Raw genomic sequence first — 115343 nt, 5'->3', positions numbered from 1 at the left:
GCCTTCGCGCAAAAACTGGAAATGGCCCGTGCGGTCAAGGCCCACGGCTATCCGATGGTGCTGAACTTTGTCACCCATCGGCACAATATCGACAAGATCGACCGTATCATCGAGCTGTGCATCGCGCTGGAAGCCGACTTCGTCGAACTCGCCACCTGCCAGTTCTATGGCTGGGCACAGCTCAATCGCGTGGGGTTGCTGCCGACTAAAGAGCAGTTGGTGCGCGCCGAACGCATCACCAACGAGTACCGTGCCAAGCTTGAAGCCCAAGGGCACCCCTGCAAGCTGATCTTCGTGACCCCGGACTACTACGAGGAGCGCCCAAAAGCCTGCATGAACGGCTGGGGCAGTATCTTTCTGACGGTGACACCCGACGGCACCGCCCTGCCCTGCCACGGCGCCCGACAGATGCCGGTGCAATTTCCTAATGTGCGCGATCACAGCATGCAGCACATCTGGTACGACTCGTTCGGCTTCAACCGCTTTCGCGGCTACGACTGGATGCCCGAACCGTGCCGTTCGTGTGACGAAAAGGAAAAGGACTTCGGCGGCTGCCGCTGCCAGGCCTTTATGCTGACGGGGGATGCAAGCAATGCCGACCCGGTGTGCAGCAAGTCCGAGCAGCACGGCATCATCCTGCAGGCGCGGGAGGAGGCCGAGCACGCTACTCAGACCATTGAGCAACTGGCCTTTCGCAACGAGCGCAACTCACGACTCATCGCCAAAGGCTGAAGGCCTCAGCGCTTGGCGATGATGTACACCGCATGCACGATGCCCGGGATGTAGCCGCACAGGGTCAGCAGGATATTCAGCCAGAACGCGCCGCCGAACCCCACTTGCAGGAACACGCCCAGTGGCGGCAACAGGATGGCAATGATGATACGAATGAAATCCATAGGGTCAGCTCCAGAAAATCGGCTCGTGTGAGCCGTGTAGCTAATCGACCGTAGGGGTTTGCGAGGGTTCATTGGGTTCTGGCATTGGGCCATCTTCAAGCAAGAATTTCCAACCCGTGCTTCTTTACGATGCTCAGCAACTTGAGCGCCATGCCGCTGGGCTGTTTCTCACCAGATTCCCATTTTTTGACCGTGGAGGCACTGGTGTTCAAGTAACGCGCGAAAACAGGTTGGCTCACATGGCTGCTTTCACGCAGCTGCTTGATCTGTTCGGCTGGAATTTGCGCCGGGACCGTTGCAAGGCACATCTCGTCGAACTCACGTAGAGTGGTTTTGCTGATTGCCCCTATCGAGTGCAGCGCCTGGGCCGATTTATGAACAGATTCCAGCGCTTCACTTTCATACTTTTTGATCATGATGTATCTCCACAAACTCCTTGAGGTCCAGTAGTTGCTGGACTTGTGCCGCGCTTAAAGCTTCCCACAAACATACCACTCAGTGGTATAGACTAGAAACGCGGGCACGCAAAATCTCTCTGCCCCCTCGTCGGCAGTCCTTGCCGACGCTTGCCAAAAAGCCATTGTTTTTACTGATGCTCAATCAACAATTTCAGTCCAAAAATTTCGCTGACAAAAAAACGCCCCCAGCCAAAAGAATCAGGCTGGAGGCGCCGCGTAGGCCGCGAGACGGTTCAGGAATAAGGGATTAAACGGCGATGCCCTTGCGGCATTGCAGTTGTGCGGTACGCACGCGAGAAAAGGCGCGGGCCAGGCGCAGGAGCATTTCGTCGATGTTGCTTTTGCTCACGGTCAGCGCCGGAGTGAAGCGCAGGCAATTGGGCTGCGGGGCATTGAGGATCAGACCTTCGTGCAGGGCGGCCTTTACGACGGCATCCGCAGAATCATCCGACAACGTCAGGCCCCACATCAGACCCTGGCCGCGTAATTGGCCGTGGTCGTAACGGTAGGCCAGGCGAGCGAGACCTTCGCCGAGGTAACAGCCAGACTCACGCACCTGCTCCAGGAAACCGTGCTCCAGCACCGTATCGAGAACCGCCAGACCGGCCGATGCCATCAACGCATTACCATGATGGGTGCCCTCCAGCTCGCCGACTTCGAAGCAGCAGGCTTTGCCGCGCGCCAACAAGGCCGCCAGCGGCACGCCACCGCCCAAGCCCTTGCCGAGGGTGATGATGTCGGCGCGTATACCATACTGCTGTTCTGCAAGTAAGGCGCCACAGCGACCGATGCCCGTTTGCACTTCATCAAGAATCAGCAGGATGCCCAGCTCACGGCATAACCGCTCAACCCCCTTGAGGTAGTGCTCGGTGGCGGGGATCACGCCGGCTTCGGCCTGGATAGGTTCCAGCATTATCGCGACGGTCCCTGCATCCACCGCGGCGTGCAGCGCGGGTAGATCGTTGAACGGCACATGGCTGAACCCAGGCAACTGCGGTTCGAAACGGTTGTCACAGCCGCCCGACGACGCCGACATGGCCGCGAAGCTGCGGCCATGGCAGCCGTTGCCGGCGGTGATGATGCGATAAGCACTACCCCGATGCAGTTGGCCCCATTTGCGCGCCAGCTTGATCGCCGCTTCGCAGGCTTGCGCGCCGCTGTTGAGCAGGTAGCCCTGGTCGCTGCCGGTGTGCTCGCACAAGCGGTCGACGAGGTTGAGTTGCAGGCGGTTGTAAAGGCCATTACCCGGGTTGATCAGTGCTTGAGCCTGATCCGAGAGCGCCTTGATCAATACCTGCGGGCTGTGGCCGAGGCTGTTGGCGGCACCGCCCTGGCTGAAATCGAGATAGGCGCGGTCATCACTGTCCCAGAGCCAGGAGCCCTGGCCGCGCACGAACACCTGCGGCGGGCGCGCAACGGTGGGCATCAGGCGCGCGCTGGAAAGGTCAGTGCCGGTAGTGTCAAGAATCAAATCGTCCAGGCTCGGCGCGGGGCGACGGAACAGATTCACAGCTCACCTCCAATAGCAACCCGACCTTGATCGGTGCAGGGTGCCGACACTGCCTTGCGGTTTTTTGTCTTGCCTATGTAAACGCTATCAACATAAACGCTGTTCATTGCCCGATCCGGCCCTGTACGCCCTGTGAATAGGCGCTAGACTAGGCGCCTGCAGGGCCGACGGCCATTTCGATTTTCCAGCTTTTTCGATAAGTAAGTCTTATGGATTTCAAGCAACTGCGTTATTTCGTCGCGGTGTATGAGGAAGGCCACGTAGGCCGTGCCGCTGAACGCCTTTCGATCTCTCAACCGGCGTTGTCGCAACAGATCCGCCAGTTGGAACAGAACCTGGATGTGGGCCTGTTCGAGCGCAGCAGCAAGCGCCTATTACCTACCCTGGCCGCTCATACGTTGTACAACCATGCCTTGCCGCTGATCGATGGCATGCAGCAAGCCGTTGAAGCCTTGGGCAACTTCAAGGGCCAGGCGATGCGTACCTTGGCCATCGGCGTGCTGCAGACGGTGCACACCAGCCTGGTTCCGCAAATGCTGGAGCGTGTGCGCAAGGCGCAGCCTCATTTGGTCGTGCAAATCTACGAACTGACGGGGCTTGAAATTGAACGGCGCCTGCTCAACGGTTCGCTGGACATTGGCATCAGCTACCTGCCGCCACGCCAGCCGGGGCTGCACGGCACGCTGCTGTATGAGGATGAATTGAAGGTGGTGATCCCCGAAGACCACCCGCTGCGCGAGTTCAAGAAAGTCTCGCTGAAACAGGCGGCCGAATTACCGATGTTGCTGTTGGGCGAAGAGTTTCAAGTGCGCCAGATCTGGCAAGGCCAACTGTCCAACCTTGGGCGGCGCCCGCAAGTGCAGGCAGAGCTAAACACCATGGTGGGCATTCTCGACAGCCTGCCCCACAGTAAATTGGCCACGGTGCTGCCAGGGCGCTCCCAGGACGAGCACAACAGCAAGGCCTTGTTGTGGAAACCCTTGAGTGAACCCAGGGTGGCGCTGAAAGTGGGATTGGTGTGCCGTGATCTACAACGACAGCAGGCGACCGTGGCCTTGCTGCGCACGCTGCTGGAAGGCGTGATGAATGCCCCGCAGGCAAGCGCCTGACTTTTTCGCGGACAAAAGAAAACCCCGCCGAAGCGGGGCTTTGCAGACTGTTTCCCTGACATCCATTTCACTCCGCCGTCCTGGCAGAATCCTACGTGTCCGTGTTGTTGCTTTGCGCTTCCTGCGCGACGTCCATGTGAAGTAGATTATCGGTGGATCCAATTTGGCGATAGAGGACGAATAGCAGCACGTCATGTAAGAGATTGCTTACACGCCCTCCACGCCGTTAGAACAGTGCCTCATCCAGCAAATACAGCGATTCGCTGCCCGCTTTTATCGACGCGCTCAATGAGTGGATACGCGGCAACAGGCGTGCAAAGTAAAAGCGCGCCGTGCCCAATTTGCTGGCGTAGAAATCTTCTTCAGCCTCTTTGCCCAGCGCTGCCTTGGCCATGCGTGCCCACATGTAGGCGTAGGCCATGTACCCAAACGCGTGCAGATATTCCACCGACGCCGCGCCGATCTCATTCGGGTTGGTCTTGGCGCGGTCCAGCACCCAGGCGGTCAATTCATCCAGGTTATCCACCGCTGCGCTGAGTGGGCGGGTGAACTCGGCCAGTTCGGCATTCGCCGTGGCGATGAACTGACGGACTTCGTCGGCGAACAGGCTGTAGAACTTGCCACCGCTGCCCACGATCTTGCGCCCCATCAGGTCCAGAGCCTGAATGCCATTGGTCCCTTCGTAGATCTGGGTGATGCGTACGTCGCGCACCAATTGTTCCTGGCCCCACTCGCGGATGTAGCCATGGCCGCCGAACACTTGCTGGCCGAGTACGGTAGTTTCCAGGCCCAGGTCGGTGAGAAACGCCTTGGCGACCGGGGTCAACAACGCCACCAGGTTATCGGCGCGTTCGCGAGCGGCGGCATCTTCGCTGAATTTGGCGATATCCAACTGCGTCGCCACATAGGTGGAGAACGCACGGCCGCCTTCGTTCGCGGCCTTCATGGTCAGCAGCATGCGCCGCACGTCCGGGTGCACGATGATCGGGTCGGCGGCCTTGTCTTTGGCTTGGGCTCCAGTCGGTGCACGGCTTTGCAGGCGATCGCGGGCGTATTCAATCGCGTTCTGGTAGGAGCGCTCGCCGGACGCCAGGCCCTGGATACCCACGCCCAGACGCTCGTAGTTCATCATGGTGAACATCGCCGCCAAGCCACGGTTTGGCTCGCCGACCAGGTAGCCCACGGCTTCGTCGAAGTTCATCACGCAGGTCGCAGACGCCTGGATGCCCATCTTGTGTTCGATCGAGCCGCAAGTCACCGGGTTACGCGCGCCCAGGCTGCCGTCGGCATTGACCATGAACTTCGGCACCAGGAACAGCGAAATCCCCTTGGGCCCCGCCGGTGCATCCGGCAGCTTGGCCAGCACCAGGTGGATGATGTTTTCGGTGAGATCGTGCTCGCCACCGGTGATGAAGATCTTGGTGCCGCTGACCTTATAGGAACCGTCCACCTGAGGCTCGGCCTTGGTGCGGATCATCCCCAGGTCCGTACCGGCATGGGCTTCGGTCAGGCACATGGAGCCGGCCCACTCACCGGAATACATCTTCGGCAGGTAAGCGGCTTTCAGCTCTTCACTGGCATGGGTATTGATCGACACGCAGGCACCGGAAGTCAGCATCGGATACAGGCCGAACGCCAGGCTCGACGAGTTGATCATTTCTTCGACTTGCGCCGACACGGCTTTGGGCATGCCCATGCCGCCGAAGACAGGGTCACCCCCGACACCCACCCAGCCACCTTCGGCGTAGGTTTTGTAGGCCTGTGGGAATCCATCCGGCGTGCTGACCGCACTGTCCGCCCAGCGGCAGCCTTGCTCGTCGCCACCCCGGCTGAGCGGCGCGATGGACTTGGCGGTCACCTTGCCGGCCTCTTCGAGAATGGCCTCAACGGTTTCGGCATCCACGGTGTCCGCCAATGCCGGCAATTGGGCCCAAGTATTGGCGACCTCAAACACTTCGTTGAGGACGAAGCGCATATCACGCAGCGGCGCTTTGTAATCAGCCATGGCAAACCTCGTGAGAACGTGAAAAGTGATTCGATAGGGATCGGTTTTATGAGCCCCGAGTGTACCCGAACAACTTTTAAGACACATAGGGTCCACTTGTGACTGATTGGTATTTTTAAGTCACTCCAATGCAAATGCTTGCGCAGACAGACTCATCAGGCACTCGCTGCCGGCTTCCACGGCGGCGCGGTGGCCCGTTGTACGGGGCAGCAGGCGCTTGAAGTAGAAGTCGCAGGTGCCCAGCTTGGCCTTGGCGAACTCGATGTCGTCTTGCGCTTGCGCGGCAATGGCCATACGCAGCCACAGGTACGCCAGGATGATGTAGCCGCTGTACATCAGGTAATCCACGGCCGCAGCGCCCACTTCATCCGGGTTTTTCATCGCCGCCATACCAACCTTCATCGTCAACTCGCCCCACTGTTGGTTCAACTGGTCGAGTTGCTCCACATGGGCCTTGAGCTGCGGATGTTCGGCATGCGCCGCGCAGAACTGATGCACGATCCGGGTAAAGCCACGCAATAACTTGCCCTGGCTGCCGAGCACCTTGCGCCCCAGCAAATCCAGAGCCTGGATGCCGTTGGTGCCTTCATAGATCGGTGCAATCCGCGCATCCCGCGCCAATTGCTCCATGCCCCACTCGCGGATGTAGCCATGGCCGCCGAACACCTGCATACCGTGGTTGGTCACCTCCAGCCCGGTCTCGGTCATGAAGGCTTTGCAGATCGGGGTAAGGAAGGCCAACAGGTCTTCAGCGGCCTGGCGCTGCTCGGCGTCGTGACTCAGATGCGCGGTGTCGAGCAATTGCGCAGTGAAGTAGGTCAATGCGCGGTTGCCCTCGTTGAAGGCTTTCATGGTCAGCAGCATGCGCCGCACGTCGGGATGCACGATGATCGGGTCGGCGGCCTTGTCCGGGGCCTTGGCGCCGGTCAGCGAACGCATTTGCAGGCGGTCGTTGGCGTATTTGATCGCGCCCTGAAAACTCGCTTCACCGTTGCACAAGCCCTGCATGCCGGTGCCCAGCCGTGCGTGGTTCATCATGGTGAACATGCAGTTGAGGCCTTTGTTGGCCTCGCCAATCAAAAAGCCCCTGGCACCGTCGAAGTTCAACACACACGTGGCCGAGCCCTTGATCCCCATCTTGTGTTCGATGGAGCCGCAGTGCACCGCGTTACGCTCACCCGATTCCGCATGGAACTTGGGCACGATAAACAAGGAAATACCCTTAGTGCCCGCTGGCGCATCCGGCAGCTTGGCCAGTACCAGATGGATGATATTGGCGCTCATGTCGTGCTCGCCGGCCGAGATGAAGATCTTGCTGCCGGTGACCGCATAGCTGCCGTCCGCCTGCGGCACGGCGCGGGTCTTGATCAGGCCCAGGTCGGTGCCGCAGTGGGCTTCGGTGAGGCACATCGTGCCGGTCCACTCGCCGGCGGTGAGTTTGTTCAGGTAAGTGGCTTTCTGCTCGTCGGTGCCATGGGCGTGGATCGCCGTCATGGCACCATGGGTCAGGCCGGGGTACATGCCCCAGGACGTGTTGCTGGAGCCGATCATTTCGCTCAGCACCAGGCCCAAGGATGGCGGCAGGCCCTGGCCGCCGTAGGCCGGATCGGCCGCCACGCCGTGCCAGCCGCCGTCCACATACTGGGCGAAAGCTTCCTTGAAGCCCTTGGGGGTGGTGACCACGCCATTGTCGAAATGGCATCCCTCTTCATCACCGCTGCGGTTGAGCGGTGCGAGCACGTTTTCGCAGAATTTGGCGCCTTCTTCGAGGATCGCACTGACCATGTCCGGCGTGGCATCCGTAGCCCCCAGCGCCGCATAGTGGCCATGGAAATCAAACACGTTGTCGATCAGAAAGCGCATGTCGCGCAGGGGAGCTTTGTAGTCAGGCATGGCGATGTCTCCGGCAGCAGATACTTTCAACCTACTGCTGGCCAAGACTGCAAACAATCACTGTAGAACCGCTGAATACAGCGCCATCACTCAACCGGCAGCGCGCTCCATACGCACCGCGCCACGCCGGGTCTGCCCGGCCGCGACCACGCAATTACGCCCGGCCCCCTTGGCGGAGTACAGGGCTTCGTCGGCGGATTTGAGCACCTCTTCCGGCGTGCGCTGCTCGGCCTGGCGCTCGGCCACGCCGATGCTGACGGTCACCGACACACTGGACGCCCCGCTGCCTGTGCGACGCTGACGGCCCTGATGATCGTCATGGGGACGGTCCGGGTTGCGCAACTTGATGTCGTAGTTGGCAATGATCTCGCGGATCTCTTCCAGGTGCGGCATGCACTCATCCAGGGTCTTGCCGGCAAACACCACGGCAAATTCTTCACCGCCATAACGGTAGGCACGCCCGCCGCCATTGACCTTGGACAGCTTGCTGGCGACCAGCCGCAGGACCTGGTCACCCACGTCGTGGCCATGGGTGTCGTTGAAGCGCTTGAAGTGGTCGACGTCGCTCATCGCCAACACATAGTTGCGCCCCAGTCGCTGCATGCGTTCGTTGAGCGCGCGCCGCCCGGGCAAGCCGGTCAGCTCATCGCGAAACGCCATTTGATAGGCCTCATGGGCCACACCGGCGGCAATCATCAACATCACCTGGCTGCACATGATGTTCAGGGTGAACGGCAGGATGAAGGTTTGCGGCAACATCCAGAACATTCCCAACAACCCGACCAACTGCGCGGCGTGCAGCGGACGCGGCTGGTACCAGTACTGGGCGGCCAGGGTCAGGAAGCCGACCAGGAACATCGGGTAAGAGAGTTGGATCAGGCTCATCCAGCTGCCATGCAGCGCCGGCCAACGAATTTCCGCCAGCCAGTTCAGCAAGGCCTGCGGGAAACTCTGCTCCAGGGCCAGCGCAACGCTGCCCACGGCGATCAGCACCGCACACCGGGCAATGAAGTCGCGAAACAGGTGGGTCTTTTCCTGCCACAACGCGTAGATGCTGAACAACAGCGGCAACAGCAGGCAACACAGATGAAACACCACGGCGGCATCTTCACGCACGCGGCCATTATCACGGTAAAAGTCCGTCTGGGTGTCCAGCAAGAAGTAGGTGATATACACCGTGATCATCAGGAACAGTTCACGCTGGCGCCGATACACCGCGCAATACGAACCACCGAGCAACAGCACCAAGGTCGGCAGCACGTTGAACAGCGAAGTGAAGAAGACATTGAGGTCTTTGACATACGCAGCCGAGAGCCCGGCCAGCAATAGCAGCAACGAGGGGAGAAAATGGCTGAAACGTACAGCGGACACGCGTGACAAGGGTAAAGCTCCGACCCGCCGATAAAGATGGCACAGTGCCTTCACTGCGCACAGTTAAGCACATTCAATATGACCTGTATCACATTGCCATCACTGTAACGGCAGCCAACCCCAATCCCTGAGTGCTGCGCTGTGTTTTTTATCGCACCCAATAAAAAACCGCCACTCCCGAGGGAGCGGCGGTTTTCAGCAGAACCCGGTAAGGCTTAGTAAGCCAGGCCGAAGTTCTCTTCTTTCATGTCCATCAGGTTGTTGGCGCCCGACAGCATGGTTGCAACGTGAGTGCGGGTACGCGGCAGGATGCGCTGGAAGTAGAAGCGCGCAGTCTGCAGCTTGGCGGTGTAGAACGCCTCTTCGGTGGTGCCGGCAGCCAGTTTTTCGGCGGCCAGGCGCGCCATGTCGGCCCAGAAGTAAGCCAGGCACGCGTAACCGGAGTACATCAGGTAGTCCACCGAGGCGGCACCGACTTCTTCACGGTCTTTCATCGCGGCCATGCCGACCTTCATGGTCAACTCGCCCCACTCTTTGTTCAGTGCAGCCAGCGGTGCGACGAACTCTTTGACGGCTTCGTTGCCTTCGTTGGCCTGGCAGAACTTGTGCACGATCTTGGTGAAACCCTTGAGCGCTTCGCCTTGGGTCATCAGCACTTTACGGCCGAGCAGGTCCAGGGCCTGGATGCCGGTGGTGCCTTCGTACAGCATCGAGATGCGGCTGTCGCGAACGTTCTGCTCCATGCCCCACTCGGCGATGAAGCCGTGGCCACCGTAGATCTGCACGCCGTGGTTGGCCGCTTCAAAACCGACTTCGGTCATGAACGCCTTGGCGATTGGGGTCATGAACGCCAGCAGGCCATCGGCCTGTTTCTTGGCTTCGTCGTCGGTGCCGTACTTGACGATATCCACTTGCTTGGCGGTGAAGTACACCATCGCACGGTTGCCCTCGGCGAAGGCTTTCATGGTCAGCAGCATGCGGCGCACGTCAGGGTGCACGATGATCGGGTCGGCCGCTTTGTCCGGCGCTTTCGGGCCGGTCAGGGAGCGCATTTGCAGACGGTCACGCGCATATTTCAGGCCGCCCTGGAAGCCGATTTCAGCATGGGCCAGGCCCTGCAGTGCGGTTCCCAGGCGAGCGGTGTTCATGAAGGTGAACATGCAGTTCAGGCCTTTGTTCGCCGGGCCGATCAGGAAACCGGTGGCCGCGTCGAAGTTCATCACGCAGGTAGCGTTGCCATGGATGCCCATCTTGTGTTCCAGGGAACCACAGGTCACGGCGTTGCGCTCACCGATCGAGCCGTCTGCATTCGGCAGGAACTTGGGCACGATAAACAGCGAAATACCTTTGGTCCCGGCCGGTGCATCCGGCAGGCGCGCCAGGACGATGTGGACGATGTTATCGGCCATATCGTGCTCACCGGCCGAGATGAAGATTTTGGTGCCGGAAACTTTGTAGGAACCATCAGCCTGAGGTTCGGCCTTGGTGCGCAGCATGCCCAGGTCGGTGCCGCAGTGCGGTTCGGTCAGGCACATGGTGCCGGTCCACTCGCCCGATACCAGCTTCGTCAGGTAAGCCTCTTGCTGCTCAGGCGTGCCGTGTTCGGAGATGGTGTTCATCGCACCGTGGGACAGGCCAGGGTACATGCCCCACGACCAGTTGGCCTCACCGACCATTTCGCTCACGGCCAGGCCCAGGGACTCCGGCAGGCCTTGGCCACCGTGCTCCACATCGTGGGCCAGGCTTGGCCAGCCGCCTTCGACGAACTGTTTGTAGGCTTCCTTGAAACCAGTAGGGGTTTTAACGCCTGACTCGCTCCAGGTACACCCTTCGATGTCACCCACGCGGTTCAACGGTGCCAGCACTTGCTCACAGAACTTGGCGCCTTCTTCAAGAATGGCGTCAACCATGTCCGGGGTAGCGTCCTGGCAAGCCGGCAGGCTCTGATAGTGCGCTTCATAACCGAGCAGTTCGTCACGAACGAAGCGAATATCACGCAAGGGGGCCTTGTAGTCAGGCATAGCGATAAACCTCTGCTGATGTATCTGGGATGAACAACCGCGTGGATTTGTTGTGGCGGTCAAACAGGTGTTTGAAACATACGTTTACGACCTGGGGTTGTCAAGCATCGTCCAGGCGCCATTTGTCATGACACGCATCAACGATACGCACGGCAGGGCCTGCGGCGTGTTGCCACTGTCAAAGGAGTTTAGAAGTTCGTCAGGATGACGCAGGACAAATGTGGGAGCGGGCTTGCTCGCGAAAGCGGTGGATCAGTCTTTGATGGATTGACTGACACACCGCTTTCGCGAGCAAGCCCGCTCCCACAGGTAAAGCTGATAGTCGCAAGGATTAAGCGTAGGTATCGATCAAGGTGCCAAGCATTTCGTCCGAAGCCTTGGCGACTTTCACGCCAAGTTCCACTTGAAATTTGCCTTGGGCCATCTCGACCATATCGCTCGCCGAGTTGGTGGGTTGGGCACGACCATTGGCTTGCAAACGGTCGCGTTGGGCGTCCGAGGGCTGGGTCGTCGCGGCGCTGGCAATGTTGCCGGCGGCCTGGTCGACACGGTTCTGCCCGGTCTGGATGGTGCTCAGTCCCGAATAAAACGCGCTGCTTCCAGAGATTTCCATGGCGTAAGCCTGCCTTTAGAGAATCGTGAAGGTAAATTGAAGCAGAGATTCCGGCAAAAGGCCCGTCAAAAACACTAATGGCCTATTGCCCTGTTATAGCCAAAATCAGTCAAGCAGATCCAGTTCCAGGTGCGCGGCAACCGCTTCGGCCCCGGCCTGCTTGAGTCTCGGCACCCGCCCCAGGCACGGCGCCGGCAAGCGTTCAGCCAGGGTGGCAAGGTTCTCTTCCAGACGAGAGGTCTTGGGATCGATGATATTTGCCACCCACCCGGCCAGCGGCAACCCATCGCGGGCAATCGCCTCGGCGGTGAGCAAGGCGTGGCTGATGCAGCCCAGACGCACACCCACCACCAGGATCACCGGCAACTTCAGGGCCATGGCCAAGTCCGACAGGTTGGCCTGATCGGCCAAGGGCACCCGCCAGCCACCCGCGCCCTCGATCAAGGTGAAATCCGCCCGCTGCGCCAGTATGTGCTGCATCGGTTGCAACAGCGACTGCACCGTCAGTGATACGCCCGCCTCCCGCGCCGCCAGATGGGGCGCGATGGCCGGTTCGAATGCCACCGGGTTGACCTCGGTATAGGTCAACGGCAACGAGCATTCAGCCAACAACGCCAGGGCGTCGCTATTGCGCAGCCCTTTGGGCGTGATCTGGCAACCCGAGGCGACCGGCTTTGCCGCAGCGGTGCTTTTGCCCGCGAGGCGGGCGGCATGCAAAAGGCCCGCGGCAATGGTGGTCTTGCCCACATCCGTGTCGGTACCGGCGATGAAGTAAGCGGCGCTCATAGAGGTTTCTCCAGTACGGCGTACACCACTTGATACGTGGCAGGCAGGCCCTGGGCCTGACGGAACTGCTCGTAAGCGTTCACCAGTGCAGCAATCCGCGCGCGGCCCGTCAACCCTCCCGGGCGGCCCGGGTTGAGGTTGTGCGCGCCCAACGCCTTGAGTTCGTGGGTCAGGCTGCGTACGTCCGGGTAGTGCAGCACATGGGGTTGGCGCTCCAGGCTGACGACGCGCAGGCCGCTGGCGGCGCAGAGCTGTTGATACGTCTCGAAGGCACGGAAACGGTTGACGTGCACCAGGCCATCCGCCGCTCGCCAGCTTTCGCGCAACTCATGCAAAGTGCCCACACACAGACTCGCGAACGCCAGCACGCCGCCGGGTTGCAGCACGCGATGGGCCTCGCTGAGCACCGCGTCGAAATTCGCACACCACTGCACCGCCAGGCTGGAATAGATCAGCCCCAGGCTCTGAGCTTTAAGCGGCAAGCGCTCGGCATCCCCGGCAATGAAATACCCCGCGCCGCCCAAGGGCCTGGCGTGATTGAGCATACCTTCGGCGATATCCAGCGCCACGCCCTGGCTGTCGGGCAACCGCTCAGCCAACACACGGCTGAAAAAACCGGTGCCACAACCCATGTCCAGCCAGCGCTGTGGCGTCGGGGCCAGCGGAAGGCGAGCCAACAACGCGGTGCCCACCGCACGCTGCAACTCGGCCACGCTGTCGTAACTGGCGGCTGCGCGGGAAAACGACGCGGCCACCTGGCGCTTGTCCGGCAAGCCACCCGGCAGAGGGGGCAGGGATAAATCAGTCATCAACGCACTCATGCAAAAAAGCCTGGATGGCCCCCGCAACACCGTGAGGGTCTTCCAGAAGAAAAGCGTGGCCGGCCTGTTCAATCAGGCCGATTTCAACATCGGGCAGCAAGGCCAATAGATCGCCGGCCGCTTCGGCCGGTACCAGCCCATCCAGGCCGGCAAACAGGTGTAACTGCGGACCGCGAAAAGCCTGCAAAGCGGCGCGGGTATCAAGCCGGGCGAGCAGTTCAAGACCGGGCATCAACACGCTGGAAGGCGTATGCGGCGCGCCACTGACCAACAAACGCGACAACCCGCGCGGGTCTTCGGCGCCCTTGGCGCACAACAGGCCGAAGCGTTTGAGGGTGACTTGGGAGTCGGCATGGCAACCGGCGAGGAACGCATCGAAGGTTTCGCCGGGCATCGCGCTCGGCCAGCCGGCATGGGCGACAAAACACGGGTTGCTCGCCAACGTCAGCAAACCACAGCAGCGCTCACCGCGCCGCGCCGCCAATTCGGACGCCAGCATGCCGCCCAGGGACCAACCGCCCAGCCAGGCGTTGTCCGCCAGCGTGGCGTCGAGCTCGTCGAGCCAGTCATCCAGCTCGCTGGAGTCCAGTACCGGCAACGGTTCGATCTGCACCTGCAGGTGTTCGTCGAGGCCCTGCAAAGCGGCGGCCAGAGGCTCCAGCGGTGACACGCCGAGGCCCCAACCGGGCAGCAATATCAGTCGATCACGCATGGTCGGGCTCCGTGGCGCCTAACAAGCGGAAACACTCTTCCAACGCCGTTAACAATAGCTGCACCTGGGCCTCGCTGTGGGCCGCCGTCAACGTGACGCGTAAACGCGCACTGCCGACCGGCACGGTGGGTGGGCGGATCGCGGTGACCATCAAGCCGCGCTCGCGCAACATCTGCGACAGGCGCATGGCTTTGGCGCTGTCGCCGATCAGGATCGGTTGGATCGGCGTGAAACTGTCCATCAACGCCAGGCCGATCTGCTCGGCGCCCTGACGGAACTGGCGGATCAAGCCGTTGAGGTGCTCACGCCGCCAATGTTCGGTACGCAGCAGCTCCAGGCTTTTCAAGGTGGCGCAAGCCAGGGCCGGCGGTTGGCTGGTGGTGTAGATGTACGGGCGGGCGAATTGGATCAGGCTTTCGATCAGGTCGTCACTACCGGCCACAAAAGCCCCGGCGGTGCCGAACGCCTTGCCCAGGGTGCCCACCAACACCGGCACGTCTGCCTGGCTCAAGCCAAAATGCTCGACGATCCCACCGCCGTGGGCACCCAACGGGCCAAAGCCATGGGCGTCATCCACCATCAGCCAGGCGCCCTTGGCCTGGGTTGCACGGGCCAATGCGGGCAGGTCCGCCAGATCGCCGTCCATGCTGAACACCCCGTCGGTGACCACCAGGGTATTGCCGGTCGCCTTCTCCAAGCGCTTGGCAAGGCTATCGGCATCGTTGTGCAGGTAACGATTGAAACGCGCACCCGAGAGCAAGCCGGCATCCAGCAGCGAGGCGTGGTTGAGGCGGTCTTCCAGCACCGTATCGCCTTGCCCCACCAGCGCCGTGACCGCGCCGAGGTTGGCCATGTAGCCGGTGGTAAACAGCAAGGCCCGCGGGCGACCGGTGAGGTCGGCCAAGGCTTCTTCCAATGCATGGTGAGGTGTGGCGTGGCCAACCACCAAGTGCGAAGCGCCGCCGCCCACGCCCCAACGGGACGCTCCGGCGCGCCAGGCTTCGATCACTTGAGGGTGGTTGGCCAGGCCCAGGTAATCGTTATTGCAGAACGCCAGGAGCGGCTGGCCGTCGACCACCACTTGCGGGCCTTGGGGGCTGTCCAGCAGCGGGCGTTGGCGATAGAGGTGTTCGGCACGGCGGGCAGCGAGGCGCGCGGCGAGATCGAAAGACATGCAGGCCTCGGTATTCAAAGACTGGAGACTGAGCGCGATCAAATGTGGGAGGGGGCTTGCTCCCTCCCACATTTGGATCGCATTTCAATCAGACGGCAGCGTTATAGAACTGTTCGCTGCTCTTTTGCTCGACCAGCGCCTGCTCGATCGCCGCCTGATGCACTTCATCGGCGTGCTCTTCGCGGGCTTCCGGCAGGATGCCCAGGCGCGAGAACAGTTGCATGTCCTTGTCGGCCTGCGGGTTGGCGGTGGTCAGCAGTTTGTCGCCGTAGAAGATCGAGTTGGCGCCAGCGAAAAACGCCAGGGCCTGCATCTGCTCGTTCATCGCCTCACGCCCGGCCGACAGCCGCACATGGGACTGCGGCATCAGGATGCGTGCCACGGCGAGCATGCGGATGAAGTCGAACGGGTCGACGTCGTCAGCGTTTTCCAACGGCGTACCGGCCACCTTCACCAGCATGTTGATCGGCACCGACTCCGGGTGCTCCGGCAGGTTGGCCAGTTGGATCAACAGGTTGGCACGATCATCGAGGGACTCGCCCATGCCGAGGATGCCGCCCGAGCAGATCTTCATCCCCGAATCACGTACATAGGCCAGGGTTTGCAGGCGCTCGCTGTAGGTGCGGGTGGTGATGATCGAGCCGTAGAACTCCGGCGAGGTATCGAGGTTGTGGTTGTAGTAGTCAAGGCCGGCCTGGGCCAGGGCTTGGGTCTGGTCCTGGTCGAGACGACCGAGGGTCATGCAGGTTTCCAGGCCCATGGCCTTCACGCCTTTGACCATCTGCAGCACGTAGGGCATGTCTTTGGCCGACGGGTGCTTCCACGCGGCGCCCATGCAGAAGCGCGTGGAACCGATGGCCTTGGCGCGGGCGGCCTCTTCAAGGACCTTCTGCACCTCCATCAGTTTTTCTTTTTCCAGGCCGGTGTTGTAGTGGCCCGACTGCGGACAATATTTGCAATCTTCCGGGCAGGCGCCGGTCTTGATCGACAGCAGGGTCGACACCTGCACGCGGTTGGCATCGAAATGCGCGCGGTGCACGGTCTGCGCCTGGAACAACAGGTCATTGAATGGTTGCACGAACAGTGCTTTGACTTCGGCTAAAGACCAGTCGTGACGCAGGGTGGCAGAGGTGCTGGCGCTCATGGGCGATTCCTTGATTATGCTTTGGCAAGCGCTGCGGGAAGGGCAATACCCACAGGCGCGACACGGATGCTCGGCATATTTAAGGAAGAATCATGCACTGTCAACCAGACCACAAACACCAAGTTTACATCTGGTCAAAAAACATACACACCTGTTTAATCTGCGATGAGGCGACCGAATCAGCCGATTGTGTGTGCAACGCCTGCGAAACCGAGCTGCCGTGGCTGATGGAACAGTGCAACGTGTGCGCCCTGCCGCTGTCGATGGAGGGGCTGACCTGCGGCCAATGCCAGACACATCCGCCCGCCTTTAAACAGGTGATTGCGCCCTGGACCTACGGCTTGATCAGCCGCTTCAAGCACCAGTCGCGATGGCCACTGGGCCATATGCTTGCGCGCTTGCTGGGGCACCACGTGCAACATCGTCTCGACAACGCTGAAATCATCCGGCCCGACTGCCTGCTGCCCGTGCCGATGGCACGTCATCGCTTGCGCGAGCGCGGTTTCAATCAGGCGTTGATGCTGGCCCGCTGGCTCGGTAACGCCCTCAACCTCAGCTGCGACGAACACCTGTTGTTGCGCCCCCATGAAACCGTGGCGCAACAGGCGCTCGACGCCAAGGCGCGCAAGCGCAACCTGTTTCGCGCCTTCGCCTTGGCCGCCGACGCCCAGGTGCAAGGCCGGCATTTCGCCCTGGTGGACGACGTACTGACGACCGGCGCTACCGCGCACAGCCTCGCACAATTGTTGAGGGACGCCGGTGCGCGCCAGGTCGACGTGTACTGCCTGGCCCGCACCCCCAAACCGGGCGCGTAACTTGACTCCCTGGCACCGGGGCGGCAACGTCCACTCATTCCATCGAAGTGTGTTCCCATGTCGCTACCCACCCTGCTCAGCCAACACATTGTCCGCCGTCCACAGCGCATTGCCTTGCTGGCGCATATTGCCGAGCAAGGCTCAATCACCCGCGCCGCCAAGAGCGCCGGCCTGAGTTACAAGGGCGCCTGGGACGCCATCGATGAGCTGAACAACCTGGCGCAAAAGCCGCTGGTGGAACGCAGCGTCGGCGGTAAAGGCGGCGGCGGAGCCAAGTTGACCGCTGAAGGTGAGCGCGTATTGCGCCTCTACCAGCGCTTGCAAGCACTGCAGGCCCAAGTGCTCGGCTCCGACGAGGATGCCAGTGACTTCAATCTGCTGGGACGCTTGATGCTGCGCACCAGCGCACGTAACCAATTGCATGGCCAGGTGATCGCCATTGAACAGCATGGCCGCAACGACACCATTCGCCTGCAACTGGCCGCTGGCTTGAATATCGACGCGCAAATCACTCACGACAGTACCCGGCGGCTGGAACTGGCGGTGGGTGTGGAAGTGGTCGCGTTGATCAAGGCCGGCTGGTTGGAAGTGCTCGCTATCGGGCAAGCTGCAACACCTGGACACAATTGCATGAGCGGCATTATCGACACGATTCTCGCCGCCGATGACGGCCCCAGCGAAGTGCGCATCACCTTGCCTAACGGCCTGGTGTTATGCGCTCTGGCGCAGCCTGCCGCGCTCGAAGCGCTGGGCGCTTCCGAGAACCAGCCTATCCAGGTGCAGTTCGCCCCGAACAATGTATTGCTGGGCACGCCGGTATAACGCGGCCGCGCCTTCAAACTGCAACAAATTCGTCACGAGGGCTCCTTAAGGTGTCTGCAAAAACCGCAGAGGGAGCCTGAAATGAGCCTGTTACAAGAAAACCAAGCCACCGACCTGGAACAGATGGTCGGCCTCACCCGCCGCCGCTTCATCGGTGCCGGTGCCCTCTGCGGTGCCGCGATGTTCCTGGGCGGCAACCTGCTCAGCCGCAGTGCCCTGGCCATTAACGCGACCACCGCCAGCCCGTTGCTGGGGTTTACCGGCATCGCCGCCGCCAGCAGCGACACCATCACCTTGCCGCCGGGCTACAGCGCGTCGGTGCTGATCAGTTGGGGCCAGCCGTTGCACAAGGGCGCGCCGGCTTTCGACCCGTCCGGCAACGGGACCGCCAAAGCCCAGGAGCAACAGTTCGGTGACAACAACGATGGCATGAGCCTATTCGCCTTCCCCGGCGACAACAACCGTGCGCTCATGGCGATCAACAACGAATACACCAACTATCGCTACCTCTACGCCCATGGCGGCGCGCCGCAATCGGCTGAAGAGGTGCGCAAGGCCCAGGCCAGCGAAGGCGTTTCGGTCATCGAAGTGCGGCGCAAAGGTGACACCTGGCAGTTCGTCCAGGACTCGCGCTATAACCGCCGCATCCACGGCAACTCGCCAATCCGCCTGAGCGGCCCGGCCGCGGGTCATGCCTGGTTGCAAACCAGTGCCGACAAGTCGGGTAAAAAAGTCCTCGGTACCTTTCAGAACTGCGCCAATGGCAAGACACCGTGGGGCACTTATCTGACGTGCGAAGAGAACTTCACCGACTGCTTCGGCAGCAGCAACCCACAACAAAGCTTCGACGCCGGGCAAAAACGCTATGGCGTGGCAGCGGCCAGCAAAGACATCAACTGGCATCAGCATGACCCGCGCTTCGACATGGCCAAGAACCCCAACGAATTCAACCGTCACGGCTGGGTGGTGGAAATCGACCCGTTCGACCCGCAATCCACCCCAGTCAAGCGCACCGCCCTGGGCCGTTTCAAACACGAGAACGCGGCGCTGGCTGAAACCCGCGACGGCCGCGCCGTGGTGTACATGGGCGACGATGAGCGCGGTGAATTCATCTACAAGTTCGTCAGCCGTGACCCGATCAACCACAACAACCCCAAGGCCAACAAAAACCTGCTCGACCACGGCACCTTATATGTGGCGATCTTCGACGCGGGCGATGGCAACGCCGACCACCCCAAGGGCAAGGGCCAATGGGTGGAGCTGACCCATGGCAAAAACGGTATTGATGCGGGCAGCGGTTTCGCCAGCCAGGCCGAGGTGCTGATCCATGCGCGCCTGGCCGCCAGCGTGGTGAAAGCCACCCGCATGGACCGCCCGGAGTGGATCGTGGTCAGCCCCACTGATGGCCAGGTCTATTGCACACTCACCAACAATGCCAAACGCGGGGAAGACGGCCAACCGGTGGGCGGGCCCAACCCACGGGAGAAAAACGTCTACGGTCAGATCCTGCGCTGGAAAGCTGATCAGGATAACCACGGCGCCCACGAATTCACCTGGGACCTGTTTGTGGTCGCCGGTAACCCAGGCGTGCACGCCGGTACGCCCAAGGGCGGTTCCTCCAACATCAACCCGCAAAACATGTTCAACAGCCCCGACGGCCTGGGGTTCGACCAGGCCGGGCGCTTGTGGATCCTGACCGACGGCGACTACAGCAATGCCGGTGACTTCGCGGGCATGGGCAATAACCAGATGCTGTGTGCCGACCCGGCCACCGGAGAAATCCGCCGGTTCATGGTCGGGCCGGTGGCGTGTGAAGTCACCGGGATCAGCTTTTCGCCGGACCAGAAGACGCTGTTTGTGGGGATCCAGCATCCCGGCGAAACCGGCGGTTCGACCTGGCCGGAGCATCTGCCCAATGGCAAGCCGAGGTCTTCGGTGATGGCGATTCGGCGGGATGATGGCGGCATTATCGGCGCCTGATAGGGCCTCATCGGGGGCAAGCCCCCTCCCACAGTTGACCGCGTGTACGCCGGCAATTGTGGGCGGGGCTTGCTCCCAATAGCGATGGCACAGGCGCGCTATCTCAAGCCTGGTGCGTTACCATACCCGGCCGGACGCGGCGCCCTGCTGCGCGCAGGAGTTCGCATGGCCCACCCGTTTGAAACACTCACCCCTGACCTGGTCCTCGACGCGGTCGAGAGCATCGGTTTCCTCAGCGACGCCCGTGTGCTGGCGCTCAACAGCTACGAAAACCGCGTGTATCAGGTGGGCATCGAAGGCTCTGAGCCGCTGATCGCCAAGTTTTATCGCCCCCTGCGCTGGAGCAACGAGGCCATCCTCGAAGAGCATCGCTTCACCTTCGAACTGGCCGAGTGCGAGGTGCCGGTGGTCGCCCCATTGATCCACAACGGTGAAAGCCTGTTCGAACATGCAGGCTTCCGTTTCACCCTGTTTCCCCGGCGGGGTGGCCGCGCGCCGGAGCCGGGCAATCTCGACCAACTCTATCGCCTCGGGCAACTGCTCGGCCGTTTGCATGCCGTAGGCTCCACCCGCCCGTTCGAACACCGCGAAGCCCTGGGCGTGAAGAACTTCGGCCACGACTCCCTCACCACGCTGCTCGAAGGCAATTTCATTCCCAAAAGCCTGCTGCCGGCCTATGAGTCCGTCGCCCGCGACCTGCTCAAGCGCGTGGAAGAGGTATACAAAGCCACCCCGCACACGAACATCCGCATGCACGGGGATTGCCACCCCGGCAACATGATGTGCCGCGATGAGATGTTCCATATCGTCGACCTCGACGACTGCCGCATGGGCCCGGCGGTGCAGGACCTGTGGATGATGCTCGCCGGTGACCGGCAAGAATGCCTTGGCCAACTGTCGGAACTGATGGACGGCTACCAGGAGTTCCACGACTTCGACCCACGGGAACTGGCCCTGATCGAACCCCTGCGTGCCCTGCGCCTGATGCATTACAGCGCCTGGCTCGCACGGCGCTGGGATGACCCGGCGTTCCCCCACAGCTTCCCCTGGTTTGGCAGCGAACGGTATTGGGGCGATCAGGTGCTGGCGTTGCGCGAGCAACTGGCCGCCCTCAACGAAGAACCTCTGAAGCTGTTCTGACCGCCTTATGTGGGAGGGGGCTTGCCCCTCCCACATAAGCAAAGCCAATCCCATTGGCAGACAAATGTCCTTACAATCACGCCTTTGTTAGCTGCCTAAGCAAGGATTCTGCAATGCAAGCCGCCAACCCCCGCAAGGGGTACATCCTGGGCCTGAGCGCCTATGTCATCTGGGGTCTGTTCCCGCTCTACTTCAAAGCCATCGCCAGCGTCCCCGCCGCCGAAATCATCGTGCACCGTGTGTTGTGGTCGGCGCTGTTCGGTGGCTTGCTGTTGATGGTGTGGAAACACCCGGGGTGGCTGCGCGAACTGCGCGACAACCCCAAGCGCCTGGCTATCCTGGCACTCAGCGGCTCATTGATTGCGGCCAACTGGCTGACTTACGTATGGTCGGTGAACAGCGGGCGCATGCTGGAAGCGAGCCTGGGCTACTACATCAACCCGCTGGTCAATGTACTGCTGGGCATGTTGATCCTGGGCGAGCGCTTGCGCCGCCTGCAGTGGGTCGCCGTCGGGCTGGCGGCGGTGGGTGTGGCGCAACAGGTGTGGCAGGTGGGCAGTTTGCCGTGGGTGTCCTTGGCGCTGGCGCTGACCTTCGGCTTCTACGGGCTGATCCGCAAACAGGCGCCCGTCAAAGCGCTGCCTGGGCTGGTCGTAGAGACTTGGATGCTGGTCCCGATCGCCATCGCATGGCTGCTGTTCAACCCCTCGGCCCACAGCGCACAACTGGAGTTCTGGGGCACCTCCGAAGCCTGGTGGCTGGTGGCGGCCGGCCCGGTGACGCTGATCCCGCTGGTATGTTTCAACGCTGCCGCTCGGCATTTGCCCTACACCGCACTGGGCTTTTTACAGTACGTGGCACCGACTCTCGTGCTGCTGGAAGCCGTGCTGCTGTTTGGCGAACACCTGGCGTCGAGCACCCTGCTTGCCTTCGCCTTTATCTGGGCGGGGCTGGTGGTGTACAGCCTGGATGCCTGGATGAGCGTGCGCAAGCGCTGATCAAATAACGTACAAACCTCTGCAAGCCACGCAGCACGTGGCTTGCAGCCATCAACCCCAAGGTTATCCACAACCTGATCCCCGCCATTTGTGCACAAGCCCTTGAAACTGCTCGTTTTTTGCGCAGAAGGCGGAGAGCCAACGCCGGCGCGGCCTGGCGTCGAGTCTCTACAGGTTATCCACAAGCCCATGCAAGTTTTCCATGCATAACCCTGTGGGTTGATCATTCCTCGTTGTGCAATTCCACCATCAAGTCATCCGCCAAAGTTTCCAGCGACGCCTGCAAGGTATCCAGGGATAGCGTCGATGGCACCTGCAACAGCGCCTCGGCCGTGAACAACGGGTCACCGCTCATGGGGGCCGGGCGTACGTCCGTGCTCAGGCTCTCCAGGTTCACGCCCTGCCGGCTCAACAACGCTGTGATCTCGCGCACGATGCCCGAGCGGTCATTGCCCACCAGGGTCATCACGATCGACTTGGACGTCGCTGCCTGCCCGCTACTGCCCTCACCCACCAGCACGCGAATGCCGTGTGTGGATAAGTCCTCCAGCGCATTGATCAGGTTCTGACGGTTTTCAGCAGGCACACTGACCCGCAGGATACCGGCGAATTGCCCGGCCATATGCGCCATTCGGCTTTCCTGCCAGCTACCGCCGTGGGTGGCGATGGTATGCGCGATGCGTTCCACGACGCCGGGTTTGTCGGCGGCGATAATTGTGAGTACAAGATGGTCCATGGCGAAGCCCTCAGGAATTCAATCTACAAGGTGGACGCAGGCGCCCTCGAAAACAAATCGTGTACCATTTTTATATTTATCTGGAACAATCCAATCGTTTTTTGAGAACATCACGTTCTCCGCTGTGACCGTACGACCAAAGTGGGTCGCTAAACGACGTATTTAGTCTAATTTTCACAACCGCAAGTCATCATGTAGTATGCAAACCCGTGCACTACATAATGAAAATCTGAAAAAGCGCATAAGCTCCGCAGAGTGAGGCAAGCAATGACTGAACACGTTCAAGTCGGTGGCCTGCAGGTCGCCAAAGTCCTGTTCGACTTCGTGAACAACGAAGCCATTCCCGGTACCGGCATCACTGCCGACCAGTTCTGGGCCGGTGCCGACAAGGTTATCCACGACCTGGCACCGAAGAACAAAGCCCTACTCGCCAAACGCGATGATTTCCAAGCGCGGATCGACACCTGGCACCAGACCCACGCCGGCCAGGCCCACGACCCGGTGGCTTACAAAGCCTTCCTGCAAGACATCGGATACCTGCTGCCAGAAGCCGCAGACTTCCAGGCCACGACCCAAAACGTCGATGACGAAATCGCCCGCATGGCCGGCCCGCAGTTGGTCGTGCCGGTGATGAACGCCCGCTTCGCCCTCAACGCCTCCAATGCGCGTTGGGGCTCGCTGTATGACGCGCTGTACGGCACCGACGCCATCAGCGAAGCCAATGGCGCCGAGAAGGGCCAGGGCTACAACAAAGTGCGGGGCGACAAGGTGATTGCCTTTGCCCGCGCGTTCCTCGACGAAGCCGCGCCGCTCTCGGCGGGCAGCCATGTCGACTCCACCGGCTACAAGATCGTCGATGGCAAGCTGATCGTCAGCCTCAAGGGCGGTAGCAACAGCGGCCTGCGCGACGACTCGCAACTCATCGGCTTCCAGGGCGACAGCGCCCAGCCGATTGCCGTACTGCTCAAACACCACGGCCTGCACTTCGAGATCCAGATCGACGCCGGCACGCCGGTCGGCCAGACCGACGCCGCCGGCGTCAAAGACGTGCTGATGGAAGCGGCGCTGACCACCATCATGGACTGCGAAGACTCCGTCGCCGCCGTCGATGCCGATGACAAAGTGGTGATCTATCGCAATTGGCTCGGCCTGATGAAGGGCGACCTGGCCGAAGAAGTGGCCAAGGGCGGCAAGACCTTCACCCGTACCATGAACCCTGACCGCGTTTATACCGGCGTGAATGGCCAGGACGTGACCCTGCATGGCCGCTCGCTGCTGTTCGTGCGCAACGTCGGCCATCTGATGACCATCGACGCGATTCTCGACAAAGCCGGCAATGAAGTACCCGAAGGCATCCTCGACGGGCTGATCACCAGCCTGGCGGCGATCCACAGCCTCAACGGCAACAGCACCCGCAAGAACAGCCGCACCGGTTCGGTCTATATCGTGAAGCCGAAGATGCACGGCCCGGAAGAAGCCGCGTTCACCAATGAGCTGTTCGGCCGCATCGAAGACGTGCTGAACCTGCCGCGCAAAACCCTCAAAGTCGGGATCATGGACGAGGAGCGCCGCACCACGGTCAACCTCAAGGCCTGCATCAAGGCGGCCAGCGAGCGCGTGGTATTCATCAACACCGGCTTCCTCGACCGCACCGGAGACGAGATCCACACCTCCATGGAAGCCGGCGCGATGGTGCGCAAGGCGGCCATGAAGGCGGAAAAATGGATCGGCGCCTATGAGAACTGGAACGTCGATATCGGCCTGAGCACCGGCCTTCAAGGGCGTGCGCAGATCGGTAAAGGCATGTGGGCGATGCCCGACCTGATGGCGGCGATGCTCGAACAGAAAATCGCCCACCCACTGGCCGGTGCCAACACCGCCTGGGTGCCGTCGCCGACGGCGGCGGCGCTGCACGCGCTGCACTATCACAAGGTTGATGTGTTCGCACGCCAGGCCGAACTGGCCAAGCGCGAGCGCGCTTCAGTGGACGATATCCTGACCATTCCTCTGGCGACCAACACCGATTGGTCCGACGAAGAAATCCGCAACGAGCTGGACAACAACGCCCAGGGCATCCTGGGTTATGTGGTCCGCTGGATCGACCAGGGCGTCGGTTGTTCGAAAGTGCCGGACATCAACGATGTGGGCCTGATGGAAGACCGCGCCACCCTGCGTATCTCCAGCCAGCACATCGCCAACTGGTTGCGCCATGGCATCGTCAATGAAGCCCAGGTGCTGGAAAGCCTCAAGCGCATGGCGCCGGTGGTGGACCGCCAGAACGCCGGGGATGCGCTGTACCGCCCACTGGCACCGGACTTCGACAGCAACATCGCGTTCCAGGCGGCGGTGGAGTTGGTGATTGAAGGGACCAAACAACCGAATGGCTATACCGAGCCGGTGTTGCACCGCAGGCGTCGGGAGTTCAAGGCTAAAAACGCTCTTTAAACGCAGAAAAAAACCCTGGTCGAAATACCAGGGTTTTTTATCACCTGTGGAAAGTTCAGAAGTCATGGAGCAAGTAAGTACAGTTAACGACCGCATTGCCGTTACTTCCGCTACACGCCGCATTCATCAGCATTCCTTGGTGAAGGAAGCTGCCATCTGCCTGGTTTTCAACATTGACGACCAAAGTACCCGAACCAGAGGAAAAATAACTAAATCCGTCTGAGTCTACATACTCAAATTGTGGTAAAGCAGCTACATCAAATTGATGCAGCCCATCAAGTAACTCTTGGCCATAGGACCAATGAAGACGCTCCCGACTGGGCAAAAATCCCCTGTAGATTGAAGTATTACTCTTCGAGCCACTGACAATTTTTGCTCTAAAGAAATCCGCCTTATGGTCTTTAAGAACCAACACATGGGCATCACTTTCAACGAGCTTGGTTTTAGTGGTTTGCCATTCTGCTTTGTCGAAACCAACTTTCGGAAAAGTCATGGGTAGCTCCTGTTTACCAGATAACGGGGCATTGTGATCAACCCCTACCAAACCAGTACACACGTCTTGAGCACACCCATCTACTGTCAAAATTGACAGTGGCAAAGCTATTCAGACCAACGGCCTCTACTGCACCATCCCCAACTCCCGCTTCACCATCTTCGCCAACTTCACGCTATCAATCGGCTTGAGCAAAAAGTCCACCACGCTCAAATGCATGGCGTCGATCACATCGGGAGCTTCCGCGTCCCCTGACATGATGATGATGGGCAATGCCGCCCGGGAGGATTCGCGCACCTGGCGGATCAGCTCCAGGCCATTGCTCGGCGCCATGCGCAAGTCAGTGATCAGCAAGCCGATAGAGGTGTTGGAGTTCAGCAGATCCCACGCCGCCTCACCATTCTCGGCGGTCATGCAGCGAATACCGTCCAGCCCCAGGATTTGCGCCAGCAGCTCACGCGCGTCCTTGTCGTCGTCAACAATCAGCACACGTTGCGGCGGTAAATCAGGTTCCAGCATCACGGCGCTCAGCGCCTCGCGCTCCGCATCGCTCAAAATATCGTTGTCGGTCATACATTTCTCAGCAGTTCTCATCACTCTTTCAGCACACTCGTCAGACATCTGCCGAAAGGTGAACAATGTGCACTTCGTCGGAAAGTTTGCCTAGTGGGTGTTCTACGGGTTTTGCACCATAGCCTTGTAAGGTTTTTCCCTAGTCATGCATCGTTCAACCGCTACCTAGACTTACGTCCAATGGGCACCCACGGCACGGGAGTTGACCATGAAGGACGATAACGACAAAAAACTGCGGTCACTGTTATGAGTAAAGCTGATGCTTTCACGCAGGCGGGAAAAACCGCCGTGTTGCAGAACATCCACGGCACCCTGCAATTCCTGCAACGCTTTCCCCCGTTCAACCAGATGGAAAATGCCCACTTGGCGTTTCTGGTTGAACAATGCCAAATGCGCTTCTATGCCCCCGGCGACAGCATCCTCAAACCGTCGGGCGGCCCGGTTGAGCACTTCTATATCGTCAAGCAGGGCCGCGTCGTGGGTGAGCGGCCGGACAGCACCGAAACCACCTTCGAAATCACCACGGGCGAATGCTTCCCCCTCGCCGCCTTGCTCGGCGAACGGGCCACCCGCACCGAACACAAGGCCGCCGAAGACACCTTCTGCCTGCAATTGAACAAGCCGGCCTTTATCAAGCTGTTCGCGCTTTCCAGCCCGTTCCGCGACTTTTCCCTGCGTGGGGTCAGTAGCCTGCTGGACCAGGTCAACCAACAAGTCCAGCAAAAAGCCGTGGAGACCCTCGGCACTCAATATTCGCTGAACACCCGTCTTGGCGAGTTGGCCATGCGCCACCCGGTCACCTGTCAACCCGGCACGCCGCTACGCGAGGCGGTGACGCTGATGCACGAGCAGCAGGTGGGCAGCATTGTGATCGTGGATGAGCATAAAGCGCCCCTGGGGATTTTTACCCTGCGCGACCTGCGCCAGGTGGTGGCCGACGGCACCAGCGACTTCAACCAGGCCATCGAAGGGCATATGACCCAGGCGCCGTTCTTTTTGACCCCGGACCACAGCGCCTTTGACGCCGCCATCGCCATGACCGAGCGGCATATTGCCCATGTGTGCCTGGTCAAAGACCAGCGCCTGTGTGGCGTGGTGTCCGAGCGCGACCTGTTTTCCTTGCAACGGGTCGACCTGGTGCACCTGGCCCGCACCATCCGCAATGCGCCCCGCGTGGAAAACCTGGTGGCGATTCGCGGCGAAATCGGCCAGTTGGTCGAACGCATGCTGGCCCACGGCGCCTCGTCTACGCAGATCACCCACATCATTACCCTGCTTAACGATCACACCGTGTGCCGGGTGATCGAGCTGACGCTTGCCGAAAAAGGCGACCCCGGCGTGCCGTTCAGCTGGTTGTGTTTCGGCAGCGAAGGTCGCCGTGAACAAACCCTGTTCACCGACCAGGACAACGGTATTTTGTTCGAAGCCAAGGACGCCGCCGAAGCCGCGTCGATCCGGGCGCGGTTACTGCCCCTGGCGCAGCAGATCAACCAGAGCCTGGCGTTGTGCGGCTTCAGCCTGTGCAAGGGCAATATCATGGCGGGCAACCCCGAGCTGTGCCTGTCACGGGCCGAATGGGCGCGACGCTTTGCAGCGTTCATACGCGAGGCGACGCCGGAGAATCTGCTGGGGTCGAGCATCTATTTCGATCTGCGGGTAGTCTGGGGCGATGAGCGCGGTTGCGAACAATTGCGCCAGGGGGTCCTGGATCAGGTTGCGGATAACCGGCTGTTCCAACGCATGCTGGCTGAGAACGCTCTGCGCCAGCGCCCGCCAGTCGGGCGTTTCCGAGAGTTTGTGCTGACGCGCAAAGGCGGCGAAAAGGCCACGCTCGATCTCAAGGTGCAAGGCCTGACCCCCTTTGTCGATGGTGCGCGCCTGCTGGCCCTGGCCAATGGCATCCACGCCAACAACACCCTGGAGCGCCTGCGCCAGTTGGTGCTCAAGGAAGTCATCGACGCGCTGGACGGTGCCGCCTATGAAGAGGCCTATCACTTTATCCAGCAAACCCGCATGCAGCAGCACCAACTGCAAACCCGCGAGAACCAGCCCTATTCCAACCGCGTCGACCCCGACAGCCTCAACCACCTGGACCGGCGCATCCTGCGTGAGTCCCTGCGTCAGGCGCAACGCCTGCAAAGCAGCCTGACCTTGCGGTATCAGCTGTGAGCTGGCTCGGTTGGCTACGCCCGAAAAAGCCCGGGCTCGACGCGGCACAACAACAGCGCCTGGACCAACTGCCCAAAGCCGTGGAGCTGGGCGACGGCCCCTGGCGCAGCCAGCGTTGGGTGGTGGTGGACCTGGAAACCAGCGGCCTGAACCTCAACCGTGACCAAGTCCTGTCCATCGGCGCCGTGGTGATCGAGGACGGCGCGATAGACTTCTCACAACTGTTCGAGCGTACCCTGCAACGCAGCGCAACCAAACTCAGCCCCAGCGTGCTGATCCATGGCCTGGGGCCCAGTGCGATCGCCGCCGGCAGCGACCCGGTCGACGCCCTGCTGGATTTTATGGATTTCGTCGGCGACAGCCCCCTGCTGGCGTTCCACGCCCCCTTCGATCAACACATGCTGTGCCGGGCGCTCAAGGACAGCCTGGGGTATCGCCTGGCTCACCCGTTTCTCGACGTCGCCGACATCGCCCCGCTGCTGTGCCCCGAGGCGAATATTCGCGAAGCCGGGCTCGACGATTGGATCAACCACTTTCACCTTCAGGTCGGCGAGCGCCATCACGCCAGCGCCGATGCCTTGGCCACGGCGGAACTGATGCTCATCCTGTTCAGCCGCGCACGCCAGCAACACCTCGACTCCCCCCAGCAATTGCAAGAACGTTTGAGCCAATGGAAACGGCGTAAACAAGCGCCATCGTTTTAATAGCACCGCCCGACAGACGCCAATTGCGCCCATCCGACGCCTCTGACACAATCGCGAATAATTCTCGTTAGTTTAAACCTCTTGTTTATTCGGTGATGCCTTGTCGTCGGTCCCAAACCCACACAGTGAGCTGGTTGGCGCGTTGTATCGCGACCATCGCGGCTGGCTGTTGGCATGGCTGCGCCGCAACGTGGCCTGCCCGAGCCGCGCCGAGGACCTCAGCCAGGACACCTTCATGCGCCTGCTGGGCCGTGACGAGCTGCGCGAACCTCGCGAGCCGCGGGCGTTTCTGGTGGCCATCGCCAAAGGTTTGCTGTTCGACTACTTCCGGCGCGCCGCGTTGGAACAGGCCTACCTCACCGAACTGATGCTGCTTCCGGAAAGCGAACACCCGTCGCCGCAAGCCCAGCAAATGATCCTCGAAGACCTCAAGGCCATCGACCGCCTGCTCGGCAAGCTGTCGAGCAAGGCCCGCGCCGCCTTCCTCTATAACCGCCTGGATGGCCTGGGCCACGCCGAAATCGCCCGGCGCCTCGGTGTGTCGGTGCCCCGTGTGCGCCAGTACCTGGCCCAGGGCATTCGCCAATGCTACATCGCCCTGTATGGCGAACCGCTGTGACCGGTTCCAGACCGGTTTCCGCCCGCGTGCTGGATGCGGCGATCGCCTGGCAACTGTCCCTCGACTCCGGCGACGGCAGCGCGGTGGAGCAGGAAGAGTTCGCCAAGTGGCTGGCCAGCGATGAAGAACATGCGCGGGCCTGGCGCCAGTTGGGCATGCTCGACCAGCGCTTCAGCGTAGCCTCTGGCCCGGCGCGGGCGGCGCTGTTGCAGTCACGCGAAGGGATTCGCCAGCGCGTGCGCAAGTTGGGCAGTGGCCTCGCCGGCATCGCACTGATGTGCGGCCTGGCGCTGTTGGCCGGTGAGCGTTACGTGCCCATCCACTATTGGCTGGCCGACCAACGCACCGCCACCGGCGAGCAGCGCACGCTGAAATTGGCCGACGGCACGCTGATCAACCTCAACACCCACAGCGCCATCGACGTGCGTTTCGATGAAAAACGCCGGCTGATCGTGCTGCAGGCAGGTGAGATTCTGATCGAGACCGGGCACAACGATGGCCGCCCGTTCTACGTGCAAACCCGCGACGGCAGCCTGCGCGCACTGGGCACGCGGTTTATCGTCAAGCGCGAAGACGGCGCTACGCGCCTGAGCGTGCTGCAGTCTGCGGTGGCGGCCCAACCCGAGGCGCTGCACCAGGAACAGATCTTCAAAGAGGGCCAGCAAGTGCTCATGCGCAGCGATGGCCTCGGCCCGCTGCTGGCCGTCGCCCCCGCCACCGACGCCTGGACCCGCGGCATGCTGGTGGTGGACAACGCCCGCCTGGGCGATGTAGTCGAGGAACTGAGCCGTTACCGCACCGGGCACCTGGGTGTGGATAAAGACGTGGCCGACCTGCGCATCACCGGCAGTTTCCCGCTGCACGACACCACCCTGGCGCTCAATGCGCTGTTGCCGACGCTGCCGGTGCAGATCGAGCAGCACACGCCGTGGTGGGTGACGGTGAAAAGCAAGCCTTAGGTTCTGCTGTGGCCGGGCGACTGCTATCGGGAGCAAGCCCCCTCCCACACTGACTGCATTCACACACCTTGATTTGCAAACGCAGCCAGTGTGGGAGGGGGCTTGCTCCCGATAAGGCCCTGAAGAACACCTCGAAAACCTCAGCGCAAAAATATTTTCATCCTGCCCTATCACTTTTCGATTCTCGTTCGGCACCTAGGCAATTGAGAAATATTTCCATTCAGGAGCCACCTATGTCCCGCACGCTAGACACCTTGTTGCGCCCCAGCCTGTTAGCCATCGCCATTGCGCTCAGCGCCCCGCTGGCCAGCACCCCGCTGATCGCTGCCGAGCAAGCGTCCAGCGTTCGCGCCTACAACCTGCCGGCCGCGCCGTTGGCCACGACCCTGAACCAGATCGCCAGCCAGGCGGGCCTGGCACTGACCCTCGATCCGACGCTGGCGTCGGGCAAGACCTCGGCGCCGGTCAAAGGCCAGTTCGATGCCCAGGGCGCGTTGCGGGAAGCGTTACGTGGCACCGGCTTGCAGCTGGAGCAGAGCAGCGCAGGCACCTTTACCCTGGTGGCCATTGCCGAAGGCGTCGTGGCGTTGCCGCAGACCAGCATCATCGCCCAAGGCAACACTGAAAGCGCTTGGGGCCCCGTGACCGGCTACCTGGCGACACGTACCGCCGCCGGCACCAAGACCGACACCGCACTGGTCGAAGCCCCGCGCTCGATCTCCGTGGCCACCCGCGAGCAGATGCAGGATCGTAACGTCCAGAACCTGGATGACGCCGTCAAGTACATGCCCGGCATCGTGTCCGCCAGCTACGGCAGCGACACCCGTTATGACTGGATGCGTGTACGCGGTTTCGAACCTACCCAATTCCTCGACGGCCTGCCATTGCCGCGTGGCGTCTACGCCAACCCCAAGGCCGAAACCTGGAACCTCGACCGCCTCGCGCTGCTGCGTGGCCCGGCGTCCTCGGTGTATGGCCAGACGCCGCCGGGCGGCCTGCTGGACATGGTCAGCCGTCGCCCGAGTGCGGAGTCGAGCAACGCCATCCAAGTGCAATACGGCAGCGACAACTACCGCCAACTCAACTTCGCCAGCACCGGCAAGCTCGATGATGAAGGCCGGTTCCTCTATGGCCTCAGCGGCGTGGTGCGCGATGCCGGCACCCAGGTCGACCACATCGACAACCAGCGCTACAACATTGCGCCGAGCCTGACCTGGAACATCGACACCGACACCAAGCTGACTTTCCTGTCGCAGTTCACCCGCGACGATACCGGCGCCACCAGCCAGTTCCTGCCGATCGTAGGCACCAAGATCAAATCGCCGCTGGGGGACGTGTCACATCACAAGAACCTGGGCGACCCGGACTACGAATTCTACGACCGCACTTATTACGCACTGGGCTATGCGTTCGAACATCGCTTCAACGATACCTGGCAGTTCAAGCAGAACCTGCGTTACACCAAATCGGAATTGGCGTTCCAGCAGTTGACCGTGGGCGCCTATAGCTATTTCCCGGTTGATGCCGCCGGCAATATCGGCCGTACCTCAACCAACGTTGACGAGAACATCGGCCAATTCGCGCTCGACAACAACTTCCAGGCCGACTTCGCCACAGGCGACGTCACCCACACCTTGCTGCTCGGCCTGGACCATCAGCGTACCGATACGTCTTATCTGTCGATTTATGGTTCCGCCGGGACCGTCAACATCTTCAACCCGGTCAATACCCGCCCCGTGGAACGCCCGGCGCGCTCCACGGCGTACTACGACTACAACCAGAAAACCATCCAGACCGGCCTCTACGTGCAGGACCAGATGGCGTTGGACAACTGGCGCCTGACCCTCGGCGGGCGTGAAGATTGGGTGCACCAAGGCACCACCTACTTCAACAAGAACGATGCGACCAACACCGACCGCAGCAAGAACTTCAGCGGTAACGCGGCGCTGAGCTATGTGTTCGACTCAGGCTTTGTGCCTTACCTGTCATACGCCGAGTCCTTCCAGCCGGCGAGCAACGCCAGCGTCGACCCACTGCAGTCGTACAAACCCACAGAGGGCAAGCAATGGGAGCTGGGGATCAAGTATCAGCCGCCGGGCTCCAACACCTTATTGAGCGCCGCGGTCTACGATCTGACCCAGAAAAACGTGCTGGTTGCCAGCACCGGTGCCGGTGGCCAGTCGGTCACGGACCAGACCGGCGAGGTGAAAGTCAAAGGCCTGGAGCTGGAAGCCGTGTCTGACGTCACCGAGAACCTCAAAGTGATTGCCGCGTACACCCTGGCCAAATCCGAAGTACAGAAGGGCAACTTCAAAGGCAACCGCCTGCAACTGATGCCAAACCAGCAAGCCTCCCTGTGGACCGACTACACCTGGCACACCGGCGTACTCGACGGTTTCGGCATCGGCTTCGGTGCCCGCTATACCGGCAACACCTACGGCGACCAGGCCAACACCTGGCTGGGCAAGGCCAACGCCTACACCGTGTTCGACGGCGCCGTGCATTACGACCTGGGCCGCCTGGACAACAGCCTCAAAGGCGCATCGCTGAAGTTGAACGCCACCAACCTGTTCAACAAGGACTACATCTCCACCTGTGACGCTTCCTACTGCTACTTCGGCGACCAACGCAGCGTCGTCGCCAGTGCCACCTACCAGTGGTGATCGGCTGAGTTAACCACCAGGCCGTCCTTCGGGGCGGCTTTGGCGTGTCTGAAGGCTAGAACATGAAAAGCACAACCATCCGCCGCTGGTCCTTCATCCACACCTGGACCAGCCTGATCTGCACGGTATTTCTGCTGATGCTCGCCCTCACCGGATTGCCGCTGGTGTTTCACCATGAGATCGATCATCTGCTGGGCAACGAGCCGCAATTGGCGCAAATGCCTGCCGACACGCCGCAGCTCAACCTGGAGCAACTGGTCAGCGCAGCGCAAGCCCATCGCCCCGGCGACGCCATGCAATACCTGGCCTGGGACGAAGACGATAAAAATGGCGTGATTGCGATCATGGCCGCCACGGCCGGCACCGAGCCCAATGCGTCCCACACCTTCATGCTCGACGCCCGCACCGGCGAAGCCGTGGAAACCCCGGCGGCCAATGGGGGGTTCACCCTGTTCCTGCTGCGCCTGCACGTAGACATGTTCGCCGGCCTGCCGGGCAAGCTGCTGTTGGCGTTCATGGGCGTGCTGTTTGTGTTGGCGATTATCTCGGGCACGGTGTTGTACCTGCCGTTCATGCGCCGCTTGAAATTCGCCACCGTGCGCAACGACAAATCCACGCGCCTGCGCTGGCTGGACCTGCACAACCTGATCGGCGTGGTCACCCTGACCTGGGCGCTGGTGGTGGGCGTCACAGGTGTGATCAGCGCCTGCGCCGACCTGATCATCGCCGCCTGGCGTCAGGACAGTCTCAGCGCCATGATCGAGCCCTACCAAAACGCGCCGCCGCTGAGCCAACGAGCACCCGCCAGCGACCTGCTGAGCATTGCCGCCAAGGCCGCGCCCGGCATGACGCCGGACTTCATTGCCTTCCCCGGCACGCGTTTTTCCAGCGAGCACCATTACGCGGTGTTCATGAAAGGCAGCACCCATCTGACCTCGCACCTGCTCACGCCGGTACTGATCGATGCCAGCACCCTGGCCGTCACCGCCATCGCCGAACGGCCGTGGTACATGGACGCCATGGGCATGTCCCAACCGTTGCACTTCGGCGACTACGGCGGTATGCCGATGAAAGTCCTCTGGGCCGTGTTGGATGTGCTGACCATCATCGTGCTGGGCAGTGGGGTTTACCTGTGGATCGTGCGGCGCAAGGCGGCTCGGCCATGAAGCCGCGTCAATCGAATTTCTGGAAGGTATTTGCCATGCCGCTGGGGATTGGCCTGCTCAGTGCCGCCGGGTTGTTTGCCGCATTGCTGGGGGACGGGTGGTGGGATTCGTTGAGCTGGGCAGGGCTGGGGGTTCCTGCTGCAATCGGTGCTTGGGCTTTGATCAAACGCTGAGCTAGATTAGCGCTGCCCTTTTTCGAGGAATGCCCAATGTCCGCGCCCAGCCTGACCTTGTTCCACAACCCTGCCTCACCGTTTGTTCGCAAAGTCCGCGTGTTACTGAGCGAGACCGGTCAACAAGACCGCGTCACCCTGCAAGGCTGCCTGCCGACACCGGTCAACCCCGATGCGCAACTGGTGCAAGACAACCCCGTGGGCAAGATCCCGGCCCTGCGCCTGGCCGACGGCTCGGTGCTGCACGACAGCCGAGTGATCCTCGACTACTTCGACCATCAGCACGCTGGCACCCCGCTGATCCCCCGCGAGGGCGCCGCTCGCTGGCGTCGCCTGACCCTGGCCTCGATGGCCGACGGCGTCATGGACGCCGCCGTGCTGGTGCGCTACGAAACCGCCATGCGGCCGGTCGAGAAGCATTGGGACCAATGGCTCGATGAGCAACGCAACAAAATCCGCCGCACCCTCGCCGAATGGGAGGCGAATGCGCTTGGCGAACTCGCCGCCCACTTCGACATCGCCGCCATCAGCGTGGCCTGCGCCTTGGGTTATCTGGACTTCCGCCACCCAGACCTGCAATGGCGCCTGGACAACCCGAAACTTGCCCAATGGTACGCCGAGGTCAGCCAGCGCCCTTCGATGCAGCAAACCCAACCGCCGGTTTGACCCGGTGAATCGGTGGCGAGGGAAGAAAGGCCATGATCCTCGCCACCAACTGCGCCTTGATTTGTTGATCCTCGCGTAACCCGATCATTGCACCGCCTCCAGGTCAAACTGCAAGGGTTCGGCGACCTTGCGCTTGCCCACACCATACCAATCCAGCTTGCGTGTCAGCACCATCACCGTCCCCAACAACCCGAACAGCAGCAGCGAGCCCATCAGCAACGCGTAATCCTCGGCGCTCAACAGCCCGTACAACAAGCCGTACAAGGCTGCGAGCCCCGCCGAAAAACCCAGGCCGTGACTGATGCTGCGCAGCACATGACACACGTAGAAGCCGATCAGCAACACGCAGGCGCCGGCAGAGCACAGATAGGCCATGGCGAAGCCTATGTGCTCGGACAATGACAACAGCAGCAGGTAAAAGAACGCCAGCGCAAAGCCCACCAAGGCGTATTGAACCGGGTGCACCGCCAGGCTCTTGAGCACTTCGAACAGGAAGAACCCGGCAAACGTCAGCGCGATAAACAGCAGCGCATATTTGATCGCACGATCGCTCTTGAGGTACTGGTCCACCGGGTCGATGAAGTTCACGCCAAAGCTGCGATTGTTGAAGTCGTTACAACCCCGCTCGTCCAGGCAGGTTTGCAGGGCTTGTTCCAGGTTGGTGGAGAAAAACGAGGTCTGCCAGTTGGCGGTGAACCCCGTGTCGGTGACCTCGCGCTGGGCCGGCAGGAAATTGCCGATAAAGCTCGGATGCGGCCAGTTGGAAGCCAGGGATACTTGGCTGGTCTTGCCCACCGGAACCACTTGCAGTTGCTCGGTGCCTTGCAGGCGCAGGTCAAAAGCGAAATCCACCACGCTGGTTTTTTTGCTGTCCAGCTCAGGCAGTGTCACGTGCACGCCCTCCCCCAACCAGTCCACTTGGGAGCCAGGCTCGAAGTCCAGGCGCTGGCCACCCAGCTCAAGCTTCAGCGCGTTTTCGATGCCGCGAATATCGCTGATACCGACCGCCAGAAACGCCGCTTCAAAGCGGTAATCGGCAAAGTCCTCGGTGATGCCCAGTTGTGCAGGCAGCTCGAAACGCCCATTGATACGACTGTCGGCATGGAACAGCCGCGCCTGATAGATGCCCCGTGCGCGCAGTTCGGTCTGTACCTTGCCGTCGAGTTCAAAACGGTCCGGCAGGAAATACAGACGACCGCGCTCTTCACGGACTTCCTCGTAGCGCTTGTTGAGCTTTTCATTGAGTTTCCACTCGCGCACGGTCTTGCGATAGGGCACCACCATCACTGGGCCCGTGAGGCGCTGGCTGTAGCTGGAGCTACGGGCAATGTCCATCAAGACGCCGTCGCGCAGCTGCTGGCGGTCGCTGATGATGCCGTTGATCATCAGCAACGGAATCAGCAACAACACGATCAGCAGGGCAATCGCGCCCAGTTTGAAAAGCAGACTGCGGTTCATGGGTCTCTCCCTGTTTTTGATAGGCAGAGACTGCGCGGCGCGTGTGGGAGATTTATGTGGGCAATGTGGAGACTGTGTGGAGATGCAGCACCACTTGCACCCCGCCCGGCACATTGCCGATCTGCAATGCGCCGCCATGCAGCTTCATCACTTCTTCAACAAAGTTCAGACCCAGGCCGGTGCTTTTGCGCCCGCTGCCCGGGCGTGGCAGCGAGTAGAAGCGCTCGCTCAAACGTGGCAGCGCATAGTCGGGAATCGGCGCCGCCTGGTTGAACAGGCTCACCTGCACGTCGTTGTGTCGCGTTTGAGCGCTGAACCGTAGAGCGCCACCGGGTGGCGTGAAGTCCAAGGCATTATCCAGCAGATTGCCCAGGGCCTGGCGCAACAGGAAGGGCTCACCGAACACCTTCACATCCGTGGCAATCCCTTGTTCGACATGCAAGCCCGCGCCCTCGATGCGCGCGCATTGTGCCTTGAGCACTTCGTCGACCATCGCCGCCAGCGCGATGCTTGCCTGCTCTTCCAGGCCCTGGCGTTGCTCGACTTGCGCAAGGTTCAGCAGGCGTTCGATCAGTTGCTGCAGGCGCGCACTTTCACTGTCGATATTGCCAACGAAGCGCTGCTGCTGCTCGCGGGTCATATCGCCCTGCAGCAACTCCGCCGCGCCACGAATCGCCGCCAAGGGGCTTTTCAATTCATGGGTCAGGGTGTGTACGTAATGTTCGACATAGGCCTTGCCTTCCAACTGCGTGCGCATGTGTTCCACCGCCGTGGACAACTGCTTGAGCTCGCCACCGCGGTAATGCGGCAGTTCGGCACGCCGCCCTTCGCTGACCGCCTCGGCGTAAGCGGTCAGTCGTCTTAACGCCGCGCTCACCCACCACGACAGCAATGCGCCCAGTAGTAGGCCGAGGACCACCAGCCCGGCGCCGTACCACAGCAGGCGGCGTTCGGTGCGGTCGACATAGGGCTGCAGCGAGCTGTTAGGTTTGGCCACCGTGACCACGCCGATGATCTGGCCGTTGTCGCGGATCGGCGCGCCGACGTGCATCACCGAAGAGGCCGGATCGCCCGCATCGCTGCGGGTGGAACGGGCGCCATACTCACCGCGCAGGGTCAGGTACACGTCGTTCCATTGCGAATAATCCTGGCCCACCGCTTCGCCGCTGGAGTCGAGCAGCACGACGCCCTTGGCATCGGTCACGTAGATACGGTGGTTGACCTGATTCTTCGGCAGCCCCCAGATGGTCGCGCCTGGCTGGCGATTGCCGTAAGCCTTGAGCAGTTGCGGCCAATGGCTGTCGCCGAGCGTGCCGTTCTTCACGTCATCGCGCAGGATCTCGGCCAGCAGGTTGGCGGTGTCCACCAGGGTTTCTTCGGTGGACTGGCGCACGCCGGGGCGGATTTCCTTCATCACCGTGTTGAGCACGAAGTAGCCGGTCAGGCCGATGAACAACGCGTACACCAGGAAGATCCGCAGCCCCAGGCGCATCAGCTATGGCTCGGGCTATAGCTGTAGCCCAGGCCGCGATGGGTCTGGATCGGTTCGGCATCCGCCGCAATATTGCGCAACTTGCTGCGCAGGCTTTTGATATGGCTGTCGATATTGCGCTCGTAGCCGGCATCGGCGGGGACGCCCACCGCATCGAGCAACTGCTCGCGGCTGAAGACGCGTTCGGGTTGCTCCAGCAGGCTTTGCAAGAGGCGAAATTCGTGGCGCGTCAGGCTCAACGGCTGGCCGCGATACTGAATCTGCATACGCTCCAGGTCGATCTGGAATGACGTCGGCGCCACGCTGGGGCCGACCCGTTTGAGAATCGCCTTGACCCGCGCGGCCACTTCCCGGGGGCTGAACGGCTTGACCACATAATCGTCGGCGCCGATCTCCAGCCCCACTACCCGGTCGATTTCAGCATCCCGGGCACTGAGAAACATCACCGGCACTTCCGTGAAGCGGCGCAGTTGCTTGCAGGTTTCAAAGCCGCTGATGTCCGGCAGCCCGATGTCGAGGATGATCAAGTCCGCCGGGGTCTGGCGTTGATGAGCCAACGCCTCCTGGCCGAGGCTCAGCCAGGTAGTGCCAAACCCCTCGCCTTGCAAGGCGAATATCAGCGTATCGGCAATCGCCGCTTCGTCTTCGACAATCAGGATGTGGGGCATGAGCTCGATCAGCAGTCGGGTTTGTCGGCAGTGTAACGGCGCGCCGGGTTTACCGCTGCGCCGAATTCACGCAGCGCCTTGGCGCCGATCAACAGCGGGTAGTTGAAGCTGCTGCGGTCGGTCAGGTTGACCTCGACCGTGCGCTTGACGTTGCCCAGGCACATTTCCAGATCGATAACCGGGCGCTTGGCGACGGTGGCTTCGTCCTTGTCCTCGTCCTCATCGGCGCGGCTCTTGATCTTGCTGATGCGCGACACCTTGTGTTCATAGACCTTGTCGCTCGCATCCTTGCCACCGAGGCGGAAACGCACCCAGTCGTCGCCGTCGCGCTGGAAGGTCTCGATGTTGCGCGCCGACAGCGACGCGGTCAGTGCACCGGTGTCCATCTTGGCCTTGAAGGTTTGGCCGATCTCCGGCAACTGGATGTATTCGTAACGACCGTAGAGGGTCGGTTCGGCGGCCATGACAGGCAAGGCGACCAGGGCAAGCGAGGCAAGGAGCAATTTCACGGAGTGATTTCCTCGAAAGAAGTAGGCGGATTCTAGACCGCAAAAGCGCTGCTTAGTTAGCTCGCTCAACCATACCCGGCACATTGTGAAACATTCGTCCGGCGATTTGCGATTTGGCCTCTAGACTCAGCTTGCTTATCATGGCCCGCCAAACCCTCCCAAGAGTTGCTTATGCGCCGCCTGCTCACCGGCTGTTTTGTCACACTGCTGCTACTGCTCAACACCCTGGTGCTGTTCGGGCCATTGATGGTGTTTGCCCTGCTCAAACTGGTGGCCCCCGGTCGCTTTCGCGACTACGCCTCATGGGCGGTGATGTGGATTGCCGAAACCTGGGCCGAGATCGACAAACTGATCTTTTCGCTGTGCATCCCGACCCAATGGGATATTCGCGGCGGCGCCGACCTGCGCGGTGACACTTCCTACCTGGTCATCAGCAACCACCAATCCTGGGTCGATATTCCGGCGTTGATCCAGACGTTGAACCGGCGCACGCCGTTCTTCAAATTCTTCCTTAAAAAAGAACTGATCTGGGTGCCCTTCCTGGGCCTGGCGTGGTGGGCGCTGGACTACCCGTTCATGAAACGCTACACCAAGGCGTTCCTGGCCAAGCATCCGGAACTGGCGGGGCAGGACTTGAAGATCACCCGGCAGGCTTGCGAACTGTTCAAGCGCCAGCCGGTGACGGTGGTCAACTATCTGGAAGGTACGCGCTTCAGCGAGGCCAAACGCAAGCAGCAGGATTCACCCTTCACCCGGTTGCTCAAGCCCAAGGCGGGCGGCGTGGCGTTTGTTTTGGCCGCCATGGGCGAACAGCTGGACGCGATCCTCGACGTGACCGTGGTCTATCCGCAGCAGAAGATTCCGGGCTTTTGGGATTTGATCAGCGGCGCAGTACCAAAGGTGATCATCGATATCCGCACGCGCGAACTGGACCCGGCGTTGTGGCAGGGCGATTACGAGAACGATCCGGCCTTTCGCCAGACCGTCCAGAACTGGGTGAACCAGCTCTGGAAGGAGAAGGACCAGCGCATACAACAGCTGTTATCGGATCAAGCAGCGCCTTAGCGCAGAAGCGACCTGATCTCCAGCATCGCCTGGCCAAGGGATGCAGGCTTTTCAGTCAGCTTGCCGGGATGAATAAACGCCGGTTTCAACCAAGCCATCGCCTCTTCGTCCGACATAGGCTTGTAAATGTCCAATGGATTCACGGTGGGCCGCATGGCCGGTCCCACCTCCTCCGCTGAAGGGGTGTCGCTCGGGCACCCGCCCAAGGGCTGGCGGTACTCGCGAACCATAGTGTCTTGCTTGGCAACAGCATCCGCCTGTGCCTGTGTTCCCTGATAAATGGCGTTGCCTGGCGCGGATGCAACCGCAGTGTCCCTGGCCATCAGTTGAAAGGCGTTATTGAGGCTCGATGCATGGGCAATGTTCATATGAGATGTTCACCTGAATGAATTGAAGAATCCGCTCCGGGCCTTGCGGCGCCCCGGAACGGTCTCTCTGGGTGGTAAAACATCCCATACGGTTCAAAGAAAAATGTTGCACCACATTCTCAAAACACCTCGGATCTGATCGCGTCAGCCGCCCCAGACACTGCCCAGGCTTTGCAGCAAGGAGCCGCCCACGCCTTGGTCGCCCAGGTATTTGAGAATCACCGGCGCAAACTGGCCGACCATCCCACTGTCCATGCCCAAGGCGCTGAACGCGGTGTTCAGGTCGTTGGTGTCTTTCACGTTACCCAGCAGTCCGTCCAGGCCGCTGGTCTTGCTGCCGCCGCTCTGACCGAGCATACCGCTCAACGCGCCCAGGCTGCCCAGGGAGTTGGTGCCCGCCAGCTTATCCAGGCCTGGAACGCTCTTGCCCAGTTGCGAATAGTCAGTGCCGCTCAATTGGTTCTTGGCCAGGCCCAGCATCGCGCCGGTGCCACCAATCGCTTGTTCCGGGGTGACGTTCAGTTGCGAGGTCAGCGCCTGCAGCAGGCCGGCGGTCTGGGAACTTGGCGCTGCGGCAGCCGCCTTGTTGTTGCCCTGGGCGCCGGAAACGGCATTGGCCACATCGCCCAAGCTGAAGCCTGCGGCAAACACCGGGCTGGCGGCCACGGTCAACAGGCAGGACAGGGCAAAACCGCGTGAAATCTTCATCAAGACAACCTCAGAATGTAAGAGCTAAAAAGCAGGCGTTTGACTGACACTCCTGAAGGAATGTTCCCACCCTCAGATTAGTTCAGAAAATATTGCATCCGCAGTTGTGGAAAATTCCGACGAGGTGCGCCGCCCATATCGTTGGGTTCAGGAACCCATCGCCCTTGGCAAGGTCCATCAACTGACTACAAATTTTGTCAGGAACAGACTTATGACTGCGAACCAACCCCAAGTCATTGAGCACAAACCCTCATTCTGGAGCGGCCCTCGCCTGTTCATCGGCGCCTGCGCAGTGGTGGTTGCCGGTATCGGCGGCGCCCTCTATACCCAGGACAGCGTCAAATCCGCTGCCACCCTGGTCACCACCGAACAACAACCGGCCGCGCAGATCATGGCGCACAAGGATTACCTGGAAGTGCAGCCGATCGCTGCCACCGCCCCTGCGCCGGACCACAGCCTGGAGCTGTGGGCGATCCCCGAGGGCGGCACACCGGTGTCACTGGGCCTGTTGCCGGAAGACGGCAAAGGCATTATCGGACTCAACCCTCGCCAACAGGAATCCATCAGCAAGCCGGTGGAATTGATGGTGAGCGCAGAAACCAAAGGTGGCTCGCTCAGCAAGCAGCCGACGGGGCCGACGGTGTACCAGGGGGCGCTGGCGGCTCGATAACGCCATAGTTCAAGCAAACGCATAAGGGCGGTCTTCGGACCGCCCTTATGCGTTTCAGGTAACCTCCAGTAGCAGCTTGCGAAGGAACGAAAGCCCAGAGACTCCCACTCAGGTTGGCCTCCCGCGTACCGACAACCCGCGAGGTTTACCCGTTAACAAGGAGTTAGAACTATGGTAATCGGCCTTCTGCTTTATGCGGCGCGCACCCAGCTGCTGCCACCCCCGCCTCCCGGCATCGACCAATGCCCTGCCACAAAAACTATCCACTCAACGGCCTACACGGATCCTGACCTGCCACCGCGTTACGGCGAGGGTTATCAATACACGGCCACTGCCAACGGCAGGACATGGACAGGGCAAACGGCGGGAACCGACGACGATTACCTGGCCGCTGAATACGCGCTGCGGCCCGAAGCCATCCATCAACGCAACGGCACGCTGCTGTGTGATTACGGTGGCAATCGCGTGGTCAAAAACGGGGAAGTGGCCGACCCCTACCTGAGGCTGTCGACACTTAAATGATCAAAAAAATGGCGACCTCTGAGGGTCGCCATTTTTTCACTGCGCGTTATGCCGCACTGAACAGTTTGTGCGGGTCAATCACAAATTTCTTTGGCACGCCCGCATCGAACTCGCCATACCCACGCGGCGCGTCATCCAGGCTGATCACCTGCACGCCGACGATTTCGGCAATGTTGATACGGTCCCACATGATCGCCTGCATCAGTTGGCGGTTGTACTTCATCACGGGCGTTTGCCCAGTGTGGAAGCTGTGGGATTTGGCCCAGCCCAGGCCGAAGCGAATGCTCAGGCTGCCCATTTTCGCAGCGGCATCCACCGCACCTGGATCTTCGGTGACGTACAGGCCCGGAATCCCGATCTTGCCCGCCACCCGTACGACACCCATCAACGAGTTGAGCACGGTGGCCGGAGCTTCGGCTTTCACGCCTTCGTGGCCGTGACCGCGGGCTTCGAAACCTACGGCATCGACGGCGCAGTCCACTTCAGGCTCGCCCAACAGTGCGGCGATTTGCTCGTGCAGTGGCGTGTCTTTGGACAGGTCGGCAATTTCAAAACCCTGGGCCTTGGCGTGAGCCAGGCGGATCGGGTTGACGTCACCGATGATCACCACCGCCGCGCCCAGCAGGCGGGCGGAGGCGGCAGCGGCCAGACCGACTGGGCCGGCACCCGCGATGTATACGGTGCTGCCCGGTCCAACGCCCGCCGTGACGGCACCGTGGTAGCCGGTCGGCAGAATGTCGGAGAGGCAAGTCAGGTCGCGGATTTTCTCCATGGCCTTGTCACGGTCCGGCAGTTTCAGCAGGTTGAAATCGGCATACGGTACCAGCACGTATTCGGCCTGGCCGCCGGTCCAGTCGCCCATGTCGACATAACCGTAGGCGCCACCGGCACGCGCCGGGTTGACGGTCAGGCACACGCCGGTGTGCTGCTCTTTGCAGGAACGGCAGCGGCCGCAGGCAACGTTGAAGGGGACGGAAACCAGGTCGCCGATTTTCAGGTTTTCGACGTCGTTGCCCTTCTCGATCACTTCGCCGGTGATCTCGTGACCGAGCACCAGGCCGGTCTGGGCAGTGGTACGGCCACGCACCATGTGTTGGTCGGAGCCGCAGATATTGGTGGAAACCACGCGCAGGATGACGCCGTGCTCAATCTTCCTGCCACGGGGGTCCTGCATTTTGGGATAGTCGATTTTCTGTACTTCGACCTTGCCGTTGCCGAGATACACGACACCACGATTACCAGACATGCTTTCACCTCGCTGTTGTTTTTATGGAACCACGTTGCCCAGGCAGGCAGCGCGTTAAGTGCTCGGGTACAGATGCTGTTTTTGCGTTGTTAGTGAGGGCCTCATCGGGGGCAAGCCCCCTCCCACATTTGAAGGTATTCACAATTCCAGGGTGGGAGGGGGCTTGCTCCCGATAGCGTCAGTCAGAGCACCACCGTTCTATTGGCGTTCAGAAATACCCGCCGCTCAATGTGATACCCCACCGCACGCGCCAGGGTCAGCCCTTCGATATCCCGCCCTTTGGCAATCAAGTCCTCGGGATAATGGCTGTGATCCACCACCTCCACGCCCTGCGCGATGATCGGCCCTTCATCCAGATCGTTGTTGATGTAATGCGCCGTAGCCCCCACCAACTTCACCCCTTTGTTGTACGCCTGGTGATACGGCTTGGCGCCCTTGAACCCGGGTAGCAACGAGTGATGGATATTGATGGCCTTGCCGTCCAGCTTGCGGCACAGCTCCGGCGACAGCACTTGCATGTAGCGCGCGAGGATCACCAGTTCAGCGCCGGTGTCTTCCACCACTTGCCACACCTGACGCTCCTGGGACGGCTTGTCGTTGGGGTCGAGGGGGAAATGGTAGTAGGGAATCTGGTGCCAGTCGGCCAGGGGTTTCAAATCGGGATGGTTGGACACCACCGCCACCACGTCCATCGACAACTGGCCGATGCGCTGGCGATACAACAGGTCGTTGAGGCAGTGATCGGCCTTGGACACCATGATCACCACTTTGGGCCGATAATTCGGCGCCGTCAGCTCGAAGATCATGCCGAAGGCTTCACCGCGTGTGGCCAAGCCATCGCGGAAGGCCTGTTCGTCAAAACCGTCTGGCTGGCGAAACTCCACACGGATGAAGAACCGGCCCGAAAGCCGGTCATCGAACGAGTGGTGCTCGGTAACATAGCAGCCCTGTTCGAACAGGTAGCGGGTGACCGCGTCCACCGTGCCGAGCACGCTGGGGCAGTCGGCGGTCAAAATCCATGTATCGGGTGCGCGGCTCATATCGGGTAACTCCTTGATCGTTCCCACGCTCTGCGTGGGAATGCCGCCATGGACGCTCGGCGTCCGCTCTTGGGGACGCAGAGCATCCCGGGATGCATTCCCACGCGGAGCGTGGGAACGATCATCATGCAACTACGCTGAGGCCGAATTCGGCCGAGGCATCCTGCAACCACAACCACCAGTAATCCGAGAAGCTGCGACGAATCACCAGTTCCCAGGTGTCTTCAGCGGTGTGGCGGATCACCAATTGCGACTTGGCAAACACCGTGCCCACGGCCTTGCCCACCGGGAAGTTGTTGGGGTGCACGTCATAGCTGGTGGACTTCATCAACACATCACGCACATTCGGGCCGCTGAGCTCGAGGATCTGCTGGCCGCCACTGACGTTGACGACCTGGATATGCAGGTCACCCAGGGCGGCGCGCAGGTTCTGCTCGGCGGCGAACTCTTCACCGCTGGGCACCACCAGCAACCACTCATCCGGGCCGAGCCATTGCAGGCTGGTTTCGCCCTTGACGATGACTTGCAGGGCACCGGGCAACTCGATGCCAAGCGCCTTGTGCACGCCGGCGGCAAAGGCGGCGTCATGCCCATCGCCACGAAGGGTCAGGTGGCCCAGGAGTTTTTTCTCGCGGACGGTAACGCCTGCGTTTTTACGGCCCTTGCCGACCAGGCTGGCGAGGTCGGCATGGTGCAGCGACGACTCGGCCTTGGCGCCGTTAGTGGGGCGTTGTTGGTAAACATTGGCTGCTGTCATATAGCACCTGTTCTGAATTGATCGTTCCCACGCTCTGCGTGGGAATGCCGCGATGGACGCTCGGCGTCCGCTCTTGGGACGCCGCGCGTCCCGGGATGCATCCCCACGCAGCGCGTGGGAACGATCAGGTGTCAAATGTTCTGGCGATCGCCTTTCGGGTCAAAGAACACCGAAGACACAATCTCCGCTTCGATCACGCTGCCATCGGCCTGCGGTGAGAACACCCGCTCGCCGATACGCTTCAAGCCGCCCTTGACCACCGCCATCGCGAACGAATAACCGAGGGAGTTGTGGGCATAGCTGGAGGTCACGTGACCGACCATCTTCATCGGGATCGACTGTTTCGGATCGAACACCAACTGCGCGCCTTCCGGCAGCCACACTTTTGGATCGACCGGCTTCAAGCCCACCAGTTGCTTGCGTTCTTCACGCACGCAGTCTTCACGGTTCATGCCGCGCCAGCCGATCCACGAGAACGGCTTGGTACGCCCGACACACCAGCCCATGTTCAGGTCGTCAGGGGTCATCGAGCCATCGGTGTCCTGGCCGACGATGATGAAGCCCTTCTCGGCCCGCAGTACGTGCATGGTCTCGGTGCCGTACGGGGTCAGGTTGTACTTCTTGCCGGCCTCGACGATTTTTTCCAGCACGCCCATCGCGTAGTCGGCCTGTACGTTGACTTCGTACGACAGCTCGCCGGTAAACGAGATGCGGAACACCCGCGCCGGCACCCCACCCACCAGACCTTCTTTCCAGGTCATGAACGGGAAGCCGTCCTTGTCCAGGTCGATGTCGGTGACTTCGGCCAGCAGCTTGCGGCTGTTGGGGCCGGACAGGGTCATGGTCGCCCAGTGGTCGGTGACCGAGGTGAAGTACACCTTGAGGTCCGGCCATTCGGTCTGTTGGTAGATTTCCAGCCACTGGAGAACGCGCGCGGCGCCGCCGGTGGTGGTGGTCATCAGGAAGTGGTTGTCGGCCAGACAGGCGGTGACGCCGTCGTCGAAGACCATACCGTCTTCCTTGCACATCAGGCCGTAGCGCGCCTTACCCACGTCGAGCTTGGTCCAGGCGTTGCTGTAGATGCGGTTGAGGAACTCGCGGGCATCCGGGCCTTGAATGTCGATCTTGCCGAGGGTGGAGGCATCCAGCAGGCCGACGCTGTCGCGCACGGCCAGGCATTCGCGTTTCACCGCAGCGTGCAGGTCTTCGCCATTGCGTGGGAAGTACCACGGGCGTTTCCATTGGCCGACGTCTTCAAACTCGGCGCCGTTCTTGACGTGCCAGGCGTGCAGCGCGGTGTAGCGAACCGGTTCGAAGATGTGCCCACAGTGACGGCCCGCCACTGCGCCGAATGTCACCGGCGTGTAGTTGGGACGGAACATGGTGGTGCCCATCTGCGGGATGGTCACGTTCAGGGAGCGCGCCGCAATCGCCAGGCCGTTGACGTTACCCAGCTTGCCCTGGTCGGTGCCGAAGCCCAGCGCGGTGTAGCGTTTGACGTGCTCGACCGACTCGAAACCTTCGCGGGTCGCCAGTTCGATGGCGGCGGCGGTCACGTCGTTCTGCAGGTCGACAAATTGCTTGGGCGCCCGTGCGGTGGCTTTTTCGTGAGGCACCTGGAACAGCGCCAGGGTCGGCTCTTCCAGACGGCTCAAAGCCTTGGGCAGCGTGCCTTCCACGGGTGCAAACCCGGCTTCGCTGGCGGCGCGCACGCCCCCTTCAAAACCATCGGCCAGGGAATCGCCAAGGCTGTAGACGCCGTTGATGCCGCCGACACACACCCGTTTCTGCGGGGCTTCGCCCGGTACAAAACCGAGGATGTCTTCACGCCAGGTCGGCTTGCCGCCCAGGTGCGAGGCCAAGTGAACCACGGGGCTGTAGCCACCGGAGCTGGCGACCAGGTCGCAGTCCAGCCACTCGCCGGGGCTGGTGACTTTATGCGCCTTGACGTCGATGGCCGCCACACGTGCGCCGGTCACATGCTTGCTGCCACGCGCTTCAATCACGGCGCTGCCGGTGAGAATGCGGATGCCTTTGGCACGGGCCTCTTCAACCAGGGCGCCGCGTGGGTTGTGGCGTGCATCGGCCACGGCCACCACTTGCAGGCCTGCGTCGAACCAGTCCAGCGCCACGCGGTAGGCGTGGTCGTTGTTGGTCGACAGCACCAGTTTTTTGCCCGGTGCCACGCCGTAGCGGCGCACATAGGTGGAGACCGCACCGGCGAGCATGTTGCCCGGCACGTCGTTGTTGCCGTACACCAGCGGGCGCTCGCAGGCACCGGTCGCGAGGACGACACGCTTGGCCCGTACGCGATGGATACGCTGACGCACTACACCCACCGGCGCACGGTCACCGAGGTGGTCGGTGAGGCGTTCGTGAATGGTCAGGAAGTTATGGTCGTGGTAGCCGTTGACGGTAGCGCGAGGCAGCAGCACCACGTCCGGCAAGGCTTTCAATTCGGCGATCACGCTGGCGACCCATTCCATGGCCGGCTTGCCGTCGAGGCTTTCACGGGAGTCGAGCAGCGAACCGCCGAACTCTTCCTGCTCATCGGCAATGATCACCCGCGCCCCGCTGCGTGCGGCAGCCAGTGCAGCGGCCAGGCCGGCAGGGCCTGCGCCCACTACCAGCACGTCGCAGTGACGGTTCATGTTGTCGTAGGTGTCCGGGTCGTTCTCGGTCGGCGAGCGACCCAGGCCGGCAGCCTTGCGGATGTACTTCTCGTAAGTCATCCAGAACGATTGGGGGTACATGAAGGTTTTGTAGTAGAAACCCGGCGGCATCAGCTTGCCGCCGACCTTGCCGAGAATGCCCATCATGTCGTTGTTCACGCTCGGCCAACCGTTGGTGCTGGTGGCGACGAGGCCCTGGTACAGCGCCTGTTGCGTGGCGCGCACGTTGGGAATCTGGGTGGCTTCGGTGGCACCGATCTGCAGCACCGCGTTCGGCTCTTCGGCGCCGGCGGCGAAGATGCCGCGTGGACGCGAATATTTGAAACTGCGGCCGATGATGTCGACACCATTGGCCAGCAGTGCAGCGGCCAGGGTGTCGCCTTCGAAGCCCTTGTAGCTCTGGCCATTGAAGGTAAACGTCAGGACTTTATTACGGTCGATGCGGCCACCGTTGGACAGGCGATTGGTCTGGCTCATACCTTCTCTCCAGAGGCCTTGGCGGTGAATTGTGGCTTCTCACCGATCTTGTAGGTTTCAAGAATTTCGTAAGTCACGGTATCGCGGGTGGCGTTGAAATACTGGCGGCAACCGGCGGCGTGAATCCACAGCTCATGGTGCAGGCCGCGCGGGTTGTCGCGGAAGAACATGTAGTCGCCCCACTCTTCATCGGTGCAGGCATTCGGGTCCAGCGGGCGCGGGATGTGCGCTTGGCCGGACGCATGGAATTCCTCTTCGGAGCGCAGTTCGCCACAGTGAGGACAGAAGATATGCAACATAGGGAGTTTCTCCTGTTAGTGGGCGACGGCCGCAGCGCCGTGTTCGTCGATCAACGCACCGTTGTGGAAACGGTCGATGGAGAATGGCGCGGCCAGCGGGTGCATTTCACCCTTGGCCAGGCTTGCGGCGAACACGTTGCCTGAGCCTGGGGTGGCCTTGAAGCCGCCGGTGCCCCAGCCGCAGTTGAAGAACATGTTCGGTACCGGGGTTTTCGAAATGATCGGGCACGCGTCCGGCGTGGTGTCGACGATGCCGCCCCACTGACGGTTCATGCGCACGCGCGACAGCACCGGGAACATCTCGACGATGGCCTGGATAGTGTGTTCGATCACCGGGTACGAACCGCGCTGGCCGTAGCCGTTGTAGCCGTCGATGCCGGCGCCGATCACCAGGTCGCCCTTGTCGGACTGGCTGATGTAACCGTGTACGGCGTTGGACATGATCACGCTGTCGATAATCGGCTTGATCGGCTCCGACACCAGTGCCTGCAGCGGGTGGGATTCGATCGGCAGGCGGAAACCGGCGAGCGACGCCATGTGCCCGGAGTTACCGGCGGTGACCACACCGACGCGCTTGGCGCCGATGAAGCCCTTGTTGGTTTCCACGCCGATGCACACACCGTTTTCCTTGCGGAAACCGATGACTTCGGTCTGCTGGATCAAGTCCACGCCGAGTGCGTCAGCCGCACGGGCAAAGCCCCAGGCCACGGCATCGTGACGGGCCACGCCGCCACGCCGTTGCACGGTGGCACCGAGTACCGGGTAACGGGTGTTTTTCGAGCAGTCGAGGTACGGGATCTCGTCGGCCACTTGCTTGGCGTTGAGCAGTTCGCCGTCCACGCCGTTAAGGCGGTTGGCGCTCACACGACGTTCGGAATCACGGATGTCCTGCAGGGTGTGGCACAGGTTGTACACGCCGCGCTGGGAGAACATCACGTTGTAGTTCAGGTCCTGGGACAAACCTTCCCACAGCTTCATCGCGTGTTCGTACAGGTGCGCCGACTCGTCCCACAGGTAGTTGGAACGCACGATGGTGGTGTTGCGCGCGGTGTTGCCGCCGCCCAACCAACCTTTCTCGACCACCGCCACATTGGTGATGCCGTGTTCCTTGGCCAGGTAGTAGGCGGTCGCCAGACCATGCCCGCCACCGCCGACGATGACCACGTCGTAGACCTTTTTCGGGGTCGGCGTGCGCCACATCTTCTGCCAGTTTTCGTGGTGGCTGAGGGAGTGCTTGAAGAGGCCGAAGCCCGAGTAGCGTTGCATAGTCATTACTCCAAAACCGCGCTCAGCGATAAACCGGGAAATCAGCGCACAGGGCAGACACGTGCTTGGCCACGTTGGCCTCGACATCGGCATCGCCGAGGTTGTCGAGGATGTCGCAGATCCAGCCGGCCAGCTCGATGCACTGCGGCACTTTGAAACCACGCGTGGTCACCGCCGGGGTGCCGATGCGCAGGCCCGAGGTCACGAAGGGCGACTGCGGGTCGTTCGGCACGGCGTTCTTGTTGACGGTGATGTGGGCGCGGCCCAGGGCGGCGTCCGCCTCTTTGCCGGTAAGGCCCTGACGGATCAGGCTGACCAGGAACAGGTGGTTATCGGTACCGCCGGACACTACATCGTAGCCGCGTTTGATAAACACGCTGGCCATGGCCTGTGCGTTGTCGATCACTTGTTGCTGATAAGCCTTGAAACCAGGTTCCAGCGCTTCCTTGAAGCACACTGCCTTGCCGGCGATGACGTGCATCAGCGGGCCGCCCTGGGCGCCGGGGAATACGGCAGCGTTGAGTTTCTTTTCGATTTCTTCGTTGGACTTGGCCAGGATCAGACCGCCCCGTGGACCGCGCAGGGTCTTGTGGGTGGTGGTGGTCACCACGTCAGCGTACGGCAGCGGGTTGGGGTACAGGCCAGCGGCAACCAGGCCGGCAACGTGAGCCATGTCGACGAACAGCAGCGCGCCGACTTTGTCGGCGATCTGACGAAAACGTGGGAAATCCAGAGTCTTGGAGTAGGCGGAAAAGCCTGCAACGATCATCTTCGGTTTGTGCTCAACCGCCAGACGCTCGACTTCGTCGTAGTCGATCAGGCCGGTGTCGGTGTTGATGCCGTATTGCACCGCGTTGTACAGCTTGCCCGAGGACGACACCTTGGCACCGTGGGTCAGGTGGCCGCCGTGGGCCAGGCTCATGCCCAGAATGGTATCGCCCGCTTGCAGCAGGGCCAGGTACACCGCGCTGTTGGCGGACGAACCGGAGTGCGGCTGTACGTTGGCGTAATCGGCACCGAACAGTTGCTTGGCGCGCTCGATGGCCAGGGCTTCCACCTTGTCCACGTGCTCGCAGCCGCCGTAGTAGCGCTTGCCCGGGTAGCCTTCGGCGTATTTGTTGGTCAAGCCACTGCCCTGGGCTTGCATCACGCGTTTGCTGGTGTAGTTCTCTGACGCGATCAGCTCGATATGATCTTCCTGGCGCTGCTCCTCGGCATTCATGGCCGCCAGCAGTGCGTCGTCATATCCCTGGATCTGGTCTTGTTTGCTGAACATCGCGTCTCTCCCAGCCTTTCGTATTGGTGAGGCCCATACAGGCCCTTTGATGCGATGGTAGGGCTGGCGCAGACAGGTCAAATGCCTACGCACGCCACGCAAAGGTGCGTTTACGACATGGCCCGAACAACACAGAAAAAATGTGGGAGGGGGCTTGCTCCCGATAGCGGTGGGCCAGCTTGCAAATGCAGTGGCTGACACACCGCTATCGGGAGCAAGCCCCCTCCCACAAGGGGTTAGGCGATAGTTTGACGAACGAGTAGCAGCAGCAGGAAATGCACGGGATAGAGGGTATAGGCCCAGCGGCGCATGGCGGGCGGCGAGGCGTTTTTGGCGTGTCGCAATAAGACCAGGCCCGCCAGTGGCGCAATCAGGCAGGCAACCAATCCCATCAGCGCAACCGGCGTGCCGTTATCGAGCAATATCTGCCATTGGTTGGCGGCCACGCAGACCAAGCCCGGCAATACACTGAAATACCATCGGCGACGGAACACCAGCAGCATCACCAATGGCAGCAATACACCAAAGAAACCGAACATTAAGTGGCTTGAAAACAGGGCGGCTATCGTGACGGCGATCAGCGCCATGCCTCGATCAACCCGGCCCTTTTGCTGCCATCCTCGAGCAACCAGCAAACCCAGCGCCAAGGTTGGCAGCACATTCAACGTATCGGCATCCTCGATAAACAACCGATACGGCACTTCGCTGATCACGCTGAACAGCAACAACCAGCCCAGGTAGCGCCAGCGGCCTCTTGCCGGCAGGTCGCGGCCCCGATGCAGATTCGCCGCAATCGCCAGGCAAAACCACGGGAACGCCAGGCGCCCCGGCACATACAAGCCATCCAGGCTTAAGCCGACATAGCGCAGGTGATCCAGCACCATGCTCAGCAGCGCCAGCCACTTGAGCAGGTCCAGAGCGCCATCGCGGACACGTCCGACAGCCATCGTTTCAGTACCGTGCATAATTCCCCAGTGACTCTGCATTTACAGCGCGTGCGTATGCCCGACAATCTTGGTTACAGTGCGCACCAACATCGACCACAGGAATGGGCCATGACCGACAAGAGCCAACAATTCGCCAGCGACAACTACTCCGGCATCTGCCCGGAAGCCTGGGCCGCCATGGAACAAGCCAACCAGGGGCATCAACGCGCCTACGGCGATGATGAATGGACCCACCGCGCCGCCGACGGTTTCCGCAATCTGTTCGAAACCGACTGCGAAGTGTTCTTCGCCTTCAACGGCACCGCAGCCAACTCACTGGCACTATCTTCACTGTGCCAGAGCTACCATAGCGTGATTTGCTCGGAAACCGCCCACGTCGAAACCGACGAGTGCGGTGCGCCGGAGTTTTTCTCCAACGGCTCGAAGCTGCTCATCGCCCGCACCGAAAATGGCAAGCTGACCCCGGAATCCATCCGCGAGATCGCCCTCAAGCGCCAGGACATCCACTACCCCAAACCCCGCGTGGTAACCCTGACCCAGGCCACCGAAGTCGGCAGCGTGTACACTCCGGATGAAATCCGCGCCATCAGCGCCACCTGCAAGGAATTGGGCCTGAACCTGCACATGGACGGCGCGCGCTTCTCCAACGCCTGCGCCTTCCTCGGTTGCTCCCCCGCCGACCTGACCTGGAAAGCCGGTGTGGACGTATTGTGCTTTGGCGGCACCAAGAACGGCATGGCCGTAGGCGAGGCGATCCTGTTCTTCAATCACAAACTGGCTGAAGACTTCGACTACCGCTGCAAGCAGGCCGGCCAACTGGCCTCGAAAATGCGCTTTCTCTCCGCCCCCTGGGTGGGCCTGCTGGAAAATGACGCCTGGCTCAAGCATGCCCGGCACGCCAACCACTGCGCACAATTGCTGAGCAGCCTGGTGGCGGATATTCCGGGGGTTGAACTGATGTTCCCGGTGCAGGCCAACGGCGTCTTCCTGCAACTCTCGGAACCAGCCATTGCCGCACTGACGGCCAAGGGCTGGCGCTTCTACACCTTCATCGGCAAAGGCGGCGCACGCTTCATGTGTGCGTGGGATACCGAGGAGGAGCGTGTAAGAGAATTAGCCGCGGATATTCGGACAGTGATGGGTGCCTGATACTGGCGTAACGCCGAGTCTGTTATTTGATATTTCTGACAGCCCCACACTGGAATTTCATTGACTAACCTCTTGGAACCCGAAAGGAAACGGCCGCTGTACAGCCCGCCTTTCGGGCCAACCGCCTGCCGCATACCCGGCTGGAAACGGAAATCCAGAAGAGAGACAAACCATGGAATACCAAAGCAACGGCGACACTCTGCAAAGCGACGGCACTATCAGCACCACCGTCATCGATTGGGATGAATTCAGGAAGTACGCAAAAGTCGGTGACACCATCCGAGAGCCATCGCGCACACTGCGGATTTACGACAAAGTCTATGAATTGACAGCATCAGGCCAGCACTTCGTCGTCCACATCTACGCCCAATAACCCTCCTTGATCGATCGTTCCCACGCTCCGCGTGGGAATGCATGCCCCGGGCGCTCTGCGCCCAAGCCGCCCCCGATGCAAGGACGCCCCCATGGGCAGAAGCCGCTACGTCATCACCGAACCCGAGAAACCACACTTCCTGACCTGTACCGTCATGGAATGGCTACCGTTGTTCACCCGTGATTACATCGTCGACCATCTTCTGGATTGCTGGCGATACCAACAAAGCCATGAAGCCTTGAACCTTTACGGCTACGTCGTTCTCGAGAACCATCTGCATTTCGTCGCCCAGGCGCCTGACCTTGGCAAATGCGTCAGCCGATTCAAGTCCTTCACTGCCCGAACCATCATTGATGACCTGCAGAGCAAAGGCGCAGAACGTGTTTTGCAACGCCTGCGCTTCAGCAAACGCGCACACAAGGCGGATCGGGCTTATCAGCTTTGGCAGGAGGGCTCACACGCGGAGTTGGTGTACAGCGAGGCTGTGATGCACCAGAAGCTCGATTACATCCACCATAACCCGGTCAAACGGGGTTACGTGGATCTGGCTGAACACTGGAGGTATTCGAGTGCCCGCAACTATGCCGGAATGCCGGGGCTGATCGACATCCAACGCTGGTACTGACAGCTCGCTTCGCACTAGGAGGGAACGAGCTGGGCCGGTGAGTGATCGTCCCCACGCTCCGCGTGGGTATGCAGCCCGTGACGCTCTGCGTCACACCGCAAGCCTTGCGTGAAAGCGGAACGCAGAGCGTCCCTGGAGGCGTTCCCACGCGGAGCGTGGGAACGAGCTGAACGGGTGATCGTCCCCATGCTCCGCGTGGGCATGCAGCCCGTGACGCTCTGCGTCACACCGCAAGTCTTGCGTAAAAGCGGAACGCAGAGCGTCCCTGGCGGCGTTACCACACGGAGCGTGGGAACGAGCTGGGCCGGTGATCGTGCCCACGCTCCGCGTGGGCATGCAGCCCGTGACGCTCCGCGTCACACCGCAAGCCTTGCGTGAAAGCGGAACGCAGAGCGTCCCTGGCGGCGTTACCACGCGGAGCGTGGGAACGAGCTGCGCCGGTGATCGTGCCCACGCTCCGCGTGGGCATGCAGCCCGTGACGCTCTGCGTCACACCGCAAGCCTTGCGTGAAAGCGGAACGCAGAGCGTCCCTGGCGGCGTTACCACGCGGAGCGTGGGAACGAGCTGCGCCGGTGATCGTGCCCACGCTCCGCGTGGGCATGCAGCCCGTGACGCTCTGCGTCACACCGCAAGCCTTGCGTGAAAGCGGAACGCAGAGCGTCCCTGGCAGCGTTACCACGCGGAGCGTGGGAACGAGCTGCGCTGGTGATCGTGCCCATGCTCCGCGTGGGCATGCAGCCCGTGACGCTCCGCGTCACACCGTGAGCCTTGCGTGAGTTGGGCCGGTGAGCGTGGGAACGAGCTGAGTGGATCAGAACTCGATTCGCACATCACCTTTAGGCACGCTGCAGCACGACAGGATGTAACCCTCGGCTTCGTCTTCCTCAGTAATCCCGCCGTTGTGGTCCATCTCGACCTCTCCACCCAGCTTCATCACCTTGCACGTTCCGCAGATGCCCATGCCACACGCCTTTGGAATCAGCAGCCCAAGCTTGGCCGCTGCGGCATGCACCGTTTCACCCGGTGCCACGCGAATGCTCTTGCCTGAAGCAATGAACTCCACTTGATGCAAATCCGCCAGATCGATTTCCGGCGCCTCGGCGGCTTGTTCGGCCTGCTCCACCGCGTCGGCGCGGGCTTCCGGCGGCGTAGCCCCGAAGGATTCTTCGTGATAGCGCGCCATGTCGAAGCCTGCAGCCTCCAACAGGCGTTTCACGGCGTTCATATAGGGCGTTGGGCCACAGCAGAACACTTCGCGCTCCAGGAAGTCCGGCACCATCAATTCGAGCATCTTGTGATTCAGGTAACCGCGATACCCCGCCCAAGGCTCACCCAAGCCGTGCTTCTCACAAATCAGGTGCAGGCTGAAGTTATCGATGCGCGACGCCATGTGTTCCAGCTCGCGGTGATAGATGATGTCCTTGGGCGAGCGGGCGCTGTGGATAAAGGTCATGTCGACGTTGGCGTTGGTGTCGTAGAACCAACGGGCCATGGACATCACCGGCGTGATCCCGACACCGCCGCTGAGGTACAACACTTTCGGGCTCGGAAAGTCGATGGCATTGAACAGCCCGACCGGCCCGTGCACCGCCAACTCCTGGCCTTCATGCAGGGTGTCGTGCAACCAGTTGGAAACCCGGCCGCCCGGGACGCGCTTGATCGTCACCGAGAAGCTGTACGGCACCGATGGCGAACTGGAAATGGTGTACGAGCGCATGATTGGCTGGCCGTCGATTTCCAACTCCAGGGTGACGAATTGCCCCGGCTTGAAAAAGAACAGGATCGGCTGGTCGGCCATGAAGCAAAAGGTGCGCACGTCCCAGGTTTCCTGGATGACTTTGACGCAACGGACGATATGCCGACCATTGGCCCAGGTCTGGGTAGTTACCGGGTTCAGGAAGTTATTGGACATGCTGTTCTCCGTAGCCGTAGGTCGGCCTGATGATGGCGATTTTGCGTAACGCCGAATGCGCCCATTTACCTATCTGCGACATTCACATACTTATCGCGACCAGCCCCCATACCACGGGGGTTGCGCGTCGGGATCAGAGTGGGCCATGTCGCTAATGGACAAGGTTCTGGCAGTCGGCGGCCCCACACTCACCCCCAACAACGACGCTTTCTTTACGCCTTGCGTAGTACAACCGTAGCCACTATTCGCCGGCCACACTGAATGGCCATGAGGACACATACGATGGACGTCACCGCAACCTTAAGCTTGGGCGATCCGCTGGAACCCGCACGCAAGGCCACCGCGCAAATGTTGCAAGAACGCGAGCGCACCTTTTCGCTGCCACAACCGTTCTATTCGGATGACCGGCTGTTCGATATCGACATGCAGGAGATCTTCCAGAAAGAGTGGCTGATCGCCGGCATGACCTGCGAGATCCCCACCAAGGGCAACTACCTGACCCTGCAAGTGGGCAAGAACCCGATCATCGTGATCCGTGGCGCCGAAGGCGTGGTGCATGCGTTCCACAACGTATGTCGCCACCGTGGCTCACGCCTGTGCACCAGCGACAAGGGCAAGGTCGCCAAGCTGGTCTGCCACTACCACCAGTGGACCTACGAACTGGACGGTCGCCTGCTGTTCGCCGGCACCGAGATGGGCGCCGACTTCGACATGAAGCAGTACGGCCTGAAACCGGTGAATGTGAAGACCGCCGGCGGCTACATCTTCATCAGCCTGGCCGAAAACCCGCCGGCCATCGACGACTTCCTGTCGACCTTGAATCACTACATGGAACCCTACGACATGGAGAACACCAAGGTGGCGGTGCAAACCACCTTGATGGAAAAAGCCAACTGGAAGCTGGTGCTGGAGAACAACCGCGAGTGCTACCACTGCAACGCCTCGCACCCCGAACTGCTGAAAACCCTGCTGGAATGGGACGACGTCACCGACCCCCGCGCCGACCAGGCGTTCAAGGACCATGTAGCCGCCTCCGCCGCAGCCTGGGATGCCGAGAAAATCCCTTACGCCCATGCCAGCTTTGGCTTGCGTAACCGTATCGTGCGCATGCCGCTGCTCAAGGGCACCGTGTCGATGACCATGGACGGCAAGCAGGGTTGCGCCAAACTCATGGGGCGCATCAAGAACCCGGACCTTGGCTCGATGCGCATCCTGCACCTGCCCCACTCATGGAACCACTGCATGGGCGACCACATCATCGTGTTCACCGTGTGGCCGATCAGCGCCCAGGAAACCATGGTCACCACCAAGTGGATCGTGCACAAGGACGCCGTAGAGGGTGTGGACTACGACGTGGAACGTATGCGCCAGGTGTGGGACGCCACCAACGACCAGGACCGTCGCCTGGCCGAAGAAAACCAGCGCGGTATCAACTCCACCGCTTACCAGCCAGGCCCGTACTCCAAGACCTATGAGTTCGGCGTGGTCAACTTCGTGGATTGGTACAGCGAGCGCATGTTGAGCAACCTGGGGGCCGCTCCGGCGCCGTACCTCAAGGGTGTTGCGGTTCACGAATAACGCGTTGATCCTCCAGGGGCTGGATTGTACAAAAAACATCCAGCCCCCGGATGCCTCTTGATTCCCCTGCCCTCCAGCCTTTGCCCAACAACTTATCCACAGAGCCACCCACAGCAATTGTGGGCAACTGCGCTCCCCCTCAGAAATTAATTGAAGAAAATCCATGACTTATTCAAGTGGACAATATCAAGCAGGCGCTGATCATTTTTTAACCATAACTCTACAGGCTACGTAAAACGTGGCCTGTAGTAGTACGCGAACACCTTATCCACAGAACCACCAACAGACTTTGGGGGCAACTTCAGCTGCGCTGTGGAAAACCACTCCAAACCTTCACAAAACACGGCACTCAGGATTTTCAGAGCACAAAAAGCCGAAATAGATCAAATTTCGACCAACTCCTTGAAAGCCTTTATTCATAAGGGTTCCAGCCAATAGCGAACATCTTATCCACAGAAGCGCCAACAGACTTTGGGGGAAAGTCTGCACAATGAAATGCATGAAGTCAGGAAAAAACCTATAAAAAACCGCCAGTTAGACTGGTTGTTTTTCGTACAGAGGGCTACAGGGCTTGATCTGTATGGGTTGTGGACAAGCGCGAACAGGTTATCCACAGACGGTTCAACAGGGATTGTGGGTAATGTAGCAGCGAGCTTACTCGCGAAGAACCTGAGAGCGCCGCGTCAAACCGGGCACGCTGCATTATCGTTAACGTTCTTCGCGAGCAAGCTCGCTCCTACAAGGATCAGCGAACCACGCCTTCCTCAACCAGCAGCTTGAGAATGGCTTCGGCGCCCGCTTGCGGGCTGAGGCCCTTGAGCACCTGGCCACCGCCGCCACTGGCTTTGGCGGTAGCCGCCTTCATCCGGTCGGCGCCGCTCTTGGCCTTGATCACTTTGAGGCGTTTGGGCCGAGGCTTGGCCGGCTGCAGCACGGCGCCTGTGAATAACTCATCCTCCAGCACTTCGACCTCATGCGCTTCCAGCTCGCCGCGCTGCGCGGGGCCATAGGCACTCTGCCGAGGCTTGGGCGCCGCGTTATCCACCGTGGCGAGAAACGGCAGGCGGACCTTCAGGCGCCGCCTTTGGCCACGCGGCAAGGCTTGCAGTACATGGGCTACGCCGCCGTCGATAGACTCCACCTGGGCGAGCCCCACGATCAGCGGCCAGCCCAATTGTTCGGCCAGCAGGAACGGCAACATGCCCGAGCCTTCACCGGTTTCCGCCTGGCTGCCGGCGAGCACCACCTGGGCCCCCGCATCGCGTAGATACTCACCGAGCACCGGCAAGGCATCGCTGCCGGCCGGTTGTTCCAGTACATGCAGTTGCGGCAAGCCCATGCCGAGATAACTGCGCAACGTCGGTTCGGCAACGTTGCCGGCGTGCAACACCTGCAACTTATCCCCAGCCATTTGCAGGCCCAGCTCGACCGCGCGCGCATCCTGCTCCGCACGACGCGGGCGCCCGGAAGTGGGATGGGCGCCAATGGAAACCAGGCTGATTACATTCGTCGTCATGGTCATAGTCCTAAGCTGCATCGCGCTTGGCGCCGTTGCGGTAGGCCGCCACCGCCTCGATCAAGGCTTGCAATATCGCGGCGCTCTCGCCGATCACCGACAGGTCGGCACGCTTGATCATGTCGCAACCGGGGTCGAGGTTGATCGCCACCACTTTGTCGCAGGCACCGATGCCTTGCAGGTGCTGGATCGCCCCGGAAATCCCCACGGCCACATACACACGGGCAGTGACCCAGGTGCCGCTGGCGCCGACCTGGCGATCGCGCGCCATGAAGCCGTCGTCCACCGCCACCCGCGACGCGCCTTCGGTGGCGCCCAGGGCGGCAGCGGTCTGGTGGAACAGCGCCCAATCCTTCACGCCGTTGCCGCCAGAGAAGATGAATTCGGCTTCGGCCATGGGAATCGCCGCCGGGTCCACCGCCACCGCACCAAGGTCTTCGATTCGCGGCAAGCTGCGAGCCAGAGTTGTGGATAACTCCACGGGCAACACTTCGTGACGGGTCTCGCTGACCGGGTCGGCACATTCGGCGGCCGCCAGAATCAAGCGTGGCAGCGGCCGGGCCAAGTCTTCCTGGCCGGCGCCGGCACGGCCGATGCACTCCTGGCCCTTGATCTGCCAGACCCGCGTGGCCGGGCGCTCCTTGAGGCTGGCGGCAAACCGCCGGCCCAACTCACCGCCGCCACTGCGGCTATCGGGCAGCAGCCAGTGACGCGGGTTGAACTGGTTATCCACAGCGCGCAAACCTTGCACGCGTTGCTCCGGTGAATAACCATCGAACTCATGCCCTTCCAGCACCAGCAGGCGATCGACACCGGCCGTGGCAAAGGTACTTTCCTTGTGCTCGCCAAACACCACGGCCAGCACGGCGCCGTCGCTGCCGGCGAGCTGTCGCGCCAGGCCGAGCAAGTCGCGGTCGTGGCTGCTCAAGCGGCCGCCGACCATGTCCGGCACCACGTTGATATAGAACGCAGGCGCTGCCACCTGATGCAATGGCAACTGCACTTCGGCGGCAGCCGTACGTTTGCTCGCGCCGCCCTGCTGGGCGCCGCTGCGGTCGATGCGCTTGATGCCATTGGGGCCGATGAAACCGACGCCATGCACGTTCTTGCGCAGGATGCCGTTAGGCCCCATCCAGCTGTGTTGCACCGGCTGCATAGCCGCATGCAGCGGGTGCAGGCGGTTACGTGCAATCCATTCGGCCCGTGGGTCGCGGCGGATAATGTCGCTCATCAGTGCACCTCCGCAGGTTCACGTTTCAAGGGGGCTTTGGCCGGTGCGGCGTCTTCGAGCAACGCGTCGGCGACCAGTTCAGCGATGTCCTTGATCAGTGGCCGAGGCTCGACCACCCCTTCAAGCATCGCCGTGCACTGTGGGCACCCTACGGCCACCAGCTCGGCACCGGTTTCACGGATATCTTCCATGCGCATATCCGGGATACGTTGCTTGCCGGGGATGTCGGTGATCGGCGCGCCGCCACCGCCGCCGCAGCAGCGCGAACGGAAACCGGAGCGTTGCATCTCCTTGACCTCGATCCCCAGCGCACGCAGCACCTGGCGCGGGGCTTCGTATTCGCCGTTGTAGCGGCCCAGGTAACAAGGGTCGTGGTAGGTCACGCTGTTGCCCTTGTGCTGGCCCAGGTTCAGCGCGCCCTCGCCGATCAGCTCGGCCATGAAGGTGCTGTGGTGCTGCACGAGGTAGTTGCCGTTGAAGGCGCCATATTCGTTTTTCAGCACATGGAAACTGTGCGGGTCGCAGGTGACGATGCGCTTGAAGGTGTATTTGGCCAGGGTCTGAATGTTGCGCGTGGCCAGCAGCTGGAAGGTGGCTTCATCGCCCAGGCGGCGTGCCACATCACCGCTGTCACGTTCTTCCAGGCCGAGTACGGCGAAGTCGACCTTGGCGGCCTTGAGGACTTTGACGAAGGCGCGCAGGGTGCGTTGGTTGCGCATGTCGAAAGCGCCATCACCGACCCAGAACAGCACTTCGCAGCTGCCCTTGTCACTGAGCAACGGCAGGTTCAGGTCCGCCGCCCAGTTCAACCGGCCACCCGGTGCGAAACCGCCGGGGTTGTCGGTGGCGATCAGGTTTTCCAGGACTTCGGCACCTTTGTTCGGCGTGGCGCCTTTTTCCAGCGTCAGGTGGCGGCGCATGTCGACGATGGCATCCACGTGCTCGATCATCATCGGGCACTCTTCCACGCACGCGCGACAAGTGGTGCACGACCACAAGGTCTCGGCGTCCACCAGGCCGTTGACGATCGGTTGATGCGGGTTGCCGCCATGCTCGCCGATGGCTTTGCCGGGATACGGGCTGCCGGCAAACTTGGCATCGGTGCCGCCGGCCAGGCCGACCACCATGTCTTGAATGAGTTTTTTCGGGTTCAGCGGCTGGCCGGCGGCAAAGGCCGGGCAGGCGGCCTCGCACTTGCCGCACTGCACGCAGGCGTCGAAGCCGAGCAGTTGGTTCCAGGTGAAATCCTTGGGTTTTTCCACACCCAGGGGCGCGGTTTTATCGCGCAGGTCCAGCGGTTTCAAACCGGTCGAACGCCCGCCGCCGAAGCGCTCGGCGCGACGGTGCCAGGCCAGGTGCAGGGCACCGGCAAAGGCGTGCTTCATCGGGCCGCCCCAGGTCATGCCGAAGAACATCTCCGAGACGCCCCACAGCACCCCCACGCTCAAGATCGCCGCGAGCAACCAGCCGCCGAAGTCGGCGGGCAGAATCCCGGCCACCGGCAAGGTCACCAGGAAGAAGCTCACCGAGAACGCCATCAGGCTTTTCGGCAGGCGCATCCAAGGGCCTTTCGACAGGCGCGACGGCGGGTTGCGCCGACGCAGGTAGACGAAGGTGGCGCCAACAAACATCAGCACCGAGGCCAGCAGCAAGGCGTAGCCCAGGATCCGGCTCTGCAGGCCGAAACCATGCACCAGGATGGCGAGCAACGCCGACAGCACGAAGCCCAGCGCCGTGGCGACGTGGGTGTTGGCAATGTATTTGTCGCGGGCGACCACATGGTGCAGGTCGACCATGTAGCGCTTGGGCATGGCCAGCAGGCCGCCCAGCAGGTCGACTTTCGAGGCACGACCACGGCGCCACATGTTCACCCGGCGCAGGGCGCCGAGGACCGCGAGGCCCAGAGCGGCAAATAACAGGATAGGCAGCAAGGTGTTCAACATGGTGAAGCTCCCACAGACCACACAGGTCTAATGTGGGAGGGGGCTTGCTCCCGAAGGCGGACTGTCAGTCGATACATCTATAGCTGACCCACCGCTATCGGGAGCAAGCCCCCTCCCACATTCAGACCGAGTCCACATTGGTTCGGTGTCGGGTCAGAAATCCTTGCACAAGCGCAGGGCGTCATAGATCGCAGCGTGGGTATTACGCTGGGCCACACAGTCACCAATGCGGAACAGCAAGTACCCCTCACCCGACTCGCTCAAGCACGGCTGCGGCTTGATCGCGAACAAGGCTTCGACATCGATCTGGCCCTTGTTGCGCGAGCCTTCCTTGAGCGCGTAGTAGATGGCTTCGTCCGGACGCACGCCATTCTCCACCACCACCTGGTCGACCACCCGCTCCTCTTTGGCGCCGGTGTATTCGTTCTCCAGCACCGCCACCAGCTTGTCGCCCTCGCGGTAGACCTTTTCCAGCATCATGTCGCCGGTCATGATCACTTCCTTGGGGTACATGCTGCGGTAGTAGGTCGGGAACGACGTACCGCCGATGGCTACGCCCGGCTTGATGTCGTCGGTGACGATCTCGACCTGGCTGCCTTTGTCCGCAAGGAAATCCGCCACTGACATACCGGTGAACTCGCAGATGGTGTCGTAGACCAACACGTTCTTGCCCGGTGCGACTTTGCCGTCGAGTACATCCCAGCTGCTCACGACCAAACCTTCGGCGGCGCCCCAGTGTTCGTTCTGCTCTACATTCGGCTGCCCGCCCACCGCCAGCACCACCACATCGGGGCGCAGGTCGAGAATGGTATCGGCATCGGCCGCCACACCCAGGCGCAGGTCGACTTTCAAGCGCGCCAGTTCCAGTTGGTACCAGCGGGTGATACCGGCAATCTGGTCACGCTGCGGTGCCTTGGAGGCCGTGGTGATTTGCCCGCCGATGAATTCTTTTTTCTCGAACAGGGTCACGTCGTGGCCACGTTCGGCGGCCACCCGCGCCGCTTCCATCCCGGCAGGGCCGGCACCGACCACCACGACTTTGCGCTTGGGCCCGGTGGACTTCTCGATGATGTGCGGCACGCCCATGTATTCACGGGAAGTCGCGGCGTTCTGGATGCACAGCACGTCCAGACCCTGGTACTGACGATCGATGCAATAGTTGGCGCCCACGCACTGCTTGATCTGGTCGATCTGGCCCATCTTGATCTTGGCGATCAGGTGCGGGTCGGCGATGTGCGCACGGGTCATGCCGACCATGTCCACATAGCCGCCTTCCAGAATGCGCGTGGCCTGGTTCGGGTCCTTGATGTTCTGCGCGTGCAGCACCGGAACCTTGACCACTTCCTTGATACCGGCGGCCAGGTGCAAAAACGGCTCCGGCGGGTAGCTCATGTTGGGGATCACGTTGGCCAGGGTGTTATGGGTGTCGCAGCCTGAACCCACCACGCCGATGAAATCGAGCATGCCGGTGTCGTCGTAATACTTGGCGATCTGTTTCATGTCTTCGTGGGACAAGCCATCCGGGTGGAACTCGTCGCCGCACAGGCGCATGCCCACGCAGAAGTCGTCACCCACTTCGGCACGCACGGCCTTCAACACTTCCAGGCCGAACTTCATACGGCCTTCGAAGGTGCCGCCCCATTCGTCGGTACGCTTGTTGACCCGTGGGCTCCAGAACTGGTCGATCATGTGCTGGTGCACGGCGGACAGTTCTACCCCGTCCAGGCCACCGGCCTTGGCCCGACGCGCAGCCTGGGCGTAGTTGCCGATCACGCGCCAGATTTCTTCCGGCTCGATGGTCTTGCAGGTGGCGCGGTGCACCGGCTCACGCACGCCGGACGGCGACATCAGGGTCGGCCAGTTGAAGCCGTCCCAGCGCGAGCGACGACCCATGTGGGTAATCTGGATCATGATCTTGGCGCCATGCTTGTGCATGGCGTCGGCCAGGTTCTGGAAGTGCGGGATGATGCGGTCGGTGGACAGGTTCACCGAGCTCCACCATTCCTGCGGGCTGTCGATGGCCACCACCGAGGAGCCGCCGCAGATCGCCAGGCCGATACCGCCCTTGGCTTTCTCTTCGTAGTACTTCACATAGCGGTCAGTGGTCATCCCACCATCGGTGGCATACACCTCGGCGTGGGCGGTACTGAGCACGCGGTTGCGGATAGTCAGTTTGCCGATCTGGATCGGCTGGAACATTGCTTCGAAAGCCATGGCACGGTCCTCGGCTTACAACGGCTTGACGGTGAACAAGCCGTCATCGTGGCCCTCTTCGGAGCCTCCGTAGACTTGCTCGGCCACAGTGCGAATCTGGCTGCCACGCGCCTGCAGGATCTGGTCCATGGCGCCGGCAAACCAGCCGGTGAACATGTAGTCGACCTTGCGTCCGACCTTGCCATACACGTAGACGAAAGCGGAGTGTTCGAGCTTGACGCTGGCGGTGCCTTTGTCGAGGTCGATGTCCTGGATCTTGAACAGGCCCCAGCCACGTTGCGACAGGCGCTTCATGTAATGCTCGAACACCGCGACGCCTTCCAGGCCGTGGCATTCGGCTTCTTTTTCACACCAGTGCCAAGCGGATTTGTAGCCGGCCTTGTAGAGGATCTCGGCATAGGCCTCGGCGCCCAGCACTTCTTCGATACCCATGTGGTTGTTGACGAAGAAATGGCGCGGCACATACAGCATCGGCAGGGCGTCGGAGGTCCAGACACCGGTCTCGCTGTCGACTTCGATTGGCAATTGCGGGGCGATCTTGGCCATGGAAACTCAACTCCAGAAAATTCGTTTGGATGCCCCCGACACGGATGGCCGAGGGAAAAATGCGTGGGCGGTGACTTATTCGCCCCAGACGTCCTTGAGAACGTTGACCCAGTTTTCGCCCATGATCTTGCGCACCACACGCTCAGGGTGACCGCGCTTGAGCAGGGTCTCGGTGAGGTTAGGGAACTCGCCCACGGTGCGGATGCCCAGCGGGTTGATGATCTTGCCGAAGTTGGTCAGGCGGCGGGCGTAGCCCTTGTCATGGGTCAGCATTTCGAAGAAATCCTGGCCATGGCCCTGGGTGAAGTCGGTGCCGATGCCGATGGCGTCTTCACCAACGATATTCATGGTGTACTCGATGGCTTCGGCGTAGTCGTCGATGGTCGAATCGATGCCCTTGGCCAGGAACGGCGCGAACATGGTTACACCGACAAAACCGCCGTGGTCGGCGATGAACTTCAGCTCTTCATCGGACTTATTGCGCGGGTGCTCTTTGAGACCCGATGGCAGGCAGTGGGAGTAGCACACCGGCTTTTTCGATTCGAGAATGACTTCTTCGGAGGTCTTGGAGCCCACGTGGGACAGGTCGCACATGATGCCGACGCGGTTCATCTCGCCGACAATCTCACGGCCAAAGCCCGACAGGCCGCCGTCACGCTCGTAGCAGCCGGTGCCGACCAGGTTCTGGGTGTTGTAGCACATCTGCACGACGCCCACGCCGAGCTGCTTGAAGATCTCGACATAGCCAAGCTGGTCTTCGAACGCATGGGCGTTCTGGAAGCCGAAGATGATGCCGGTCTTGCCCAGCTCTTTGGCGCGACGGATATCGGCAGTGGTTTTCACCGGGATCACCAGGTCACTGTTCTCACGGATCAGGGTCTGGCTGGCCACGATGTTATTGATAGTGGCCTGGAAGCCTTCCCACACCGACACGGTGCAGTTGGCGGCGGTGAGGCCGCCTTTGCGCATGTCCTCGAACAGGTCGCGATTCCACTTGGCAATAATCAGCCCGTCGATAACGATGCTGTCGGCGTGCAATTCGGCTGGGCTCATCAGGCGTCCCCTTATTGGCGATTCATGCGCCGAATCGTCTGCCGGCGCTTTGGGCCAGCATATGCCCAGGGGCCGACGGAACCCGGTGCAAAAACGACAGGGGAATTGCCGAAAGCGTCAATCCGCGACAAAGGCTGTTAAGACAGGCCTGACTGGTGGCTGTTCTTTGTCTTACGCTTGAGCCAGAATTCGGCCATTACCTGATATGAGACGGCGCAATGAAATCGATTTTCCTGGCTTTGGCACTCATCGCAACCACCGCCCACGCGGCTGAAGACACCGACAACACGCCGTGCGATGGCATCGAAAACGACAAACAAACCCTGGAATGCGCCACTTTCAACAAAACCACCGCCGAGCAATTGCTCAAGGATAACTACCAGGGCCTGCTCGAACGCATGGGTTCGACCTATGGCAGCAACAAGACGCAGCTCGCCGACATTACCGCTCGTCTGAAGGACGCCCAGCAGAAATGGGAAAAGCTGCGTGACGCCGATTGCGCGGTGGACACTTTCCCGGCAGTGGCGGGCACCAAGGACTACGCCATCCAACACAATGATTGCCTGGCGCGAATGAGTGATGAGCGGTCGGAGTTTTTGGAGTCGATCGGCCAGGAATAAAAGCCACTCCTGCGACCAGGGCGCAGGAGTGTTGCCACTTTCAAGCTTCGAAGGGTGACTTGAACGGACTTTTGCTTACGTTACTCTGAGGCGCGTACTCATAGCCCAGCACCTTGATATCCATGACATCTTGGATGCGTCGGGTCCAGGGTTTGATCACATCATCGTAATTGTGCCCCGGTGGGCCGTCCTGCATCGGTGCGTAATGCGGCGCCAAGCTCGGTTTATCCAACAGCATCTGGGCCTGCCAATCCGCCCAGACCTTGTCGATAAAACAATGGTGCAGAAAGAACACCGGGTCTTCAGGTGAGGTCATCGCCAACATGTTACCGCCGATCCACAGGTGAACCCGGTTATGCAATTGAGAGCCAGGCGTTGTCACTTGCGGATCGCCCTTCTGGGTAATCCAACCTTCAAGCCGGTTGCGGAAACCTCGGTTGAAGGGACTCGCATTGTAGTTTGGCTCGTCATAAAGACCTTCTCGCATGGCCATCTGTAAATCCGCTGGCGTCGGCAGGGAATCGACTAGCTGTGAAAACTGACGCTTCAAGCCCGGCCCCGGCAAGCCATCTTCCGGATAGGGCGGCACCGGCCAACTCTGATATTTGTGTGCAAAGGGCCCGTCTTGCACCCTGAACTCATCTGCCGGGTCACCGTCACCGCCCATCAGGCTCTGGCTCCATACCGGCGAGTTCTTGGGGTCTGCCGCATCCTGAGTCCAGTCCCAGTAAGGCAGTGTTATTCCGGACGTGATCGCTCGCAGGTCGCCTTCCAACTGCATCAGCATTTCACGATGCCAGGGCAAGAACGCTGGCCCCAAGTGAGCGCCATTACGATAGTCCGGGTCTTGGGGCTCATAGGGATGCACCGTTGGCACCATGACAGCGTGGTGCCAATGAACGTACTTGTCATAACCGCCGTTACGCTTGAGTGCCAACAGCGTGTTGATGAACTCCAGCCGTTGCGGACCGGTTAGTGATCGGATTTCCTTGCGGATATTCATGGCGCAACTCCTTGTCGGAAGACGCTGTTTCAGCCCTCAAACCGAAGAAGGACCGTTGCCACGAATCTAAGCGAGACTCTCCCTGGCATCTACTGTCAGAACTAACAGGTTCACTCCATTCCCTGACGAATGGTCGGGGAAGGTTGATACCATCCATACTTCCCGTTCCCTCCTGAAAGGCCAGCCCATGACTATCTGCGGTATCGAAATCAAAGGCAGCGAAGCCATCATCGCCGTCGCCTCCCTGGACAACCAGGCGCTGAGCCACATCCCCTTGGCGACCAAGAAAATCGCGCTTGAAGACGATGAGGAGGCAGCCAACGTCAAGGCGTTCGCCGCCCAGGTGCAGGCCTTTGTGCGGGAAAACGCCATCACGCGCATCGCCATCAAGAAACGCAGCAAGAAAGGTGAATTTGCCGGCGGCCCGACCACGTTCAAGATCGAAGGGGTGTTTCAGTTGCTGGACGGGGTGGAGGTGACACTGCTGTCGCCACAGACCCTCAATGCGCAGAACAAGAAGCACACTTTCGATCTGCCGGCGACGCTGAACAAATACCAGCATGAAGCCTACAAGGCGGCGTGCGCGGCACTGCTCAAGAAATAAACCCCATGTGGGAGGGGCTTGCTCCCGATGGCGGACTGTCAGTCGATACATCTGTAGCTGACCCACCGCTATCGGGAGCAAGCCCCCTCCCACATCTACCCTGCGTTGTCTCTAGTTGGCTGTACGACTCCTGTGCTGCAGCCAATCTCCAAACGTTTTGTCTTCCAGCGCATAGCCGCCCCGGCTCGACTTCCACACCAGTTCCTTGTCGCGCAGGGCATCGATGCAGGCCTGAATCGTCTGGGTGCCCGGCACCACATCGCTGCCCATCGCCTCCAACGTCTTGCTGACCGCGGTAATCGTGGTGTCGGTAAAGGGTGCAAAGGGTTCATTGCTTTGCAAACGCTCCACCATCACCTGCAGCACCGCGCGCTGCGGGAGGGTCAGGGCGTTCCAGGCGCTTTCAAATTCGCTCCACACACCGGCGCGCAGCAATTCGGCGCGACTGTGCAGCAGTTGGCCCAGATTGCTCGCCGCGCCCAACTCCAGTGCCACTTCACCGATAATCGTGCGCAGCATCTCGGGGCGCCGGCCTACCAGCTCGAAGGCTTCATCAATATCGGCAGCATTAAATTGGTTGGTCTGAGCCAGGTGCGCGTTGAGGTGTGCGGTGTACGCCTGGGTGAACTCTTTACCCAGCAGCGGAAACGGCGTGATGCTCGACCCGAAAAACGGTTGGCTCTTGCCCAACACCAAATGGGCCAGCTTGTCGCGGTTGGAACCGGTGAACACCAGGAGCAAACCGCTGCCCTCCTCGTCACGGCCCTGGTTGAGCTGATCCCGGGCAGCTTTCAACGCGAACATCGCGTTGAGGCCCGATTCACTGGTCAGCGCGTGCTGCGCCTCGTCGATCACCAGCACAACGGGTTTTTCTGCGGCGCTGTGGAGCAATTCCAGGGCCTGGGTCAGCGTCGCACCGGCAGGCAGTTGTGGCTGGGTAAAGTCCCAGGACAGGGTACGCAGAAAGCTCAGTTTCTCGATGCCAATGTTCTTGGCCAGTTTACGGATGCCTTTTTCGTAGGGCGCCAGGGCCGCCGCAATAGCGCTGGCGATCAACTGCGCTGGGTCTTTCTCCTTGTCGGCCCACAGATCGACGTAGACGGCCAGCCAACCCCGCAACTGACATTCCGGGATCAGGTCTTCGCGCAAGAACGTACTTTTTCCGGTGCGCCGAGGGGCCGCGAGAAACAGCCCCGACGTGAAGTCCTGAATCCCCACCCCCACCAGACCGTCGGCGATGCTGCTTGCCAGGGCGGGACGGCGAAACACAAAGCCGCTGTTCTTGGACATGCTTTTATACCCAATTATGGATTCAACTATAAATTATGGCCTTGAGTATAATTAACTATAATTGCCCGTCAAACCGCCTCCCGTCGCCGATCCTCCCGCGGACATTTCGCAAACCGCGCACGGTAGCTGCGGGTGAAATACGACGGCGACTCAAACCCGCAGGCAATGCTTACCTCCAGCACACTCATACCGCTCTGGCGCAACAGTTGCCGGGCCTTTTCCAGGCGCAGGCCGAGGTAGAAATTGCTCGGCGTATCATTCAAGTGCAGGCGAAACAGCCGCTCCAACTGCCGCCGGGTCACCTTGATCGCGTCGGCCAAGGCCAGGGTGCTCAGCGGCGGCTCCGTGTGTTGTTCCATCTCGCCGATCACGTGCACCAACTTCTTGTTGTTGATGCCGTAACGCGTGGCGATCTGCATGCGCTGGTGGTCTTTGCGTGGGCGGATACGGCCGAGCACGAACTGTTCGGACACCTGGATCGCCAGGTCAGGGCCGTGGGCCTGGGCGATCAGGTCGAGCATCAGGTCGATGGAGGCCGTGCCTCCGGCGCAGGTAATGCGGCGCCGGTCGATCTCGAACAGTTCCTGGGTCACGCTCAAGTGTGGATACGATTCCTTGAAGGCGTCGATGGCCTCCCAGTGCAGGGTCAGGCGGTAGCCGTCGAGCAGGCCTGCTTCAGCGAGCACGCAGGCACCGGTATCGATGGCCCCGAGAGTCACGCCGTCGTGGTCGAGACGGCGCAGCCAGTGCTCCAGTGCCGGCGTGGCGAACTGCAACGGTTCAAAGCCGGCGACCACCAGCAACGTCGCGCCTTTTTTCAGGGGTTCCAGCGCGGCGTCGGCATTCACCGACATGCCATTGCTGGCCAGCACCGCGCCGCCATCGGCACTCAATACGTGCCAGCGGTACAGCTCGCCCCGAAAACGGTTGGCCACCCGCAGCGGTTCCAGCGCGGAGATAAAGCCAATGGCCGAGAAACCCGGCATCAGCAAAAAGTAGAAATCCTGGGACATGGTGGCGCACTCGTCATACGGGCAGCGTGGCACTGTGATACTCCCGTTCATGCACGGATTCAAGGGGGCAGGTCGCTGCAGTGCAAGAGCTGGTCGCCGCCGTGCGCTTTGCCGCCCCCTGGCTTGCGTAACTTGGCCTCACGGCGCACGAAGACGCCGGAACCCCACAATAACGACCTGCCGAGGGATCCACCATGAACCGACTGATCAGCCGCTGTGTGCTTGCACTCAGCGCCAGCGCCATCTTGAGCACGAACGTACTGGCTGCCGACGCGGCGTCTTGCCAGAACGTGCGCATGGGCGTGGTGAACTGGACCGACGTAATCGCCACCAGCGCCATGACCCAAGTGCTGCTCGACGGCCTCGGCTACAAGACCAAACAAACCAGCGCCTCCCAGCAAATCATCTTCGCCGGTATCCGCGACCAGCGCCTGGACCTGTTCCTGGGGTACTGGAACCCGCTGATGACCCAGACCATCACCCCATTCGTCGACGCCAAGCAAGTCAAGGTGCTCGAAAAGCCCAGCCTGGAAGATGCCCGCGCCACCCTCGCCGTACCGACTTACCTGGCGGACAAGGGCCTGAAAACCTTCGCCGACATCGCCAAGTTCGAGAAAGAGCTGGGCGGCAAGATCTACGGCATCGAGCCAGGCTCGGGGGCCAATACCCAGATCAAAGCCATGATTGCCAAGAACCAGTTCGGCCTGGGTAAATTCCAGCTGGTGGAATCCAGCGAGGCCGGCATGCTCGCCGCCGTCGACCGGGCGGTACGCCGCAAGGAGGCTGTGGTGTTCTTCGGTTGGGCGCCGCACCCGATGAACGTCAACGTCGCCATGACCTACCTCACCGGCAGCGACGACGCCCTCGGCCCGAACGAAGGCATGGCCACGGTGTGGAGCGTGACTTCACCCAACTACGCCCAACAGTGCCCCAACGTTCACAAGCTGCTGACCAACCTGACCTTCACCGCCGCCGATGAGAGCCGAATGATGCAGCCGTTGCTGGACCATAAGGACCCCATCGAGTCCGCCAAGCAGTGGCTCAAGGACCACCCGCAAGACCAGGCGCGCTGGCTGGAGGGTGTCACCACCTTCGACGGCAAGCCGGCGGCGGCGAACCTGCAATTGACCAGTAAGTAAACCTGTTTCGAACACCGTTTCGCGGTCACTTCCGACCGCGAGCGGCATCGCCACGCCTTTGAAATCACGCCTGTAAGGAACCGCCTCATGAACCACGACGTCATCATCACCTGCGCACTCACCGGTGCTGGCGACACGACCGCCAAAAGCCCGCACGTGCCGGTCACCCCCAAACAAATCGCCGCCGCAGCCGTTGAAGCCGCCAAGGCCGGCGCGACCGTGGTGCACTGCCACGTGCGTGACCCGCAAACCGGCAAGTTCAGCCGCGACGTCGCCCTGTATCGTGAAGTGATGGAGCGGATCCGTGAGGCCGACATCGACATTATCGTCAACCTCACCGCCGGCATGGGCGGCGACCTGGAAATCGGCGGCGGCGAAAGCCCGATGGACTTCGGCCCCAACACTGACCTGGTCGGCCCGCTGACCCGCCTGGCCCACGTGGAAGAGCTGCTGCCGGAAATCTGCACCCTGGACTGCGGCACCCTGAACTTTGGCGATGGCGACACTATTTACGTGTCCACTCCGGCGCAACTGCGTGCAGGCGCCAAACGCATCCAGGAGCTGGGCGTCAAGGCCGAACTGGAAATCTTCGACACCGGCCACCTGTGGTTCGCCAAGCAGATGATTAAAGAGGGCCTGCTCGACAACCCGCTGTTTCAACTGTGCCTGGGCATCCCATGGGGCGCACCGGCCGATACCACCACCATGAAAGCCATGGTCGACAACCTGCCGGCCGATGCGGTGTGGGCCGGCTTCGGCATCGGCCGCATGCAAATGCCCATGGCGGCGCAAGCGGTGCTGCTGGGCGGCAACGTACGGGTCGGCCTGGAAGACAACCTGTGGCTGGACAAAGGCGTGCTCGCCACCAACGGCCAACTGGTGGAACGCGCCGGTGAAATCCTCAGCCGCCTGGGCGCACGGGTTCTGACCCCGGCTGAAGGTCGGGCAAAAATGGGCCTTGCCAAACGCCACTAATCAAACCGGCCCTCCCACATGAATCACCGAACTCTTTAGGAATTTGCCATGAGTTTTATCACTGAAATCAAAACCTTCGCCGCCCTGGGCAGTGGCGTCATCGGCAGCGGCTGGGTGTCCCGCGCCCTTGCCCACGGCCTGGATGTGGTCGCCTGGGACCCGGCGCCCGGGGCCGAAGCCGCCCTGCGCAAGCGCGTCGCCAATGCCTGGGGCGCCCTGGAGAAACAGGGCCTGGCACCGGGTGCGTCGCAGGACCGCCTGCGCTTTGTTGCCACCATTGAAGAGTGCGTTAAAGACGCCGACTTCATCCAGGAAAGCGCACCGGAACGGCTGGAATTGAAGCTGGAGTTGCACAGCAAGATCAGCGCGGCGGCCAAGCCGAATGCGTTGATTGGTTCGAGCACGTCCGGCCTGTTGCCAAGCGAGTTCTACGAGGGCTCGACCCACCCTGAGCGGTGCGTGGTCGGTCACCCGTTCAACCCGGTTTACCTGTTGCCGCTGGTGGAAGTCGTTGGCGGCAAGAACACCGCGCCGCAAGCGATTCAAGCGGCCATCAAGGTGTATGAATCCCTCGGCATGCGCCCCTTGCACGTGCGCAAGGAAGTCCCCGGGTTTATCGCCGACCGCCTGCTCGAAGCGCTGTGGCGTGAGGCGCTGCACCTGGTCAATGACGGCGTGGCCACCACCGGCGAGATCGACGACGCCATCCGCTTTGGCGCGGGCCTGCGCTGGTCGTTCATGGGCACCTTCCTCACCTACACCCTGGCGGGCGGCGATGCCGGGATGCGGCATTTCATGGCGCAGTTCGGCCCGGCGCTGCAATTGCCGTGGACCTACCTGCCGGCGCCGGAACTGACCGACAAGCTGATCGACGACGTGGTCGATGGCACCAGCGATCAACTGGGCAAACACAGCATTTCGGCGCTGGAGCGCTATCGTGATGACTGCCTGCTGGCGGTGCTGGAAGCGGTGAAAACCACCAAGGCCAAGCACGGCATGACCTTCGCCGAATAACGGGAAACCCTGACATGCCCGCACTGACCACCTACACCACCCAGGTCCACCCTGACTGGGTGGACTACAACGGCCACCTGCGCGACGCGTTCTACCTGCTGATCTTCAGCTACGCCACCGACGCGCTGATGGACACCCTGGGCTTGACCTGCGAAAACCGCGAAGCCAGCGGCCATTCGCTGTTCACCCTGGAGCTGCACCTGAACTACCTGCACGAAGTGAAACTCGGTGCGCAGGTGCAAGTGCACACCCAACTGATCGCGCATGACGCCAAGCGCCTGCATCTCTATCACAGCCTGCATGAGGTGGGCGATGCGAAGGAGCTGGCGGGCAACGAACAGATGCTGTTGCACGTCGATCTGGCGGGGCCGAGTGCGACGCCGTTCACCGAGGCCACGCTGGAAAAACTCGCCGCCATCCTGGCCGAACAGGCCGACCTGCCGCGCCCTGCCCTGCTCGGCCGAGTGATTGGATTGCCACCCAAGAAACCATAAGGAGCCGCCATGCAAACCGCCGCCGCTGTTGCCGATTTCCGTACCTACCCGAAGATCTGCGACCTCGCGCAGGTTCAGGTGCAGGCCGATAAGCTCCTTGTGCATTGGGCCGATGGGCGGGTCAGCCCGTTTCATCATCAGTGGCTGCGGGACAACTGCCCGTGCCCGGAATGCGTGTACAGCGTGACCCGCGAGCAGGTTCTTGAGATCGTCGATGTGGATGCCGACCTCAGTGCGGCCTCTGCGCGCATTGATCAAGGCAACCTGAGCGTGGAATGGAGCGGCGGCCACCGCAGCCGGTACGATCCCGGCTGGCTGCGGGCTCACGCCTATGACGATGAATCCCGTGCTGAACGGCGTGCGGCAAAACCCAAGCCCCGGCTATGGGACAGTCAGTTGCAGTTACCGGTTTTCGACTATTCGGCAGTCATGGAAGACGCCAACGCGCTGCTGCAATGGCTGCTGGCCCTGCGCGATGGCGGCCTCACTCAAATCCGTGGCGTCCCCACCGAGCCCGGTTCCCTGGCGCTGGTCGCCAGGCGTATTGCGTTTATCCGCGAGAGTAACTTTGGCGTGCTGTTCAACGTGCAATCCAAAGCCGATGCCGACAGCAATGCCTACACGGCTTTCAACCTGCCGCTGCACAGCGATTTGCCTACGCGGGAGCTGCAACCGGGGCTGCAATTGCTGCATTGCCTGGTGAACGATGCCAACGGTGGCGAGAGCATTTTTGTCGATGGGTTCGCCATCGCCAGCGCCTTGCGTCAGGAGGATCCCGAAGCGTTCCAGGCACTGTGTGAAATCCCGGTGGAGTTTCGCAACAAGGACCGTCACAGCGACTATCGCCGCCTGGCGCCGATCATTGCACTGGATGCCATGGGTGATGTGGCGGAGATCCGCATGGCCAACTTTTTGCGCGGCCCGTTCGAGACCAGCGCTGCCCGGATGCCGTTGCTGTATCGCGCGTATCGACGCTTTATCGGCATGACGCGCGAGGCGCGTTTTCGCCTGGTAAAGCGCCTGAATCCGGGGGAGCTGTGGTGCTTCGACAACCGCCGCACCCTGCATGCGCGCAATGCTTTTGACCCTGGGTCCGGAGCGCGGCATTTCCAGGGGTGCTACATCGACCGGGATGAGTTGCTCTCCAGGATTCTGGTGTTGCAGCGGTAGACCGCAGCGTGGCCTTCGCGAGCAAGCCCGCTCCCACACTTGATTGCATTTCAAGGGCGGAACTCGGTCAAATGTGGGAGCGGGCTTACTCGCGAAGAGGCCAGTGCGGTCACTACAGATTCCAGACAAAAAAAGCCCCGGTCCAGCCGTGACTGGATCGGGGCAGAGCGCTTGGTGTGAGCGTGACATCCCGAGGGTGACCAAACCTTCAAGGTGTGTGCCTGGTGCCCAGTGTGCCTATTCCTTCAATCGGCAAATGGCCCGAAAACGACCTGTCCATAGCCATCTGAGCCATTCGTGGATTCTGCCCTTGCCGACCGGTCGTTGGCCTACCAGAATCCCAATCGACCCCCGCTCTCTACACCAGGATGAATGTCATGATGCACGCGGATTTGATTGACCAGGATGACCTGCTGGGCCAACTGCGCTCGCTGGGTTTTGAAGTGTCCAGCGGTGCCACCGCCGAGCAGGCCTGCGAGTGCGCAGTACGCGGCTTGAGCCCGGCGCGGGCCAAGGCACTCAAGGGCATGGTGGAGCAGATGTACACCGGCAGCGCGACGATTCTGCCGGCCGTTCGCCAGGCGATCGACAAGCAGCTGTTACCGGCTCTGGTGCAGTTCAAGCAGAACTCCGGCGCCTGAGGCGCCGCTGATCAGGAGCAGCCCCCCTCCCACACTGACTGTGCTTACACATTCAGATGTGTGAATGCGGTCAAATGTGGGAGGGGGCTTGCTCCCGATAGCAGCACCTCGGACTAGAGCCTTACACTGGCAAAAGTCGACTCATTCCGAGCCTGGCTCAACGCCGACATCGGCCCCGACAACGGTGACAACACCAGCGCCTGCGGAATCGGCATCATCGCCACCTGCTGGGTGGTGTTGGAGCCCACACGCTCATCCCGTGGCGGAATGCCGAAGTATTCGCGATAGCACTTGGAGAAGTGCGGCGTGGAGACGAACCCGCACACCGACGCCACTTCAATGATCGACATCGGCGTTTGCTTGAGCAGCTGTCGCGCGCGAATCAGGCGCAGCTTGAGGTAGTAGCGCGACGGCGAGCAGTGCAGGTATTTCTGGAACAGGCGCTCCAGCTGGCGACGCGATACGGCCACGTACACCGCCAGTTCATCCAGGTCGATCGGCTCTTCGAGGTTGGCCTCCATCAGCGCGACGATTTCCTGCAGCTTCGGCTGGTTGGTGCCGAGCATGTGCTTGAGCGGCACACGCTGGTGGTCCTGTTCGTTGCGGATGCGTTCATACACAAACATTTCGGAGATCGCGGCCGACAGCTCACGGCCGTGATCGCGGCTGATCAGGTGCAGCATCATGTCCAGCGGTGCGGTGCCGCCGGAGCTGGTGAAGCGGTTACGGTCGAGGGTGAACAACCGGGTGCTCATCGACACGCGAGGGAAGGCTTCCTGCATCGACGCCAGGCATTCCCAGTGCACGCTGCAATCGAAACCGTCGAGCAGACCGGCGCAGGCCAGTGCCCAACTGCCGGTGCACACCGCGCCGAGGCGACGGGACTGGCGCGCCTGGCTCTGCAGCCACGACACGTGCTCACGGGTCACGGTACGCTGGATACCCACGCCGCCGCACACGATCACCGTGTCCAGGGCCGGGGCTTTGTGCATGGCGGCGTCAGGGGTGATTTGCAGACCGTCGCTGGCCCACACCTGGTTTCCGTCGACACTCAGGGTCGTCCAGCGATACAGCTCGCGGCCGGACAGCTGGTTGGCCATACGCAGTGGTTCCACTGCTGAAGCCAGGGAAATCAGCGTGAAATTGTCCAGCAGCAAAAAGCCGATGGATTGAGGCGCGCGGTTCTGGGGTTGAGCCCCGGAGTTGAACGACGTCATCGCAGTATCTCCTCACACAAAGCGGGTGATGGCCTCAGGCGAGGCTCTTGTTATTGCGCTCTTCATCCGGCAAGGCGAGAGGCTTTGAATGGGTAGAGCAAATGCCGTGCCTAAAATTGAATGGCCATTCAATAACTCCTGAAAACGACCTGATGACGCGTCTATATAAGCCCGCGCGGTATGCGCGGGATATGACCTGAAATAGACGTAGGAACGGCCCTACTCAAGGGCTGTGAGCAGAACGGTAGCACTTGTGGGAAGGCGCTTTGGGGGCGTAGGGAAAGTCTGTCACCGCAAGCACGGATGACCAGTGGTCAAGCGGCAAATCGTTCGCAAGCTACTTATCTATTTGCGACGCTCTAAAAGGTGGCGCTTTTGGTCCGGGTGTTCACTTTATGAGCAGTGGCGCCTGGGTGATTGCTATCGGGGGCAAGCCCCCGATACAGGCGACACGGTCTCAGCACTCAACCGCGCTGACCGCCAACCCACCCCGCGATGTTTCTTTGTACTTGTCATGCATATCTGCGCCGGTGTCGCGCATGGTGCGGATCACCCGATCCAGGGAGATAAAGTGCTGGCCATCCCCGCGCAGCGCCATTTGTGCCGCATTGATCGCCTTCACCGCCGCAATCGCATTGCGCTCGATGCACGGCACCTGCACCAGCCCGCCCACCGGATCGCAGGTCAGGCCGAGGTTATGTTCCAGGCCAATTTCGGCCGCGTTGCACAATTGTTCCGGCGTGGCGCCCAGGATCTCGGCCAACCCGGCGGCGGCCATCGCACAGGCCGAGCCGACTTCGCCCTGGCAGCCGACTTCGGCACCGGAGATCGACGCGTTCTTTTTACACAGAATCCCCACCGCCGCTGCGCCGAGCAAATAGTCGACCACGTTGGCTTCGGTGACGTCTTCGCTGAACTTCATAAAGTAATGCAGCACCGCCGGGATGATCCCTGCCGCGCCGTTGGTGGGTGCGGTGACCATGCGCCCACCGGCGGCGTTTTCTTCGTTGACCGCCAGGGCGAACAGGTTGACCCACTCCATGGCGCTCAAGGTCGAGCCGATCACATTGGGCTTGTTCAGCTCCTGCAAACTGCGGTGCAACTTGGCAGCGCGGCGGCGCACGTTGAGGCCGCCGGGCAAGATACCTTCGTGCTTGAGGCCCTGCTCCACGCAGTCTTGCATGGCACGCCAAAGCTTCATCAGGCCACTGCGGATTTCCTCTTCGGAGCGCCAGACCCTTTCATTGGCCATCATCAACTCGGCCACACGCAAGTTGTGGCTCTTGCACAACTGCAACAGCTCCACCGCGCTGGAAAAATCATACGGCAGTTCGGTGCGGTCCATGTCGGCTACACCGCTTTGCGCCTGGGCTTCGTCCACCACAAAACCGCCACCGACCGAATAGTAGGTGTCGCGGTACAGCTCACCGTCATCACCGAACACCACCAACGTCATGGCGTTGGGATGGAACGGCAGGTTTTCGTCGAGCAGGCGCATATCGCGAGCCCAGATGAAAGGCACCGGCAGGCGTCCGTCGAGCAACAGGGTGTCGGTTTCGCGCAGGGTATGGATGCGCACACCGATTTGCGACGGGTCGATTGCGTCAGGCCATTCGCCCATCAACCCCATGATGGTGGCGGTGTCGCTGCCGTGGCCGATACCGGTGGCCGACAATGAACCGTATAGTTGAACCTCGACGCGCCGCACCTGCTCCAGCAGGTCGCGCTCACGCAGTGCTTGAACAAACAACGCCGCGGCGCGCATGGGGCCGACGGTGTGCGAACTCGAAGGCCCGATACCGATCTTGAACAAGTCGAAAACGCTGATAGCCATTGCCGTGGAACCTCTTGATGAGCACAGGCCGGGCGACCAGGAGCTGCTACGCTCAAGTCGCCTGAATGGCGGCATCATCAAGCTTTTTTTGCCGCCCACGGCGTCTCACACCGACGTACCCATGCTCACCAGCGTCGCCCCCGGGCAACGGGCCATTTTGGCCGTTTTTTGCGGTGCAGATCGCTGGAAACCCTGGATTTGAGGCTTAAAAAATCTGTAAGCGACGTCACCGACACTGGATACGACCCTCCCTGTACTGGATACGACGCGCCCTGTAGGCGTCAGATTTTCACTGGTACATGATCAGTCTCGACTCGTTTGCAAGGCCCCGTGGCGCCGCCTCAAAGCACGCTCCAACCGCAACCCTTATAAAGCGCGGCGAATGCCGTCAGAAAAAACACAGGAGTCTAGCCCCATGAAAGCTTCACCCTCGTTGTTGTTGGCCGCCATGCTGAGTCTGCCAGTCCTGGCGCACGCTGCAGAACCGGCACAATGTCAGACCGTCAACTTCTCCGATGTCGGCTGGACCGACATCACCGTCACGACCGCGACCACCAGCGAAATCCTCAAGGGCCTGGGCTACAAGCCGCGCACCACGATGATTTCGGTACCAGTGACCTACAAGTCCCTGGCTGACGGCAAGAACATGGACGTCTTCCTCGGCAACTGGATGCCGACCATGGAAAACGACATCAAGCCGTACCGTGATGCCGGCACCGTGGAAACCGTGCGCGCCAACCTGGAAAACGCCAAGTACACCCTGGCGGTGCCCGAAGCCCTGTACAACAAGGGTCTCAAAGACTTCGCCGATATCGTCAAATTCAAGGATGAGTTGGGTGGCAAGATCTACGGTATAGAGCCGGGTAACGACGGCAACCGCACGATTCAAACCCTCATCGACAAAGACGCCTTCGGCCTGAAAACCGCAGGTTTCAAAGTGGTGGAGTCCAGCGAAGCCGGGATGCTCTCGCAAGTGGAACGCGCCACCAAGCGCGACCAGGCCATTGTGTTCCTCGGTTGGGAACCGCACCCGATGAACACCCGCTTCAAGATGAAGTACCTGACCGGGGGTGACGACTCGTTCGGCCCCAACTACGGCCAGGCCACCATCTACACCAACGTCCGCAAGGGCTACACCCAGGAATGCAGCAACGTGGGTCAGTTGCTGAAGAACCTGGTGTTCACCTTGAACATGGAAAGCTCGCTGATGGGCAACGTCCTGGACGACAAAATGAAGCCCGACGCCGCGGCGAAAGCCTGGCTGCAGAAGAACCCGCAAGTGCTTGAAACCTGGCTTGCCGGCGTAACCACCGTGGACGGCAAACCAGGCCTGGAGGCCGTAAAAGCTTATCTCGCCAAGTAGTCACCGCTGACCCCGGGCCGGTGCGCTGGCCCGGGATGTTTTCCCCTTCGCATGTGGACATTCACTACCATGCTGACTGAACAGAAAATCCCACTAGGCCAGTACATCGCTGCCTTCGTCGAATGGTTGACCAAACATGGCGCCAACTATTTCGACGCAATCGCATCGACACTGGAAACGATGATCCACGGCGTGACGTTTGCGCTGACCTGGTTCAATCCGCTGGCATTGATCGGTCTGATTGCGCTACTCGCTCACTTTATTCAACGCAAATGGGGCCTGACCGTTTTTGTCATCGCCTCCTTCCTGCTGATCCTGAACCTGGGGTACTGGCAGGAAACCATGGAAACCCTCGCGCAGGTGTTGTTCGCCACCCTGGTCTGCGTGGTCATCGGCGTGCCGCTGGGCATTGTTGCCGCGCACAAGCCGCTGTTCTACACCATGATGCGGCCGGTACTCGATCTGATGCAGACCGTGCCGACCTTCGTCTACCTCATCCCGACCCTGACCCTCTTCGGGCTGGGTGTGGTGCCCGGTTTGATCTCCACGGTGGTGTTCGCGATTGCCGCGCCTATCCGCCTGACTTACCTGGGTATCCGCGATGTACCGCAAGAGTTGATGGACGCAGGCAAGGCCTTTGGCTGCTCGCGCCGTCAGTTGCTCTCGCGCATTGAACTGCCCCACGCCATGCCGAGCATTGCCGCCGGCATTACCCAATGCATCATGCTGTCGCTGTCGATGGTGGTGATCGCGGCCCTGGTAGGCGCCGACGGCCTCGGCAAGCCGGTGGTCAACGCGCTGAATACCGCCGACATCGCCCTGGGCTTTGAAGCGGGCCTGGCGATCGTATTGCTGGCCATCATGCTCGACCGCATCTGCAAACAACCCGACGCTAAAGTAGGGGGTGATGCATGAGCATTATCCGATTCGACAATGTCGACGTGATCTTCTCCAAAGACCCACGCGAAGCGCTCAAGCTGCTGGACCAGGGCATGAGCCGTAACGAGATCCTGAAAAAGACCGGGCAGATTGTCGGCGTTGAAAAAGCCAGCCTGGACATCGAGAAAGGCGAGATCTGCGTACTGATGGGCCTGTCGGGCTCCGGTAAGTCGAGCTTGCTGCGCTGCATCAATGGCCTCAATACCGTCAGCCGTGGCCAATTGTTTGTGGAACATGAAGGGCGCCAGATCGATATCGCGTCCTGCACGCCTGCCGAGCTGAAAATGATGCGCACCAAGCGCATCGCCATGGTGTTCCAGAAGTTCGCGTTGATGCCCTGGCTGACGGTGCGCGAGAACATCAGCTTCGGCCTTGAGATGCAGGGTCGCCCGGAAAAAGACCGCCGCAAGCTGGTCGACGACAAGCTCGAACTGGTGGGCCTGAGCCAATGGCGCAACAAGAAGCCTGACGAGCTGTCCGGTGGCATGCAGCAACGCGTCGGCCTGGCCCGCGCACTGGCCATGGACGCCGACATCCTGCTGATGGACGAACCGTTCTCCGCCCTCGACCCGTTGATTCGCCAGGGGCTGCAGGATGAACTGCTGGAACTGCAACGCAAGCTGAGCAAGACCATCGTGTTCGTCAGCCACGACCTGGACGAGGCGCTCAAGCTGGGCAGCCGTATCGCAATAATGAAAGACGGCAAAATCATCCAGTACAGCGTGCCGGAAGAGATCGTGCTGAACCCGGCGGATGACTATGTGCGCACATTCGTCGCCCATACCAACCCGCTGAACGTACTGTGCGGCCGCAGCCTGATGCGCACCCTGGACAACTGCAAGCGTATCAACGGTTCAGTGTGCCTGGACCCGGGCGGTGATTCCTGGCTGGACCTGGCCGAAGGCAACACCATCAAGGGCGCACGCCAGAATGGCGTGGCCATGAACCTGCAGAACTGGGCGCCGGGGCAAGCAGTGGAAGGTCTGGCGCGGGTGCCGACACTGGTGGATTCGAACATCGGCATGCGTGATGCGCTGCAGATTCGTTATCAGACCGGCAACAAACTGGTGTTGCATGACAACAACCAGGTGGTAGGGATTCTGGGCGACAGTGAGCTCTACCACGCCCTCCTAGGCAAAAACCTGGGCTAGCAGCATGATCGTTCCCACGCTCTGCGTGGGAATGCATCCTGTTACGCTCCGCGTCACGCCTTCAAGAGCAGACGCGGAGCGTCCATGGCTACATTCCCACACGGAGCGTGGGAACGAGCATTCAGCGGCTAGCTGTAGACACGGCCAAGGAGTTGCCGATGGCTTTCAAACTGGTCGAGCACATCCCGGGTGATCTGCTCCTGGGTGAAGCCCATCAGGTCGTATTCCTGAGGCCCGTTGTGCAGGTAGACCTCAGCCCGGTAGTAACGCGTGCGCTCTTCCTCGGGCAGGTCGCTCGGTGCCGCCCTCCACCATCTGCTCGTTCCCACGCTCTGCGTGGGAATGTAGCCATGGACGCTCCGCGTCTGCTCTTAAAAGCCGTGACGCGGAGCGTCAAAGGATGCATTCCCACGCGGAGCGTGGGAACGAGCATTCAGCGGCTAGCTGTAGACACGGCCAAGGAGTTGCCGATGGCTTTCAAACTGGTCGAGCACATCCCGGGTGATCTGCTCCTGGGTGAACCCCATCAGGTCGTATCTGATCGTTCCCACGCTCTGCGTGGGAATGTAGCCATGGGCGCTCCGCGTCTGCTCTTAAAAGCCGTGACGCGGAGCATCACAGGATGCATTCCCACGCGGAGCGTGGGAACGAGCATCCAGCGGCTAGCTGTAGACACGGCCAAGGAGTTGCCGATGGCTTTCAAACTGGTCGAGCACATCCCGGGTGATCTGCTCCTGGGTGAACCCCATCAGGTCGTACTCCTGAGGCCCGTTGTGCAGGTACACCTCAGCCCGGTAGTAACGGGTGCGCTCTTCCTCGGGCAGGTCGCTCGGTGCCGACGAGTAAGCATCCAGGCTCACTTCATAGACAAACGGATTGCCCTCCGCCATCTCGATACGCACACCGATGCAGCGCTTGGACTTGCCCAACAAGGTCTGCACTTCCAGCCCCTGATCACGCAGCGCCGTCGCCGCTTCTTCCAGCGCAGGCGTCACATGCTTGTCCATGAAGCGTTGCACGGTGCCCTGGCTCGGTTGCAGGTCCAGTGCCGTCAAACGCTCGCTGAAACCACGACGGCCACGTTCGGCCAATTGCGCCTGCTCCTGTTCGATGGCCACATCCTGGCGCATGGCCTTGTGCAAACCGAACATGAAGAACACCAGCACCACCGAGAACGGCAGCCCCGCCAGCACCACCATGGTTTGCATGGCTTCGAAGTTACCGGCAAACAGCAAGCCGATGGTCACCAGGGTAATCACCGCCGACCAGAAGATACGCAGCCAGTGCGGCGCATCTTCGTCCACGTTGCCGCCTTTGCAGGAAAGGTTGGCCATCATCACCGCGCCGGAATCCGCCGGGGTCAGGAACAGCACAAAGCCCACAAAGATCGACACACCGATGACGACTTTCGACGCTGGGTAATGCTCAAGCAGTTGGTAGATGGCCATGGACGGCTGTTCCAGCGCCGTCTTGCCCAACTCCACCGCGCCGTGGTTGAGCACCAGGTCCAGGGCCGAGTTACCGAAGATCGACAACCACGCCAGGGTGAAGCCCAGCGGAATCAGCAGCACGCCGGCCACCAGCTCACGCACGGTGCGACCACGGGAAATACGCGCGATGAACATACCCACGAATGGCGCCCAGGAAATCCACCAGGCCCAGTAGAACAGGGTCCACAGGCCCATCCAGCGCTCGGTCTTGTCGGCGTCACCCTCATACACGTACAGGTCGAAGGTTTTCAGCACCAGGCCGTTCATGTAGTCGCCGATGTTCTGCACGAAACCGTTGAGCAGGTGCAGGGTCGGGCCGAACAACAACACGAAGATCAGCAGGCCGCTGAACAGCACAATGTTGAGGTTGGACAGCCGGCGAATGCCGTTTTCCACACCCGACACCGCCGCAATGGTCGCCACCGTGCTCATCACGATGATCACGATCAACAGGTTGGTGTTGTTGTGTTCCATGCCAAACAGGTTTTCCAGCCCGGACGACACCTGCATCGCACCAATCCCCAGGTTCGTCACCAGGCCCAGCAGGGTCACGAACATGCCGAAACCGTCCACCGCGTGGCCGGCCGCACCTTTCACCCAACGCTCGCCCACCAGCGGATACAAGGCCGAACGCAAGGCCAGCGGCTGGTTATGACGGTACGCAAAGTACGCCACGGCCAAGCCGACCAGCGCGTAGATCGCCCAGCCATGCAGGCCCCAGTGCAGGAAGGTCAGTTGCAGTGCCTGGCGCGCCGCACTGTTACTGGCAGCGGCGCCTTCGGGCGGGTTGAAGTAGTGGTCCAACGGTTCCGAGGCGCCGAAGTACAACAGCGAGATACCGATGCCCGACGAGAACAACATGCCGGCCCAGGCGCCGTAGCTGAAGTCCGGGGTGTCGTCCTTGCTGCCCAGTTTCAACTTGCCGTAGGACGAAAACGCCAGCCCCACCACAAATACCAGGTAGGCGGCGATGACGACCATGTAGTACCAGCCGAAGCTTTTGGAAAGCCACGCCTGGGCTACGCCGAGCATGCGCCCGGCCTCCTGCGGGGCGATGATCAGAATGGCAGTCAGCAAAAGAATCAGCACGGTAGAGGTGTAGAACACCCAACCGTTGACCCGCACCTTTTCCGGTGGGGTCTTTATAAGAGAGGCAGAACTCATGGCGCAGATGCTCCGGGCAGTGCGAAAGAGAAACACAAGGCAACGGTTATCCCGGGACATCGATTTTTCGGCAGTCGACGGACGGGTGTTATAAAGACACCCCGAAAATTCTTGTACCCCGCCGAAGCAGTGGCCAAGCCCTGTCACGGCCTGTTTCAAGGGTTTTTGCAGGTGTCAGATGTCGCGGCTCGCAGGTAGGAAATATCTGTAGGCAGCGACCATTTGTCGCAGATCTTATTCTTTGTTGATTGAACGTTCAATCAAAACAAAATAGACTGGCCTTCAAGCCGACGGACGTCTGACGTCCGCCGCAGGCCTAACGAGAGGTGCTACATGCCCAAGGTCGGTATGCAACCCATACGCCGCCAGCAGTTGATCGAAGCCACGTTGACGGCCATCGATCAGGTCGGAATGGGGGATGCCAGCATTGCGTTGATCGCCCGTTTGGCCGGCGTTTCGAACGGCATCATCAGTCACTACTTTCAGGACAAGAACGGCCTGATCGCCGCGACGATGCGGTACTTGATGAATGCGCTGATCGAGAACGTCCACGAACGCAGACGTGCCCTGAAGGATGACAGCCCACGGGCGCACCTTCAGGTGATCATCGAAGGCAACTTCGACGCCAGCCAGGTCAACGGCCCGGCAATGAAAACCTGGTTGGCCTTCTGGGCAGCCAGCATGCACCACCCGTCATTGCACAGGTTGCAGCGGATCAACGATCAACGTCTGTATTCCAACCTGTGCTGCCAGTTTCGCCGAGTGCTGCCGCTGCCGCGTGCACGCAAAGCAGCCCGAGGCCTGGCGGCCCTGATCGACGGTTTGTGGTTGCGCGGCGCCCTGTCGGGAGACGCTTTCGACACGGAGCAGGCGCAACGGATCGCGTACGAATACATGGATTTCCAATTGGCCAAGCAGGTGAGTTAGAGCACACATAACCGCTCAACCCCTGAACCGCTTCCGGTCAGTGCCGCCAGCACCTTGTGGCTCACTGTTTGGAGGTTAACGCCAACCACTTATGCACTTGCGAGGACTTTATGGCCCGTTTCGAACTGCAAAAACTCTACATTGACGGCGGCTACACCGACGCTGGCAGCGATGCCACCTTCGAAGCCATCAACCCGGCTAACGGTGAAGTTCTCGCCAAAGTGCAACGTGCGACGAAAGAAGACGTTGAACGCGCCGTGGTCAGCGCCGAAAAAGGCCAGAAGATCTGGGCTGCCATGACCGCCATGGAGCGCTCGCGCATCCTGCGTCGTGCCGTCGACATCCTGCGCGAGCGCAACGACGAGTTGGCCGAGCTGGAAACCCTGGACACCGGTAAAGCCTTGTCCGAAACCAAATACGTCGACATCGTCACCGGCGCCGATGTGCTGGAATACTACGCGGGCCTGGTGCCGGCCATCGAAGGCGAGCAAATCCCGCTGCGCGACACGGCGTTCGTCTACACCCGCCGCGAGCCGCTGGGCGTAGTGGCCGGTATCGGCGCGTGGAACTACCCGATCCAGATCGCCCTGTGGAAATCCGCACCGGCCCTGGCTGCGGGTAACGCGATGATCTTCAAGCCAAGCGAAGTCACTTCGCTGACCACCCTGAAACTGGCCGAGATCTACACCGAAGCCGGCGTTCCGGCGGGCGTGTTCAACGTGCTGACCGGCAGCGGCCGTGAAGTCGGCACCTGGCTGACCGAGCACCCGCGCATCGAGAAAGTCTCGTTCACCGGCGGCACCGACACCGGCAAGAAAGTCATGGCCAGCGCTTCGAGCTCTTCGCTCAAAGACGTGACCATGGAACTGGGCGGCAAGTCGCCGCTGATCATCTTCGACGACGCCGACCTCGACCGCGCCGCCGACACTGCGATGATGGCCAACTTCTACAGCTCCGGCCAGGTCTGCACCAACGGCACTCGCGTGTTCGTGCCCAAGCACCTGCAAGCGGCGTTCGAAGCCAAGATCGTCGAGCGTGTTGCGCGCATTCGCGTGGGCAACCCGCAAGATGACAACACCAACTTCGGCCCGCTGGTCAGCTTTGCGCACATGGAAAGCGTGCTGGGCTACATCGCCAAAGGCAAAGAAGAAGGTGCCCGCCTGCTGTGCGGCGGCGACCGCCTGACTGACGGCGAATTCGCCAAAGGCGCCTTCGTGGCCCCGACCGTGTTCACCGACTGCACCGACGACATGACTATCGTGCGCGAAGAAATCTTCGGCCCGGTGATGAGCATCCTCACCTACGAAACCGAAGAAGAAGTGATCCGCCGCGCCAACGACACCGACTTCGGCCTGGCTGCCGGCCTGGTCACCAAAGACCTGAACCGCGCCCACCGTGTGATTCATCAGTTGGAAGCGGGCATCTGCTGGATCAACGCCTGGGGCGAATCCGACGCGAAGATGCCGGTCGGCGGCTACAAGCAATCCGGTGTGGGCCGTGAGAACGGCATCAGTTCGCTGAACAACTTCACCCGCATCAAATCGGTACAGGTTGAGCTGGGCGACTACGTCTCGGTGTTCTGACAGCCCGAGACTTGTGTTGCCTTTGAGGCCGCCATCGGGAGCAAGCCCCCTCCCACACTGACTGTGTTCACACGTTCAGATGTGTGAATGCCGTCAAATGTGGGAGGGGGCTTGCCCCCGATGAGGCCCCCGCTGACCCAACTCCAAAAGAGGGTGCATTCATGTCCCAAGAATACGATTACATCATTGTGGGTGCCGGTTCCGCCGGCAACACCCTGGCGACCCGTCTGACCGAAGACGAAGGCGTCACCGTTCTGCTGCTGGAAGCCGGCGGCCCTGACTACCGCTTCGACTTCCGCACGCAAATGCCTGCGGCGCTGGCGTTCCCGCTGCAAGGCCGCCGCTACAACTGGGCCTACGAAACCGACCCGGAACCACACATGGACGGCCGGCGCATGGAATGTGGTCGCGGCAAGGGCCTGGGTGGCTCTTCCCTGATTAACGGCATGTGCTACATCCGTGGTAACGCGATGGACTACGACGGCTGGGCGAAACTGCCGGGCCTGGAAGACTGGACCTACCTCGACTGCCTGCCGTATTTCCGCAAAGCAGAAACCCGCGACATCGGCCCCAACGATTGGCACGGCGGCGATGGCCCAGTCAGCGTGACCACGCCCAAGCCCGGCAACAACCCGCTGTTCCACGCCATGGTTGAAGCCGGCGTGCAGGCCGGTTACCCGCGCACCGAAGACTTGAACGGCTACCAGCAAGAAGGTTTCGGCCCGATGGACCGTACCGTCACGCCCAAGGGCCGTCGCGCCAGCACCGCACGCGGTTACCTGGACACCGCCAAGAAGCGCTCGACGCTGACCATCGTCACCCACGCCCTCACCGACAAAGTGCTGTTCGAAGGCAAGCGTGCCGTCGGCGTGCGTTACTTGATCGGCGCGGCTGAAGAGCGCGTCGAAGCCCGTGCGCGCAAAGAAGTCATCGTGTGCAGCGGCGCAATCGCTTCGCCGCAACTGCTGCAACGCTCCGGTGTTGGCCCGGCCAAGCTGCTGGAAAGCCTCGATATCCCGGTGGTCCACGACCTGCCAGGCGTCGGCGAAAACCTGCAGGACCACCTGGAGCTGTACCTGCAATATGCGTGCACCCAGCCCGTGTCGCTGTACCCGTCGCTGCTCTGGTACAACCAGCCGGCCATCGGTGCCGAGTGGCTGTTCAACGGCACCGGCATCGGCGCCAGCAACCAGTTCGAAGCGGGCGGTTTCATCCGTACCCGTGAAGAATTCGAATGGCCGAACATCCAGTACCACTTCCTGCCGGTGGCGATTAACTACAACGGCAGTAACGGTGTGAAAGAGCACGGTTTCCAGGCACACATGGGCTCCATGCGTTCGCCAAGCCGGGGTCGCATCCAGTTGAAGTCGAAGAACCCACGGGACTACCCGAGCATTCTCTTCAACTACATGGCCACCGAACAGGACTGGCAGGAGTTCCGCGACGGCATCCGCCTGACCCGTGAAATCATGGCGCAACCGGCCCTGGACCCCTACCGTGGCCGCGAAATCAGCCCGGGCATCGAAGTGCAAACCGATGAACAGCTGGACAAGTTCATCCGTGAGCATGCCGAAACCGCGTTCCACCCGTCCTGCTCGTGCAAGATGGGCACCGACGACATGGCGGTAGTGGATGGCCAGGGCCGCGTGCATGGCATGCAAGGCCTGCGTGTGGTCGATGCGTCGATCATGCCGATCATCACCACCGGCAACCTGAACGCGCCGACGATCATGATCGCCGAGAAAATCGCCGACAAGATCCGTGGCCGCCAGCCACTGCCGCGCAGCACCGCCGACTACTATGTCGCCGGCGACGCGCCAGTGCGTGGCAAGCCGTTGCGTGAAGTGGGCCAGACGGCGCAGTAACTGATAAACCGCAGCGCTCCCATCGGGAGCAAGCCCCCTCCCACACTACGGTGTTCACACGTTCAGATGTGTGAATGCAGTCAAATGTGGGAGGGGGCTTGCTCCCGATGAGGCCCGCCCAGACAAGACACGCCCCCCGCCCTACACTTTCCTTGATCAGCTCCCAGCCCAGGCCTACTCTGTTCGCCTGCCCGCGCCGAGCCGCCCACAAGGAAGGCCCCATGTTCGACCACCACGCCACACTCAAAAAACATTTCAGTGCCCTGCGCACCACCGCCGAATTCTTTTCGCTGCGCTACGTGCGCGAATCCGGCCAATACTTGTCAGTGCGCAAAAACGTCGCCGAACCGCCCCACCTGAGCCACGACGAAGGCGCCATGCTGACCGTGCGTCTCAATGGCGTGGAAGCCTATGCCGCGACCAACGATATTTCCCTGGCCGGCCTGCAAGCGGCCCTCCAACGTGCCGAACAGCAAGCCCGCCTGATCAAGCCCCACGCCCTGCTCGACCTGCGCGACCAAGCCGTCTCCAGCGCCGTCGCCGACTACCTGTCCCCCGACCTTGACCAGCCCTTCCCGTCCTTGAGCGACTGCTACCAACTGCTGGGCAACGAGTCGGCCGCCGTGCCCAAGGACGAGCGCCTGGTCAGTTGGGACGTGAGCCTGGGCCTGACCCGCGTCGAGCAGATCTACCTCAACAGCGCGGGCGCCGAATTGCGCCAGGCGCAGCGCTTTGTATTCCCCGGTGTCAATGTCACCGCCTACGACGGCAACGATAGCCAGACCCGCACCTTCGGCGGCAGCAACTTCGGCCAGCAAGGCGGGTTCGAGGTGATCAGCCGCTTCGGCCTGGTCGGCGCCGCGCCGCGCATCGCCGATGAAGCCCTGCAACTGCTGGCCGCGCCAAACACGCCCAGCGGCGCGCGTGACCTGCTGTTGATGCCCGACCAGATGATCCTGCAAATCCACGAATCCATCGGCCACCCGCTGGAGCTGGACCGCATCCTGGGCGATGAACGCAATTACGCCGGCACCAGTTTCGTCAAAGCCAGCGACTTCGGCCAGCTGCAGTACGGCTCACCGCTGCTCAACGTGACCTTCGACCCCGACATTCCCGAACAACTCGCCAGCTACGGCCATGACGACGAGGGCACGCCGGCCCGCAAACAATTCCTGATCCGCGAAGGGCTGTTGCTCAAGCCGCTGGGCGGAGCGTTGTCGCAATTCCGCTCGGGCCTGGGCGGCGTGGCCAACAGTCGTGCCAGTAGTTGGAACCGTCCGCCGATCGATCGCATGGCCAACTTGAATATCGAAGCGGGCGACAAGAGCCTCGCGCAACTGGTCGGCGGCATCGAAAACGGCATTCTCATGTCGACCAACCGCTCCTGGTCCATCGACGATGCGCGCAATAAATTCCAGTTCGGCTGCGAATGGGGCCAGTTGATCGAAAACGGCGAGCTCAAGGGCGTGGTGAAAAACCCCAACTACCGAGCGATTTCCGCACAGTTCTGGCGCAACCTCAGCGCCGTCGGCGACGCCAGCACCTTCAAGGTCCTGGGCACGCCAAACTGCGGCAAGGGCGAACCCAACCAGGTGATCCGCGTGGGCCATGCCTCGCCCGCCTGTGTGTTCAGTCATATCGATGTATTTGGGGGAGATGCCTGATGAACAACTTCAAGGCACTGGTGCAATGGCTCAAGCAGGCCATCACCGACAAGGAACAATTTCACCTGGGCTATGCGGATGAAGCGTCCGAGTTCGTACGCTTCAACCACGCGCAGGTGCGCCAGGCCGGGCAGGTGCAACAAGCCAGCCTCAACCTGAAACTGATCAACGATGGCCGCCACGCCGACCTGGGCATCACCCTGTCCGGTGAGCCTGCGCTGGACCGCCAACGCCTGGCCGACGGCCTGCAGCAACTGCGTGAAACCTTGCCGTTGCTGCCGCGGGACCCGTACCTGTTGCTGAACCACAATGCCTGGCAGAGCCACAATGAACAGGCGCGACCACTGCCGGAACTGGCCCAGGTATTGGAAGCGATCGGCCAGGCCGCTGACGGTGTCGACCTGGTCGGCTTCTACGCCGCCGGCCCCATCAGCCGGGGCTTCGCCAGTTCGGACGGGGCCTTTGGCTGGCACCGCGCCAACAGCTTCAACTTCGATTTCAGCCTGTTCCATGCCAATGGTGAAGCGGTGAAAGCCAGCTACGCCGGGCACACATGGAACAGCGAAGAGTTCGCCGCACGGTTGCAGCAGGCACGCCAGCAATTGGAATTTCTCGGCCGTCCGCTGCACACACTGGCCCCTGGGCAATACCGTGCCTACCTCGCGCCGGCGGCGCTGGAAGAGATCATCAGCATCATCACTTGGGGCGGGTTCTCCGCCCAGGCCATCGCCAGCAAAGGCAGTTCGCTGCAAAAGCTGTATGCCGGTGAACAGTCGCTGAGCCCGTTGATCAAGCTCGATGAACAGGTCAGCGGCTCCCTCAGCCAGGCGTTCTCCACCGAAGGCTACCCCCGTGGCGATGTCACGCTGATCAACCAAGGCAAGGCAGAAGGCCAACTGATCAACTCGCGCAGTGCCGCCGAATATGGCCTGAGCACCAACGGCGCGAGCAGTGACGAATCCCCGAGCGCCTTGCAAATGGCGGCGGGCGACCTGGCCCAGGCCGATATTCTCAAGCAGCTGGGCACAGGGCTGTATATCAGCAACCTGTGGTACCTGAACTACTCCGACCTGCCGGCCGCACGCCTGACCGGCATGACCCGCTTCGCCACGTTCTGGGTCGAAGACGGCGAAATCAAGGCGCCGGTCAGCACCATGCGCTTTGATGACAGTGTGTACAACCTGCTCGGTTCACAGCTGGAAGCGCTGACCGCCGAGCGGGAATTGCTGCTGTCGCCGAGCACCTACGACCGACGCAACACGGCCTCCAACTTGTTGCCGGGGGCCTTGGTCAAACGCCTGACCCTGACCCTCTGAACACAGCAATGTGAGGGGGGCTTGCTCCCTCCCACACTGCTTGGTGCAGATTTCAAATACTCCAGCTCGCCCCCTTCCTACCGTAAATTCTCATCTTCCGCTTGTTCCTGCGTGCTCTGTTGTCGCCTGCAAAAAACCTCGTTATAAGGGTTAGTGGCATCCCGCCACTCTCCCCCAACGAGAGCACGACCTTGCCCGGGATAGGGCAAGCTGGAGCGTTGACATGGACCATGGAAGTTTTGTCATACAAAAGCTGTTCAAGCACTACAACGTTCACGTTGAACGGCTTGGAAATCATCCGCAAAAAAACACCGTGCTCATGGTCAATGGAGCACTGTCCACCACGCGGTCCTTTGCGCGAACCAGTAAATGCCTGGCCGAGCATTTCAACGTACTGCTGTTTGACTTGCCCTTTTCGGGTTACTCCCGCGAGCACAATACCGACCTCGACCTGGTGACCAAGGACGATGAAGTGCAAATACTGCGCGCGCTGGTGGAGCGCTTTGAGGTCAACCATCTGGTCTCGGCCTCCTGGGGCGGCATCTCCACGCTGTTGACCCTGGCGCACAATCCGCCGTCGATCAAAAGCTCGGTGGTGATGGCCCTGGCGCCCCACCTCAATCAGGCCATGCTCGACTATGTGGAACGCGTACGCGTGCTGATCGAGGCCGATGACAAATCCGCCGTCGGCCATCTGCTCAACGAGACTGTCGGCCAATACCTGTCGCCGCGCCTCAAGCGCAATAACCATCGACACCTGTCGAGCATGGCCACCACCGAGTATCGCCAGGCGCGCTTTCACATTCATCAGGTGCTGGCCCTGGGCGACGGCAACTACCTGCCGGCGCTCAGGCAGATTGAAACACCGGTGCACTTCCTCAACGGCGCCCTGGACGAATACACCCCCGCCGCCGAGGCACAGCTGTTCAAGCACTATGTGGGGCGCAGCAGCTTTGCCGTGGCCGAACACACGGGCCACTTGCTGGATCTGGAGTCCAACGAAGCGGCTGCGGCGGTGCACCGTGAACTGCTGGATTTCCTGGTGGGAAAAGGCGCGACGAATGGCGCATAATTGCCGACACGTAGCCAGCTAACAAAAGGGTTCACATGCCGAATCGCGCCCCTCTCGATGCCAAGACCGCCCGCTGGCTACCCTGGGTGGTAGCGATTGCCTTCTTCATGCAGTCGCTGGATGGGACGATTCTCAACACGGCACTGCCGGCCATGGCCCGCGACCTCGCGGAAAACCCGCTGCGTATGCAAGGCGTGGTGATTGCCTACATGCTCACCGTCGCCTTGCTGATCCCGGCATCGGGCTGGATCGCCGATCGTTTCGGCACCAAGAAAATCTTCTTCGGCGCGATCATGTTGTTCAGTATCGGCTCGCTGCTGTGCGCCCTGTCGAGCAGCTTGACCATGCTCGTCGGCGCGCGCGTGATTCAGGGGCTGGGCGGCGCCTTGATGCTGCCGGTCGGACGGTTGGTGGTGCTACGTGCCTACCCTCGTTCGGAGCTGGTGCGCATCATGGGCTTCATTACCATCCCCGGCCTGCTCGGCCCGCTGCTTGGCCCGACCATGGGCGGCTGGATGGTGCAATACCTGACCTGGCACTGGATCTTCCTGATCAACCTGCCGGTGGGCATGATCGGCTGCTACGCCGTCTGGAAACTCATCCCCGACCTGCGCGGCAGCGAGCGCACGCGCTTCGACGGCATCGGCTTTCTTCTGTTTGGCGCGGCAATGGTGCTGATCACCATCGCCATGGAGGGCCTGGGCGAACTGCACTTGCCGCATCTGCGGGTAATGTTGCTGCTGTTTGGCGGGCTGGCGTGCCTGGCGGCGTATTGGCTGCGCGCCGGGCATCTGGATAACCCGCTGTTTTCGCCGATGCTGTTCAAGACTCGCACCTTCGCCGTGGGCATCCTCGGCAACCTGTTCGCCCGCCTGGGCAGCGGCGCCCTGCCGTTCCTGGTGCCGTTGCTGCTGCAGGTGGCGCTGGGGTATTCGCCGTCGGAAGCCGGCATGAGCATGCTGCCGCTGGCGGCGGCGGCGATGTTCGCAAAATCCATCGCCCGCGTACTGATCGAACGCCTCGGCTACCGCGTGGTGCTGACCGGCAACACCTTGTTCCTCGGCATCATGCTGGCGAGCATGGGCCTGGTCAGCGAGCACACGCCCTACCCATTGCTGCTGTGCATGCTCGCGGTACTGGGGGCGATCAATTCCCTGCAATTCACCGCGATGAACACCGTCACCCTGATCGACCTCGACGACGCCCAGGCCAGCAGCGGCAACAGCTTGCTGTCGGTGGTTGCGCAATTGTCCCTCAGCCTCGGCGTGGCCTGTGCCGGTGCGTTGCTCGGCGGCTTTACCGCCCAAACCGGCAATGACGGCGTGGAAAGCGTGCTCGGCGCGTTCCAACTGACCTTTCTCACCGTGGGCATCATGGCGATGCTGGCGGCGGCGATCTTCCTGCAATTGTCGCCAACGGACGGCAAACGCGTGGTCAGCCGCGAACACGACATCGAGCATTAACCGGCTTCTCGTCTAGAACTTGCGGGGAAATTCCTTTGAGGCTGGTACACTGCGCGACATTTTGTTTTGCAGAGCCAGTCCCGTGACTACCATCGCCACCGCTTTTAATACTTTGCCCCTGTCCGCCGCCATGCTGGCTAACCTCGACTCGCTGGGTTATGTCGAGATGACGCAGATCCAGGCGCAGAGCTTGCCGGTGATCCTCAAAGGGCTGGACCTGATTGCCCAGGCCAAGACCGGCAGCGGCAAGACCGCCGCGTTCGGCATCGGCCTGTTGAACCCGATCAACCCGCGCTACTTCGGCTGCCAGGCCCTGGTGATGTGCCCGACCCGTGAGCTGGCTGACCAGGTCGCCAAGGAAATCCGCCGCCTGGCCCGCGCTGAAGACAACATCAAGGTGCTGACCTTGTGCGGCGGCGTGTCCCTGGGCCCGCAGATCGCCTCCCTGGAACATGGCGCCCACGTCATCGTCGGCACCCCGGGCCGCATCCAGCAGCACCTGCGCAAAGGTTCGTTGGTACTGGACGGTTTGAACACGCTGATCCTCGACGAAGCCGACCGTATGCTCGACATGGGCTTCTACGACGCCATCGAAGACATCATCAGCAAAACCCCACCGCGTCGCCAGACCTTGCTGTTCTCGGCCACCTACCCGGTGAGCATCAAGCAGCTGGCGTCCAAGTTCATGCGGGCGCCGCAACAGGTGAAAGCCGAGGCGTTCCACTCCGACGACCAGATCGAACAGCGTTTCTATGAGATCTCGCCAGAAGAGCGCATGGGCGCGGTGACCAAGGTGCTGGCGCATTTCCGCCCGGCCTCGTGCGTGGCGTTCTGCTTTACCAAGCAGCAGGTGCAGGAAACCGTGGACCACCTGACCGCCAAGGGCATTTCCGCCGTCGGCCTGCATGGCGACCTGGAACAGCGCGATCGTGACCAGGTGCTGGCGATGTTCGCCAACCGCAGCACGTCGGTACTGGTTGCCACCGACGTCGCCGCCCGTGGCCTGGACATCGACTCGCTGGACATGGTGATCAACGTCGAACTGGCCCGCGACTCGGAAATCCACATCCACCGTGTAGGCCGTACCGGCCGCGCCGGTGAGACCGGCATCGCGATCAGCCTGGTGGCGCCCTCCGAAGCACACCGCGCCCAAGCCATCGAACAGTTGCAGAAAACCCCGCTGAACTGGGACCAACTGGACAACCTCAAGCCACAAAGCGGTGGCCCGCTGCTGCCGCAGATGAGCACCCTGTGCATCGCCGCCGGCCGCAAAGACAAAGTGCGTCCAGGCGACATCCTCGGTGCATTGACCGGTGAAGCCGGCATCCCGGGTGCCCAGGTCGGCAAGATCGCGATCTTCGACTTCCAGGCATTCGTGGCGGTGGAGCGCGGGATCGCCAAGCAGGCGCTGCAGCGTTTGAATAACGGCAAGATCAAGGGCCGTTCGTTGCGCGTGCGCATCCTCTGACAGGATCGTTCCCATGCTCTGCGTGGGAATGCATCCCGTGACGCTCTGCGTCACCCTGCGGACGCAGAGCGTCCATTGCGGCATTCCCACGCAGCGCGTGGGAACGATCTGATAAACATGAGGACACCGTTTTGCGCTCGACCGAAGTTGTGATCATTGGCGCCGGCGCCGCAGGCTTGATGTGCGCGCTGACTGCCGCCGGGCGTGGGCGCAAGGTGATGTTGATCGACCATGCGAACAAGGCCGGCAAGAAGATCCTGATGTCGGGCGGTGGCCGCTGCAATTTCACCAACATGTACACCGAGCCGGCCAACTTCCTCTCGCACAACGCGCACTTCTGCAAGTCCGCCCTGGCCCGCTATACCCAGTGGGACTTTATCGGGCTGGTGGCCAAGCACGGCGTGCCGTACCACGAAAAGAAACTCGGCCAGCTGTTCTGCGACAACAAGTCCAGCGACATCCTCGGCATGCTGCTCGATGAATGCCTCCAGAACGGTGTGAACCTGCACCTGGACACCTCCATCCAGGAGATCGCCAAGGTCGACGGTGGCTATCAATTGCAGACCACCCTGGGCGAACTGCGCTGCGAATCCCTGGTGATCGCCACCGGGGGCCTGTCGATCCCGACCCTGGGCGCTACCGGTTTTGGTTATCAGGTCGCCAGGCAATTTGGCCACGAACTGCTGCCGACCCGCGCAGGTCTTGTGCCCTTCACCATCACCGACCAGCTCAAGGAACTGTGCGGCGAGTTGTCCGGCACCTCCGTGGACTGCCTGGTCAGCTGCAACGGCCAGAGCTTTCGCGAAAACATCCTGTTCACTCACCGCGGCCTGAGCGGCCCGGCGATTTTGCAGATTTCTTCGTACTGGGAGTCCGGCGACACCGTCGAGATCAACCTGCTGCCCGATCATGACGCCCACAGCTGGCTGCAACAGCAACAGGTCGAGCATCCCAACAGCGAGTTGAAAACCCTGCTCGGCGACATCTTCACCAAGAAGATGGCCAACCTGCTGGCGCAAAGCTGGTTCGTGTCCAAGCCGATGAAGCAGTACACCCACGCCGAAATCGCCGAAATCGCGCAAAAGCTGTCGAGCTGGCAGTTGGTGCCGGCCGGCACCGAGGGCTATCGCACCGCTGAGGTGACGCTGGGCGGAGTGGATACGCGGGAAGTGTCGTCCAAGACCATGGAATCGCTGAAAAGCCCAGGGCTGTACTTCATCGGGGAAGTGCTGGATGTGACCGGTCACCTGGGCGGGTTCAACTTCCAGTGGGCCTGGGCGTCAGGTTATGCGGCGGCGCAGTACGTCTGAAGGATGTACTCGGTCAAATGTGGGAGGGGGCTTGCTCCCGATAGCGGTGGATCAGCCAGCTTATCTGCCGCTGCCCCACCGCTATCGGGAGCAAGCCCCCTCCCACTTGGATTGCATTGCATATTGAAAATGGCGGGCGGGAATATATTTTGCTGTCGGATGTGATCGCCACGCTTGCCGTGGCGTCATTACTGGCTCAATTTAGCGGCATCGTCCCGGAAGACTCCAGACTTCATGTCATCGACCTCGTTCAAGCAGTCCATGCGGCGCCTGTGGGCGCTGGATAAATTCAGTTACAGCGTACGGGTATTCATCGCCCTCACCGGCAGCATGGCGCTGTGCTGGTATCAGGATGAAATGACGCTGCTGATCCCGTTGTTCCTGGGGATTATCGCCAGCGCCCTGGCCGAGACCGATGACAGTTGGCAAGGCCGCCTCAATGCCCTGGCGGTGACGCTGGTGTGTTTCAGCATCGCGGCACTGTCGGTGGAGCTGCTGTTTCCTTACCCCTGGATCTTCGCGATAGCCCTGGCCCTGGCCAGTTTCGGCCTGACCATGCTCGGGGCGCTGGGCGAACGTTATGGGGCGATTGCCTCGGCGACGCTGATTCTGTCGGTGTACACCATGATCGGCGTGGACCAGCGCGGTGGCGCGGTCACGGATTTCTGGCATGAGCCCCTGCTGCTGGTAGCGGGTGCAGCCTGGTATGGCGTGCTGTCGGTAGTGTGGCAGGCACTGTTTTCCAACCAGCCGGTACAGCAGAGCCTGGCGCGGTTGTTCCGCGAGCTGGGACGCTACCTTAAACTGAAGTCGTCGCTGTTCGAGCCCATCCGCCAGTTGGACGTGGAAGCGCGCCGCCTGGAACTGGCCCAGCAAAATGGCCGGGTGGTCGCGGCGCTGAATGCGGCGAAGGAAATCATCCTGCACCGCGTGGGCAATGGTCGGCCAGGCTCGAAAGTCAGCCGCTACTTGAAGCTGTACTTCCTCGCCCAGGACATTCACGAACGCGCCAGTTCATCCCATTATCCCTACAACGCCCTGGCCGAAGCCTTCTTCCACAGCGACGTGCTGTTCCGTTGCCAGCGCCTGCTGCGTCAGCAAGGCAAAGCCTGCCAGACCCTGGCCGAGTCGATTCAGCTACGCCAGCCGTTCATCTATGACGACAGCTTCGCCGAAGCCCTGGGCGACTTGAACGCGTCCCTGGAGCATCTGCGCATCCAGAGCAACCCGGCTTGGCGCGGCCTGCTGCGTTCGCTACGGGCCTTGGCGGCCAACCTGTCCACGCTCGACCGCCTGCTGAGCGACGCCAGCAACCCCGACGCCCTGGCCGACGCCACCGACAGCAGCCTGCTTGACCGCTCGCCGCGCAACCTCAAGGAAATGTGGACGCGCCTGCGCACCCAGCTGACGCCGACGTCGTTGTTGTTTCGCCACGCGTTGCGCCTGCCGCTGGCACTGAGCATCGGCTACGGCATGGTGCATTTGATTCACCCGTCCCAGGGTTACTGGATCATCCTCACTACCTTGTTCGTCTGCCAGCCCAACTACGGCGCGACGCGGCGCAAACTCGGCCAGCGGATCATCGGCACCGCCATCGGCCTCACCGTGGCCTGGGCCTTGTTCGACCTGTTCCCAAGCCCGCTGGTGCAGTCGATGTTCGCCATCGCCGCCGGCCTGGTGTTCTTTATCAACCGCACCACCCGCTACACCCTGGCCACGGCGGCGATCACCCTGATGGTGCTGTTCTGCTTCAACCAGGTCGGCGATGGCTACGGGCTGTTCCTGCCGCGTCTGTTCGACACCTTGCTCGGCAGCGTGATCGCGGGCCTGGCGGTGTTCCTGTTCCTGCCGGACTGGCAAGGCCGGCGCCTGAACAAAGTGCTGGCCAACACCCTGACCTGCAACAGCATCTACCTGCGCCAGATCATGCAGCAATACGCCGCCGGCAAGAGCGACGACCTGGCCTACCGCCTGGCCCGGCGCAATGCACACAACGCCGACGCAGCGCTGTCCACGACCCTGGCGAACATGCTGATGGAGCCGGGGCACTTCCGTAAGGAGGCAGACGTGGGCTTTCGCTTCCTGGTGTTGTCCCACACCCTGCTCAGCTACTTATCGGGGCTGGGCGCGCACCGCGAAACCCAACTGCCGGCCGAAGCGCGTGAACATTTGATCGAGGGCGCCGGCAACACCCTGGCGGCAAGTATCGATGAAATCGCCACGGGGCTGGCCAACAAGCAGCCCATTGCGATTCAAAGCGATGCCGAGGAAGCGATGGCCGCGGAGCTGGAGCAGATGCCGGATGAGATCGATGAAGGGCAGCGCCTGGTGCAGACGCAGTTGGCGTTGATCTGTCGGCAGTTGGGGCCGTTGCGCACATTGGCTGCACACTTGATCAAAGACACCGGCGCGGCTTAGGCCGCTATCGGGGGCAAGCCCCCTCCCACAGGGGACTGCATTCCGAAGGCAGGACGATAAGGCCAGAAAGAACGCTACATCCCATGCTCTTTCATTAATCGTTCATAACTGCCATCGGCCTTCATCTTGGCAATCTCCCGGTCGAAGCCGGCAACGATCTGCGCATGCTCCGGGTTCTTCAGGCTGACGAGAATATGCAGGCTGTTCTCACTCAGCGGCTTGGGCAGGAACTCCACCGAATTGCGCACCCGCGGCGACTCCCGCGCCAGGTAGTAGCGGGCCACATACTCATCTTCCAGCGTCAGCCTCACCCGCTGTGCAGCGAGCATGCGCACGGCCATGGCGAAGTTATGCACCGGTATTTTCTGTAACTGTGCATCCTGATCGAACGCTGGCGAATAGGCATACCCGCGCACGACAGCAATAGGTTCGCCGTGCAACTGCTCCAGGTTCTGATAGTCGATCGGGTCATCGCCACGTTTAATGAAACGCACCCGGTTGAGCAGGTACTCGGCGGAGAACTGCCCAAACTGCGTGCGGGCATCGTCGTACCAGGCATTGATCAGCACGTCGTAGCGCCCCTCACTGACCCCCATCAGCGCGCGCGCCCAGGGCACCTGCTCGAAATCGCTGGCGTAGCCGGCGCGGGCCAACGCAGTGCTGACAATATCGGTGGCCAACCCACCGTTGACCAGCGTGATATCGGTAAACGGTGGCCAGGCGTCCGCGACCAGACGCAGGCGTTGCGCGAGCGCCGGTTGGGCCAGCAACAGCACTGCAATCAAAGCAACGGCACGATAACTTCGCAGCATGCTCAAAGTCCTTGGCGGGCACGTGATGGCTTTATAACAGTAGCTCATCAATGAGCTTGTATTGCAGATTACACAAAGAAGTCAGCGGCGAGCGCAGAGAATGATGGCAAATTGACGCCATTCACAAAAATGCACGACTTAGACAGCAACCGCCGTCGCGCTTACTATCCTCTCCAGGCATTTCCAAGAGCACATATGATGACGATTGAATGGGTCTGCAAGCATCACGACGATTTGGGCAAAGAGCAGCTCTACGCCATCCTGCGCCTGCGCTGCGAGGTGTTTGTCGTGGAGCAGCGGTGCGCTTACCAGGACATCGACGGGCAGGACCTGTCCGGCGATACCCACCACTTGATGGCCTGGAAAGAGAATGAACTGGTGGCCTATCTACGCCTGCTGGACCCGGAGTCCCAGGGCGGCGACGTGGTGATTGGCCGGGTCATCGTGGCACCCTCGGCGCGCGGCAGCGGCCTGGGGCACCGGATGATGGAGGAGACGCTCAAGCACATCGCAGAAATCTGGCCCGAGATGCCGATCTTTCTCTCTGCCCAGGCGCATTTGCAGGAATATTACGGGCGGTATGGGTTTGTGGTGGCGGGTGAGGAATACCTGGAGGACGATATTCCACATATTGGTATGCGGCGCGCTTGAGGGCCCCATCGGGGGGCAAGCCCCCTCCCACACTGGGTTGGGTTCACACTGTCAAAATGTGGGAGGGGGGCTTGCCCCCGATTGCGTCAGCCCTATCACCGCATCCCTCAGGGGTAACCCAACACCTGCTTGATCGACACCAGATTCCCTTCGATCCATTGGCGATCAATCGCGCCCCAGCTGCGAATCCGATAGCGCCCGGCATGGTTGCGCGCACCGTCTTGCTGCTCGAACTCACACACGATATCCAGGTCGGCCAGCGCCGCAATCGTGTCCTGCGCGGTGCGCCTGGGCATGCCGGTGACGTCAGTCAGTGCCGGGACAGTGCTGGCCAGCTGGCTGTCGATCAAATACGCCACGTACAGGCGGCGGTAAAAACTGCTTTTGGTCTTGCTCACATCCATGGTCAATCGCCTTGTGCGGTCAGGGCTTGCCCTGCAGGTCGCGATACGTGAGGTACACCCGCAGGTCGAATTCCACCTGATGGTAGCCCGGCATCATGTAGTCGCAGAGTTTGTAGAACGCCTTGTTGTGGTCCGATTCCTTGAAGTGCGCCAGTTCATGCACCACGATCATGCGCAGAAATTCCGGTGCCGCCTCCTTGAACAACGCGGCAATACGGATCTCTTTCTTGGCTTTGAGATTGCCGCCCTGCACGCGCGAAATCGTGGTGTGCAAACCCAAGGCGCGATGGGTCAGGTCCAGGCGGTTATCGAACAGCACCTTGTCGATGGCCGGGGCGTTGCGCAGGTGTTCCTGCTTGAGCGCCAGCGCATACGCGTACAGCGCCTTATCGCTCTGCACCGCGTGGCGCTCGGGATAACGCTGCTCCAGGTAGGCGCCCAACTGGTCCTTGGCGATCAATTGGCGCACCTGCTCCTGGAGCGCAGCGGGATAGGCCTGGAGGTATTTCAACGCGGTCATGGGATCTGCAACGGGGCTCGAAAGGCCACCAGTGTAGCGAATTCACAGCTGACGGGGGTGAGACCAGGCGCCAACTTCCTCGGCGAGCAATGGTTGCGCCGCCAATGGGCCCTGGATAAACAGGCAACCATGGGTTTTAAGCCACAGGGCCTGCTCCGATGTCTCCACGCCCTCGGCGATGACCAACACATCGAAATGCTCGCACAGCTGGATAATGCTGCGCGCCATCGCCGCGTCCCGTGTCGAGCCCGGCAGGCGAGCCACCAGTTGCGGGTCCAGCTTGAGCGTATCGAACTCCAGGTCACGCAGATGGGCCAAGGAACAGCGACCCGAGCCGAAATCATCCAGGGCAATGCGCACACCGATCTGGCGCAGTAACTTGAGTTGCTTGGTGGAGTCTTGAAGGTTGTTCATCAGGCAGTCTTCACTGATCTCGACCTCCAACTGCCGCGCCTTCAAGCCATGCTGCTCCAGTACCTGCTGCAGTTGGTTCGCGAGGTTAGGCATATTGAACTGGCTGCTGCTGAGGCTGACACTCAACACCAGCTCGCTATCGAAAATGCCTTGCCAGGCTTCGCGCTGAACCGCGACCTCCTGGTAGATCCAGGCACTCAGTTGGCTGATCAGGCGAGCCTCTTCCAGCAACGGTAGAAACAGCCCCGGCGGCACGTCGCCGACGCTCGGGTGCTGCCAGCGCAACAGGGCCTCGAAGCCACGCAAACGCCCATCCTCCAACGACACCTGCGGCTGGAACACCAAGGTGAACTCTTTGTTCTGGATAGCCGTGCGCACACTGTCTTCGAGCATCAGCCGTGAGCGCGCGCGGCCGTTCATGTCTTTATCGTAGTAACGATACTGCTGGCGGCCGGCGCGCTTGGCTTCGTACATGGCGATATCCGCCGCTCGTAGCAGGCCGCTCAGGTCGGCACCGCAATCCGGGTACGTCGCAATCCCGATGCAGGCCCCGAGCATCACATCCAAACCGTCGACGTGTTGGCTGACAGACACGCGCTCGATCAGTTTTTCCGAGATTTTCGCCGCTTGTTCCGGAAATTCCAATTCCAACAACGCGGTGAACTCATCCCCGCCCATGCGCCCGAGAATGTCATAGGAGCGCAGACACGCCTGCATCTGTTCCGAGACCCAACGCAGTACACGGTCACCGGCGTCATGCCCCAAGGTATCGTTGACCCGCTTGAACCCGTCGAGGTCCAGGTACAGCAATACCAGTGATTGATCACTGCGCTCGCTGCGCGCCAGGGTGCTTTCCACCGCCTGCTGGAAACCGCGCCGGTTCAACAGTCCGGTCAACGGATCGGTGACGGCCTGGAACTCCAACTGTTGATGCAGATGGCGCACCTCCGACATGTCGAGCACCGTCACCACCATGGCCTTCTGCTCAGCGGGCAGAGGCGCGCAAGACAAGGCCACCGGCACTTGCTGGCCGCGACGGGTGCGCAAGATCGCGTCGTGCTGGCGCCACGTTTCGCCTTTGCGATACGCCTCGTACATCGGGAAACCCAACCAGGCAGGCACGTGAGGCTTTTGCAGGAAACTCAGGAAACTTTCGCCCTGCAACTCAGCCATCGTAGCGTTGAGCAAGCGTGAAATCGCCGGGTTGGCATACTGGATGACACTGCCCTCACCCACCACCAAAATACCCTCGGCAGCGTTGTCCAGCACCGAGGCATTGAAGGCACGGGCAGCCTCCAGTTCCAGGCTAAGGCGCTGCAAGGAGCGCCGGTTACGCTGGTGCTCCAACAGTGCCTGCACTTTGGGCTTGAGGATATTCGGGTCAAAGGGTTTGAACAGGTAATCGATGGCACCACTGGCATAGCCTTCCTGCACTGCGTCGGGCGATTGGGCATGGGCGGTGAGGAAGATGATCGGGGTCATTCGTGTACGCTGGCTGCCGCGCATCAGGCGCGCCACCTCAAAGCCATCCATGCCGGGCATGCGCACGTCCAGCAATACCAGATCGATTTCGTGGGCCAGCAATAATTCGAGGGCTTCCAGGCCGGAAGCGGCGGTAATCACCCGCCAGTCTTCGCGCTGCAACAATGCACGCATGCTGATGAGATTTTCCGGGTAGTCATCGACCACCAAAAGAACCGAACTGCCATCGCCGTGGTGTGGAGCACAATCCATGCTACTTCTCTTCCTTGAAGGGCTGCACCGGTCACTTCTAAGACTAAAACCGGACAAACACTGAGGTCTCACTCTAGACCCGGTTCTAAAAAAGCAGAAGCGACGTCGATACCATCATTGCGCCAATAGCCAGGAAGCCGACTAACGGTACAGCCCTGCAGGCCACGCGGTATGGGACACATGGCTTTTTGGCATTCCATTGGCGCCAAAAAATTGCCAACAAGTGTTTAACAATCGGTTTGAACCGACCTATAAAGAACCCGTGCAGCCCTCGGGCTAAAGCCTTCAACCCCTGTAATAAGGCCAACACCATGATCGACCTTTCCACCTGGAACCTGAGCATTCCTGTCGGCTCCCCGCCAGCGACTATCGACACGCCGAAGCTGGTCAGCGGCTTCAAGGACCAGTACTTCCAGGCCGAAGGCAGCAACGTGCAATTCTGGACACCGGTGACCGGCACCCGCACCGAAAACGCCATCTACCCCCGCAGCGAATTACGTGAAACCTATGCCGACGGGAGGCTGCGCAACTGGACCTACCCAGAAGCGAACAACTTCCTGCGCGCGACCCTGGAGGTCAATCAGGTGCCGTCGTCCGGTAAAGTCGTGATCGGGCAGATTCATGCCTATGACAGCCAGAAGCCGCTGATCAAACTCGAATACCAGTTCAAGGAAAAGACCCAGACCGGCAACATCGTCGCCAAGGTGCGCATGCGCCCGGACGACGGCGAAGGCCGCGTGGTAACCATCGCGTCGAATGTGCCGCTGGAGAAGAGTTTTACCTACGTGATCAACCTCAACAAAGCCGGCCTGCTCAGCGTGTACGCCGCGGACGGAGAGTGGAACGAGCGAATCGGCGCGGCGTGGGGGAACAAGCCGTTGTACTTCAAGGCGGGGGTGTATGTGCAGGACAATAGTGGGGATAGCAAGGAAGGCGCGCGGGTGACGTTTGCCAAGTTGGATATTGATCACGAATAAACCACTACGGTCGTCAAACTCCAACCGAAAAAAAAGCCCGCATCACTGCGGGCTTCTTTTCAAACACCTAAGGCTCAATTCACCTTGGCGTTCAACTCACCTTTCAAATACCGCTGGTACATCGCTTCCAACGAGATCGGCTTGATCTTCGAAGCATTACCGGCCGTGCCGAACGCTTCGTAGCGAGCGATGCACACGTCGCGCATTGCCGTTACGGTAGCGCCGAAGAACTTACGTGGGTCGAACTCGCTCGGGTTGGTCGCCATCAGGCGACGCATCGCACCGGTGGAGGCCAGGCGCAGGTCAGTGTCGATGTTGACCTTGCGCACGCCGTACTTGATGCCTTCGACGATTTCTTCAACCGGTACGCCGTAGGTTTCCTTGATGTCGCCGCCGTACTGGTTGATGATCGCCAGCCACTCTTGCGGTACCGAGGAAGAACCGTGCATCACCAGGTGGGTGTTGGGGATGCGCTTGTGGATTTCCTTGATGCGGTCGATGGCCAGCACGTCGCCGGTCGGTGGCTTGGTGAACTTGTAGGCGCCGTGGCTGGTGCCGATGGCGATGGCCAGGGCATCCACCTGGGTCTTTTTCACGAAGTCGGCAGCTTCTTCCGGGTCGGTCAGCATCTGGCTGTGATCCAGCACGCCTTCGGCGCCGATGCCGTCTTCTTCGCCGGCCATGCCGGTTTCCAGGGAGCCCAGGCAGCCCAGTTCACCTTCAACCGAGACGCCGCAGGCGTGAGCCATGGCCACGGTTTGTTGGGTCACGCGTACGTTGTACTCGTAGTCGGTCGGGGTCTTGCCGTCTTCGCCGAGGGAGCCGTCCATCATCACCGAGCTGAAGCCCAGTTGGATGGAGCGCTGGCACACATCAGGGCTGGTGCCGTGGTCCTGGTGCATGCACACCGGGATGTGCGGGAATTCTTCGATCGCGGCAAGGATCAGGTGACGCAGGAACGGCGCGCCAGCGTATTTGCGGGCACCGGCCGAAGCCTGGACGATCACGGGGGAGTCGGTCTTGTCAGCGGCTTCCATGATGGCGCGCATCTGCTCAAGGTTGTTGACGTTAAAGGCTGGGACGCCGTAGCCGAACTCGGCTGCGTGGTCCAGCATTTGACGCATGCTGATAAGTGCCATTGTGTTGTCTCTCCCGATCGAGGGTCGTTAATCGTGCAAGCCTGCCGTAGCGCAGGCCGCTATTCAAGTTATTGCCGGTCAGGTTTTGCACGCCTGGCCTGCTGAATCGTTATTTCTGATGGGCGCGACTCAAGTTCCAGTTTTGAACCGAATCTCATGTGGGAGGGGGCTTGCTCCCGATGGCAGCCTCCCAGTGATGAATCTCTTGACTGACCCACCGCTATCGGGGGCAAGCCCCCTCCCACATTTGGATCTCATGACCTTCGAGACCGCGCTCCAGTTACTGGGCCTTGCAGCCGCGCCCGATCAAATCGTCAGTCGCAACCCAGTAGACCAGGCCTTCCTCACCTTTTGTGTGAAACGCCAATTGACCGTCGCTGTACAGCACGCCCGAGGCGGCAACCTCTTGTTTGAGGCGGTAAACCTGCTCCGAACCCCCGAGGCGCACATCCACCTCCGAACGCGCCTGGTTCGCGAAGCGCCAGTTGACCTCAGCCTTGCTGTCGCAGGTCCAGGTGGTCCACTTATCGGCAGGCTCTGCCTTGTTGAACATGTTCATGCTGCTGCAACCGGCCAACAGGGCCAGTGCCGCGAGGGCGAAAACGCCTTTCATTGCCAATCCTCGAACGCAGGCCCAAGGGCCGCTGCTGCTGTCGGTTAGTTGATCAGACCCGTCAAGGGCAACCCTGTTCCTGACCGTTGGGCGCGGCGTCGTATTTCTCCAGCCGCTCGTTGCCGATGCGCTTGTTGATCACCGGCATGGTTTCGGCTTGCCAGTCAGCCTGGTAGCAACTGTGTTTGCGAGGCGCATCGGCTTTGTCCGCCTCGGGCGCCACACGTGGTGTGCTACCGCAGGCGGCCAACAGGCCTGCGGTCATCACCAATGCCAGCGACTTGATCATGGGAATGCTCCTTTTCCGGATCACGCGCCTTAACCTTTGGCTCGGGTTTCCAGCACTTCCACGGCAGGCAGCACTTTGCCCTCGACGAACTCGAGGAACGCGCCACCACCGGTAGAAATGTAGGAGATTTGATCAGCAACGCCATATTTATCGATGGCCGCCAGGGTGTCGCCGCCACCGGCGATGGAGAACGCCGCGCTTTCAGCAATCGCCTTGGCCAGCACTTTGGTACCGTTGCCGAACTGGTCGAATTCGAACACGCCGACCGGACCGTTCCACAGGATGGTCTGGGAAGCTTTCAGCAGTTCGGCGAAATTAGCTGCGGTTTGCGGGCCGATATCCAGGATCATGTCGTCGGCGGCCACGTCAGCGATCAGCTTCACGGTGGCTGCGGCGCTCTCGGCGAACTCCTTGGCAACCACTACGTCGACCGGCAACGGCACGCTGACCTTGGCGGCGATGGCACGGGCGGTGTCCAGCAGGTCCGGCTCATACAGCGACTTGCCTACCGGGTGGCCGGCTGCGGCCAGGAACGTGTTGGCGATACCGCCGCCGACGATCAGCTGGTTGCAGATCTGGCTCAGGCTGTTGAGCACGTCGAGCTTGGTGGAGACTTTGGAGCCGGCCACGATGGCGGCCATCGGTTGCGCCGGCGCGCCCAGGGCCTTGCCCAGTGCATCCAGTTCAGCCGCCAGCAGTGGGCCGGCCGCCGCGACCTTGGCGAACTTGGCCACGCCGTGGGTCGAACCTTCGGCACGGTGAGCGGTGCCGAAGGCGTCCATCACAAACACGTCGCACAGGGCCGCGTATTGCTGGGCCAGTTCGTCGCTGTTCTTTTTCTCGCCCTTGTTGAAGCGCACGTTTTCGAACAGCACGATATCGCCCGCTTTAACCTCAACGCCACCCAGGTAGTCAGCTACCAGCGGCACGTCGCGGCCCAGGGCCTTGCTCAGGTAGTCGGCCACCGGCTTGAGGCTGTTTTCGGCGGAGAACTCACCTTCGGTCGGACGACCCAGGTGGGAGCACACCATTACGGCCGCACCTTTTTCCAGGGCCAGCTTGATGGTCGGCAGCGAGGCCAGGATTCGCGCATCGCTGGTGACAACTCCGTCCTTGACTGGGACGTTGAGGTCTTCGCGGATCAGTACGCGCTTACCTTGCAGATCGAGGTCGGTCATCTTCAACACGGTCATGGGTCGCAGTTCCTGAATTACTGTTGAGGTTGTTTAGAAGCGATGTGCAGATAGTGTTCGGCAACATCCAGCATGCGGTTGGCAAAGCCCCATTCGTTGTCGAACCAAGCCAGGATGTTCACCAGCCTGGGGCCGGAAACGCGGGTCTGGCTGGCATCGACAATCGCCGAATGCGGGTCATGGTTGAAATCACAACTGGCGTGGGGCAACTCGGTGTAGGCCAGCAAGCCTTTGAGCGGGCCGCTGGTGGCGGCATCACGCAAGATCCGGTTGACCTCCGTCGCATCGGTGTCGCTGACGGTCTGCATGGTGATATCCAGGCAGGACACGTTCACCGTCGGCACCCGTACGGCTTTGGCCTGGATTCGCCCGGCAAGTTCCGGCAAAAGGCGCTCGATACCACGGGCCAGGCCGGTGGACACCGGAATCACCGACTGGAACGCCGATCGTGTGCGGCGCAGGTCTTCGTGATGGTAGGCGTCAATCACCGGCTGGTCGTTCATCGCCGAGTGAATCGTGGTGATCGACACATAATCCAGGCCAATCGCCTGATCCAGCAGGCGCAACAGCGGCACGCTGCAGTTGGTGGTGCAGGAGGCGTTGGACACCAGCAACTCATCACCGGTCAGGCAATCCTGGTTGATGCCGTAGACGATGGTGGCGTCGACATCCGCCTCGCTGGCCATCGGCTGGGAAAACAGCACGCGTGGCGCGCCGGCGTCGAGGAACCGCTGGCCATCGGCACGGGTGTGGTAAGCACCGGAGCATTCCAACACCAGGTCGACGCCCAGCGCCGCCCAGTCGATGCCCTCGGGGGTGGCACTGCGCAGCACTTTCACGCAGTTGCCATTAATGTGCAGACAATCGCCGTCAACCCGCACTTCGCCAGGGAAGCGGCCGTGGGTGGAGTCAAAGCGTGTCAGGTATTCAATACTGGCCATGTCGGCCAGATCGTTGATCGCGACAATTTCAAAGCCAGCCGCCGCCCCTCGCTCGAACAGAGCACGCAAGACGCAACGACCAATGCGGCCGTAGCCGTTGAGTGCAACTTTGTAGGGACGCGGTTGAGGCATGGGGTTCTCGATTACCTTGGATACTGAGGTGAATGTGCCGCCGCCTTCGCGAGCAAGCCCGCTCCCACACTTGAAATGCATTCCAAATGTGGGAGCGGGCTTGCTCGCGAAGAGGCCGGCACAGCCACTTCGATCTACAGCCTTAGTCTTCCAGCAGCTCTTCAGCCTGGCCCAGGATGTTCTCCAGGGTGAAGCCGAACTCTTCGAACAGTGCTGGCGCCGGCGCCGACTCACCGTAGGTGGTCATGCCGATCACGCGGCCTTCCAGGCCCACGTATTTGTACCAGTAGTCGGCGTGAGCCGCTTCGATGGCAATGCGCGCGCCGACTTGCAGCGGCAATACCGATTGCTTGTAGCTCGCGTCCTGGGCTTCGAACACGCTGGTGCAAGGCATCGAAACAACACGAACCTTGCGGCCTTGCTCGGTCAGCTTGTCATAAGCCTGAACCGTGAGGCCCACTTCGGAACCGGTGGAGATCAGGATCAGTTCCGGCTCGCCGGCGCAGTCCTTGAGCACGTAGCCGCCGCGGCTGATGTCGGCGATCTGCGCGTCGGTACGCACCTGGTGCTGCAGGTTCTGACGCGAGAAGATCAGCGCCGATGGGCCGTCCTTGCGCTCGATCGCATGCTTCCAGGCCACCGCGGATTCCACCGCGTCGGCAGGGCGCCAGGTGTCCAGGTTCGGCGTGGTGCGCAGGCTGGTCAGTTGCTCGACCGGCTGGTGCGTCGGGCCGTCTTCGCCCAGGCCGATGGAGTCGTGGGTGTACACATGGATCACACGCTTCTTCATCAGCGCGGCCATGCGCACGGCATTGCGTGCGTATTCCATGAACATCAGGAAGGTCGCGCCGTAAGGCACCAGGCCGCCGTGCAGCGACACGCCATTCATGATGGCGCTCATGCCGAATTCGCGCACGCCGTAGTACATGTAGTTGCCGCTGGCATCTTCAGCCGAGACACCTTTGCAACCTTTCCACAGGGTCAGGTTGGAACCGGCCAGGTCAGCCGAACCGCCGAGGATCTCAGGCAGCAGCGGGCCGAAGGCATTCAGGGTGTTCTGGCTGGCTTTACGGCTGGCGATGGTCTCGCCCTTGGCCGCGACTTCGGCGATGTAGGCCGAGGCTTTTTCCGCGAAATCGGCAGGCAGGTCACCGGCAAGGCGGCGTACCAGTTCGTTGGCCAACTCAGGGAACTGGGCGGAGTAGGCAGCGAAACGCTGATCCCATTCGGCTTCAGTGGCCAGGCCTTTTTCCTTGGCGTCCCACTCGGCATAGATGTCGGCAGGAATTTCAAAGGGGCCGTGGTTCCACTTCAGCGCTTCGCGGGTCAAGGCGATTTCCGCGTCACCCAGCGGGGCGCCGTGGCAGTCTTCCTTGCCTTGCTTGTTCGGCGAGCCGAAACCGATGGTGGTCTTGCAGCAGATCAGGGTTGGCTGCGCGCTCTTGCGAGCGGTGTCGATAGCGGTCTTGATTTCTTCCGGGTCGTGGCCGTCGACGTTGCGGATCACCTGCCAGTTGTAGGCTTCGAAACGCTTCGGGGTGTCATCGGTGAACCAGCCTTCGACTTCGCCGTCGATGGAAATGCCGTTGTCATCGTAGAAGGCAATCAGCTTGCCCAGGCCCAGGGTACCGGCCAGGGAAGCGACTTCGTGGGAAATGCCTTCCATCATGCAGCCATCACCCAGGAACACATAGGTGTGGTGGTCGACGATGTCGTGGCCAGGGCGGTTGAACTGTGCGCCCAGTACTTTTTCAGCCAGCGCAAAGCCGACGGCGTTCGCCAGGCCCTGGCCCAGGGGGCCGGTGGTGGTCTCCACGCCTGGGGTGTAGCCGAATTCCGGGTGGCCCGGAGTGCGGCTGTGCAGCTGGCGGAAGCTCTTGAGGTCATCGATGGTGACGTCGTAGCCGGTCAGGTGCAGCAGCGAGTAGATCAGCATCGAGCCATGGCCGTTGGACAGCACGAAGCGGTCACGGTCGGCGAACGACGGGTTGCTCGGGTTGTGCTTCAGGTAGTCACGCCAAAGTACCTCGGCGATATCCGCCATGCCCATCGGGGCACCGGGATGGCCGCTGTTGGCTTTTTGCACGGCATCCATGCTGAGGGCACGAATGGCGTTGGCACGCTCACGACGGCTGGGCATCGCTGATCTCCTGGGGATTTTGAATAGACAATGAATAAAAGAAACGGAAAAAAGGACCGGCATTTTCCCTCAGCCACCGCCTGCGGGCAATGACAGATAGTCACTTGGCGGTGTTTTTCCTGTGCTTTAAGCGGCAATCGCCTGCAGAAACCTTTCACCGGTTCGTCCCAAGACTATACCGACTGCTTATAACCGCCACTTATCGTTCAATATCAAAACTTTTTGATATTGACCTTGCGGGGACCTCCCCCCACCACTAGACTGCTGGCCTTATGAACCTACCCGTGCCCTCCCTGCGCCCCGACGACGGCGATGAACTGGCAGCCTTGTGCAAGGCCGCTGGCGATCCGTTGCGCCTGAACGTATTGCGTGCACTGGCCAACGACTCCTTCGGCGTACTGGAACTGGCGCAGATCTTCGCCATCGGCCAGTCGGGCATGAGCCACCACTTGAAGGTGCTGGCCCAGGCCGAACTGGTGGCCACCCGCCGTGAAGGCAATGCGATCTTCTACCGCCGCGCCCTGCCCCACACCGAGCTGCTCGGCGGCAAGTTGCACGCGGCCTTGCTGGAGGAAGTGGACAACCTCGGGTTGCCGTCGGATGTACAGTCGCGTATCGCTCAAGTGCACGGGCAACGCGCCGCTGCCAGCCAGGACTTTTTCTCAAGGGTAGCCGAGAAGTTTCGCGCCCAGCAGGACCTGATCGCCGGTTTGCCCCAGTACCGCGAGAGCGTACTGGCGTTGTTGGACAAGCTGAGCTTCAGTGAAGAGGCGAGCGCACTGGAAGTCGGCCCTGGCGATGGCGGTTTCCTGCCGGAGCTGGCGCGCCGCTTCAAGCAGGTCACCGCGCTGGACAACAGCCCGGCCATGCTCGAGCTGGCGCGCCAGTTATGCGAGCGCGAGGCACTGGGCAATGTCAGCCTGCAGTTGGCTGACGCCCTGAATCACACCAGCCTGCGGGCCGACTGCGTGGTACTGAATATGGTCTTGCACCATTTCGCCGCCCCCGCCGACGCCCTCAAGCAAATGGCCGGGTTGCTGCACCCCGGCGGTAGCCTGCTGGTTACGGATCTATGCAGCCACAACCAGAATTGGGCCAGGGAGGCCTGCGGTGATCTCTGGTTGGGTTTTGAACAGGACGATCTGGCCCGTTGGGCCACCGCTGCGGGACTCGTTCCCGGGGAAAGCCTCTATGTAGGTTTACGTAATGGTTTCCAGATCCAGGTTCGCCACTTTCAGCGACCGGCTGGCGACACTCACCATCGGTAAATATCAGGAAAACATCGAGATGAGCGAATACTCCCTTTTCACCTCCGAGTCCGTGTCTGAAGGGCATCCGGACAAAATCGCCGACCAGATTTCTGATGCGGTGCTGGACGCCATCATTGCTCAAGACAAGTTCGCCCGCGTGGCGTGCGAGACCCTGGTGAAAACCGGTGTAGCGATCATCGCTGGCGAAGTGACCACTTCGGCCTGGGTCGACCTGGAGCAGATCGTCCGTGATGTGATCACCGACATCGGCTACAACAGCTCCGACGTCGGCTTCGACGGCGCCACCTGCGGCGTGATGAACATCATCGGCAAGCAGTCCCCCGACATCAACCAGGGCGTGGACCGTGCCAAGCCGGAAGATCAAGGCGCGGGCGACCAGGGCCTAATGTTCGGCTACGCCAGCAACGAGACCGACGTGCTGATGCCGGCACCGATCACCTTCTCGCACCAGTTGGTACAGCGCCAGGCCGAAGCCCGTAAATCCGGCCTGCTGCCATGGCTGCGCCCGGACGCCAAGTCCCAGGTGACCTGCCGCTACGACGGCGGCAAGGTGGTCGGTATCGACGCTGTTGTATTGTCGACCCAACACAACCCGGACGTGTCCTACGCCGACCTGCGTGAAGGCGTGATGGAACTGATCGTCAAGCACGTGCTGCCTGCCGAACTGCTGAGCAAAGACACCCAGTTCCAC

The 115343-nt window shown here is 61.1% G+C and carries 101 protein-coding genes and 1 pseudogene (2 of these 102 only partly in view); 48 read left to right on the top strand and 54 right to left on the bottom strand.

Features of this window, described 5'->3' with window-relative positions; all coding sequences use genetic code 11:
* Positions 1-732 carry the 3' portion of a pyrroloquinoline quinone biosynthesis protein PqqE gene (gene pqqE / locus MJP36_RS04795; protein WP_232965912.1) on the top strand. It extends 399 nt beyond the left edge of the window, so 732 of the gene's 1131 nt are visible here — the last part of the coding sequence; its start codon lies beyond the left edge, outside the window; its stop codon occupies positions 730-732.
* A 5-nt stretch (positions 733-737) separates the two neighbouring features.
* On the opposite strand, the gene MJP36_RS04790 is transcribed toward pqqE, so the two are convergent.
* The 3 genes from MJP36_RS04790 to MJP36_RS04780 form a co-directional block, all read right to left on the bottom strand.
* Positions 738-896 (bottom strand): YqaE/Pmp3 family membrane protein, encoded by a 159-nt coding sequence (locus tag MJP36_RS04790; RefSeq protein WP_003228885.1) that lies wholly within the window; start codon positions 894-896, stop codon positions 738-740.
* Between the two features lie 95 nt (positions 897-991).
* Positions 992-1312, bottom strand: a complete 321-nt coding sequence (locus MJP36_RS04785; protein ID WP_060757257.1) for a helix-turn-helix domain-containing protein — start codon at positions 1310-1312, stop codon at positions 992-994.
* Positions 1313-1601: 289 nt separating this feature from the next.
* Positions 1602-2864, bottom strand: coding sequence for an aspartate aminotransferase family protein (locus MJP36_RS04780; protein ID WP_244384970.1), 1263 nt, complete (start codon positions 2862-2864; stop codon positions 1602-1604).
* 209 nt (positions 2865-3073) lie between these two features.
* Between MJP36_RS04780 and MJP36_RS04775 the strand changes: the two genes are divergently transcribed.
* On the top strand, positions 3074-3973 hold the full coding sequence (locus MJP36_RS04775) for a LysR family transcriptional regulator (RefSeq protein ID WP_244384969.1): 900 nt from the start codon (positions 3074-3076) through the stop codon (positions 3971-3973).
* 226 nt (positions 3974-4199) lie between these two features.
* Here MJP36_RS04775 and MJP36_RS04770 read toward each other — a convergent pair whose 3' ends face one another.
* From MJP36_RS04770 to bioB, 10 genes are all read right to left on the bottom strand, one after another.
* Positions 4200-5978, bottom strand: coding sequence for an acyl-CoA dehydrogenase C-terminal domain-containing protein (locus MJP36_RS04770; RefSeq protein ID WP_060757254.1), 1779 nt, complete (start codon positions 5976-5978; stop codon positions 4200-4202).
* A gap of 120 nt (positions 5979-6098) precedes the next feature.
* Entirely contained in the window at positions 6099-7871 is a 1773-nt protein-coding gene (locus MJP36_RS04765) for an acyl-CoA dehydrogenase C-terminal domain-containing protein (RefSeq protein ID WP_205345404.1), read from the bottom strand.
* Positions 7872-7961: 90 nt separating this feature from the next.
* Positions 7962-9251, bottom strand: a complete 1290-nt coding sequence (locus MJP36_RS04760; protein ID WP_090368401.1) for a GGDEF domain-containing protein — start codon at positions 9249-9251, stop codon at positions 7962-7964.
* A gap of 206 nt (positions 9252-9457) precedes the next feature.
* Positions 9458-11263, bottom strand: coding sequence for a phenylacyl-CoA dehydrogenase (locus tag MJP36_RS04755; protein ID WP_060757251.1), 1806 nt, complete (start codon positions 11261-11263; stop codon positions 9458-9460).
* Between the two features lie 331 nt (positions 11264-11594).
* Positions 11595-11876 carry a hypothetical protein gene (locus MJP36_RS04750; RefSeq protein WP_060753328.1) on the bottom strand — a complete coding sequence of 94 codons (282 nt, stop codon included), beginning with the start codon at positions 11874-11876 and terminating at the stop codon, positions 11595-11597.
* A gap of 105 nt (positions 11877-11981) precedes the next feature.
* Positions 11982-12662: a dethiobiotin synthase gene (bioD, locus tag MJP36_RS04745; RefSeq protein WP_244384968.1), complete on the bottom strand. Its 681-nt coding sequence runs from the start codon at positions 12660-12662 to the stop codon at positions 11982-11984.
* Positions 12659-13471 (bottom strand): malonyl-ACP O-methyltransferase BioC, encoded by an 813-nt coding sequence (gene bioC, locus MJP36_RS04740; RefSeq protein WP_244384967.1) that lies wholly within the window; start codon positions 13469-13471, stop codon positions 12659-12661. Before bioC ends, bioD begins: the two co-directional genes overlap by 4 nt.
* On the bottom strand, positions 13464-14195 hold the full coding sequence (locus MJP36_RS04735) for an alpha/beta fold hydrolase (protein ID WP_090368396.1): 732 nt from the start codon (positions 14193-14195) through the stop codon (positions 13464-13466). Before MJP36_RS04735 ends, bioC begins: the two co-directional genes overlap by 8 nt.
* Positions 14188-15369 (bottom strand): 8-amino-7-oxononanoate synthase, encoded by a 1182-nt coding sequence (gene bioF, locus MJP36_RS04730; protein ID WP_060753332.1) that lies wholly within the window; start codon positions 15367-15369, stop codon positions 14188-14190. Before bioF ends, MJP36_RS04735 begins: the two co-directional genes overlap by 8 nt.
* 88 nt (positions 15370-15457) lie before the next feature.
* Entirely contained in the window at positions 15458-16513 is a 1056-nt protein-coding gene (gene bioB / locus MJP36_RS04725; protein ID WP_060753333.1) for a biotin synthase BioB, read from the bottom strand.
* A 92-nt stretch (positions 16514-16605) separates the two neighbouring features.
* Between bioB and MJP36_RS04720 the strand changes: the two genes are divergently transcribed.
* The 5 genes from MJP36_RS04720 to rarD all read left to right on the top strand — a co-directional run bounded on the left by MJP36_RS04720 (position 16606) and on the right by rarD (position 22268).
* Positions 16606-17328: a ComF family protein gene (locus MJP36_RS04720; RefSeq protein ID WP_244384966.1), complete on the top strand. Its 723-nt coding sequence runs from the start codon at positions 16606-16608 to the stop codon at positions 17326-17328.
* Positions 17329-17385: 57 nt separating this feature from the next.
* Complete coding sequence (locus MJP36_RS04715) at positions 17386-18150, top strand: TOBE domain-containing protein (protein WP_205345399.1); 765 nt, start codon at positions 17386-17388, stop codon at positions 18148-18150.
* A gap of 81 nt (positions 18151-18231) precedes the next feature.
* Complete coding sequence (locus tag MJP36_RS04710; protein WP_244384965.1) at positions 18232-20130, top strand: PhoX family protein; 1899 nt, start codon at positions 18232-18234, stop codon at positions 20128-20130.
* Between the two features lie 165 nt (positions 20131-20295).
* Positions 20296-21270: a serine/threonine protein kinase gene (locus MJP36_RS04705; protein ID WP_244384964.1), complete on the top strand. Its 975-nt coding sequence runs from the start codon at positions 20296-20298 to the stop codon at positions 21268-21270.
* Between the two features lie 113 nt (positions 21271-21383).
* Complete coding sequence (gene rarD, locus MJP36_RS04700; protein ID WP_060753338.1) at positions 21384-22268, top strand: EamA family transporter RarD; 885 nt, start codon at positions 21384-21386, stop codon at positions 22266-22268.
* Positions 22269-22491: 223 nt separating this feature from the next.
* Here rarD and MJP36_RS04695 read toward each other — a convergent pair whose 3' ends face one another.
* On the bottom strand, positions 22492-23004 hold the full coding sequence (locus MJP36_RS04695) for a glycine cleavage system transcriptional repressor (protein ID WP_104994861.1): 513 nt from the start codon (positions 23002-23004) through the stop codon (positions 22492-22494).
* 267 nt (positions 23005-23271) lie between these two features.
* Between MJP36_RS04695 and MJP36_RS04690 the strand changes: the two genes are divergently transcribed.
* Positions 23272-25449: a malate synthase G gene (locus MJP36_RS04690; protein WP_244384963.1), complete on the top strand. Its 2178-nt coding sequence runs from the start codon at positions 23272-23274 to the stop codon at positions 25447-25449.
* 55 nt (positions 25450-25504) lie between these two features.
* On the opposite strand, the gene MJP36_RS04685 is transcribed toward MJP36_RS04690, so the two are convergent.
* Together MJP36_RS04685 and MJP36_RS04680 are read right to left on the bottom strand one after the other, a co-directional pair.
* Positions 25505-25942 carry a hypothetical protein gene (locus tag MJP36_RS04685; protein WP_060753341.1) on the bottom strand — a complete coding sequence of 146 codons (438 nt, stop codon included), beginning with the start codon at positions 25940-25942 and terminating at the stop codon, positions 25505-25507.
* A gap of 126 nt (positions 25943-26068) precedes the next feature.
* Positions 26069-26515, bottom strand: a complete 447-nt coding sequence (locus MJP36_RS04680; protein ID WP_244384962.1) for a response regulator — start codon at positions 26513-26515, stop codon at positions 26069-26071.
* Positions 26516-26761: 246 nt separating this feature from the next.
* Between MJP36_RS04680 and MJP36_RS04675 the strand changes: the two genes are divergently transcribed.
* The 8 genes from MJP36_RS04675 (at position 26762) to MJP36_RS04640 (ending at position 35634) form a co-directional block, all read left to right on the top strand.
* Entirely contained in the window at positions 26762-28684 is a 1923-nt protein-coding gene (locus MJP36_RS04675) for a putative nucleotidyltransferase substrate binding domain-containing protein (protein ID WP_244384961.1), read from the top strand.
* Complete coding sequence (locus tag MJP36_RS04670; protein ID WP_244384960.1) at positions 28681-29388, top strand: 3'-5' exonuclease; 708 nt, start codon at positions 28681-28683, stop codon at positions 29386-29388. The genes MJP36_RS04675 and MJP36_RS04670 overlap by 4 nt, the downstream gene beginning before the upstream one ends.
* A 100-nt stretch (positions 29389-29488) precedes the next feature.
* A complete protein-coding gene (locus MJP36_RS04665) occupies positions 29489-30007 on the top strand; it encodes an RNA polymerase sigma factor (RefSeq protein ID WP_060753345.1) in 519 nt (172 codons plus the stop codon).
* The gene (locus MJP36_RS04660) at positions 29974-30966 is read left to right on the top strand and encodes a FecR domain-containing protein (protein WP_244384959.1); all 993 of its coding nucleotides are present in this window, start codon (positions 29974-29976) and stop codon (positions 30964-30966) included. Before MJP36_RS04665 ends, MJP36_RS04660 begins: the two co-directional genes overlap by 34 nt.
* A 233-nt stretch (positions 30967-31199) precedes the next feature.
* A complete protein-coding gene (locus tag MJP36_RS04655; RefSeq protein ID WP_244384958.1) occupies positions 31200-33629 on the top strand; it encodes a TonB-dependent siderophore receptor in 2430 nt (809 codons plus the stop codon).
* Between the two features lie 62 nt (positions 33630-33691).
* Positions 33692-34795 (top strand): PepSY-associated TM helix domain-containing protein, encoded by a 1104-nt coding sequence (locus tag MJP36_RS04650; protein ID WP_244384957.1) that lies wholly within the window; start codon positions 33692-33694, stop codon positions 34793-34795.
* The gene (locus MJP36_RS04645; RefSeq protein ID WP_090368369.1) at positions 34792-34968 is read left to right on the top strand and encodes a hypothetical protein; all 177 of its coding nucleotides are present in this window, start codon (positions 34792-34794) and stop codon (positions 34966-34968) included. Before MJP36_RS04650 ends, MJP36_RS04645 begins: the two co-directional genes overlap by 4 nt.
* 36 nt (positions 34969-35004) lie before the next feature.
* On the top strand, positions 35005-35634 hold the full coding sequence (locus tag MJP36_RS04640) for a glutathione S-transferase family protein (RefSeq protein WP_205345391.1): 630 nt from the start codon (positions 35005-35007) through the stop codon (positions 35632-35634).
* A gap of 84 nt (positions 35635-35718) precedes the next feature.
* On the opposite strand, the gene creD is transcribed toward MJP36_RS04640, so the two are convergent.
* Genes creD through rloA2 form a run of 4 tightly spaced genes read right to left on the bottom strand, consistent with a single transcriptional unit; the run spans position 35719 to position 39761 of the window.
* Complete coding sequence (gene creD, locus MJP36_RS04635; RefSeq protein ID WP_244384956.1) at positions 35719-37092, bottom strand: cell envelope integrity protein CreD; 1374 nt, start codon at positions 37090-37092, stop codon at positions 35719-35721.
* Between the two features lie 52 nt (positions 37093-37144).
* Complete coding sequence (gene creC / locus MJP36_RS04630; RefSeq protein WP_244384955.1) at positions 37145-38584, bottom strand: two-component system sensor histidine kinase CreC; 1440 nt, start codon at positions 38582-38584, stop codon at positions 37145-37147.
* Positions 38584-39252, bottom strand: a complete 669-nt coding sequence (gene creB / locus MJP36_RS04625; protein ID WP_060753352.1) for a two-component system response regulator CreB — start codon at positions 39250-39252, stop codon at positions 38584-38586. The genes creC and creB overlap by 1 nt, the downstream gene beginning before the upstream one ends.
* Before the next feature lie 8 nt (positions 39253-39260).
* The gene (rloA2, locus tag MJP36_RS04620; protein WP_060753353.1) at positions 39261-39761 is read right to left on the bottom strand and encodes a retropepsin-like aspartic peptidase RloA2; all 501 of its coding nucleotides are present in this window, start codon (positions 39759-39761) and stop codon (positions 39261-39263) included.
* A 171-nt stretch (positions 39762-39932) separates the two neighbouring features.
* Here rloA2 and MJP36_RS04615 point away from each other — a divergent pair, with 171 nt between their 5' ends.
* Entirely contained in the window at positions 39933-40826 is an 894-nt protein-coding gene (locus MJP36_RS04615) for an acyltransferase (protein WP_198762662.1), read from the top strand.
* Here MJP36_RS04615 and MJP36_RS04610 read toward each other — a convergent pair.
* Complete coding sequence (locus tag MJP36_RS04610) at positions 40823-41194, bottom strand: hypothetical protein (protein ID WP_244384954.1); 372 nt, start codon at positions 41192-41194, stop codon at positions 40823-40825. The two genes, MJP36_RS04615 and MJP36_RS04610, sit on opposite strands and share 4 nt — an antisense overlap.
* Positions 41195-41338: 144 nt before the next feature.
* Positions 41339-41902, bottom strand: a complete 564-nt coding sequence (locus tag MJP36_RS04605; RefSeq protein ID WP_060753356.1) for a DUF2780 domain-containing protein — start codon at positions 41900-41902, stop codon at positions 41339-41341.
* Positions 41903-42113: 211 nt separating this feature from the next.
* Between MJP36_RS04605 and MJP36_RS04600 the strand changes: the two genes are divergently transcribed.
* Entirely contained in the window at positions 42114-42572 is a 459-nt protein-coding gene (locus MJP36_RS04600) for an anti-sigma factor domain-containing protein (RefSeq protein WP_060753357.1), read from the top strand.
* A 171-nt stretch (positions 42573-42743) separates the two neighbouring features.
* Positions 42744-43094, top strand: a complete 351-nt coding sequence (locus MJP36_RS04595) for a hypothetical protein (protein ID WP_244384953.1) — start codon at positions 42744-42746, stop codon at positions 43092-43094.
* A 46-nt stretch (positions 43095-43140) separates the two neighbouring features.
* On the opposite strand, the gene fdhA is transcribed toward MJP36_RS04595, so the two are convergent.
* The 8 genes from fdhA to MJP36_RS04555 all read right to left on the bottom strand — a co-directional run bounded on the left by fdhA (position 43141) and on the right by MJP36_RS04555 (position 53092).
* Positions 43141-44340, bottom strand: a complete 1200-nt coding sequence (fdhA, locus tag MJP36_RS04590; RefSeq protein WP_060753358.1) for a formaldehyde dehydrogenase, glutathione-independent — start codon at positions 44338-44340, stop codon at positions 43141-43143.
* A 182-nt stretch (positions 44341-44522) separates the two neighbouring features.
* The gene (gene purU / locus MJP36_RS04585) at positions 44523-45380 is read right to left on the bottom strand and encodes a formyltetrahydrofolate deformylase (RefSeq protein ID WP_005792124.1); all 858 of its coding nucleotides are present in this window, start codon (positions 45378-45380) and stop codon (positions 44523-44525) included.
* A gap of 124 nt (positions 45381-45504) precedes the next feature.
* Positions 45505-46137, bottom strand: a complete 633-nt coding sequence (locus tag MJP36_RS04580; protein WP_090368355.1) for a sarcosine oxidase subunit gamma — start codon at positions 46135-46137, stop codon at positions 45505-45507.
* 131 nt (positions 46138-46268) lie between these two features.
* On the bottom strand, positions 46269-49286 hold the full coding sequence (locus MJP36_RS04575; protein ID WP_104994877.1) for a sarcosine oxidase subunit alpha: 3018 nt from the start codon (positions 49284-49286) through the stop codon (positions 46269-46271).
* Positions 49283-49585 (bottom strand): sarcosine oxidase subunit delta, encoded by a 303-nt coding sequence (locus tag MJP36_RS04570; protein ID WP_027605979.1) that lies wholly within the window; start codon positions 49583-49585, stop codon positions 49283-49285. The genes MJP36_RS04575 and MJP36_RS04570 overlap by 4 nt, the downstream gene beginning before the upstream one ends.
* A 15-nt stretch (positions 49586-49600) precedes the next feature.
* A complete protein-coding gene (locus tag MJP36_RS04565) occupies positions 49601-50851 on the bottom strand; it encodes a sarcosine oxidase subunit beta (protein WP_010207084.1) in 1251 nt (416 codons plus the stop codon).
* 22 nt (positions 50852-50873) lie between these two features.
* The gene (glyA, locus tag MJP36_RS04560) at positions 50874-52127 is read right to left on the bottom strand and encodes a serine hydroxymethyltransferase (RefSeq protein ID WP_060753361.1); all 1254 of its coding nucleotides are present in this window, start codon (positions 52125-52127) and stop codon (positions 50874-50876) included.
* Positions 52128-52363: 236 nt separating this feature from the next.
* Complete coding sequence (locus MJP36_RS04555; protein WP_104994878.1) at positions 52364-53092, bottom strand: TraX family protein; 729 nt, start codon at positions 53090-53092, stop codon at positions 52364-52366.
* A gap of 90 nt (positions 53093-53182) precedes the next feature.
* On the opposite strand from MJP36_RS04555, the gene MJP36_RS04550 reads away from it, so the two are divergent.
* The 3 genes from MJP36_RS04550 to MJP36_RS04540 all read left to right on the top strand — a co-directional run bounded on the left by MJP36_RS04550 (position 53183) and on the right by MJP36_RS04540 (position 55221).
* Complete coding sequence (locus tag MJP36_RS04550; RefSeq protein ID WP_060753363.1) at positions 53183-54223, top strand: threonine aldolase family protein; 1041 nt, start codon at positions 53183-53185, stop codon at positions 54221-54223.
* 172 nt (positions 54224-54395) lie between these two features.
* Positions 54396-54596, top strand: coding sequence for a hypothetical protein (locus tag MJP36_RS04545; RefSeq protein WP_090368345.1), 201 nt, complete (start codon positions 54396-54398; stop codon positions 54594-54596).
* Between the two features lie 91 nt (positions 54597-54687).
* A complete protein-coding gene (locus MJP36_RS04540; protein WP_060753365.1) occupies positions 54688-55221 on the top strand; it encodes an REP-associated tyrosine transposase in 534 nt (177 codons plus the stop codon).
* Positions 55222-56033: 812 nt separating this feature from the next.
* On the opposite strand, the gene gbcB is transcribed toward MJP36_RS04540, so the two are convergent.
* Positions 56034-57134, bottom strand: coding sequence for a glycine-betaine demethylase subunit GbcB (gbcB, locus tag MJP36_RS04535; RefSeq protein ID WP_060753366.1), 1101 nt, complete (start codon positions 57132-57134; stop codon positions 56034-56036).
* 282 nt (positions 57135-57416) lie between these two features.
* On the opposite strand from gbcB, the gene gbcA reads away from it, so the two are divergent.
* Entirely contained in the window at positions 57417-58712 is a 1296-nt protein-coding gene (gene gbcA / locus MJP36_RS04530) for a glycine-betaine demethylase subunit GbcA (protein WP_060753367.1), read from the top strand.
* Between the two features lie 745 nt (positions 58713-59457).
* Here the strand turns inward: gbcA and etfB are convergent.
* From etfB to MJP36_RS04500, 6 genes are all read right to left on the bottom strand, one after another.
* The gene (etfB, locus tag MJP36_RS04525) at positions 59458-60228 is read right to left on the bottom strand and encodes an electron transfer flavoprotein subunit beta (RefSeq protein ID WP_090368341.1); all 771 of its coding nucleotides are present in this window, start codon (positions 60226-60228) and stop codon (positions 59458-59460) included.
* Positions 60229-60238: 10 nt separating this feature from the next.
* Positions 60239-61459 (bottom strand): electron transfer flavoprotein subunit alpha, encoded by a 1221-nt coding sequence (gene etfA, locus MJP36_RS04520; protein ID WP_104994880.1) that lies wholly within the window; start codon positions 61457-61459, stop codon positions 60239-60241.
* Positions 61459-63402 carry a dimethylglycine demethylation protein DgcB gene (gene dgcB / locus MJP36_RS04515; RefSeq protein WP_060753370.1) on the bottom strand — a complete coding sequence of 648 codons (1944 nt, stop codon included), beginning with the start codon at positions 63400-63402 and terminating at the stop codon, positions 61459-61461. The genes etfA and dgcB overlap by 1 nt, the downstream gene beginning before the upstream one ends.
* A 153-nt stretch (positions 63403-63555) precedes the next feature.
* Complete coding sequence (gene dgcA, locus MJP36_RS04510) at positions 63556-65616, bottom strand: dimethylglycine demethylation protein DgcA (protein WP_060753371.1); 2061 nt, start codon at positions 65614-65616, stop codon at positions 63556-63558.
* 15 nt (positions 65617-65631) lie between these two features.
* The gene (locus tag MJP36_RS04505) at positions 65632-66162 is read right to left on the bottom strand and encodes a DUF5943 domain-containing protein (protein WP_027606002.1); all 531 of its coding nucleotides are present in this window, start codon (positions 66160-66162) and stop codon (positions 65632-65634) included.
* Between the two features lie 75 nt (positions 66163-66237).
* Entirely contained in the window at positions 66238-67215 is a 978-nt protein-coding gene (locus tag MJP36_RS04500) for a dipeptidase (RefSeq protein WP_060753372.1), read from the bottom strand.
* 218 nt (positions 67216-67433) lie between these two features.
* Here MJP36_RS04500 and MJP36_RS04495 point away from each other — a divergent pair, with 218 nt between their 5' ends.
* Entirely contained in the window at positions 67434-67835 is a 402-nt protein-coding gene (locus MJP36_RS04495; protein ID WP_060753373.1) for a lysozyme inhibitor LprI family protein, read from the top strand.
* Positions 67836-67875: 40 nt separating this feature from the next.
* Here the strand turns inward: MJP36_RS04495 and MJP36_RS04490 are convergent, their stop codons facing one another.
* A complete protein-coding gene (locus tag MJP36_RS04490; protein WP_244384952.1) occupies positions 67876-68838 on the bottom strand; it encodes a tyrosinase family protein in 963 nt (320 codons plus the stop codon).
* Positions 68839-69025: 187 nt separating this feature from the next.
* Between MJP36_RS04490 and MJP36_RS04485 the strand changes: the two genes are divergently transcribed.
* Positions 69026-69442 (top strand): DUF3010 family protein, encoded by a 417-nt coding sequence (locus MJP36_RS04485; protein WP_244384951.1) that lies wholly within the window; start codon positions 69026-69028, stop codon positions 69440-69442.
* Between the two features lie 111 nt (positions 69443-69553).
* On the opposite strand, the gene MJP36_RS04480 is transcribed toward MJP36_RS04485, so the two are convergent.
* Together MJP36_RS04480 and MJP36_RS04475 are read right to left on the bottom strand one after the other, a co-directional pair.
* Complete coding sequence (locus MJP36_RS04480; RefSeq protein WP_060753375.1) at positions 69554-70732, bottom strand: ATP-binding protein; 1179 nt, start codon at positions 70730-70732, stop codon at positions 69554-69556.
* Between the two features lie 68 nt (positions 70733-70800).
* On the bottom strand, positions 70801-71745 hold the full coding sequence (locus MJP36_RS04475; RefSeq protein WP_060753676.1) for a GlxA family transcriptional regulator: 945 nt from the start codon (positions 71743-71745) through the stop codon (positions 70801-70803).
* 194 nt (positions 71746-71939) lie between these two features.
* On the opposite strand from MJP36_RS04475, the gene MJP36_RS04470 reads away from it, so the two are divergent.
* The 6 genes from MJP36_RS04470 (at position 71940) to MJP36_RS04445 (ending at position 77178) form a co-directional block, all read left to right on the top strand.
* Positions 71940-72884: a choline ABC transporter substrate-binding protein gene (locus MJP36_RS04470; protein WP_060753376.1), complete on the top strand. Its 945-nt coding sequence runs from the start codon at positions 71940-71942 to the stop codon at positions 72882-72884.
* An 87-nt stretch (positions 72885-72971) separates the two neighbouring features.
* Positions 72972-73859: a 3-dehydrocarnitine:acetyl-CoA trimethylamine transferase CdhC gene (gene cdhC / locus MJP36_RS04465; protein WP_060753377.1), complete on the top strand. Its 888-nt coding sequence runs from the start codon at positions 72972-72974 to the stop codon at positions 73857-73859.
* 48 nt (positions 73860-73907) lie between these two features.
* Positions 73908-74873, top strand: coding sequence for an L-carnitine dehydrogenase (locus MJP36_RS04460; protein WP_060753378.1), 966 nt, complete (start codon positions 73908-73910; stop codon positions 74871-74873).
* A gap of 14 nt (positions 74874-74887) precedes the next feature.
* Positions 74888-75367, top strand: a complete 480-nt coding sequence (locus MJP36_RS04455; RefSeq protein WP_244384950.1) for a thioesterase family protein — start codon at positions 74888-74890, stop codon at positions 75365-75367.
* Positions 75368-75376: 9 nt separating this feature from the next.
* A complete protein-coding gene (locus tag MJP36_RS04450) occupies positions 75377-76537 on the top strand; it encodes a gamma-butyrobetaine dioxygenase (protein WP_244384949.1) in 1161 nt (386 codons plus the stop codon).
* A 377-nt stretch (positions 76538-76914) separates the two neighbouring features.
* Positions 76915-77178 (top strand): hypothetical protein, encoded by a 264-nt coding sequence (locus MJP36_RS04445; protein ID WP_028618238.1) that lies wholly within the window; start codon positions 76915-76917, stop codon positions 77176-77178.
* Between the two features lie 113 nt (positions 77179-77291).
* Here the strand turns inward: MJP36_RS04445 and gbdR are convergent, their stop codons facing one another.
* Positions 77292-78395 (bottom strand): choline metabolism transcriptional regulator GbdR, encoded by a 1104-nt coding sequence (gene gbdR / locus MJP36_RS04440; RefSeq protein WP_060753382.1) that lies wholly within the window; start codon positions 78393-78395, stop codon positions 77292-77294.
* Positions 78396-78852: 457 nt separating this feature from the next.
* A complete protein-coding gene (locus MJP36_RS04435; protein ID WP_060753383.1) occupies positions 78853-80229 on the bottom strand; it encodes an L-serine ammonia-lyase in 1377 nt (458 codons plus the stop codon).
* A 415-nt stretch (positions 80230-80644) separates the two neighbouring features.
* Between MJP36_RS04435 and MJP36_RS04430 the strand changes: the two genes are divergently transcribed.
* The 3 genes from MJP36_RS04430 (at position 80645) to choV (ending at position 83682) form a co-directional block, all read left to right on the top strand.
* Positions 80645-81592 (top strand): choline ABC transporter substrate-binding protein, encoded by a 948-nt coding sequence (locus tag MJP36_RS04430; protein ID WP_244384948.1) that lies wholly within the window; start codon positions 80645-80647, stop codon positions 81590-81592.
* 69 nt (positions 81593-81661) lie between these two features.
* Complete coding sequence (choW, locus tag MJP36_RS04425; RefSeq protein ID WP_017139374.1) at positions 81662-82507, top strand: choline ABC transporter permease subunit; 846 nt, start codon at positions 81662-81664, stop codon at positions 82505-82507.
* Positions 82504-83682 (top strand): choline ABC transporter ATP-binding protein, encoded by a 1179-nt coding sequence (gene choV, locus MJP36_RS04420; protein WP_104994887.1) that lies wholly within the window; start codon positions 82504-82506, stop codon positions 83680-83682. Before choW ends, choV begins: the two co-directional genes overlap by 4 nt.
* A 128-nt stretch (positions 83683-83810) precedes the next feature.
* Here the strand turns inward: choV and MJP36_RS04415 are convergent.
* Both MJP36_RS04415 and MJP36_RS04410 read right to left on the bottom strand, forming a co-directional pair.
* Positions 83811-83993: pseudogene (locus tag MJP36_RS04415) on the bottom strand (hypothetical protein); the annotation flags it as partial.
* Positions 83994-84344: 351 nt separating this feature from the next.
* Positions 84345-86279: a BCCT family transporter gene (locus MJP36_RS04410; protein ID WP_234016679.1), complete on the bottom strand. Its 1935-nt coding sequence runs from the start codon at positions 86277-86279 to the stop codon at positions 84345-84347.
* Positions 86280-86669: 390 nt separating this feature from the next.
* Here MJP36_RS04410 and betI point away from each other — a divergent pair, with 390 nt between their 5' ends.
* From betI to yccS, 10 genes are all read left to right on the top strand, one after another.
* Positions 86670-87263 (top strand): transcriptional regulator BetI, encoded by a 594-nt coding sequence (gene betI / locus MJP36_RS04405; protein ID WP_060753387.1) that lies wholly within the window; start codon positions 86670-86672, stop codon positions 87261-87263.
* 110 nt (positions 87264-87373) lie between these two features.
* Positions 87374-88846 (top strand): betaine-aldehyde dehydrogenase, encoded by a 1473-nt coding sequence (gene betB / locus MJP36_RS04400; protein ID WP_090368320.1) that lies wholly within the window; start codon positions 87374-87376, stop codon positions 88844-88846.
* Positions 88847-89007: 161 nt separating this feature from the next.
* Positions 89008-90711: a choline dehydrogenase gene (gene betA, locus MJP36_RS04395; protein ID WP_161548682.1), complete on the top strand. Its 1704-nt coding sequence runs from the start codon at positions 89008-89010 to the stop codon at positions 90709-90711.
* Between the two features lie 221 nt (positions 90712-90932).
* A complete protein-coding gene (locus MJP36_RS04390; RefSeq protein WP_161548681.1) occupies positions 90933-92375 on the top strand; it encodes a TldD/PmbA family protein in 1443 nt (480 codons plus the stop codon).
* Positions 92375-93691 (top strand): TldD/PmbA family protein, encoded by a 1317-nt coding sequence (locus MJP36_RS04385; protein ID WP_244384946.1) that lies wholly within the window; start codon positions 92375-92377, stop codon positions 93689-93691. Before MJP36_RS04390 ends, MJP36_RS04385 begins: the two co-directional genes overlap by 1 nt.
* A 223-nt stretch (positions 93692-93914) precedes the next feature.
* Entirely contained in the window at positions 93915-94763 is an 849-nt protein-coding gene (locus tag MJP36_RS04380) for an alpha/beta fold hydrolase (protein ID WP_104994893.1), read from the top strand.
* A gap of 35 nt (positions 94764-94798) precedes the next feature.
* A complete protein-coding gene (mdtD, locus tag MJP36_RS04375; protein ID WP_090368309.1) occupies positions 94799-96226 on the top strand; it encodes a multidrug transporter subunit MdtD in 1428 nt (475 codons plus the stop codon).
* 130 nt (positions 96227-96356) lie between these two features.
* A complete protein-coding gene (gene dbpA / locus MJP36_RS04370) occupies positions 96357-97694 on the top strand; it encodes an ATP-dependent RNA helicase DbpA (RefSeq protein ID WP_244385602.1) in 1338 nt (445 codons plus the stop codon).
* A gap of 131 nt (positions 97695-97825) precedes the next feature.
* Complete coding sequence (locus tag MJP36_RS04365) at positions 97826-99004, top strand: BaiN/RdsA family NAD(P)/FAD-dependent oxidoreductase (RefSeq protein ID WP_244384945.1); 1179 nt, start codon at positions 97826-97828, stop codon at positions 99002-99004.
* Between the two features lie 234 nt (positions 99005-99238).
* Positions 99239-101422 carry a YccS family putative transporter gene (gene yccS / locus MJP36_RS04360; RefSeq protein WP_205344407.1) on the top strand — a complete coding sequence of 728 codons (2184 nt, stop codon included), beginning with the start codon at positions 99239-99241 and terminating at the stop codon, positions 101420-101422.
* A gap of 74 nt (positions 101423-101496) precedes the next feature.
* Here yccS and MJP36_RS04355 read toward each other — a convergent pair whose 3' ends face one another.
* Positions 101497-102234, bottom strand: coding sequence for a substrate-binding periplasmic protein (locus MJP36_RS04355; protein ID WP_244384944.1), 738 nt, complete (start codon positions 102232-102234; stop codon positions 101497-101499).
* A gap of 198 nt (positions 102235-102432) precedes the next feature.
* On the opposite strand from MJP36_RS04355, the gene MJP36_RS04350 reads away from it, so the two are divergent.
* Positions 102433-102885: a GNAT family N-acetyltransferase gene (locus MJP36_RS04350; protein ID WP_060753677.1), complete on the top strand. Its 453-nt coding sequence runs from the start codon at positions 102433-102435 to the stop codon at positions 102883-102885.
* Positions 102886-102992: 107 nt separating this feature from the next.
* On the opposite strand, the gene MJP36_RS04345 is transcribed toward MJP36_RS04350, so the two are convergent.
* Genes MJP36_RS04345 through MJP36_RS04335 form a run of 3 tightly spaced genes read right to left on the bottom strand, consistent with a single transcriptional unit; the run spans position 102993 to position 105957 of the window.
* The gene (locus MJP36_RS04345; RefSeq protein ID WP_244384943.1) at positions 102993-103289 is read right to left on the bottom strand and encodes a winged helix-turn-helix domain-containing protein; all 297 of its coding nucleotides are present in this window, start codon (positions 103287-103289) and stop codon (positions 102993-102995) included.
* Positions 103290-103308: 19 nt separating this feature from the next.
* Positions 103309-103809 carry a M48 metallopeptidase family protein gene (locus tag MJP36_RS04340; protein WP_090368301.1) on the bottom strand — a complete coding sequence of 167 codons (501 nt, stop codon included), beginning with the start codon at positions 103807-103809 and terminating at the stop codon, positions 103309-103311.
* A gap of 42 nt (positions 103810-103851) precedes the next feature.
* Positions 103852-105957 carry a putative bifunctional diguanylate cyclase/phosphodiesterase gene (locus MJP36_RS04335; RefSeq protein WP_060753400.1) on the bottom strand — a complete coding sequence of 702 codons (2106 nt, stop codon included), beginning with the start codon at positions 105955-105957 and terminating at the stop codon, positions 103852-103854.
* Between the two features lie 311 nt (positions 105958-106268).
* On the opposite strand from MJP36_RS04335, the gene MJP36_RS04330 reads away from it, so the two are divergent.
* Positions 106269-106934 carry a polysaccharide lyase family 7 protein gene (locus MJP36_RS04330; protein WP_060753402.1) on the top strand — a complete coding sequence of 222 codons (666 nt, stop codon included), beginning with the start codon at positions 106269-106271 and terminating at the stop codon, positions 106932-106934.
* A gap of 74 nt (positions 106935-107008) precedes the next feature.
* Here the strand turns inward: MJP36_RS04330 and fba are convergent, their stop codons facing one another.
* The 6 genes from fba to tkt all read right to left on the bottom strand — a co-directional run bounded on the left by fba (position 107009) and on the right by tkt (position 113381).
* Positions 107009-108073, bottom strand: a complete 1065-nt coding sequence (gene fba, locus MJP36_RS04325; protein WP_003177554.1) for a class II fructose-bisphosphate aldolase — start codon at positions 108071-108073, stop codon at positions 107009-107011.
* A 280-nt stretch (positions 108074-108353) separates the two neighbouring features.
* Positions 108354-108686: an MliC family protein gene (locus MJP36_RS04320; protein ID WP_060753403.1), complete on the bottom strand. Its 333-nt coding sequence runs from the start codon at positions 108684-108686 to the stop codon at positions 108354-108356.
* Between the two features lie 61 nt (positions 108687-108747).
* Positions 108748-108975 carry a hypothetical protein gene (locus MJP36_RS04315; protein ID WP_060753404.1) on the bottom strand — a complete coding sequence of 76 codons (228 nt, stop codon included), beginning with the start codon at positions 108973-108975 and terminating at the stop codon, positions 108748-108750.
* A gap of 29 nt (positions 108976-109004) precedes the next feature.
* The gene (locus MJP36_RS04310) at positions 109005-110168 is read right to left on the bottom strand and encodes a phosphoglycerate kinase (RefSeq protein WP_060753405.1); all 1164 of its coding nucleotides are present in this window, start codon (positions 110166-110168) and stop codon (positions 109005-109007) included.
* A gap of 17 nt (positions 110169-110185) precedes the next feature.
* Positions 110186-111241 carry an erythrose-4-phosphate dehydrogenase gene (epd, locus tag MJP36_RS04305; RefSeq protein ID WP_244384942.1) on the bottom strand — a complete coding sequence of 352 codons (1056 nt, stop codon included), beginning with the start codon at positions 111239-111241 and terminating at the stop codon, positions 110186-110188.
* 142 nt (positions 111242-111383) lie between these two features.
* The gene (tkt, locus tag MJP36_RS04300) at positions 111384-113381 is read right to left on the bottom strand and encodes a transketolase (RefSeq protein ID WP_090368286.1); all 1998 of its coding nucleotides are present in this window, start codon (positions 113379-113381) and stop codon (positions 111384-111386) included.
* A gap of 272 nt (positions 113382-113653) precedes the next feature.
* On the opposite strand from tkt, the gene MJP36_RS04295 reads away from it, so the two are divergent.
* A complete protein-coding gene (locus MJP36_RS04295) occupies positions 113654-114649 on the top strand; it encodes an ArsR/SmtB family transcription factor (RefSeq protein WP_060753408.1) in 996 nt (331 codons plus the stop codon).
* Between the two features lie 19 nt (positions 114650-114668).
* Positions 114669-115343: the 5' portion of a methionine adenosyltransferase gene (gene metK / locus MJP36_RS04290; RefSeq protein WP_060753409.1), read on the top strand. It continues 516 nt past the right edge of the window; the window shows 675 of its 1191 coding nt (coding positions 1-675); it begins with the start codon at positions 114669-114671; the stop codon falls past the right edge of the window.

The sequence above is a fragment of the Pseudomonas palleroniana genome (genome assembly GCF_022836895.1).
GTDB lineage: Bacteria > Pseudomonadota > Gammaproteobacteria > Pseudomonadales > Pseudomonadaceae > Aquipseudomonas > Aquipseudomonas palleroniana.
The sequence above is the reverse complement of the archived record's forward strand: the minus strand, read 5'-3'. Positions and strand labels throughout refer to the sequence as shown.

What these genes read in the sequence shown, in the direction of transcription:
- MJP36_RS04770 (WP_060757254.1), bottom strand. Translation starts at nt 5,978, where the DNA reads ATGGCTGATTACAAAGCGCCGCTGCGTGATATGCGCTTCGTCCTCAAC.
- MJP36_RS04385 (WP_244384946.1), top strand. Translation starts at nt 92,375, where the DNA reads ATGAACAACTTCAAGGCACTGGTGCAATGGCTCAAGCAGGCCATCACC.
- MJP36_RS04470 (WP_060753376.1), top strand. Translation starts at nt 71,940, where the DNA reads ATGAACCGACTGATCAGCCGCTGTGTGCTTGCACTCAGCGCCAGCGCC.
- MJP36_RS04715 (WP_205345399.1), top strand. Translation starts at nt 17,386, where the DNA reads ATGTCGCTACCCACCCTGCTCAGCCAACACATTGTCCGCCGTCCACAG.
- MJP36_RS04390 (WP_161548681.1), top strand. Translation starts at nt 90,933, where the DNA reads ATGTTCGACCACCACGCCACACTCAAAAAACATTTCAGTGCCCTGCGC.
- dgcA (WP_060753371.1), bottom strand. Translation starts at nt 65,616, where the DNA reads ATGGCTTTCGAAGCAATGTTCCAGCCGATCCAGATCGGCAAACTGACT.
- MJP36_RS04580 (WP_090368355.1), bottom strand. Translation starts at nt 46,137, where the DNA reads ATGACAGCAGCCAATGTTTACCAACAACGCCCCACTAACGGCGCCAAG.
- fdhA (WP_060753358.1), bottom strand. Translation starts at nt 44,340, where the DNA reads ATGTCTGGTAATCGTGGTGTCGTGTATCTCGGCAACGGCAAGGTCGAA.
- bioF (WP_060753332.1), bottom strand. Translation starts at nt 15,369, where the DNA reads ATGTCTTTCGATCTCGCCGCGCGCCTCGCTGCCCGCCGTGCCGAACAC.
- MJP36_RS04565 (WP_010207084.1), bottom strand. Translation starts at nt 50,851, where the DNA reads ATGCAACGCTACTCGGGCTTCGGCCTCTTCAAGCACTCCCTCAGCCAC.
- MJP36_RS04600 (WP_060753357.1), top strand. Translation starts at nt 42,114, where the DNA reads ATGACTGCGAACCAACCCCAAGTCATTGAGCACAAACCCTCATTCTGG.
- MJP36_RS04685 (WP_060753341.1), bottom strand. Translation starts at nt 25,942, where the DNA reads ATGACTTTTCCGAAAGTTGGTTTCGACAAAGCAGAATGGCAAACCACT.
- MJP36_RS04570 (WP_027605979.1), bottom strand. Translation starts at nt 49,585, where the DNA reads ATGTTGCATATCTTCTGTCCTCACTGTGGCGAACTGCGCTCCGAAGAG.
- MJP36_RS04495 (WP_060753373.1), top strand. Translation starts at nt 67,434, where the DNA reads ATGAAATCGATTTTCCTGGCTTTGGCACTCATCGCAACCACCGCCCAC.
- MJP36_RS04775 (WP_244384969.1), top strand. Translation starts at nt 3,074, where the DNA reads ATGGATTTCAAGCAACTGCGTTATTTCGTCGCGGTGTATGAGGAAGGC.
- choW (WP_017139374.1), top strand. Translation starts at nt 81,662, where the DNA reads ATGCTGACTGAACAGAAAATCCCACTAGGCCAGTACATCGCTGCCTTC.
- epd (WP_244384942.1), bottom strand. Translation starts at nt 111,241, where the DNA reads ATGCCTCAACCGCGTCCCTACAAAGTTGCACTCAACGGCTACGGCCGC.
- MJP36_RS04705 (WP_244384964.1), top strand. Translation starts at nt 20,296, where the DNA reads ATGGCCCACCCGTTTGAAACACTCACCCCTGACCTGGTCCTCGACGCG.
- MJP36_RS04615 (WP_198762662.1), top strand. Translation starts at nt 39,933, where the DNA reads ATGCGCCGCCTGCTCACCGGCTGTTTTGTCACACTGCTGCTACTGCTC.
- MJP36_RS04710 (WP_244384965.1), top strand. Translation starts at nt 18,232, where the DNA reads ATGAGCCTGTTACAAGAAAACCAAGCCACCGACCTGGAACAGATGGTC.
- dgcB (WP_060753370.1), bottom strand. Translation starts at nt 63,402, where the DNA reads ATGTTGAACACCTTGCTGCCTATCCTGTTATTTGCCGCTCTGGGCCTC.
- MJP36_RS04475 (WP_060753676.1), bottom strand. Translation starts at nt 71,745, where the DNA reads ATGTCCCAGGATTTCTACTTTTTGCTGATGCCGGGTTTCTCGGCCATT.
- creD (WP_244384956.1), bottom strand. Translation starts at nt 37,092, where the DNA reads ATGAACCGCAGTCTGCTTTTCAAACTGGGCGCGATTGCCCTGCTGATC.
- MJP36_RS04595 (WP_244384953.1), top strand. Translation starts at nt 42,744, where the DNA reads ATGGTAATCGGCCTTCTGCTTTATGCGGCGCGCACCCAGCTGCTGCCA.
- bioB (WP_060753333.1), bottom strand. Translation starts at nt 16,513, where the DNA reads ATGAGCGCCAGCACCTCTGCCACCCTGCGTCACGACTGGTCTTTAGCC.
- MJP36_RS04790 (WP_003228885.1), bottom strand. Translation starts at nt 896, where the DNA reads ATGGATTTCATTCGTATCATCATTGCCATCCTGTTGCCGCCACTGGGC.
- MJP36_RS04320 (WP_060753403.1), bottom strand. Translation starts at nt 108,686, where the DNA reads ATGAAAGGCGTTTTCGCCCTCGCGGCACTGGCCCTGTTGGCCGGTTGC.
- MJP36_RS04660 (WP_244384959.1), top strand. Translation starts at nt 29,974, where the DNA reads ATGCTACATCGCCCTGTATGGCGAACCGCTGTGACCGGTTCCAGACCG.
- bioC (WP_244384967.1), bottom strand. Translation starts at nt 13,471, where the DNA reads ATGACTGATTTATCCCTGCCCCCTCTGCCGGGTGGCTTGCCGGACAAG.
- MJP36_RS04645 (WP_090368369.1), top strand. Translation starts at nt 34,792, where the DNA reads ATGAAGCCGCGTCAATCGAATTTCTGGAAGGTATTTGCCATGCCGCTG.
- MJP36_RS04445 (WP_028618238.1), top strand. Translation starts at nt 76,915, where the DNA reads ATGATGCACGCGGATTTGATTGACCAGGATGACCTGCTGGGCCAACTG.
- MJP36_RS04655 (WP_244384958.1), top strand. Translation starts at nt 31,200, where the DNA reads ATGTCCCGCACGCTAGACACCTTGTTGCGCCCCAGCCTGTTAGCCATC.
- MJP36_RS04340 (WP_090368301.1), bottom strand. Translation starts at nt 103,809, where the DNA reads ATGACCGCGTTGAAATACCTCCAGGCCTATCCCGCTGCGCTCCAGGAG.
- gbcB (WP_060753366.1), bottom strand. Translation starts at nt 57,134, where the DNA reads ATGTCCAATAACTTCCTGAACCCGGTAACTACCCAGACCTGGGCCAAT.
- MJP36_RS04295 (WP_060753408.1), top strand. Translation starts at nt 113,654, where the DNA reads ATGAACCTACCCGTGCCCTCCCTGCGCCCCGACGACGGCGATGAACTG.
- MJP36_RS04735 (WP_090368396.1), bottom strand. Translation starts at nt 14,195, where the DNA reads ATGCGTGATCGACTGATATTGCTGCCCGGTTGGGGCCTCGGCGTGTCA.
- mdtD (WP_090368309.1), top strand. Translation starts at nt 94,799, where the DNA reads ATGCCGAATCGCGCCCCTCTCGATGCCAAGACCGCCCGCTGGCTACCC.
- MJP36_RS04550 (WP_060753363.1), top strand. Translation starts at nt 53,183, where the DNA reads ATGACCGACAAGAGCCAACAATTCGCCAGCGACAACTACTCCGGCATC.
- MJP36_RS04500 (WP_060753372.1), bottom strand. Translation starts at nt 67,215, where the DNA reads ATGAGCCCAGCCGAATTGCACGCCGACAGCATCGTTATCGACGGGCTG.
- MJP36_RS04555 (WP_104994878.1), bottom strand. Translation starts at nt 53,092, where the DNA reads ATGCACGGTACTGAAACGATGGCTGTCGGACGTGTCCGCGATGGCGCT.
- MJP36_RS04765 (WP_205345404.1), bottom strand. Translation starts at nt 7,871, where the DNA reads ATGCCTGACTACAAAGCTCCCCTGCGCGACATGCGCTTTCTGATCGAC.
- MJP36_RS04755 (WP_060757251.1), bottom strand. Translation starts at nt 11,263, where the DNA reads ATGCCTGACTACAAGGCCCCCTTGCGTGATATTCGCTTCGTTCGTGAC.
- MJP36_RS04680 (WP_244384962.1), bottom strand. Translation starts at nt 26,515, where the DNA reads ATGACCGACAACGATATTTTGAGCGATGCGGAGCGCGAGGCGCTGAGC.
- bioD (WP_244384968.1), bottom strand. Translation starts at nt 12,662, where the DNA reads ATGAGCGCCGCTTACTTCATCGCCGGTACCGACACGGATGTGGGCAAG.
- MJP36_RS04310 (WP_060753405.1), bottom strand. Translation starts at nt 110,168, where the DNA reads ATGACCGTGTTGAAGATGACCGACCTCGATCTGCAAGGTAAGCGCGTA.
- MJP36_RS04545 (WP_090368345.1), top strand. Translation starts at nt 54,396, where the DNA reads ATGGAATACCAAAGCAACGGCGACACTCTGCAAAGCGACGGCACTATC.
- rarD (WP_060753338.1), top strand. Translation starts at nt 21,384, where the DNA reads ATGCAAGCCGCCAACCCCCGCAAGGGGTACATCCTGGGCCTGAGCGCC.
- MJP36_RS04460 (WP_060753378.1), top strand. Translation starts at nt 73,908, where the DNA reads ATGAGTTTTATCACTGAAATCAAAACCTTCGCCGCCCTGGGCAGTGGC.
- MJP36_RS04490 (WP_244384952.1), bottom strand. Translation starts at nt 68,838, where the DNA reads ATGAATATCCGCAAGGAAATCCGATCACTAACCGGTCCGCAACGGCTG.
- MJP36_RS04690 (WP_244384963.1), top strand. Translation starts at nt 23,272, where the DNA reads ATGACTGAACACGTTCAAGTCGGTGGCCTGCAGGTCGCCAAAGTCCTG.
- MJP36_RS04355 (WP_244384944.1), bottom strand. Translation starts at nt 102,234, where the DNA reads ATGCTGCGAAGTTATCGTGCCGTTGCTTTGATTGCAGTGCTGTTGCTG.
- etfB (WP_090368341.1), bottom strand. Translation starts at nt 60,228, where the DNA reads ATGACGACGAATGTAATCAGCCTGGTTTCCATTGGCGCCCATCCCACT.
- yccS (WP_205344407.1), top strand. Translation starts at nt 99,239, where the DNA reads ATGTCATCGACCTCGTTCAAGCAGTCCATGCGGCGCCTGTGGGCGCTG.
- MJP36_RS04695 (WP_104994861.1), bottom strand. Translation starts at nt 23,004, where the DNA reads ATGGACCATCTTGTACTCACAATTATCGCCGCCGACAAACCCGGCGTC.
- glyA (WP_060753361.1), bottom strand. Translation starts at nt 52,127, where the DNA reads ATGTTCAGCAAACAAGACCAGATCCAGGGATATGACGACGCACTGCTG.
- tkt (WP_090368286.1), bottom strand. Translation starts at nt 113,381, where the DNA reads ATGCCCAGCCGTCGTGAGCGTGCCAACGCCATTCGTGCCCTCAGCATG.
- MJP36_RS04505 (WP_027606002.1), bottom strand. Translation starts at nt 66,162, where the DNA reads ATGGCCAAGATCGCCCCGCAATTGCCAATCGAAGTCGACAGCGAGACC.
- MJP36_RS04485 (WP_244384951.1), top strand. Translation starts at nt 69,026, where the DNA reads ATGACTATCTGCGGTATCGAAATCAAAGGCAGCGAAGCCATCATCGCC.
- MJP36_RS04720 (WP_244384966.1), top strand. Translation starts at nt 16,606, where the DNA reads ATGCACTGTCAACCAGACCACAAACACCAAGTTTACATCTGGTCAAAA.
- MJP36_RS04480 (WP_060753375.1), bottom strand. Translation starts at nt 70,732, where the DNA reads ATGTCCAAGAACAGCGGCTTTGTGTTTCGCCGTCCCGCCCTGGCAAGC.
- MJP36_RS04785 (WP_060757257.1), bottom strand. Translation starts at nt 1,312, where the DNA reads ATGATCAAAAAGTATGAAAGTGAAGCGCTGGAATCTGTTCATAAATCG.
- MJP36_RS04455 (WP_244384950.1), top strand. Translation starts at nt 74,888, where the DNA reads ATGCCCGCACTGACCACCTACACCACCCAGGTCCACCCTGACTGGGTG.
- MJP36_RS04450 (WP_244384949.1), top strand. Translation starts at nt 75,377, where the DNA reads ATGCAAACCGCCGCCGCTGTTGCCGATTTCCGTACCTACCCGAAGATC.
- MJP36_RS04750 (WP_060753328.1), bottom strand. Translation starts at nt 11,876, where the DNA reads ATGGAAATCTCTGGAAGCAGCGCGTTTTATTCGGGACTGAGCACCATC.
- betI (WP_060753387.1), top strand. Translation starts at nt 86,670, where the DNA reads ATGCCCAAGGTCGGTATGCAACCCATACGCCGCCAGCAGTTGATCGAA.
- MJP36_RS04540 (WP_060753365.1), top strand. Translation starts at nt 54,688, where the DNA reads ATGGGCAGAAGCCGCTACGTCATCACCGAACCCGAGAAACCACACTTC.
- MJP36_RS04650 (WP_244384957.1), top strand. Translation starts at nt 33,692, where the DNA reads ATGAAAAGCACAACCATCCGCCGCTGGTCCTTCATCCACACCTGGACC.
- MJP36_RS04380 (WP_104994893.1), top strand. Translation starts at nt 93,915, where the DNA reads ATGGACCATGGAAGTTTTGTCATACAAAAGCTGTTCAAGCACTACAAC.
- creC (WP_244384955.1), bottom strand. Translation starts at nt 38,584, where the DNA reads ATGCGCCTGGGGCTGCGGATCTTCCTGGTGTACGCGTTGTTCATCGGC.
- creB (WP_060753352.1), bottom strand. Translation starts at nt 39,252, where the DNA reads ATGCCCCACATCCTGATTGTCGAAGACGAAGCGGCGATTGCCGATACG.
- MJP36_RS04435 (WP_060753383.1), bottom strand. Translation starts at nt 80,229, where the DNA reads ATGGCTATCAGCGTTTTCGACTTGTTCAAGATCGGTATCGGGCCTTCG.
- MJP36_RS04675 (WP_244384961.1), top strand. Translation starts at nt 26,762, where the DNA reads ATGAGTAAAGCTGATGCTTTCACGCAGGCGGGAAAAACCGCCGTGTTG.
- MJP36_RS04350 (WP_060753677.1), top strand. Translation starts at nt 102,433, where the DNA reads ATGACGATTGAATGGGTCTGCAAGCATCACGACGATTTGGGCAAAGAG.
- cdhC (WP_060753377.1), top strand. Translation starts at nt 72,972, where the DNA reads ATGAACCACGACGTCATCATCACCTGCGCACTCACCGGTGCTGGCGAC.
- MJP36_RS04335 (WP_060753400.1), bottom strand. Translation starts at nt 105,957, where the DNA reads ATGGATTGTGCTCCACACCACGGCGATGGCAGTTCGGTTCTTTTGGTG.
- MJP36_RS04315 (WP_060753404.1), bottom strand. Translation starts at nt 108,975, where the DNA reads ATGATCAAGTCGCTGGCATTGGTGATGACCGCAGGCCTGTTGGCCGCC.
- MJP36_RS04575 (WP_104994877.1), bottom strand. Translation starts at nt 49,286, where the DNA reads ATGAGCCAGACCAATCGCCTGTCCAACGGTGGCCGCATCGACCGTAAT.
- MJP36_RS04605 (WP_060753356.1), bottom strand. Translation starts at nt 41,902, where the DNA reads ATGAAGATTTCACGCGGTTTTGCCCTGTCCTGCCTGTTGACCGTGGCC.
- betA (WP_161548682.1), top strand. Translation starts at nt 89,008, where the DNA reads ATGTCCCAAGAATACGATTACATCATTGTGGGTGCCGGTTCCGCCGGC.
- etfA (WP_104994880.1), bottom strand. Translation starts at nt 61,459, where the DNA reads ATGAGCGACATTATCCGCCGCGACCCACGGGCCGAATGGATTGCACGT.
- MJP36_RS04640 (WP_205345391.1), top strand. Translation starts at nt 35,005, where the DNA reads ATGTCCGCGCCCAGCCTGACCTTGTTCCACAACCCTGCCTCACCGTTT.
- fba (WP_003177554.1), bottom strand. Translation starts at nt 108,073, where the DNA reads ATGGCACTTATCAGCATGCGTCAAATGCTGGACCACGCAGCCGAGTTC.
- purU (WP_005792124.1), bottom strand. Translation starts at nt 45,380, where the DNA reads ATGAGCCGCGCACCCGATACATGGATTTTGACCGCCGACTGCCCCAGC.
- MJP36_RS04345 (WP_244384943.1), bottom strand. Translation starts at nt 103,289, where the DNA reads ATGGATGTGAGCAAGACCAAAAGCAGTTTTTACCGCCGCCTGTACGTG.
- dbpA (WP_244385602.1), top strand. Translation starts at nt 96,357, where the DNA reads ATGCTGGCTAACCTCGACTCGCTGGGTTATGTCGAGATGACGCAGATC.
- betB (WP_090368320.1), top strand. Translation starts at nt 87,374, where the DNA reads ATGGCCCGTTTCGAACTGCAAAAACTCTACATTGACGGCGGCTACACC.
- gbdR (WP_060753382.1), bottom strand. Translation starts at nt 78,395, where the DNA reads ATGACGTCGTTCAACTCCGGGGCTCAACCCCAGAACCGCGCGCCTCAA.
- MJP36_RS04430 (WP_244384948.1), top strand. Translation starts at nt 80,645, where the DNA reads ATGAAAGCTTCACCCTCGTTGTTGTTGGCCGCCATGCTGAGTCTGCCA.
- MJP36_RS04330 (WP_060753402.1), top strand. Translation starts at nt 106,269, where the DNA reads ATGATCGACCTTTCCACCTGGAACCTGAGCATTCCTGTCGGCTCCCCG.
- gbcA (WP_060753367.1), top strand. Translation starts at nt 57,417, where the DNA reads ATGGACGTCACCGCAACCTTAAGCTTGGGCGATCCGCTGGAACCCGCA.
- choV (WP_104994887.1), top strand. Translation starts at nt 82,504, where the DNA reads ATGAGCATTATCCGATTCGACAATGTCGACGTGATCTTCTCCAAAGAC.
- MJP36_RS04610 (WP_244384954.1), bottom strand. Translation starts at nt 41,194, where the DNA reads ATGAACATTGCCCATGCATCGAGCCTCAATAACGCCTTTCAACTGATG.